At 75.5% G+C, this 112,071-nt stretch carries 117 protein-coding genes (2 of these 117 running past the window's edge); 56 read left to right on the top strand and 61 right to left on the bottom strand.

Annotated elements, in window-relative coordinates:
- Both CRP39_RS11240 and CRP39_RS11235 read left to right on the top strand, forming a co-directional pair.
- On the top strand, positions 1-1,035 hold the 3' portion of the coding sequence (locus tag CRP39_RS11240; RefSeq protein ID WP_097206475.1) for a DEAD/DEAH box helicase. The gene continues 1,812 nt to the left of window position 1, outside the view; the window shows 1,035 of its 2,847 coding nt (coding positions 1,813-2,847); its start codon lies off the left edge, out of view; the stop codon is at positions 1,033-1,035.
- A gap of 144 nt (positions 1,036-1,179) precedes the next feature.
- A complete protein-coding gene (locus CRP39_RS11235; protein WP_097206474.1) occupies positions 1,180-1,833 on the top strand; it encodes a DUF4333 domain-containing protein in 654 nt (217 codons plus the stop codon).
- Positions 1,834-1,870: 37 nt separating this feature from the next.
- Here CRP39_RS11235 and CRP39_RS11230 read toward each other — a convergent pair whose 3' ends face one another.
- Positions 1,871-2,788 (bottom strand): 5'-3' exonuclease, encoded by a 918-nt coding sequence (locus CRP39_RS11230; protein ID WP_097206473.1) that lies wholly within the window; start codon positions 2,786-2,788, stop codon positions 1,871-1,873.
- Positions 2,789-2,854: 66 nt separating this feature from the next.
- Between CRP39_RS11230 and CRP39_RS11225 the strand changes: the two genes are divergently transcribed.
- The 5 genes from CRP39_RS11225 (at position 2,855) to CRP39_RS11210 (ending at position 6,865) form a co-directional block, all read left to right on the top strand.
- The gene (locus tag CRP39_RS11225) at positions 2,855-4,000 is read left to right on the top strand and encodes a M24 family metallopeptidase (RefSeq protein ID WP_245853793.1); all 1,146 of its coding nucleotides are present in this window, start codon (positions 2,855-2,857) and stop codon (positions 3,998-4,000) included.
- Entirely contained in the window at positions 3,975-4,466 is a 492-nt protein-coding gene (locus CRP39_RS11220; protein ID WP_097206472.1) for an Lrp/AsnC family transcriptional regulator, read from the top strand. Before CRP39_RS11225 ends, CRP39_RS11220 begins: the two co-directional genes overlap by 26 nt.
- 13 nt (positions 4,467-4,479) lie before the next feature.
- Positions 4,480-4,830, top strand: a complete 351-nt coding sequence (locus tag CRP39_RS11215) for a nuclear transport factor 2 family protein (RefSeq protein ID WP_097206471.1) — start codon at positions 4,480-4,482, stop codon at positions 4,828-4,830.
- Positions 4,831-4,973: 143 nt separating this feature from the next.
- Complete coding sequence (locus tag CRP39_RS27520) at positions 4,974-5,330, top strand: hypothetical protein (protein ID WP_245853792.1); 357 nt, start codon at positions 4,974-4,976, stop codon at positions 5,328-5,330.
- Positions 5,327-6,865 (top strand): radical SAM protein, encoded by a 1,539-nt coding sequence (locus tag CRP39_RS11210; protein ID WP_245853790.1) that lies wholly within the window; start codon positions 5,327-5,329, stop codon positions 6,863-6,865. The genes CRP39_RS27520 and CRP39_RS11210 overlap by 4 nt, the downstream gene beginning before the upstream one ends.
- Positions 6,866-6,877: 12 nt before the next feature.
- On the opposite strand, the gene CRP39_RS11205 is transcribed toward CRP39_RS11210, so the two are convergent.
- On the bottom strand, positions 6,878-7,732 hold the full coding sequence (locus CRP39_RS11205) for a hypothetical protein (RefSeq protein WP_097206470.1): 855 nt from the start codon (positions 7,730-7,732) through the stop codon (positions 6,878-6,880).
- 246 nt (positions 7,733-7,978) lie between these two features.
- On the opposite strand from CRP39_RS11205, the gene CRP39_RS11200 reads away from it, so the two are divergent.
- On the top strand, positions 7,979-9,145 hold the full coding sequence (locus tag CRP39_RS11200) for a carboxylate-amine ligase (protein ID WP_097206469.1): 1,167 nt from the start codon (positions 7,979-7,981) through the stop codon (positions 9,143-9,145).
- Positions 9,146-9,192: 47 nt separating this feature from the next.
- Positions 9,193-10,062 carry a lysophospholipid acyltransferase family protein gene (locus tag CRP39_RS11195; protein WP_097206670.1) on the top strand — a complete coding sequence of 290 codons (870 nt, stop codon included), beginning with the start codon at positions 9,193-9,195 and terminating at the stop codon, positions 10,060-10,062.
- Between the two features lie 120 nt (positions 10,063-10,182).
- On the opposite strand, the gene CRP39_RS11190 is transcribed toward CRP39_RS11195, so the two are convergent.
- Both CRP39_RS11190 and CRP39_RS11185 read right to left on the bottom strand, forming a co-directional pair.
- Positions 10,183-10,713 (bottom strand): GNAT family N-acetyltransferase, encoded by a 531-nt coding sequence (locus tag CRP39_RS11190; protein WP_097206468.1) that lies wholly within the window; start codon positions 10,711-10,713, stop codon positions 10,183-10,185.
- Between the two features lie 133 nt (positions 10,714-10,846).
- The gene (locus CRP39_RS11185) at positions 10,847-12,259 is read right to left on the bottom strand and encodes a KamA family radical SAM protein (protein WP_097206467.1); all 1,413 of its coding nucleotides are present in this window, start codon (positions 12,257-12,259) and stop codon (positions 10,847-10,849) included.
- Between the two features lie 86 nt (positions 12,260-12,345).
- On the opposite strand from CRP39_RS11185, the gene kdd reads away from it, so the two are divergent.
- The 8 genes from kdd (at position 12,346) to CRP39_RS11145 (ending at position 20,956) form a co-directional block, all read left to right on the top strand.
- Positions 12,346-13,392, top strand: a complete 1,047-nt coding sequence (gene kdd / locus CRP39_RS11180; protein ID WP_245853788.1) for an L-erythro-3,5-diaminohexanoate dehydrogenase — start codon at positions 12,346-12,348, stop codon at positions 13,390-13,392.
- Entirely contained in the window at positions 13,389-14,903 is a 1,515-nt protein-coding gene (locus CRP39_RS11175; RefSeq protein WP_097206465.1) for an amidohydrolase, read from the top strand. Before kdd ends, CRP39_RS11175 begins: the two co-directional genes overlap by 4 nt.
- A 37-nt stretch (positions 14,904-14,940) precedes the next feature.
- A complete protein-coding gene (gene kamD / locus CRP39_RS11170) occupies positions 14,941-16,539 on the top strand; it encodes a lysine 5,6-aminomutase subunit alpha (RefSeq protein ID WP_097206464.1) in 1,599 nt (532 codons plus the stop codon).
- Complete coding sequence (gene kamE / locus CRP39_RS28015; RefSeq protein WP_097206463.1) at positions 16,532-17,332, top strand: lysine 5,6-aminomutase subunit beta; 801 nt, start codon at positions 16,532-16,534, stop codon at positions 17,330-17,332. Before kamD ends, kamE begins: the two co-directional genes overlap by 8 nt.
- On the top strand, positions 17,329-17,730 hold the full coding sequence (kal, locus tag CRP39_RS11160) for a 3-aminobutyryl-CoA ammonia lyase (RefSeq protein ID WP_097206462.1): 402 nt from the start codon (positions 17,329-17,331) through the stop codon (positions 17,728-17,730). The genes kamE and kal overlap by 4 nt, the downstream gene beginning before the upstream one ends.
- A 280-nt stretch (positions 17,731-18,010) precedes the next feature.
- Entirely contained in the window at positions 18,011-19,624 is a 1,614-nt protein-coding gene (gene lnt / locus CRP39_RS11155; protein ID WP_245853787.1) for an apolipoprotein N-acyltransferase, read from the top strand.
- The gene (locus CRP39_RS11150; RefSeq protein WP_097206460.1) at positions 19,621-20,406 is read left to right on the top strand and encodes a polyprenol monophosphomannose synthase; all 786 of its coding nucleotides are present in this window, start codon (positions 19,621-19,623) and stop codon (positions 20,404-20,406) included. The genes lnt and CRP39_RS11150 overlap by 4 nt, the downstream gene beginning before the upstream one ends.
- Positions 20,407-20,446: 40 nt before the next feature.
- A complete protein-coding gene (locus CRP39_RS11145) occupies positions 20,447-20,956 on the top strand; it encodes an FxsA family protein (protein ID WP_097206459.1) in 510 nt (169 codons plus the stop codon).
- 111 nt (positions 20,957-21,067) lie between these two features.
- Here CRP39_RS11145 and CRP39_RS11140 read toward each other — a convergent pair whose 3' ends face one another.
- The 6 genes from CRP39_RS11140 to CRP39_RS11115 form a co-directional block, all read right to left on the bottom strand.
- Positions 21,068-21,412: an RNA polymerase-binding protein RbpA gene (locus CRP39_RS11140; RefSeq protein WP_097206458.1), complete on the bottom strand. Its 345-nt coding sequence runs from the start codon at positions 21,410-21,412 to the stop codon at positions 21,068-21,070.
- A gap of 185 nt (positions 21,413-21,597) precedes the next feature.
- Positions 21,598-22,353, bottom strand: a complete 756-nt coding sequence (locus CRP39_RS11135) for a thymidine kinase (RefSeq protein WP_097206457.1) — start codon at positions 22,351-22,353, stop codon at positions 21,598-21,600.
- On the bottom strand, positions 22,350-23,699 hold the full coding sequence (locus tag CRP39_RS11130) for an MFS transporter (RefSeq protein ID WP_097206456.1): 1,350 nt from the start codon (positions 23,697-23,699) through the stop codon (positions 22,350-22,352). The genes CRP39_RS11135 and CRP39_RS11130 overlap by 4 nt, the downstream gene beginning before the upstream one ends.
- Before the next feature lie 61 nt (positions 23,700-23,760).
- Complete coding sequence (locus CRP39_RS11125) at positions 23,761-24,657, bottom strand: lysophospholipid acyltransferase family protein (protein ID WP_245853785.1); 897 nt, start codon at positions 24,655-24,657, stop codon at positions 23,761-23,763.
- Positions 24,654-25,430: a glycerophosphodiester phosphodiesterase family protein gene (locus tag CRP39_RS11120; RefSeq protein ID WP_097206455.1), complete on the bottom strand. Its 777-nt coding sequence runs from the start codon at positions 25,428-25,430 to the stop codon at positions 24,654-24,656. The genes CRP39_RS11125 and CRP39_RS11120 overlap by 4 nt, the downstream gene beginning before the upstream one ends.
- 34 nt (positions 25,431-25,464) lie before the next feature.
- The gene (locus CRP39_RS11115; protein WP_216359698.1) at positions 25,465-26,673 is read right to left on the bottom strand and encodes a MalY/PatB family protein; all 1,209 of its coding nucleotides are present in this window, start codon (positions 26,671-26,673) and stop codon (positions 25,465-25,467) included.
- Positions 26,674-26,754: 81 nt separating this feature from the next.
- On the opposite strand from CRP39_RS11115, the gene CRP39_RS11110 reads away from it, so the two are divergent.
- On the top strand, positions 26,755-27,177 hold the full coding sequence (locus CRP39_RS11110; RefSeq protein ID WP_245853783.1) for a hypothetical protein: 423 nt from the start codon (positions 26,755-26,757) through the stop codon (positions 27,175-27,177).
- Positions 27,178-27,184: 7 nt separating this feature from the next.
- On the opposite strand, the gene CRP39_RS11105 is transcribed toward CRP39_RS11110, so the two are convergent.
- The 3 genes from CRP39_RS11105 to CRP39_RS11095 all read right to left on the bottom strand — a co-directional run bounded on the left by CRP39_RS11105 (position 27,185) and on the right by CRP39_RS11095 (position 28,469).
- Positions 27,185-27,427, bottom strand: coding sequence for a hypothetical protein (locus tag CRP39_RS11105; protein ID WP_097206454.1), 243 nt, complete (start codon positions 27,425-27,427; stop codon positions 27,185-27,187).
- 425 nt (positions 27,428-27,852) lie between these two features.
- On the bottom strand, positions 27,853-28,227 hold the full coding sequence (locus CRP39_RS11100; RefSeq protein ID WP_097206453.1) for a type II toxin-antitoxin system VapC family toxin: 375 nt from the start codon (positions 28,225-28,227) through the stop codon (positions 27,853-27,855).
- Positions 28,224-28,469: a type II toxin-antitoxin system Phd/YefM family antitoxin gene (locus CRP39_RS11095; protein WP_097206452.1), complete on the bottom strand. Its 246-nt coding sequence runs from the start codon at positions 28,467-28,469 to the stop codon at positions 28,224-28,226. The genes CRP39_RS11100 and CRP39_RS11095 overlap by 4 nt, the downstream gene beginning before the upstream one ends.
- 127 nt (positions 28,470-28,596) lie before the next feature.
- Here CRP39_RS11095 and CRP39_RS11090 point away from each other — a divergent pair, with 127 nt between their 5' ends.
- On the top strand, positions 28,597-28,959 hold the full coding sequence (locus tag CRP39_RS11090) for a VOC family protein (protein WP_097206451.1): 363 nt from the start codon (positions 28,597-28,599) through the stop codon (positions 28,957-28,959).
- Positions 28,960-29,031: 72 nt separating this feature from the next.
- Here CRP39_RS11090 and CRP39_RS11085 read toward each other — a convergent pair whose 3' ends face one another.
- Entirely contained in the window at positions 29,032-29,676 is a 645-nt protein-coding gene (locus tag CRP39_RS11085; RefSeq protein ID WP_097206450.1) for a LysE family translocator, read from the bottom strand.
- Between the two features lie 13 nt (positions 29,677-29,689).
- Entirely contained in the window at positions 29,690-30,154 is a 465-nt protein-coding gene (locus CRP39_RS27190; RefSeq protein WP_245853781.1) for a TetR/AcrR family transcriptional regulator C-terminal domain-containing protein, read from the bottom strand.
- Here CRP39_RS27190 and CRP39_RS26785 point away from each other — a divergent pair.
- Together CRP39_RS26785 and CRP39_RS11070 are read left to right on the top strand one after the other, a co-directional pair.
- Positions 30,131-30,973, top strand: coding sequence for an ABC transporter permease (locus CRP39_RS26785; protein ID WP_216359697.1), 843 nt, complete (start codon positions 30,131-30,133; stop codon positions 30,971-30,973). The genes CRP39_RS27190 and CRP39_RS26785 overlap by 24 nt on opposite strands.
- Before the next feature lie 74 nt (positions 30,974-31,047).
- Positions 31,048-31,767 (top strand): M50 family metallopeptidase, encoded by a 720-nt coding sequence (locus tag CRP39_RS11070; RefSeq protein WP_097206449.1) that lies wholly within the window; start codon positions 31,048-31,050, stop codon positions 31,765-31,767.
- Positions 31,768-31,774: 7 nt separating this feature from the next.
- Here CRP39_RS11070 and CRP39_RS11065 read toward each other — a convergent pair whose 3' ends face one another.
- Both CRP39_RS11065 and CRP39_RS11060 read right to left on the bottom strand, forming a co-directional pair.
- Positions 31,775-34,138: a glycoside hydrolase family 65 protein gene (locus CRP39_RS11065; RefSeq protein WP_097206448.1), complete on the bottom strand. Its 2,364-nt coding sequence runs from the start codon at positions 34,136-34,138 to the stop codon at positions 31,775-31,777.
- Positions 34,139-34,211: 73 nt separating this feature from the next.
- A complete protein-coding gene (locus CRP39_RS11060) occupies positions 34,212-34,943 on the bottom strand; it encodes a beta-phosphoglucomutase family hydrolase (protein WP_097206447.1) in 732 nt (243 codons plus the stop codon).
- Positions 34,944-35,101: 158 nt separating this feature from the next.
- Here CRP39_RS11060 and CRP39_RS11055 point away from each other — a divergent pair, with 158 nt between their 5' ends.
- Positions 35,102-35,647, top strand: a complete 546-nt coding sequence (locus tag CRP39_RS11055) for a YbhB/YbcL family Raf kinase inhibitor-like protein (protein ID WP_097206446.1) — start codon at positions 35,102-35,104, stop codon at positions 35,645-35,647.
- 116 nt (positions 35,648-35,763) lie between these two features.
- Positions 35,764-36,651 (top strand): serine hydrolase family protein, encoded by an 888-nt coding sequence (locus CRP39_RS11050; RefSeq protein ID WP_097206445.1) that lies wholly within the window; start codon positions 35,764-35,766, stop codon positions 36,649-36,651.
- Positions 36,652-36,671: 20 nt separating this feature from the next.
- Here the strand turns inward: CRP39_RS11050 and CRP39_RS11045 are convergent, their stop codons facing one another.
- Positions 36,672-37,604 carry a GNAT family N-acetyltransferase gene (locus tag CRP39_RS11045; protein WP_097206444.1) on the bottom strand — a complete coding sequence of 311 codons (933 nt, stop codon included), beginning with the start codon at positions 37,602-37,604 and terminating at the stop codon, positions 36,672-36,674.
- Between the two features lie 98 nt (positions 37,605-37,702).
- On the opposite strand from CRP39_RS11045, the gene coaA reads away from it, so the two are divergent.
- Positions 37,703-38,656, top strand: coding sequence for a type I pantothenate kinase (gene coaA, locus CRP39_RS11040; protein WP_097206443.1), 954 nt, complete (start codon positions 37,703-37,705; stop codon positions 38,654-38,656).
- A 193-nt stretch (positions 38,657-38,849) separates the two neighbouring features.
- On the top strand, positions 38,850-39,053 hold the full coding sequence (locus CRP39_RS11035) for a DUF5999 family protein (protein WP_097206442.1): 204 nt from the start codon (positions 38,850-38,852) through the stop codon (positions 39,051-39,053).
- A gap of 191 nt (positions 39,054-39,244) precedes the next feature.
- Here CRP39_RS11035 and gcvP read toward each other — a convergent pair whose 3' ends face one another.
- From gcvP to CRP39_RS10960, 15 genes are all read right to left on the bottom strand, one after another.
- Positions 39,245-42,253, bottom strand: a complete 3,009-nt coding sequence (gcvP, locus tag CRP39_RS11030) for an aminomethyl-transferring glycine dehydrogenase (protein WP_097206441.1) — start codon at positions 42,251-42,253, stop codon at positions 39,245-39,247.
- 253 nt (positions 42,254-42,506) lie between these two features.
- Positions 42,507-43,079 carry a MerR family transcriptional regulator gene (locus CRP39_RS11025; protein WP_097206440.1) on the bottom strand — a complete coding sequence of 191 codons (573 nt, stop codon included), beginning with the start codon at positions 43,077-43,079 and terminating at the stop codon, positions 42,507-42,509.
- Positions 43,080-43,344: 265 nt separating this feature from the next.
- Positions 43,345-43,833 (bottom strand): bifunctional nuclease family protein, encoded by a 489-nt coding sequence (locus CRP39_RS11020; protein WP_097206439.1) that lies wholly within the window; start codon positions 43,831-43,833, stop codon positions 43,345-43,347.
- A gap of 117 nt (positions 43,834-43,950) precedes the next feature.
- On the bottom strand, positions 43,951-44,667 hold the full coding sequence (gene ftsR, locus CRP39_RS11015; RefSeq protein WP_245853780.1) for a transcriptional regulator FtsR: 717 nt from the start codon (positions 44,665-44,667) through the stop codon (positions 43,951-43,953).
- 58 nt (positions 44,668-44,725) lie between these two features.
- Positions 44,726-45,241: an oxoglutarate dehydrogenase inhibitor Odhl gene (gene odhI, locus CRP39_RS11010; protein ID WP_097206437.1), complete on the bottom strand. Its 516-nt coding sequence runs from the start codon at positions 45,239-45,241 to the stop codon at positions 44,726-44,728.
- Positions 45,242-45,576: 335 nt separating this feature from the next.
- Entirely contained in the window at positions 45,577-45,978 is a 402-nt protein-coding gene (gene gcvH / locus CRP39_RS11005; protein ID WP_097206436.1) for a glycine cleavage system protein GcvH, read from the bottom strand.
- 41 nt (positions 45,979-46,019) lie between these two features.
- Complete coding sequence (locus tag CRP39_RS11000; protein ID WP_097206435.1) at positions 46,020-47,039, bottom strand: DUF881 domain-containing protein; 1,020 nt, start codon at positions 47,037-47,039, stop codon at positions 46,020-46,022.
- Entirely contained in the window at positions 47,036-47,368 is a 333-nt protein-coding gene (locus tag CRP39_RS10995) for a small basic family protein (RefSeq protein WP_097206434.1), read from the bottom strand. Before CRP39_RS10995 ends, CRP39_RS11000 begins: the two co-directional genes overlap by 4 nt.
- Before the next feature lie 3 nt (positions 47,369-47,371).
- Entirely contained in the window at positions 47,372-48,298 is a 927-nt protein-coding gene (locus CRP39_RS10990; RefSeq protein WP_097206433.1) for a DUF881 domain-containing protein, read from the bottom strand.
- Positions 48,295-48,963: a cardiolipin synthase ClsA gene (gene clsA, locus CRP39_RS10985; RefSeq protein WP_097206432.1), complete on the bottom strand. Its 669-nt coding sequence runs from the start codon at positions 48,961-48,963 to the stop codon at positions 48,295-48,297. Before clsA ends, CRP39_RS10990 begins: the two co-directional genes overlap by 4 nt.
- Before the next feature lie 195 nt (positions 48,964-49,158).
- Positions 49,159-51,228 carry an elongation factor G-like protein EF-G2 gene (locus CRP39_RS10980; protein WP_097206431.1) on the bottom strand — a complete coding sequence of 690 codons (2,070 nt, stop codon included), beginning with the start codon at positions 51,226-51,228 and terminating at the stop codon, positions 49,159-49,161.
- A gap of 3 nt (positions 51,229-51,231) precedes the next feature.
- Positions 51,232-51,432: a DUF1918 domain-containing protein gene (locus CRP39_RS10975; protein ID WP_097206430.1), complete on the bottom strand. Its 201-nt coding sequence runs from the start codon at positions 51,430-51,432 to the stop codon at positions 51,232-51,234.
- Positions 51,433-51,530: 98 nt separating this feature from the next.
- A complete protein-coding gene (locus tag CRP39_RS10970) occupies positions 51,531-52,406 on the bottom strand; it encodes an alpha/beta fold hydrolase (protein WP_097206429.1) in 876 nt (291 codons plus the stop codon).
- A 116-nt stretch (positions 52,407-52,522) separates the two neighbouring features.
- Positions 52,523-52,957 carry a hypothetical protein gene (locus CRP39_RS10965; RefSeq protein WP_097206428.1) on the bottom strand — a complete coding sequence of 145 codons (435 nt, stop codon included), beginning with the start codon at positions 52,955-52,957 and terminating at the stop codon, positions 52,523-52,525.
- A gap of 330 nt (positions 52,958-53,287) precedes the next feature.
- A complete protein-coding gene (locus CRP39_RS10960; protein ID WP_216359696.1) occupies positions 53,288-54,148 on the bottom strand; it encodes an alpha/beta fold hydrolase in 861 nt (286 codons plus the stop codon).
- A gap of 80 nt (positions 54,149-54,228) precedes the next feature.
- Here CRP39_RS10960 and CRP39_RS10955 point away from each other — a divergent pair, with 80 nt between their 5' ends.
- A complete protein-coding gene (locus CRP39_RS10955; protein WP_097206426.1) occupies positions 54,229-54,432 on the top strand; it encodes a hypothetical protein in 204 nt (67 codons plus the stop codon).
- A gap of 35 nt (positions 54,433-54,467) precedes the next feature.
- On the opposite strand, the gene CRP39_RS10950 is transcribed toward CRP39_RS10955, so the two are convergent.
- On the bottom strand, positions 54,468-54,677 hold the full coding sequence (locus tag CRP39_RS10950) for a dodecin (RefSeq protein WP_097206425.1): 210 nt from the start codon (positions 54,675-54,677) through the stop codon (positions 54,468-54,470).
- Positions 54,678-54,809: 132 nt separating this feature from the next.
- Here CRP39_RS10950 and CRP39_RS10945 point away from each other — a divergent pair, with 132 nt between their 5' ends.
- Positions 54,810-55,517 (top strand): alpha/beta fold hydrolase, encoded by a 708-nt coding sequence (locus tag CRP39_RS10945; protein WP_172442396.1) that lies wholly within the window; start codon positions 54,810-54,812, stop codon positions 55,515-55,517.
- Positions 55,518-55,690: 173 nt separating this feature from the next.
- On the top strand, positions 55,691-56,647 hold the full coding sequence (locus tag CRP39_RS10940) for a sensor histidine kinase (protein ID WP_097206423.1): 957 nt from the start codon (positions 55,691-55,693) through the stop codon (positions 56,645-56,647).
- Positions 56,648-56,657: 10 nt separating this feature from the next.
- On the opposite strand, the gene CRP39_RS10935 is transcribed toward CRP39_RS10940, so the two are convergent.
- Positions 56,658-57,632, bottom strand: coding sequence for a patatin-like phospholipase family protein (locus CRP39_RS10935; RefSeq protein ID WP_097206422.1), 975 nt, complete (start codon positions 57,630-57,632; stop codon positions 56,658-56,660).
- A 104-nt stretch (positions 57,633-57,736) separates the two neighbouring features.
- Here CRP39_RS10935 and CRP39_RS10930 point away from each other — a divergent pair, with 104 nt between their 5' ends.
- The 6 genes from CRP39_RS10930 to CRP39_RS10905 all read left to right on the top strand — a co-directional run bounded on the left by CRP39_RS10930 (position 57,737) and on the right by CRP39_RS10905 (position 65,484).
- The gene (locus CRP39_RS10930) at positions 57,737-58,762 is read left to right on the top strand and encodes a 3-oxoacyl-ACP synthase III (RefSeq protein WP_097206421.1); all 1,026 of its coding nucleotides are present in this window, start codon (positions 57,737-57,739) and stop codon (positions 58,760-58,762) included.
- Positions 58,759-61,344: an alpha/beta fold hydrolase gene (locus tag CRP39_RS10925; protein WP_245853778.1), complete on the top strand. Its 2,586-nt coding sequence runs from the start codon at positions 58,759-58,761 to the stop codon at positions 61,342-61,344. The genes CRP39_RS10930 and CRP39_RS10925 overlap by 4 nt, the downstream gene beginning before the upstream one ends.
- Positions 61,341-62,333, top strand: coding sequence for an NAD-dependent epimerase/dehydratase family protein (locus tag CRP39_RS10920; protein WP_097206420.1), 993 nt, complete (start codon positions 61,341-61,343; stop codon positions 62,331-62,333). The genes CRP39_RS10925 and CRP39_RS10920 overlap by 4 nt, the downstream gene beginning before the upstream one ends.
- 128 nt (positions 62,334-62,461) lie before the next feature.
- On the top strand, positions 62,462-63,214 hold the full coding sequence (locus tag CRP39_RS10915) for a DUF4386 domain-containing protein (RefSeq protein ID WP_097206419.1): 753 nt from the start codon (positions 62,462-62,464) through the stop codon (positions 63,212-63,214).
- Positions 63,211-64,020 (top strand): DUF4386 domain-containing protein, encoded by an 810-nt coding sequence (locus CRP39_RS10910; protein ID WP_097206418.1) that lies wholly within the window; start codon positions 63,211-63,213, stop codon positions 64,018-64,020. The genes CRP39_RS10915 and CRP39_RS10910 overlap by 4 nt, the downstream gene beginning before the upstream one ends.
- Positions 64,021-64,485: 465 nt before the next feature.
- Entirely contained in the window at positions 64,486-65,484 is a 999-nt protein-coding gene (locus tag CRP39_RS10905; RefSeq protein ID WP_245853777.1) for an MsnO8 family LLM class oxidoreductase, read from the top strand.
- Positions 65,485-65,521: 37 nt separating this feature from the next.
- On the opposite strand, the gene CRP39_RS26780 is transcribed toward CRP39_RS10905, so the two are convergent.
- The 5 genes from CRP39_RS26780 to CRP39_RS28010 all read right to left on the bottom strand — a co-directional run bounded on the left by CRP39_RS26780 (position 65,522) and on the right by CRP39_RS28010 (position 69,752).
- On the bottom strand, positions 65,522-65,692 hold the full coding sequence (locus tag CRP39_RS26780) for a hypothetical protein (RefSeq protein WP_172442395.1): 171 nt from the start codon (positions 65,690-65,692) through the stop codon (positions 65,522-65,524).
- Between the two features lie 134 nt (positions 65,693-65,826).
- Positions 65,827-66,819, bottom strand: a complete 993-nt coding sequence (locus CRP39_RS10900) for an ABC transporter substrate-binding protein (RefSeq protein ID WP_143426609.1) — start codon at positions 66,817-66,819, stop codon at positions 65,827-65,829.
- A gap of 341 nt (positions 66,820-67,160) precedes the next feature.
- Positions 67,161-68,096 carry a LysR family transcriptional regulator gene (locus tag CRP39_RS10895; protein ID WP_097206416.1) on the bottom strand — a complete coding sequence of 312 codons (936 nt, stop codon included), beginning with the start codon at positions 68,094-68,096 and terminating at the stop codon, positions 67,161-67,163.
- Between the two features lie 137 nt (positions 68,097-68,233).
- Positions 68,234-69,412 carry a cytochrome P450 gene (locus CRP39_RS10890; protein WP_097206415.1) on the bottom strand — a complete coding sequence of 393 codons (1,179 nt, stop codon included), beginning with the start codon at positions 69,410-69,412 and terminating at the stop codon, positions 68,234-68,236.
- Between the two features lie 208 nt (positions 69,413-69,620).
- On the bottom strand, positions 69,621-69,752 hold the full coding sequence (locus tag CRP39_RS28010) for a hypothetical protein (protein WP_260180061.1): 132 nt from the start codon (positions 69,750-69,752) through the stop codon (positions 69,621-69,623).
- Positions 69,753-69,946: 194 nt separating this feature from the next.
- Here CRP39_RS28010 and CRP39_RS10885 point away from each other — a divergent pair, with 194 nt between their 5' ends.
- The 7 genes from CRP39_RS10885 to CRP39_RS10855 are packed head-to-tail and all read left to right on the top strand — an operon-like array spanning position 69,947 to position 78,341.
- Positions 69,947-71,623, top strand: a complete 1,677-nt coding sequence (locus CRP39_RS10885) for an MFS transporter (protein WP_097206414.1) — start codon at positions 69,947-69,949, stop codon at positions 71,621-71,623.
- Between the two features lie 18 nt (positions 71,624-71,641).
- Complete coding sequence (locus CRP39_RS10880) at positions 71,642-72,622, top strand: phosphotriesterase family protein (RefSeq protein WP_097206413.1); 981 nt, start codon at positions 71,642-71,644, stop codon at positions 72,620-72,622.
- A 26-nt stretch (positions 72,623-72,648) separates the two neighbouring features.
- Positions 72,649-73,617, top strand: coding sequence for a phosphotriesterase family protein (locus tag CRP39_RS10875; protein WP_097206412.1), 969 nt, complete (start codon positions 72,649-72,651; stop codon positions 73,615-73,617).
- A 12-nt stretch (positions 73,618-73,629) separates the two neighbouring features.
- On the top strand, positions 73,630-74,742 hold the full coding sequence (locus tag CRP39_RS10870) for an FAD-dependent oxidoreductase (protein ID WP_097206411.1): 1,113 nt from the start codon (positions 73,630-73,632) through the stop codon (positions 74,740-74,742).
- Positions 74,739-75,662, top strand: a complete 924-nt coding sequence (locus CRP39_RS10865; RefSeq protein ID WP_097206410.1) for an alpha/beta hydrolase — start codon at positions 74,739-74,741, stop codon at positions 75,660-75,662. The genes CRP39_RS10870 and CRP39_RS10865 overlap by 4 nt, the downstream gene beginning before the upstream one ends.
- A gap of 5 nt (positions 75,663-75,667) precedes the next feature.
- Positions 75,668-76,615: an MBL fold metallo-hydrolase gene (locus CRP39_RS10860; RefSeq protein WP_216359695.1), complete on the top strand. Its 948-nt coding sequence runs from the start codon at positions 75,668-75,670 to the stop codon at positions 76,613-76,615.
- Complete coding sequence (locus CRP39_RS10855; RefSeq protein ID WP_097206409.1) at positions 76,608-78,341, top strand: CocE/NonD family hydrolase; 1,734 nt, start codon at positions 76,608-76,610, stop codon at positions 78,339-78,341. Before CRP39_RS10860 ends, CRP39_RS10855 begins: the two co-directional genes overlap by 8 nt.
- A 60-nt stretch (positions 78,342-78,401) precedes the next feature.
- Here the strand turns inward: CRP39_RS10855 and CRP39_RS10850 are convergent, their stop codons facing one another.
- The 3 genes from CRP39_RS10850 to CRP39_RS10840 form a co-directional block, all read right to left on the bottom strand.
- A complete protein-coding gene (locus tag CRP39_RS10850) occupies positions 78,402-79,325 on the bottom strand; it encodes a dioxygenase family protein (protein ID WP_097206408.1) in 924 nt (307 codons plus the stop codon).
- Positions 79,326-79,364: 39 nt separating this feature from the next.
- A complete protein-coding gene (locus CRP39_RS10845; protein WP_097206407.1) occupies positions 79,365-79,802 on the bottom strand; it encodes a DoxX family protein in 438 nt (145 codons plus the stop codon).
- Between the two features lie 62 nt (positions 79,803-79,864).
- Positions 79,865-80,440: an NADPH-dependent F420 reductase gene (locus CRP39_RS10840; RefSeq protein WP_097206406.1), complete on the bottom strand. Its 576-nt coding sequence runs from the start codon at positions 80,438-80,440 to the stop codon at positions 79,865-79,867.
- Positions 80,441-80,535: 95 nt separating this feature from the next.
- Between CRP39_RS10840 and CRP39_RS10835 the strand changes: the two genes are divergently transcribed.
- The 3 genes from CRP39_RS10835 (at position 80,536) to CRP39_RS10825 (ending at position 82,791) form a co-directional block, all read left to right on the top strand.
- Entirely contained in the window at positions 80,536-81,051 is a 516-nt protein-coding gene (locus CRP39_RS10835) for a MarR family winged helix-turn-helix transcriptional regulator (RefSeq protein ID WP_097206661.1), read from the top strand.
- 114 nt (positions 81,052-81,165) lie between these two features.
- Complete coding sequence (locus CRP39_RS10830; RefSeq protein ID WP_097206405.1) at positions 81,166-81,750, top strand: TetR/AcrR family transcriptional regulator; 585 nt, start codon at positions 81,166-81,168, stop codon at positions 81,748-81,750.
- A gap of 141 nt (positions 81,751-81,891) precedes the next feature.
- The gene (locus CRP39_RS10825) at positions 81,892-82,791 is read left to right on the top strand and encodes a universal stress protein (RefSeq protein ID WP_097206404.1); all 900 of its coding nucleotides are present in this window, start codon (positions 81,892-81,894) and stop codon (positions 82,789-82,791) included.
- Between the two features lie 150 nt (positions 82,792-82,941).
- Here the strand turns inward: CRP39_RS10825 and CRP39_RS10820 are convergent, their stop codons facing one another.
- Positions 82,942-83,130 (bottom strand): hypothetical protein, encoded by a 189-nt coding sequence (locus tag CRP39_RS10820; RefSeq protein WP_097206403.1) that lies wholly within the window; start codon positions 83,128-83,130, stop codon positions 82,942-82,944.
- A gap of 120 nt (positions 83,131-83,250) precedes the next feature.
- Between CRP39_RS10820 and CRP39_RS26775 the strand changes: the two genes are divergently transcribed.
- Complete coding sequence (locus CRP39_RS26775) at positions 83,251-83,415, top strand: hypothetical protein (protein ID WP_172442385.1); 165 nt, start codon at positions 83,251-83,253, stop codon at positions 83,413-83,415.
- Positions 83,416-83,627: 212 nt separating this feature from the next.
- Here the strand turns inward: CRP39_RS26775 and CRP39_RS10815 are convergent, their stop codons facing one another.
- The gene (locus CRP39_RS10815; RefSeq protein WP_097206402.1) at positions 83,628-83,810 is read right to left on the bottom strand and encodes a hypothetical protein; all 183 of its coding nucleotides are present in this window, start codon (positions 83,808-83,810) and stop codon (positions 83,628-83,630) included.
- A 262-nt stretch (positions 83,811-84,072) separates the two neighbouring features.
- On the opposite strand from CRP39_RS10815, the gene CRP39_RS10810 reads away from it, so the two are divergent.
- Positions 84,073-84,462 (top strand): hypothetical protein, encoded by a 390-nt coding sequence (locus tag CRP39_RS10810; RefSeq protein ID WP_143426608.1) that lies wholly within the window; start codon positions 84,073-84,075, stop codon positions 84,460-84,462.
- A 25-nt stretch (positions 84,463-84,487) separates the two neighbouring features.
- On the opposite strand, the gene CRP39_RS10805 is transcribed toward CRP39_RS10810, so the two are convergent.
- From CRP39_RS10805 to CRP39_RS10765, 10 genes are all read right to left on the bottom strand, one after another.
- Positions 84,488-85,360, bottom strand: coding sequence for an alpha/beta fold hydrolase (locus CRP39_RS10805; RefSeq protein ID WP_172442394.1), 873 nt, complete (start codon positions 85,358-85,360; stop codon positions 84,488-84,490).
- 186 nt (positions 85,361-85,546) lie between these two features.
- Positions 85,547-86,926, bottom strand: coding sequence for an NAD(P)/FAD-dependent oxidoreductase (locus tag CRP39_RS10800; RefSeq protein ID WP_097206399.1), 1,380 nt, complete (start codon positions 86,924-86,926; stop codon positions 85,547-85,549).
- Positions 86,927-86,969: 43 nt separating this feature from the next.
- A complete protein-coding gene (locus CRP39_RS10795; protein ID WP_097206398.1) occupies positions 86,970-87,986 on the bottom strand; it encodes a DUF2156 domain-containing protein in 1,017 nt (338 codons plus the stop codon).
- A gap of 3 nt (positions 87,987-87,989) precedes the next feature.
- A complete protein-coding gene (locus CRP39_RS10790) occupies positions 87,990-90,200 on the bottom strand; it encodes an MMPL family transporter (protein WP_172442393.1) in 2,211 nt (736 codons plus the stop codon).
- A 163-nt stretch (positions 90,201-90,363) separates the two neighbouring features.
- Positions 90,364-91,488 (bottom strand): acyl-CoA dehydrogenase family protein, encoded by a 1,125-nt coding sequence (locus CRP39_RS10785; RefSeq protein ID WP_097206396.1) that lies wholly within the window; start codon positions 91,486-91,488, stop codon positions 90,364-90,366.
- Positions 91,485-91,961, bottom strand: coding sequence for a type II toxin-antitoxin system RatA family toxin (locus tag CRP39_RS10780; RefSeq protein WP_097206395.1), 477 nt, complete (start codon positions 91,959-91,961; stop codon positions 91,485-91,487). The genes CRP39_RS10785 and CRP39_RS10780 overlap by 4 nt, the downstream gene beginning before the upstream one ends.
- A gap of 33 nt (positions 91,962-91,994) precedes the next feature.
- Positions 91,995-93,242, bottom strand: coding sequence for an aspartate aminotransferase family protein (locus CRP39_RS10775; RefSeq protein ID WP_097206394.1), 1,248 nt, complete (start codon positions 93,240-93,242; stop codon positions 91,995-91,997).
- Between the two features lies 1 nt (position 93,243).
- A complete protein-coding gene (locus CRP39_RS10770; RefSeq protein ID WP_172442392.1) occupies positions 93,244-94,314 on the bottom strand; it encodes an SDR family oxidoreductase in 1,071 nt (356 codons plus the stop codon).
- A 122-nt stretch (positions 94,315-94,436) separates the two neighbouring features.
- Complete coding sequence (locus CRP39_RS26370; RefSeq protein ID WP_143426607.1) at positions 94,437-95,381, bottom strand: esterase/lipase family protein; 945 nt, start codon at positions 95,379-95,381, stop codon at positions 94,437-94,439.
- 86 nt (positions 95,382-95,467) lie between these two features.
- Positions 95,468-97,135, bottom strand: coding sequence for a substrate-binding domain-containing protein (locus CRP39_RS10765; RefSeq protein WP_097206392.1), 1,668 nt, complete (start codon positions 97,133-97,135; stop codon positions 95,468-95,470).
- Between the two features lie 255 nt (positions 97,136-97,390).
- On the opposite strand from CRP39_RS10765, the gene CRP39_RS10760 reads away from it, so the two are divergent.
- The gene (locus tag CRP39_RS10760; RefSeq protein ID WP_097206391.1) at positions 97,391-97,843 is read left to right on the top strand and encodes an SRPBCC family protein; all 453 of its coding nucleotides are present in this window, start codon (positions 97,391-97,393) and stop codon (positions 97,841-97,843) included.
- Positions 97,844-97,903: 60 nt separating this feature from the next.
- On the opposite strand, the gene CRP39_RS10755 is transcribed toward CRP39_RS10760, so the two are convergent.
- Together CRP39_RS10755 and CRP39_RS10750 are read right to left on the bottom strand one after the other, a co-directional pair.
- Positions 97,904-98,086, bottom strand: coding sequence for a hypothetical protein (locus CRP39_RS10755; RefSeq protein WP_097206390.1), 183 nt, complete (start codon positions 98,084-98,086; stop codon positions 97,904-97,906).
- A 70-nt stretch (positions 98,087-98,156) separates the two neighbouring features.
- On the bottom strand, positions 98,157-98,750 hold the full coding sequence (locus tag CRP39_RS10750) for a DivIVA domain-containing protein (RefSeq protein WP_143426606.1): 594 nt from the start codon (positions 98,748-98,750) through the stop codon (positions 98,157-98,159).
- A gap of 238 nt (positions 98,751-98,988) precedes the next feature.
- Here CRP39_RS10750 and CRP39_RS10745 point away from each other — a divergent pair, with 238 nt between their 5' ends.
- A complete protein-coding gene (locus CRP39_RS10745) occupies positions 98,989-99,846 on the top strand; it encodes an MBL fold metallo-hydrolase (protein WP_097206388.1) in 858 nt (285 codons plus the stop codon).
- 85 nt (positions 99,847-99,931) lie between these two features.
- Here CRP39_RS10745 and CRP39_RS10740 read toward each other — a convergent pair whose 3' ends face one another.
- Positions 99,932-100,111 (bottom strand): hypothetical protein, encoded by a 180-nt coding sequence (locus CRP39_RS10740; protein WP_097206387.1) that lies wholly within the window; start codon positions 100,109-100,111, stop codon positions 99,932-99,934.
- 187 nt (positions 100,112-100,298) lie between these two features.
- Here CRP39_RS10740 and CRP39_RS28005 point away from each other — a divergent pair, with 187 nt between their 5' ends.
- Positions 100,299-103,097, top strand: coding sequence for an AAA family ATPase (locus tag CRP39_RS28005; RefSeq protein WP_097206386.1), 2,799 nt, complete (start codon positions 100,299-100,301; stop codon positions 103,095-103,097).
- A 48-nt stretch (positions 103,098-103,145) separates the two neighbouring features.
- Here CRP39_RS28005 and CRP39_RS10730 read toward each other — a convergent pair whose 3' ends face one another.
- Complete coding sequence (locus CRP39_RS10730; protein ID WP_172442391.1) at positions 103,146-103,766, bottom strand: RNA polymerase sigma factor; 621 nt, start codon at positions 103,764-103,766, stop codon at positions 103,146-103,148.
- A gap of 244 nt (positions 103,767-104,010) precedes the next feature.
- On the opposite strand from CRP39_RS10730, the gene CRP39_RS10725 reads away from it, so the two are divergent.
- The 3 genes from CRP39_RS10725 (at position 104,011) to CRP39_RS26770 (ending at position 107,684) form a co-directional block, all read left to right on the top strand.
- On the top strand, positions 104,011-105,783 hold the full coding sequence (locus CRP39_RS10725; RefSeq protein WP_097206384.1) for a GMC oxidoreductase: 1,773 nt from the start codon (positions 104,011-104,013) through the stop codon (positions 105,781-105,783).
- A 28-nt stretch (positions 105,784-105,811) separates the two neighbouring features.
- Positions 105,812-107,401, top strand: coding sequence for a patatin-like phospholipase family protein (locus CRP39_RS10720; RefSeq protein WP_097206383.1), 1,590 nt, complete (start codon positions 105,812-105,814; stop codon positions 107,399-107,401).
- A gap of 127 nt (positions 107,402-107,528) precedes the next feature.
- A complete protein-coding gene (locus tag CRP39_RS26770; RefSeq protein WP_172442390.1) occupies positions 107,529-107,684 on the top strand; it encodes a hypothetical protein in 156 nt (51 codons plus the stop codon).
- A gap of 33 nt (positions 107,685-107,717) precedes the next feature.
- Here CRP39_RS26770 and CRP39_RS10715 read toward each other — a convergent pair whose 3' ends face one another.
- Entirely contained in the window at positions 107,718-108,836 is a 1,119-nt protein-coding gene (locus CRP39_RS10715) for a DUF2332 domain-containing protein (RefSeq protein ID WP_245853776.1), read from the bottom strand.
- A 210-nt stretch (positions 108,837-109,046) separates the two neighbouring features.
- On the opposite strand from CRP39_RS10715, the gene CRP39_RS10710 reads away from it, so the two are divergent.
- The 4 genes from CRP39_RS10710 (at position 109,047) to CRP39_RS10700 (ending at position 112,008) form a co-directional block, all read left to right on the top strand.
- Positions 109,047-109,415 carry a hypothetical protein gene (locus tag CRP39_RS10710; protein WP_097206382.1) on the top strand — a complete coding sequence of 123 codons (369 nt, stop codon included), beginning with the start codon at positions 109,047-109,049 and terminating at the stop codon, positions 109,413-109,415.
- A gap of 250 nt (positions 109,416-109,665) precedes the next feature.
- The gene (locus CRP39_RS28000) at positions 109,666-109,794 is read left to right on the top strand and encodes a hypothetical protein (RefSeq protein ID WP_260180063.1); all 129 of its coding nucleotides are present in this window, start codon (positions 109,666-109,668) and stop codon (positions 109,792-109,794) included.
- Positions 109,791-110,645, top strand: a complete 855-nt coding sequence (locus CRP39_RS10705; protein WP_245853775.1) for a 3-hydroxyacyl-CoA dehydrogenase family protein — start codon at positions 109,791-109,793, stop codon at positions 110,643-110,645. Before CRP39_RS28000 ends, CRP39_RS10705 begins: the two co-directional genes overlap by 4 nt.
- Positions 110,646-110,682: 37 nt before the next feature.
- Entirely contained in the window at positions 110,683-112,008 is a 1,326-nt protein-coding gene (locus CRP39_RS10700) for a cytochrome P450 (protein WP_097206381.1), read from the top strand.
- 48 nt (positions 112,009-112,056) lie between these two features.
- Here CRP39_RS10700 and paaZ read toward each other — a convergent pair whose 3' ends face one another.
- On the bottom strand, positions 112,057-112,071 hold the final stretch of the coding sequence (paaZ, locus tag CRP39_RS10695; protein ID WP_097206380.1) for a phenylacetic acid degradation bifunctional protein PaaZ. The gene runs 2,040 nt beyond the window's last position; only the last 15 of its 2,055 coding nucleotides appear in the window; its start codon lies beyond the right edge, outside the window; its stop codon occupies positions 112,057-112,059.

Here is a 112,071-nt window from a genome sequence, read left to right as displayed (position 1 = left end):
GGGGTCACCGACCTCTCCGAGCCCCGGCCGCTCGTGCTCACCGAGGACAAGTGGGCCGGCCGGCTCGGCACGGTCGACTTCCCGACGCCGGTGACCTCGCTGGCCCGGGTGCGGGTGCCCAAGAACTTCAACCACCGCAGCCCGCACGCCCGCCGGGACCTCGCCGCCACCCTCCGCAACGCCCGGGTCCAGCACGACCTCGGTGCCCGGCGGGTCCGGCAGCGCTCGGCCGCCGCCGACGACCCGGTGCTGCACGACCTGCGCCGGGCGCTGCGGGCGCACCCCGTGCACTCGCTGCCCGACCGCGAGGAGCGGGTGCGGGCCGCGGAGCGCTGGCTGCGCGCGGTGCGGGAGGCCGAGGCCACGCACCGCCGGATGGCCGAGCGCACGGGCTCGCTCACCCGGCAGTTCGACCGCACCTGCGACGTCCTCGAGGAGCTCGGTTACCTCGTTCCCGAGGTGGCCCCGCTGGTGCCGGCGGACACCGAGGCCGTGCCGGCGGTCGACGACGTCCCCGTGGTCACCGACGCCGGGCGCCGGCTGGCCCGCATCTGGTCCGAGGCCGACCTGCTGGTCGCCGAGTGCCTGCGCTCCGGCGTCTGGCGCGGCCTGACCCCGCCCGAGCTGGCCGCCGTGGTCTCCACGGTGGTGTTCGAGGCCCGCCGGGACAACCCCAGCCAGCCCGCCGTCCCCTCCGGGAAGGTGGCCGCCGCGATCGCCGAGATGCGGCGGGTGCGGGCCCGGCTGCAGGACGTCGAGCTCGACCACGGCGTGCCGGCCACCCGCGACCTCGACCTCGGCTTCGCGTGGGCGGCCTACCGCTGGGCCGACGGGCAGAGCCTCGACCGGGTGCTGGCCGGCGCCGAGCAGGCCGGCACGGAGCTGTCCGGAGGCGACTTCGTGCGCTGGGCGCGCCAGCTCATCGACCTGCTCGACCAGCTGGCCAAGAGCGCCGAGGACCCGGTCGCCGCGACCGCCCGCAAGGCCGTGGACCGGGTGCGGCGCGGGGTGGTCGCGGTCGCCGTGGGGGGCTGAGAGAGGACCCCGCCGTCCCCACCGCTCGCAGGCTCGCGGGGGCCCCTGTGGCGGGGCCGCCGTCCGGGGGGCTCCCGTGGGGCACAATCTCCCCGCTCCGGGACGCGCGGTCCCGGGCCTCCAGATCCGCGACCGGGAGCGACGATGACCAACCCACCCCAGGGCGGCGGTCCGCCGGGGCAGTACGGGCAGCCGGGGCCGTACGGCCAGCCCGGGGGCCAGCCGCCGCCGCAGCCCGGTGGGCACGGCCAGGCGCCGCAGCAGCCGGGTCCCTACGGTCCGCCGGGCGGGTACGGGCAGCCCGGTCCGTACGGCCCAGCCGGGTACGCCCAGCCGGGGCCGTACGGCCAGCCGCCGTACGGCGCACCCGGGTACGGCCAACCGCAGTACGGCCAGCCCGCCTACGGGCAACCGCAGTACGCACAGCCCCAGTACGGACAGCTCCCCTACGGGCAGCCGGGGGACCACGGCCCGTCGCCGCTGCAGCCCCGCAAGGCCCGCACCGGCCTCGTCGTCGGGCTGGTCGCGCTGGCCATCGTGGTGATCGCGCTGGCGGTCGTCCTGCCGCTGACCCTCGGGTCACAGGTGCTCGACCGCGGCGCGGTGGAGGACGACGTCGCCGAGCAGTTCGAGCAGGCCCACGGGGTGGGGCTCGACCTGAGCTGCGACGACGAGATGACCGTCGAGGAGGGCGCCACCTACGACTGCAGCGGCACCACCTCCGACGGCGAGGAGGTCACCGTCCGCATCGCCATCACCGACGAGGACTCCGCCGCCTACACCTGGGACGAGGTCTGAGCGACGCCCCCAGCCGGACCCGGCAGGAGGACCTCGCTCAGGCGGTCGCGTCGGCCGGCCAGCCCAGGGCGGCACCCAGCCGCCTGACCGAGGACTCGATGCCGTGCGCGGCGGCGAGCGCGGCCAGCGCGTCGGGGTCGGCCGGACGGCGGGGCAGCTCGTCGGCGACCGGCGGCAGGTCGATGTCGCGGGCGACGGCGACCACCACCGGGGCGGCGTCGAGGTAGTCCGCCCCGGCGTGCAGCTTCTTGAGCACGGCGGCGGTCAGCGGCGCCTTCGGGACGACGGTGCGCGCCGCCGCGGCCCGGATGCCGGCCAGGTCGCCGAACTCGGTGATCAGCGCCGCCGCGGTCTTGGCGCCGACGCCGGCCACGCCGGGCAGCCCGTCACTGGGGTCGCCGCGCAGGACCGCGAAGTCGGCGTAGGCCCGCCCGGGGATGCCGTACTTGGCGGTGACCGCCGCCTCGTCGACCAGCTCCAGGTCGGTGATGCCGCGGGCGGTGTAGAGGACCCGCACCCCCCGCGCGTCGTCCACCAGCTGGAACAGGTCCCGGTCACCGGTGACGACGTCCACCGGGCCCTCGGCGCGCTCGGCGAGGGTGCCGATGACGTCGTCGGCCTCGTACCCGGGGGCGCCCACCCGGGCGATGCCGGCCGCCGCCAACACCTCCACCAGCACCGGCACCTGGGGACCGAGCTCGTCGGGCACCTCCTCGCCCCCCTCGGGGGCGACCCGGTGCGCCTTGTACGAGGGCAGCGCCCGGACCCGGAAGGCGGGCCGCCAGTCGTCGTCCCAGCAGGCGACCAGCCGCTCGGGGCCGTGCGTGGTGACCAGCCGGGCGGTCATGTCGAGGAAGCCGCGGACGGCGTTCACCGGGCGCCCGTCGGGCGAGGTCACGCTGGTCGGCACCCCGTAGAAGGCCCGGAAGTAGAGGCTGGCCGCGTCCAGCAGCATCGTCGTCACAGCCCGCGACGGTAACGGGCAGGAGCGGTTCCGGTGCGCGTCGCTAGTCTGCGGTTCGTGTCGACCTCTTCCCCGTCCGGGCCGCTGGTGACCGTCGAGCGCGTGCACACCGCGCGCGCGGTGGCCGCCGAGCTCGGCATCGACCTGCTCGTGCTCACCCCGGGCTCCGACCTGCGCTACCTGTGCGGCTACGACGCCCATGCGATGGAGCGGCTCACCGCCCTCGCGGTGCCCCGGCGGGGGGAGCCGTTCCTCGTCGTCCCCCGGCTGGAGGCCCCCATGGTCGACGCCAGCCCCGCCGGCGGCCTGGACCTGGAGGTGCTGGCCTGGGACGAGACCGACGACCCGTTCGCGCTGCTGGCCGCCACGGCCACCGCCCGCCTCGGGACGGCGCCCACCCGGGTCGCCGTGGGCGCGCGCACGTGGGCCGAACACGCCCTCGGCGTGCAACGGGCGCTGACCGGGTCGGCGCTGGAGCTGGCCGCGCCGGTCGTCGACCGGCTGCGGATGGTCAAGACGCCCGCCGAGGTGGCCGAGCTCGCCGCCGCCGGCGCCGCGATCGACCGGGTGCACGCCCGGATGGGGGAGTGGCTGCGCGTCGGGCGCACCGAGGCCCAGGTGGGCGCCGACATCGCCGCGGCGATCCTCGCCGAGGGGCACGTCGGCGTGGACTTCACCATCGTCGGCTCCGGGCCCAACGGCGCCAGCCCGCACCACGAGCTCTCCGACCGGGTCGTCGAGGCCGGCGACCTGGTCGTGGTCGACATCGGCGGGGAGACGGCGACCGGCTACCGCTCGGACTGCACCCGCACGTACGCGGTGGGCCGCGAGCCGGGCGCCGACGTCCGCGAGTGGTACGCCGTCCTCCAGGAGGCGCAGGCGGCCGCGACCGCCGCGGTCCGGCCCGGGGTCACCGCCGAGCAGGTCGACGCCGCGGCCCGCGACGTGATCACCGCCGCGGGTTGGGGGGAGCAGTTCATCCACCGCACCGGACACGGCATCGGCCTGGACACCCACGAGGCGCCCTACATCGTGGCCGGCAACGCGCTCCCGCTGACACCGGGTATGGCCTTCTCGGTGGAGCCGGGCATCTACCTGGCGGGCCGCTGCGGCGCCCGCATCGAGGACATCGTCGTCTGCACGGACGACGGCGTGGTCAGTGTGAACGAGGGTCCCCGTGAGCTCGTCGTCCTCGCCGGCTGAGGCCGGCGGCGGGACGCCGCCGACGTCCTCCGCGGATGTCGACCGGGCGCTGCTGGCCGCGCTGGCCCGCGACGGCCGGGCGAGCTACACCGAGCTCGCGGAGCGGGTCGGGCTGTCGGTGTCGGCGGTGCACCAGCGGGTGCGGCGGCTGGAGCAGCGCGGCCTGATCACCGGCTACCACGCGAAGGTGGACGCCAGGTCGCTCGGGCTGGGGCTCACCGCGTTCGTGTCGATCACGCCGATCGACGTCGCTCAGCCCGACGACGCGCCGTCCCGGCTGGCGCACCTGACCGAGATCGAGGCGTGCCACTCGGTGGCTGGGGTGGAGAGCTACATCCTCAAGGTGCGGGTCGCCTCCCCGGACGCCCTCGAGGCGCTGCTGCAGAAGATCCGTGCGGCGGCCAACGTCACCACCCGGACGACGGTGGTGCTCTCGACCTTCTACGAGGACCGCCCGCCGCTGTAGACCGGAGGACGACATGGACCCTCTCGACCGGCTGTACGCCTCCTTCGCCCGCCGCGACGTCGAGGCGCTGACCGCGGCCATGACCGAGGACGTGGACTGGCCCAACGGCTGGGAGGGCGGCCGGCTCGTCGGCCGTGCGGCGGTGGCCGACTACTGGCGCCGCCAGTGGGCGCAGATCTCGCCGTCCGTGCGCCCGGTGCGGACCACGACGCTGCCCGACGGCCGGGTCGCCGTCGACGTCCAGCTGGTGGTGCGCAGTCCCGACGGCGCCGTGCTCTCCCGGTCCGCCGTCCGGCACGTCTACACCTTCCGCGGTGAGCTGGTGGCGCGGATGGACGTCGAGGACGCCGGCGCCCCGCTCTAGCCCCCGGGGGACGGTCGGCCGCTTCGTCACCACCCACCTGGCCGCCCCCGGTGCGGCGGAGGCTGCTGCGCACCCGGGCCGTCCCGGTCCGCGCCGACCCGCCCTGACGCGTCGCCTGGACACGGCTTCGAACGTGTGTTCGGATGACGGGCATGCGATGGGACGCGCAGCGGATCGACGCCGCAGAGCCGGCGACGCTGCCCGGGATGCCGACCATGCGCGGGCTGCTGCGCAGCGTGCAGGTGCCTGAGTTCCCGGGGCTGACCTTGCACGAGGTACGCAGCAAGAGCGCGCTCAACGAGGTCCCGGGGCCCTCACCCATGCCGTTCCGCTGGACGATCAACCCCTACCGGGGCTGCAGTCATGCGTGCGTGTACTGCGTAGCCGGCGACACGCAGGTGCTGATGGCCGACGGTGGTCAGAAGCCGATCGCCGAACTGCGTGTCGGCGACCGGATCATCGGCACCGAGAAGGGGGACACGTACCGGCGCTACGTGTGACCACCGATGTGTTGGCCCACTGGTCGACGGTGAAGCCGGCGCACCGCGTGCGCCTGGCGGATGGCACGGAACTCGTCGCCAGCGGTGGTCACCGGTTCCTCAGCGCTCGCGGGTGGAAGCACGTCACCGGCGCGATGACCGGCAGGGACCGGCGTCCGTACCTGACGACCGACGACGAGCTGCTCGGCTTGGGACGGTCCGCCGAGGCGCAGGTCGCCTGGCCCACCGCCCCGACGTCCTCATGGCAGCGCGGTCTCCTGGCAGGCATCGTCGATGCCGAAGGGAGCCGCAGCAGGCATGTCCTGCGCATCAGCAACGCGGACGACGAGATGTCGTCGTGGACGCAGGGAGCGTTCGACGACCTGGGTCTCGACGCGGTGCCGGAGGAGCGGGACCTGGCGAACGGAGTGCGGAACGTGCGCCTCCGCGGCGGCTTGCGCGAGCACCTGCGGTTCATCCACCTGGTCGACCCCGCGATCCGGCGCACGTGCACGGTCGAAGGCACGGCTGTGAACAGCGACGCGGATCTCCGCGTCGTTGCGATCGAGGACCTCGGCCTCGAGATGCCCATGTACGACATCACGACGGGCACCGGCGACTTCGTCGCCAACGGCGTGATCAGCCACAACTGTTTTGCTCGCGGCACGCACGAGTGGCTGGAGCTGGACACCGGACGGGACTTCGACTCGCAGGTCGTGGTCAAGACCAACGTCGTCGACGTGCTGCACCGCGAGCTGGGTCGGCCGTCCTGGCGGCGGGAGCACGTCGCGCTGGGCACCAACACCGACCCCTACCAGCGGGCCGAGGGCCGCTACCGGCTGATGCCCGGGGTGATCTCGGCGCTGGCCGGCGCCGGTACGCCGTTCTCGATCCTGACGAAAGGCACCCTGCTGCGGCGGGACCTCCCGTTGCTGGCCGCCGCGTCCCGGGACGTGCCGATCGGGCTCGGGGTGTCCATGGCGATCCTCGACGGCGAGCTGCACGAGTCCCTGGAGCCCGGGGTGCCGAGCCCGCGGGCCCGGCTGGAGCTGGTGCGGGCCATCACCGACGCCGGGCTGTCCTGCGGGGTGTTCCTGGCCCCGGTCCTGCCCGGCCTGACCGACCGGCTCGCCGATCTGCACGCGACCATCGCGGCGATCGCCGAGGCCGGCTCCGGCGGCGTCACCGTCGTCCCGCTGCACCTGCGGCCGGGTGCCCGCGAGTGGTTCTCGGCCTGGCTGGCCCGCGAGCACCCGCAGCTGGTGCCGCGCTACCAGCAGCTCTACCGCCGCGGCGCCTCGGTGGCGCCGGAGTACCGCCGCTGGCTGGCCGCGCGGGTGGCGCCCCTGCTGGCCGAGCACGGCCTGGACCGGCGGGCCGGGGGATCGGCGCGCGGCACGATGGCGGCGGGCGCGACGCCCACCGGCATCCCCGGGGACGACGACGCGGACTTCCCGGTCGGGAGTCTCCCGGCCGTCCCCCGCGCCGCGACGGCGGCCGCGGCGCGGGCCCGGACCGCTCGTGCCGCGGCGCCGGAGCAGCTGACGCTGCTGTGACCCGGCCGGCCGTCAGCCGGCCAGCCCCGCCGATCGCGCCGACCGCGCGACGGTGCGCAGCGCCCGCACCGCGCCGCGGGCGCTGACCGGGCGGGCCCCGGCGGCCAGCGCGAGCCGGCGGTAGGAGTCGTAGGACAGTGTCAGATAGGCCACCGCCAGCGCCTCGGCCTGCTCCCGGCGGGACGGCGGAGCGGTCAGCCGCAGGTGATGGGCGGTGCGCACGGCGTGCTTGGCGAACGTCACCTGCAGCGCCTGCGTGGACAGCTGCCCGCCGACGGCCGAGGCCAGCCCGGGGCCGCGGCGCAGGGCCGGCAGTACCCACGGGCTGTCGGCGAGGGCGGGGAAGCGGGCGCGCCGCGCCTCCCAGGCGTGCCAGGCGGTGAGCGCACCGGGAACCGACCACTCACCGTCGTCGGTGCGGACGATGAGCCGGCGGGCCGTCGCGTGCACCTGGTCCCGGCGCAGCGCCCGGAACTGCCCCACGGTGGCCGGCCAATTCAGCGCCAGCGCGCACCACGCCACCGTGCGCAGGTGCTCGGGGTCCTCGCTGCGGACCTGGGTCAGCGGGCGCAGCTCGAGCGCCGGCGGATCCGGCTCGGGGGTGCGCACCGACGGCAGCGCCACACCGCCGTAGCGGGCGACCTTGCTGTAGAGCGCCACGGTCGCCGGCTTCCAGCCTCGGGCCGCGGCGATCGGGTCCAGCCCGTCCTCGGCGAGGGAGTCGGGGCTCAGCCCGAGCTCGAGCGCGGCCTCCATCAGGCGGCGCCACTGCGCCTCGTACCCCTCGGGCGGCCGCAGCCGCCGCCAGGAGCGCTCCGCCGGAGGAGTCGGCATCGACGGCAGCGGTGGCTGCCACCCACCTGTCATGGGATCAGTCTACCGTTATCCCCAACAAAAAAGCGACAGTTTCCCGTCGTCACCTGCCGCCGAGGAACGGACGGCGCCTCCGGCGCCGAAGCAATGATCACCGAGGCCTGCGCGGCGGCAGCAGTGGGGGGAGGAGCACCGCAGGGTGCTCCTCCCCCCATCAAGACACTTGGGCATAACGGATGAGTGTCCGGCGTCTCGCATCTCCGGCGCGCGCGGTCGCCGCCCATTGGTGATCATGAGCGGGTGCGCACCGTGGGCGTGGAGGAAGAGCTGTTGGTCGTCGACCCCGACGGCCGTCCGGTCCCGCGCGGGCCGGCCGCCCTGGAGGTCGCCGCCCGCCGCGGTGAGGGCGAGACCGTCCCCGAGCACGACCGTGCCGACCGGGAGCGCACCGATGATGCCGTACCCGGGGGCGAGGACGACGGCGACCCGCGGGGGCAGCTGGTGCCCGAGCTCAAGGCGCAGCAACTGGAGTTCGCCACCCGCGTGTGCGCCGACCTCGACGACGTCCTCACCGATCTGCAGCACTGGCGCGGGCGGGCCGATGCCGCCGCCCGCGCCGTCGGGGCGCGCGTCGCCGCGCTGGCCAGCTCACCGGTCGACGTCGAGCCGGTCACCACCCCGGGGGCCCGCTACACCGAGATGACCGAGACCTTCGGCCTGACCGCCCTCGAGCAGCTCACCTGCGGCTGCCACGTGCACGTCGCGGTGGCCGACGACGACGAGGGGGTCGCCGTCCTCAACCGGGTGCGCACGTGGCTGCCGGTCCTCACCGCGCTGACCGCCAACTCGCCGTTCTGGCTGGGCCGCGACAGCGGCCACGCCAGCTTCCGCTCCCAGGCCTGGAACCGCTGGCCCTCCAGCGGCCCCAACGAGCTGTTCGCCGACGCGGCGGCCTACCACCGGCTCATCGCCCAGATGGTCGCCACCGAGACGATCGTCGACACCGGGATGGTCTACTTCGACGCCCGTCTGTCCGAGCGCTGGCCCACCGTCGAGGTCCGCATCGCCGACGTCGCCCTGCGCGCCGAGGACGCCGTCACCCTCGCCGGGCTGGTACGCGGCCTGGTCGAGACCGCCGCGGGCGAGTGGCGGGACGGCGTGCCCGCGCCCGCCGTCCGCAGCGAGGTGATCCGCGTCGCCGCCTGGCGGGCCGGCCGCTCCGGCCTCACCGGCGACCTGGTGCACCCGGGCACCGGCCGCCCCGCCCCGGCCGCCGCCGTCGTGGGCGCGCTGCTGGACCACGTCCGGCCCGCGCTGGCCGCCGCCGGGGACGAGCAGCGGGTCGCCGACGGCGTCGCCGCCGTCCTCGACCGGGGCACCGGGGCGGACTTCCAGCGCCGGATCCACGAGGAGACCGGCGATCTCGCCGCGGTCGTGCGGGCCGCCGTCGAGGTCACCCACCGGTGACCGCCGTGCCGCAGACGCCGTCCGGGCGGGGCGGCTATCGTCCGCCCATGTACACCGCGAGCTGGCGCGACGTCGTCCGGAAGGACCTCTTCGGACCCCGCCCCGACCCGCGAGACCGCCCCTACCGGGCGGTCATCCGGCTGGCCCTCATCGTGTTCCGGCTGCTCCGCTTCCGCTTCGACGTCCGCGGCGCCGAGCACGTCCCGGCGCACGGCGGGGCGATCATCTGCAGCAACCACGTCAGCTACCTGGACTTCACCTTCCTCGGGCTGGCCGCGCTCCCGCAGCGGCGGCTGGTGCGGTTCATGGCCAAGGCCTCGGTGTTCTCCCACCGGTTCTCCGGCCCGTTCATGCGGGTCATGCAGCACATCCCGGTCGACCGCCGCGCCGGCACCGCCGCCTTCGAGGCCGCCGTCCGCGCGCTCGAGGACGGGCACGTCGTCGGTGTCTTCCCCGAGGCGACGATCAGCAGCAGCTTCCAGGTCAAGGAGCTCAAGGCCGGTGCCGCCCGGATGGCCATCGACGCCGGCGTGCCGGTCATCCCCGCGGCGGTGTGGGGTGGCCAGCGGGTGGCCACCAAGGGCCACCCGGTCGACCTCAGGCGCGGCGTCGCGATCACCGTGCTCCTGGGCGAGCCGCTGATGCCCGAGCCGGGGGAGAAGACCCAGCAGCTGCTGCGGCGGATCCGCGCGGCGATGGAGGCCCTGGTCGACGAGGCGCAGCGCAGCTATCCACAGCAGCCGGCCGGCCCCGAGGACCGCTGGTGGCTGCCCGCCCACCTCGGCGGCACCGCGCCCACCCTGGAGGAGGCCCTGCAGCTCGACCACCACGACGTCCGTGGCACCACCCACACGCTGCCGCGCCCCCACCCGGTGGTCCGCGTCAAGAAGCTCCTCGCTCGCCGCCGGGCCCGCTGAGCGCGGGGGGACCCCGACGGCCCCGGCACGGGGTCCCCTCAGTCGACGAACCCTCGGTCGCCTTCCGCGCGCCGGTCCGCTCCTCGCTCGCTGGCGCTCGCTGCGATGCTCCCGCCGCCGTCAGTCGACGACCACGGGCGCCATCAGCCGGAACGCCTCCAGCTCGACGTCGTACCACCGGCGCATCCGGCCCAGCGGCGCCATGCCCAGCCGGCGGCACACCGCCAGGGACGGCGCGTTCCCGGGCCGCACGACGGCGTAGACCTCCGGCAGCCCCGCGGCGAAGGCCCGGTCGATGACCACCCGGGCGGCCTCGGTCGCGTACCCGTGGCCCCAGCTGTCCGGGTGCAGGTGCCAGCCCACCTCCACCTCCCCGACGCCACCGGGCAGCGGCTTGAGCAGCAGGGTGCCGGCGACGACGCCGGTGCCGGCCACCTCGACCGCCCAGACGCCGGACCGCCCGTCGGCCGTGGAGACCGCCGCCCAGCGCGCCACCAGCTCCACCGGTGTCACCGACGGGCAGCCGCCCAGCCAGCGGGTGACCTCGTCGCGGCCGTAGAGGTCCAGCAGGCGGGCGAGGTCGTCGCGGCGGGTGCTCCAGGGCCGCAGCCGCAGCCGCGCGGTGCGCAGCTCCCCGGCGCCGGCCGTCATCTGCCCTGCCTACCCCGGAGCGCTCCCGGCGGCCACCCGGGTGGGATCAGGTCACCTGATCATCGGATGTCCTGGCTCACCGCAGACCGTGAGGGAGGACACCGCACGATCAGGTCACCTGATCATCGCGGCCTCACTCCGCCCGCGAGGCGACCCGCGAGGCCGCCGCGGCGAGGTCGGCGGCTGCGCTCCACCCTCCTGCCGCGACCCCCCGCGCCCGCCACCACGCCTGGCCGCTCTCGGGGAGGGACGGGATCGGGTCGTAGTAGGTGTAGCGGCGGTCGAGGGCGTCCTCGTCGTCGCGCTCGATCCCGGTGCGGTAGTTCTTCGTCCAGTAGCTGATGCCGTGCTCGCGGTCGTACTCGGCGACCTGGTGCACCCAGCGCTTCCCGACGTAGGGGACGTCGCAGACGATCCGCGGTGTCGCGAACCCGGGCAGGTAGCCCATGAGGTCGTGCTGCAGCGTCTGGGCCTGGGCCAGCGACACCCGCCAGTGCTCGGCGTTGGGCACCATGTCGCACATGTAGAAGTAGTAGGGCGTGATGCCGGCGCCGTCGAGCAGCGCGAAGCACAGGTCCAGCAGCTGGGGCGCGGTCGCGTTGACGCCGCGCAGCAGCACGCCCTGGTTGCGCACGTCGCGGACGCCGGCCGCCAGCATCGCCTGCGCGGCCTCGGCCACCAGCGGGGTCACCTGCTGTGCGGCGTTGACGTGGGTGTGCACGGCGAGGGAGACGCCGCGCGCCCGGGCCGTCGTCGCCAGGCGGCCCATGCCCGCGACCACGTCGTCCTGCAGCCAGTGCTGGGGCAGGCCCATGAGCGCCTTGGACGCCAGCCGGATGTCGCGCACCGACTCGATCTCCAGGAGCCCGGACACGAACGCCTCGAGGCTGCGGAACGGCAGGTTGGCGACGTCCCCGCCGGAGACGACGACGTCCCGCACCCCGGGGGTGGCCCGCAGGTACTCCAGCATCGCCGCCTGCCGGTCGACCGGCTTGAGCTCGAACCGGAGCTTGGCGACGGCGGGGGTGGAGTTGCCGACCAGGTCCATCCGGGTGCAGTGACCGCAGTACTGGGGGCAGGTGGACAGCAGCTCGGCCAGCACCTTGGTGGGGTAGCGGTGGGTGAGCCCCTCGACGGCCCACATCTCGTGCTCGTGCAGGGAGTCGCGGGCGGCGTAGGGATGGCTCGCCGCCTCGCCGGGCAGCCGGTCCGACGCCACGGGGAGCATGTAGCGGCGGACCGGGTCGGCGAGCATCGCGGCCGTGGTCGGGACGGCGTCCGGGACCATCGTGTTGAGCATCTGCGGCGGCAGCAGCAGCGACATCGTGGCGCGGCCGGCCTGGTCGGCCGCCGCGTCGGCGTAGAAGGCCTCGTCGAGCAGGTCCCCGTAGACGCCGCGCAACTGCCGGACGTTCTTCACGCAGTGCGCGCGCTGCCACTGCGCGGAGCTCCACTGCTCCGGTGTCACGTCGGCGAAGCCGGGCAGCCGCCGCCAGTCCGGCTCGACCAGGGTCCGGGCGGTGTACTCGTAGGGCTGTTCCAGCACGGTCGCCTCCTCGCTCTTCGCGTCAAACGGTGACCATACGGGAGGATGTCCGGTCAGATGGCCTCAAGACGATAGGTTCTCCGGTGATGACGGCGGAAACGGCAGAGATGAGCGCGGCGGCCCGGGCGCTGGGCGGTCACCGGGTGCTCGACCCGCCCGGCGTGCTCCCGCAGGCGGCGCGCCGGCTCGACGCGACCCCGGCGATCGGCCCGGACGAGGTGCGCCTGTCGGTACAGCGACTGAACCTCGACGCCGCGTCCTTCCGGCAGCTGTCGGAGTCCTGCGGGGGGGACGGCGACGCGGTGCGGGCGGCGGTCCTCGGGATCGTCGCCGAGCGCGGGAAGATGCAGAACCCGGTCACCGGGTCCGGCGGCATGCTCATCGGGGTCGTCGACGCGGTCGGCCCGCGGTCACCGCTGGGGCTCGCCGTCGGCCAGCGGGTGGCGACCCTGGTGTCGCTGACGCTCACGCCGCTGGCGATCACCGACGGCCTCGCCCGGTGGGAGGGGCGCAGCGAGCAGGTGCCGGCCGAGGGGACGGCGGTGCTGTTCGCGCGCTCGATCGCCGCCGTGCTGCCCGACGACCTGCCCGACGCGGTCTCCCTCGCCGTCCTCGACGTGTGCGGCGCGCCGGCGGCCACCGCGCGGGTGGTGCGGCGGGCGGCGGCGCACTCGGTCGTCGTCCTGGGGGCGGCGGGGAAGTCCGGCTGCCTGAGCCTCGCCGCGGCGCGGGCGGCTGGCGCCACCGAGCTCACCGGCCTGGTGCGTGACCGGCGCGAGGCCGCGGCGCTGTCCGCGGCCGGGCTGGCCGACCGGGTCGTCGCCGCCGACGCCACGGACCCGCTGGCCGTCGCCGCGGCCGTCGGCACCCCGGCGGAGGTCACCGTCGTCTGCGTCGACGCGCCCGGCGCGGAGCACGGCGCGGTGCTCGCGACGGCCGACGGCGGCACCGTGGTCTTCTTCTCCATGGCGACGTCGTTCGCGCAGGCGGCGCTCGGAGCGGAGGGGATGGCGGCGGACGTGACCATGCTGATCGGGAACGGCTACACGCCGGGGCACGCGGCCCTGGCCCTGGACCTGTACCGGTCCATCCCAGGAGTGCGGTCGCTCATCGACCCGCGGGTGCACGCATGAGCGTGCTCGTCGCCGACGTCACCGTGGGCGACCGGCCCGGCCGGGCGCTGCGCGTGGAGGACGGCCGCATCGCCTGGCTGGGCGACGCCGCCGAGGCCGCCCCGGCCGACCGGCTGGTCGCGGGGGAGGGGGCGCTGCTCACCCCGGCCTTCGTCGACGCCCACGTGCACGCCACCGCAACCGGTCTCGCGCTGACCGGACTCGACCTCCACTCGAGCTTCAGCCTCGCCGAGGCTGTGGCGTCCGTCGCTGCGCACGTCGGGGGCAACGGTGCCGGCATCGTGCTCGGCACCGGCTGGGACGAGACGGGCTGGCCGGAGGGACGCGGGCTGACCCGCCACGACCTGGACGCCGTCGTCGGCGACCGGCCGGCCTACCTGGCCCGGGTCGACGTCCACTCCGCCACCGTGTCCACCGCGCTGCTGGACCGGGTACCGGACATCACCGCGCTGCCCGGCTTCGCTGCCGACGGCCGGCTGCGGCTCGACGCCCACCACGCCGTCCGGCAGGCCGCCTACGGCGCCGTGGACGCGCCGCAGCGACGCACCGCGCAGCGGGCCACCCGGGCGGCCGCCGCCGCCCTGGGCATCGGCAGCCTGCACGAGATGGCCGGCCCGGAGGTCTCCGGCGTGGACGACCTCACCGCGCTGCTCGCCCTGGCCGCCGAGGAGCCCGGCCCACTCGTGCTCGGCTACTGGGGGGAGCTGGCCGAGCGCGGGGGGCTGGACGTCGTGCGTGAGCTGGGCCTGGCCGGCGCCGGGGGCGACCTGTTCTGCGACGGCGCCTTCGGCTCGCACACCGCGGCGCTGAGCGCGCCGTACACCGACCGGCCCGACACCGCCGGCAGCCTGCGCTTCACGACGGCGTCCCTGGTCGACCACGTGCGCGCCTGCACCGTGGCCGGCGTGCAGGCCGGCTTCCACTGCATCGGGGACGCCGCCGTGGAGCAGGTGCTCACCGCGGTGGGCGCCGTCGCCGAGGAGCTGGGCCGCGCCGCGGTGCGGGCCTGCCGGCACCGGCTGGAGCACGTGGAGATGGCCGGCCCGGCGGCGGTGGACCGGCTAGCCGACTGGGGGATGGTGGCGAGCGTCCAGCCCGGCTTCGACGCGGCTTGGGGCGGCCGTGCGGGCATGTACGCCGAGCGTCTGGGCGTGGCGCGGGCGCTGGCCTGCAACCCCTTCGCCGACCTCTCCGACGGCGGGGTCGCGCTCGCCCTCGGCAGCGACGCCCCGGTCACGCCGATGGACCCCTGGGGCGGGGTGCACGCCGCCGTCGACCACCGCACCCCGGGCTCGGGGCTGCGGCCGTTCGACGCGTTCGACGCGGCCACCCACGGCGGCTGGCACGCCGCGCGCGCCGAGCACCCGCAGGGCCCGCTGGCCGTCGGGGCCCCGGCGCACCTGGCCCTGTGGGCGACGCCGTCGACGCTGTCGGGTGTCCTGGCCGGCCGGGAGCGGCCCGAGTGCCGGCTGCTGCTGGTGGCCGGCGAACCGGTCGAGGTCTCGAGATGAGGGCGGAGACGGCCGTGTCCGCCGTGGAGGAGGTCGCGTGAACGCCCTGGAGCTGGACCCGGTGCTGGTGGCGCGGGCCCGGGAGCTCGCCGTGCGCGCGGCGCAGCCCGTCGTCGACCTGGCCCGGGCGCACACCACCGTCTCGGTCGAGCGGGCGGTGCTGCGGCTGGCGGGGCTCACCGGCACCGATCCGGTCACCGGGGGCGAGGGCACCGTCACCGACCGCGTGCCGTGGGTGAATCGGGTGGTGGACGCCGTCCGCGAGCAGGTGGGCCTGGAGGCCGGCGTCGCGCTGCCGGTCTGGCACGCGCTCGCCGCGGGCGGAGCCGCGGACCTGCAGGCGCTGGCCGAGCAGGTGGGCGCCGGCACGGCGCGGTTCAGCGTCCCCACCGGCGCCGCCGCCGAGCGGGCCCGCGACGCCGCCCGGGACGCCGTCGCTGCTGGGCTGGCTCGCGTCGACGCCAACCACCGCCGCCGCGAGGAGCTGGTGGCCACCCTCGGCGACCCGCCCCGGCGGCCCTGGATCTACCTGATCGTGGCCACCGGCGACATCCACGAGGACATCCCGCAGGCCCAGGCCGCCGCCCGCGCCGGTGCCGACGTCATCGCCGTCATCCGCTCCACCGGCCAGTCGCTGCTGGACTACGTGCCCGAGGGCGCCACCCGCACCGGCTACGCCGGCACGTACGCCACCCAGGAGAACTTCCGGCTCATGCGGGCGGCCCTGGACGACGTCGGCGCGGAGCTGGGCCGCTACGTGCGGCTGACCAACTACGCCAGCGGCCTGTGCATGCCGGAGATCGCCGTCCTGGCCGGGCTGGAGCGGCTGGACATGATGCTCAACGACGCCATGTACGGGATCCTCTTCCGCGACATCAACCCGCAGCGCACCTTCGTCGACCAGCGGTTCAGCCGGATGGTGCACGCCCGCGCCGGGATCATCATCAACACCGGCGAGGACAACTACCTCACCACCGCCGACGCCGTCGACGAGGCGCACACGGTCACCGTCAGCCAGCTGCTCAACGAGACGCTGGCGAAGGAGGCCGGGCTGCAGGACTGGCAGCTGGGGCTCGGCCACGCCTTCGAGATCGACCCCGACCGGCGGGAGTCCTTCCGGCTGGAGCTCGCCCACGCCCTGCTGGCGCGGGCGCTGTTCCCGGACGCGCCGCTGAAGTGGATGCCGCCGACCAAGCACATGACCGGCGACGTCTTCCGCGGCTACCTGCTGGACGGCTTCTTCAACCTCGCCGGGGCGCTCACCGGGCAGGGGATCCTGCTGGTCGGGATGATGACCGAGGCCGTCGTCACCCCGTGGCTGTCGGACCGGGACCTCGCGCTGCGCAACGTCCGGTACGTGCTGGACGCCGCCGGCGGCCTGGTCGAGGACTTCGCCCCGCCGCGGGGCGGCTTCATCGACCGGCGCGCGCACACCGTGCTGGGCGAGGCGGTACAGCTGCTGGAACGGATCGCCGACCACCCCGAGGGGCTGATCCAGGCCGTCGCCGACGGCACCTTCGGCATCACCCGGCGCCCGCCGGACCGCGGCAAGGGCCTCGACGGCGTCGTCCGGCTCGCGCCGGAGGCCTACAACCCGGCGCTGGAGCTGATGGAGCGGGAGGCCGCCCGTGCCTGAGCCCACCGAGCCCCGCGCCCCGGGGACCGTCGACAGCGTCGTGCGCCCGTACGGCGACACGACCGGCGACGGCATGGTGCAGCTGTCGTTCACCCTGCCCGTCGCCCCCGGCCCGCGGGCGGACGGCGCGGCGCTGCAGCTGGCCCGGAAGATGGGCCTGGACCCGGCGATGGTGGTGCACAGCCACGGCATCGGCGGCGGGGGTGGGACGGCGGGCGACGGCGCTGCGTTCACCTTCTTCGTCGTCTACGGCAGCGTGCGGCACCTGGTCGACCTCGACGCGGTGCAGGTGGAGGAGCGGGCCTACCCGCTCCTGACCCCGGCGGAGGTGGACGCGGCCATCCGGGCCGGGCTGCGCCGCTCGCTGGTCGTGCTGGGCGCCTGCATCGGCACCGACGCGCACACCGTCGGCATCGACGCGATCCTCAACCTCAAGGGCTTCGCGGGGGAGAAGGGCCTGGAGTACTACCGGGAGATGCAGGTGACCAACCTCGGGGCGCAGGTCAGCGTGCCGGAGCTGGTCGCCCGGGCGCGGGCCGAGCGGGCCGATGCCGTCCTCGTCTCGCAGGTGGTCACGCAGAAGGACGCCCACCTGCGCAACACCCGGGAGCTCGCCGCCGCCTTCCGCGAGGCGATGGGGGAGTCCCGCCCCCTGCTGGTCGTCGGCGGGCCCCGCTTCGACCCCGCGCTGGCCGCCGACCTCGGCGTCGACAAGGTCTTCGGCCGGGGGACGACGCCCGGCGAGGTCGCCAGCTACCTCGTGTCCGCCCTCGTCCCCGGAGCACCCTCATGAGCGATCCGCACCTCGGGCTCACCGTCACCCACCGCCGGTACGTGCCGTACGCCCACGCCCACTACGGCGGCGCGCTGGTCGACGGCGCCTACACCCTGGGGCTGTTCGGGGACGTCGCCACCGAGGTCGCCATCGTCATGGACGGCGACGAGGGCCTGCTGGCCGGGTACACCGACGTCCGCTTCCTCGGGCCGGTGCGCGCCGGCGACGTCCTGGAGGCCACCGCCGAGGTGGTGCGGATCGGCCGGCGCAGCCGCGAGCTGCGCTGCACGGCCCGGGTGGTGGCGCGGGCCGAGCCGGAGCGGAGCCCGTCCGCGGCGCGGGTGCTGCGGCCGCCGCTGGTCGTGGTCGAGGCCGTTGCCACGCTCGTCGTCCCCGGTTCAGCCGTCACGCCGTAACGAACGCATCACGCTTCGTCACTGGCCGTCCGGGCCACGGACCGCGCCGCCGCGCTTCCTACAGTGACTGCAGTTCCACTCCGGGCGCACCGGCGTGTGCTCTTCCGGACCAGTCGCGCAGTCCCCCGGCCGCGGACGGCGACCGCGCCGCGCGGCCGCCGGACCGCGCCGGGATGGGATGCTGGGGCCGACCGCGGCGACGGCGCCGGTGGTCCCAGGCCCCGTCCGACCGGCGCGGGGCGGTTCACGCGCGGAAGCGCCGGGCGCACGGGAGGCGACGGTGGGCGCAGTCGTCCCGGACACGCTGGAGCGCGCGCCCGACGCACCCCACCCGGCGCCCCGGGTCGCCCGCGGGCTGCGGTTGCCCTGGCGCACCCTGCTCGCCGCCGCCGGCGGCCTGCTGCTCCTGCTGGCGTTCCCCGGCTCCGGCGTGTGGGCCCTGGCCCCGCTCGGGCCGGCCGCGCTCGCGCTGGCCGTCCGCGGGCAGCGGGCCCGCGGCGGCGCCTGGCTGGGCCTGGTCTTCGGCCTCGCCTTCTTCGTGCCGCTGCTGTCGTGGAGCGGCATCTACGTCGGCGCGTTCCCCTGGCTGGCGCTGGCGGGGTGGGAGGCGCTGCACCTCGCGCTGCTCGGCGCCGCGGCCGCCGCCACCTCCCGACTGCCGCTGTGGCCCCTGTGGGGCGCCGCCCTCTGGGTGGCCGACGAGGCGCTGCGCGGCCGGTTCGTGCTCGGCGGCTTCCCCTGGGGCCGGCTCGGGCTGAGCCAGACCGAGGGGCCGTTCCTCTCCCTGGCCGCCTTCGGCGGTGTGCCACTGGTCAGCTTCGCCGTCGCGCTGACCGGCACCCTGCTGGCCGCGGCGCTGGTCGCCCTGCGGGGCGGGCGGGGTCCGGCCCTGCGCGCCGCCGCCCTCGCCGCGGCCGGCGCCGTCGCGGTGCCGGTGCTCGGCTGGCTGGCCTGGCTGCCGCTGCCCGGACCGTCGCTGACCGAGGGCGGGCCGACGGCCACCGTCGCCGTCATCCAGGGCGACGTGCCCCAGCCCGGCCTGGACTTCAACGAGCGGCGGCGGGCCGTCCTGGACAACCACGTGGCCCGCACCTTCGAGCTGGCCGAGGCGGTGACCGCCGGCGCGCAGCCGCGGCCGGACGCCGTCATCTGGCCGGAGAACAGTTCCGACATCGACCCCTACCTCAACGAGGACGCCGCCCGGCAGATCGGCCGCGCCGCCGCGGCGATCGGCGCGCCGATCCTGGTCGGCGCCGTCGTGGACGGCCCGGGCCGCTTCATCAGCAACACCGGCATCGTCTGGGACCCCGAGGACGGGCCGGGCGACACCTACGTCAAGCGCCATCCGGTGCCCTTGGCCGAGTACGTGCCCGCCCGCGACTTCTTCCGGTTCTTCAGCGACAAGGTGGACCTGGTCCGCCGCGACTTCGTGCACGGCACCGAGGTCGGCGTCCTGGCGATGGGCGGCGCGCGGGTCGGCGACGTGATCTGCTTCGAGGTCGTCTACGACGGCCTGGTGCGCGACGTCGTCGAGGCCGGCGCCGGGATGATCGTCGTCCAGACCAACAACGCCACCTTCGGCTACACCGACGAGAGCGAGCAGCAGCTGGCCGCCAGCCGGCTGCGGGCGGTGGAGTTCGGCCGCACCGTCGTCGTCGCGGCGACCAGCGGCATCTCCGCGATCGTCGCCCCCGACGGGTCGCTGGCCGCCCGCTCGGAGCTGTTCGAGCCGGCCGTCTTCGTCGAGGACGTCGCCCAACGCGACTCCACGACGCTCGCCGAACGGCTCGGTGCCGCCCCGGAGTGGACCCTCACCGCCCTCGGCGCCGGCGCGGTGCTCGCCGTCGCCGTCCCGGCCCTCGCCCGGCGCCGGACCCGCCGGAGCGCTGCATGACCGGGGTGCTCGTCGTCGTCCCCACCTACGACGAGGTGGACAACCTCGAACCCATCCTGGAGCGGCTGCACGCCAGCGTCCCCGACGCGCACGCGCTCGTGGTGGACGACGGCTCGCCCGACGGCACCGGCGAGCTGGCGGACCGGCTGGCCGCCCGCGACCCCCGGGTGCACGTGCTGCGCCGGACGGCGAAGACCGGCCTCGGCCCCGCCTACGTCGCCGGCTTCCGCTGGGGTCGGGCCCGCGGCTACGACGTGCTGGTCGAGATGGACGCCGACGGCTCGCACCACCCCGAGCAGCTGCCCGGCCTGCTCGGCGCGCTCGACGGCGCCGACCTGGTGCTCGGATCCCGGTACGTGCCCGGCGGCCGGGTGGAGGACTGGCCGGCGCACCGGCTGCTGCTGTCCCGCGCCGGCAACCTCTGGACCCGCTGGGCGCTGCGCCTGCCGCTCGCCGACGCCACCGGCGGTTACCGGGTGGCGCGCGGCGCGCTGGTGGACCGGCTGCCGTTCGACGACGTCGCCAGTCAGGGCTACTGCTTCCAGGTCGACTGGGCCTGGCGGGCCGTGCGCGCCGGGGCCCGCGTGGTCGAGATCCCGATCACCTTCACCGAACGGACGTTCGGCAGGAGCAAGATGAGCGGCTCGATCGTTGGAGAGGCATTGGTACGGGTCACCTGGTGGGGCCTGCAGGACCGGCTGGCCGACTGGCTGCCGGGCCGGGTCCGCCGCCCCGTACCGGAACGGGTCCGCGGTGGCGGGCGGTCGAGCACGGTCCGGTAGGCGGGCCGGGACCGCCGGCCCGGGCGGGTCGAGGAGTGCCGTGGGTCGCCGCGTGCGGATCGGAGCCGGGCTGCTGGCGCTGGCCGAGATCGTCGTCTTCGTGCTGGTCGCCGGGTGGATCGGCGTCGGCTGGACGCTGCTGGCCACCCTGGCCACCAGCGCCCTGGGCTGGGTCCTGCTGGCCCGCCAGGGCACCCGGGCACTCACCGAGCTGCGCGACCGGGCCCGGGAACGCCGGGCGCCGGGCCGGGCCCTGGGCGATGCCGGGCTGATCGGCCTCGGCGGGCTGCTCATGGTGCTGCCGGGCTTCCTCGGCGACGTCGTCGGCCTGCTGTGCCTGCTGCCGCCGACCCGCTTCCTGGTGCGCGGGCTGCTGGCGCGGGTGCTGGCCGGCCGGCTGCCGGCCGAGCTGCGCGGCCCCGTGCACGTGCGCAGCCGCCGCGCCGAGGGTGTGCCGCCCGCCGGGCCGCCCCGTCCCGGCGCCCCGCTGGTCATCGAGGGGGAGGTCGTCCGGGACGAGCCCGCGCGGGACGACGCCGCCGGCCGCTGACCGCGGCGCTCCCGCAGCACCCGGGAGAGCCGAAACTCCATCGGCCCGGGACGCCGAACGGCCCCGGTGGGACATCCCACCGGGGCCGTTCGGTACGTGCGGGTGCTGCTCCTAGCTGGCGCGGGTCCGCCGGCCGCGGAGCACCTCCAGGCGCTCGGCCAGGACCTCCTCGAGGTCCTCCACCGAGCGGCGCTCCAGGAGCATGTCCCAGTGCGTCCGCGGCGGCTTCACCTTCTTGGGCGCCGGCTCGGCGCCGCCGACCAACTTGGCCGCGGAGCCGTCGAACTTGCACTCCCAGGTGTCGGGGAGCTCGGCGTCGTCAGCGAAGGGCACGGAGAACAGGTGACCCGAAGGGCACCGGTACTCCGCGTACTGGCGCTCGATCGGCGCGGTGTTCCGCTCGGTCTCGTAGCTCACGCTGCCCAGTCGGCTGCCCCGCAGGGAACGCTCGCCCATGGCACACCGTCCTCTCGTGCTGAAGGTGTCGGTCGGTACTACGTCGTCGCAGGCGGGGGGGTACCCACCGGACGGCGTGGTCGAAAGAGACAACGACGGATTTCGCGGAGAGATTCCGCAGAGTCGGTTCACCATCATCGCATGGAGTGGTATAGGGCTGCGCACCCACCCCCCGACGGGTGAGGTCAGGGCAGGGCGAGCTGCCCGGGCCCGACCACGGCGGGCCCGAGCTGGCCCAGCACGTGGTGACGCCGGCAGAGCACCTGGTAGTGCACCCCGGGGTCCGGGCCGGCCGCGGGGGAGGGCTCGTCCGGGGCGGGGGTGGGCGCGGTGTCGGCGACGACGACGGTCTCGCCCTCGCGCACCATCGCGCCGTCCACCACCCGGGCGTTGAGCAGCCCGGGCAGGCCGCACCAGCAGAGCACCTCGACCTGGATCCGCTGCACGTCGTCGGCCACCTCCAGCAGCCGCTGGGTGCCGGGGAACAACCGGGCGCGGAAGTCGGTGGTCAGGCCGAAGGCGTAGACGTCGACGTGCGAGTCGTCGACGAGCTCGGCGAGCTGGTCGACCTGCGCGGCGATGAGGAACTGCGCCTCGTCGACGATGAGGTAGTCCACCCGGTGGCCCTCGGCCCAGTGCGCGCGGACCAGCAGCCGCAGGTCGGTCGCCGGCCCGACCTCGGTGGCCTCGCGGGACAGGCCCACCCGGGAGCTGATCAGCGGCCGCGACGACCGGTCACCCTGGGTGAGCAGCAGCCCGCGGCGGCCCTGCCGGCTGTGGTTGTGGTCCACCTGCAGGGCGAGGGTCGACTTGCCGCAGTCCATCGGCCCGTGGAAGAAGCGCAGGTGCGCCGGGGCCGGGTGCCGCCGGCGGTCCCCGGCCACCGGCACCGCGGTCACCCGTCGCTCGGCGTCCGGATCGGCGTCGGGCAGGGGGCTCACAGGCGCTCCGGGGGGGTGTTGCCGGCCGCGAGGACCGCGCGGCGGATCGGGAGGGCGGCCAGCGCCACGAAGCCGGCCACGAAGAACACGACCAGGCTGACGATCGCGTACCGGTAGGACCCGGTCAGCTGGTAGGTCAGCCCGAACGCCAGCGGTCCCAGCCAGCTGGTGCCGCGGTCGCTGATCTCGTAGAAGCCGTAGTACTCGGCCTCCTTGCCCGCCGGGATCAGCTGGCTGAACAGCGACCGGGACAGCGCCTGCGTGCCGCCCTGCACCAGCCCGATCACCGCGGCCAGGGCGTAGAACTGCGCGACCGCCCCCTCCTGGAGGGAGTAGGCGGCCAGGAGCACGCCGATCCAGGCCACGAGGCTGCCCAGGACGACCCGCTTGGCGCCGTACCGGCCGGCCAGCCGGCCCAGCCCGAGCGCCCCGGCGATCGCCACCACCTGCACCATGAGGATCGCGCCGGTGAGCACCGACTGGTCCAGGCCGAGCTCCTCGGTGGCGTAGGTGGCCGACAGCGCGATGACGGTCTGGACGCCGTCGTTGAACAGCAGGTAGGCGCCGAGGAACCACAGGGTCAGCGGGAACGCCCGCATCTCGCGCAGGGTGGTCGCCAGCTGCCGGAAGCCGCTGCGCGCGCGGGCCGCGCCGGTGTCCCGCACCGGCCGGTTCCGCAGCCGGGACACCGTGAACACGGTGAAGCCGCCCCACCACAGCCCGGCGGTCGCCAGGCAGATGCGGACCGCCTCGCCGGTGGTCAGGCCCAGCGACGGCGCGCCCAGCACCAGCCCCAGGTGGACGGCGAGCAGCAGGGCCCCGCCGACGTAGCCGAAGGCCCAGCCGCGGCTGGAGACGGCGTCCCGCTCGTCGGGCCCGGCGAGGTCCGGCAGCCAGGAGTAGTAGACGACCGTGGCCGCGCCGAAGCAGATGTTGGCCACGACGAACAGCGCCGCGCCCAGCAGGTAGCGGCCGTCGGCGACGAAGTACATGCAGGTGGTGGCGAGCGCACCCAGGACGGCGAAGGCGGCGAGCATCTCCCGCTTACGGCCGGTCCGGTCGGCGACCGCCCCGGTCAGCGGCAGCACGAGCACCTGCAGCACGACCGACAGCGACAGCACGTAGGAGAACCAGCTGCCGGGCGGGATGGACAGGCCCAGGACGTCCAGCCGGCCGTCGGGGCCCGCGGCCTCCTCGGCGACCGACGTCAGGTACGGCCCCAGGAAGACGGTGGTGACGCTGGTGTTGAACACCGACATCGCCCAGTCGTAGGAGTACCAGCCGAACCGCTCCCGGCGCAGGGCCGGGCCGGTGGCGGGGGCGGTCGGGGAGGCGGCCGTCGTCACGGGCGCAGGGTGTCAGCCGGGCCCGTGACGGTCCAGCACCGGCCGGTCACGGGATGTCGCCTCACGGGATGTCGTCCGGCACCACGCCGCCCGGGAACGCCGCCGTGGCCGTCGTCGGCCGGGTCGGGTCGACGTAGGCGGGCCGGTCGGCGGGTTCCCCGGCCCGCAACGGCGCCAGGCCCCGGGTGATGGCCGCGGCGATCCGCGCGCGGGCCCGGTTGGCGTCGCCCACCCGGCCCGGCTGCAGGTCCTCGAAGAACACCGGTGGGCCGATGTGCACCTTGAGCGCCGGCTGCCGCCAGAAGGCCCGCAGCAGCGTGCGCAGCTTGCCCCAGTCGTTGGCGTACTGGAGGACCTCGTGCGCGCCCCACTGGCTCACCGGGATGACCGGGACGTCGGCGGCCAGCGCCATGCGGGCCAGCCCGGTCCGGCCGCGCTCGGGCCAGCCGTCGGGGGAGAGGCCCACCCGGCCCTCGGGATAGGCGACGACGTGCCCGCCGTGCGCCAGCGCCACCCGGGTCACCGTCAGCGCGTGCGCGGCGACGTCGGTGCCGCGGTCGACGCGGATGCCGCCGGACCGCTCCAGCAGGGGACCGGCGACCGGCGAGCGCATGATCCCGCCGGTCGCCATGAACCGCGGCGTCACCCCGGCCTTGTGCAGCGCCACCGCCACGACGAACGTGTCGAAGTCCCCGATGTGGTTGACCGCCAGCAGCAGCGGCCCCTGCAGCCACTCCTCCCGGATCGAGCCGGTGACCTGCACGCGGCCGAACACGCTGGGCAGCCACGAGAGCCGGCGCAGCGCGAACCGCCAGAACCACCACGGCGGGGACGCCGCGATCGCCAGCTCGCGAGCGAACCACTCCGGGTCGTCCGGGCCCACCAGGTGCGCGACGTCCGCCGGCAGCGGCGGGGGCTGCGGCCGCCACGCGCGCACGCGCTCGCCCAGGCCCCTCACCGCGGCGACCACTGGCCGCGCTTCTCCAGCAGCTCCCGCACCATCGCCGGGCGGTCGGTCATCACGCCGTCCACGCCCAGGTCGAGCATCGCCGCCGCCTCCGCCTCGGTGTCGACCGTCCACACGTGCACCTGCAGGCCGCGGGCGTGCGCGGCGGCCAGGAACCGCTCGTCGACCAGTGCCCGCCCCCCGAGCTGCAGCGGCACCTGGGCGCAGCCGGCCTGGATGCGCACCAGGCCCGCGGCGCGGGGGGAGTAGGACGACAGCCGCAGCGCGGCCACCCCGCGCGGGCCCAGCGAGGTGCACACCGACGGGCCGAACAGCCGGCGAGCCGCGGCGATGCGCGCGTCGGAGAACGAGCCCAGGCAGATCCGGTCCTCGACGCGCAGCCGCCGCACGGTCCGGACCAGCGGCGCCAGCACCCCGGCGGCCTTGATGTCGAGGTTGAACCGGACGTCGGGCCACGCGCCGAGCAGCTCCTCCAGCCGCAGGATCGGCTCCCGTCCGCCGATGCGGGCCGCGGACACCTCCGACCACGGCAGCTGGTCGACCCGGCCGGTGCGGTCGGTGACGCGGTCGAGGAGGGCGTCGTGGAAGACGATCGGCACGCCGTCGGCGGTGACCCGGACGTCGGTCTCCAGGTAGCGGTAGCCCAGCGCCACGCAGGCCTCGAAGGCCGGCAGGGAGTTCTCCAGGTGCTCGATCGCGCCACCGCGGTGGGCCATGGCGATGGGGGTCGGCCCGTCGAGGAACGCGTACCGGGCGGGGACCACCCCGACACGCTAACGCCGCGCCGTGCGGCGCCGGTCAGGGCCTCGCTCCACCGGCCCCGCCCGCCCCGTCCACCCGACCGGCGACCGCGGCGGCCATCCGCTCGACGATCCGCTCCAGCACCGGCCGCGGGGTGGCCAGGTTGAGCCGGACGTGTCCCGCCCCGGGCGCTCCGCACTCGGGGCCGTCCACGAGCGCGACCCCGGCGCGCTCGAGGAAGAACGCGCCGGGCGACCCGGGCAGGCCCAGGGCGCGGCAGTCCAGCCAGGCCAGGTAGGTGCCCTGCGGCGGGCTCCACCGCACCCGCGGCAGGTGCTCGGCCAGCAGGTGCCCCAGCCGCCGCCGGTTGCCGTCGAGGTAGGCCAGGACGTCGTCCAGCCACGGCCGCCCCTCGGTGTAGGCGGCCGTGGCGGCGAGGACGCCGAGGGTCGAGGCCCCGTGCACGGGGAGGAAGCCGACCCGCGCCCAATGCTCGGCGTCGGCCTCGTCGGACAGCAGCAGCTGGGCGGCCTTGAGGCCGGGCAGGTTCCACGCCTTGGACGCCGACGTCGCGGTGACGGTGTGCCGGGCGGTGACGGGGGAGAGCCCCGCGTAGGGGCGGTGGGCCGCCTCCGGGTACACCAGGGGCGCGTGGATCTCGTCGGCGAACACGCGGACGCCGGCGCGCTCGACGACGTCGGCCAGGGCCAGCTGCTCCTCGACGTCGAAGACCCGCCCCAGCGGGTTGTGCGGGTTGGTGTGCACCAGCAGCGCCCCGCCGGCGGCGAAGGCGCGAGCGATGCCGTCGAGGTCGTAGGTGGCCCGGCCGTCCCGCTCCACCATGGGCACCTCGATCAGCTCGCGGCCGAGCAGCCCGGGCACGGTCAGGAACGGCATGTACGCCGGCGTGGGCAGGACGACGGCGCTCCCGGGCGGGGTGAAGTACTCGATCGCGGCCTGCAGCCCGGCGACGACGTCGGACAGCGGCGTGATCCACTCCGGCGGCGGCGCCCAGCCGTAGCGGTCGCGGTACCAGCCCGCGCAGGCCCGGGCCATCGCCGACGCCGCCTCCGCGGTCAGGTAGCCCAGGGCGCCCCGGTCGACGGCCTCGTGCAGCACCCGACTGACCTCCGGCGCGGTGCCGAAGTCCATCTCCGCGACGAACGCCCCGATCGCGGTCCCGTAGCGGGTCCACTTCAACCCGCCCGCGGCGCGCAGCGCCTCTTCGGTCAGGGCGTCGAACCCCGCCGCCGGTTCCTGGGGCACCGCGCTCCTCCCTCAGCGCCCGCGTCCGCGTGTCGGGCGTGTCCCTCGGTGCTGTCAGTGGTGCCGTCTACCGTGCGGACCGTGGCCAAGCAGCACACCACCCAGGTGACCGACGAGGAGGCGACGACCGGCACCGGGCTCCCCAGCCCCCGGCAGGGGAGCGGAGCCGAGCGCCGCTGCGGGTGGTGCCGCCGGGTGCTCCCGCAGCAGGGTTCGGTCGGGCGACCGCGGCAGTACTGCGGGCAGGCGTGCCGCCAGCGGGCCTACGAGCAGCGGTCGGCGACGGCCAAGGCCGGCCTGTCCGGTGACGTCGTCCTGGTCACCCGCGCGGAGCTGGACGGCCTGCAGGACCGGCTGTACCAGCTGCGCTGCGCCCTCGAGGACGTCCAGACGCTGCTGACCGAGCGCCCCACCAAGGCCGAGCTGGAGCGGTCCCTGGCCGATCTCGTGCGCTCCACCGGCCGGCTCGACCGGCTCTGGGTCTCCGAGCGCGCCGCCGGCTGATCCCGCGTCAGCCGTCGTCCTCCTCGTTGCCCTCGCCCTGCTCGACGCCGTCCTCCGGGTCGGTGAGGTCGGGCACGTTGTCCTGCGACTGGTCGGACTCCTCGTTGGTGTTCTCGTCGGGCTGGTCCCCGCTGTCGGTGGTGCCGTCGTTCTGATCCTGCCCGGCGGCCTCACAGGCGGTCATCGTCGCGCCGCCACCGAAGAGCGCCAGGGCGGTCATCAGTGCGGCGATCGGGCGTCGGAGTTGCATGTCTCCGACCCTATGCAGCACCCGCACGGCGCGCCCGTCGAACGTCCGACCCAGCCCTGTTTCCGTCACAGTGACGGAATGGTGGGTGGATGGATCGGGTCCGGGGAAGGGGTGGGCACGAGCACTCGGGGACGCTGCCCGGGGTGTCGATCCGACCGGGTCATGATCATCAAGGGTCCAGGTGGAGGTCGGGTGCCGGTCATGGCCGACGCGGTCGGACGGCGGACGGCGGACGGCGGACGGGTGGACGGTCACGGGCCCGGTCGACACGACGGAACAGACCGGACGCCCGACGAACCGAGCCGGAGCAGGCCGTCTGGGGCCCACTCAGCCTGCCTGCGATAAACCGCCGATAATGTACATTATGTCAACTAGCGAGGATCAGGAGCGCCGGTTGCCGCTGTCGCGCCACCCTCCCCGACCGGCTACGCCAGCGTCAGGACGTCGTAGTCGGCGAAGCGCCGGTCCGCGGTGACCAGCACCAGCCGGCGCCGGCGGGCCTGGGCGATGAGCATCCGGTCGAAGGGGTCGTCGTGGTGACGTGGGAGCGCGCCGGCGGCCAGCCCGTCCTCGACGGTGACCGGCAGCGGGTCGAAGCCGTGATGCGCCAGTTCCGCGACCAGGTCCTCCGGCGCCGTGAGCTTGCCAAGGGCAGCCTTGATCGACATCTCCCACGCCGACGCGGCGGACACCGCCACCGCCGCGCCCGGATCCGCGATCGCCTCCCGCATCGTCGGGGTCAGCCGATCGTCCTCACCGAGCCACCACAGCAGGACGTGCGTGTCGAGCAGCAGCGTCACGAGCCGCTCTCGCCCCGGAAGGCGGCCAGCACGCTCTCCGGTGTCTCGTCGAAGTCGTCGGCGATGAAGACCCGCCCTCGCCAGGTGCCGGGGACCCGGGGTTCGCGGCGCACCGCGACGGGGACGAGGCGGGCCACCGGCTTGCCCGCCCGGGCGATGACGACCTCCTCCCCCTGCTCGACCGCCTCGAGCAGGCGGGACAGGTGTGTCTTCGCCTCGTGGACGTTCACCGTCTGCGCCATCCCCCCAGGCTAGGACCAAGTCGGACTAAGTCAACCAGCCCAGCCCTCCTTTCGTCACAGTGACGATGAGAAGCGGAGCCCGGCACCGTCGGCCCTCCAACACCGACTGGACCAGGAGGCCCATCCCATGCCGAGCACGATCCGCCCGATCATCGTCACCGCCGACCTCGACCGGCTCCTCACGTTCTACACCGGCCTGCTGGGCGCCACGGAGGTGATGCGCTTCCCCGAGGAGGGGCCGGTCTTCTACGTCGGCCTGCAGCTCGGCGACTCCGAGCTCGGCCTGTCGGCCGACACCTCGGTCGTCCCCGGCGAGCCCGGCCGCATGCTGCTCAGCGTCGAGGTGGACGACGTCGACGCCCGTCTGGCCCGGGTCGAGGCGCTGGGCGGCCGGGCACCGAGCCCGGCCAACGACATGCCCTGGGGTCAGCGGGTCGCCCACATCACCGACCCCGACGGCAACGTGGTCAACCTGACCCGCACCCTCTGACCGGCCCGTCCAGCGCGAAGGGGGACGACGCCGGCAGCACCGGGGCGTCGTCACCGGTGCCTCGTCCGCCCCTCAGCGGGCGGAGACGGCGACGCGGACGCCGAGTGCGACGAGCACGGTGCCGGTGACCGCCTCCAGCCGCCGCCGGATCCGCGGCCGGCGGAACCACGCCCCCGCGCGGGCCACCGCCGCGGCCAGGCCCAGGTAGAGCCCGGTCTCCAGGGTGATCTGCAGCAGCCCGAGCAGCGCGGTCGTGGCGAACACCGGCCCGTCGGCCGGCACGAACTGCGGGTAGAACGCCAGCATGAAGACGGCGGCCTTGGGGTTGGCCAGCTGGACGAGCAGCCCCTCGCCGAACGCCGCCCACCACCGGCGCCGGCCCAGCGCAGCCGCGGGCGGGACGGGCGCGTCGGGCGTCCGGCGGTCCCGCCACGCCGTCCGCCACGCCCTGATGCCGAGGACCAGCAGCACCGCCGCGCCCACGACCCGCAGCACGAGGTAGGCGACCTCGGAGGCGGCGACCAGGACCGCGAAGCCGGCACCGGCGAACAGCGCCCAGGCGTAGAGGCCCAGTTCCAGGCCGAGCACGGTGGGCACCGCGCCGCCGAGACCGCGCAGGGCCGCCCGGCGGAGGATGAGCGCCATCGCCGGCCCCGGTGAGGCCGAGATCAGCACGACGGCCAGCACGAACGCCGGCAGCGACCCCAGCAGGTCCATGCCGGCGATGGTCTCAGCCGCCGGGCCGGGCGGGCGACCGGTTTGCGCTGCGGGCGATGACGGCCGCCACGCCGTCGAGGTAGCAGCCGAGGGCGAAGCGGAAGCCGGTGTCGAGCTCGCTCCCCAGCTCCCCGGCGTCCCCGGGCGGGGCGGCGTCGAACACCCCGGCGGTGACGGCGCGGGCCAGGGCCGGGAAGCGGTCGGGGTCCAGCAGGGAGCCGAGGGTCGCGCCGTACCCGCGGCCGGCGCCCTCGGGGTCCGCCGCGTACCCGCGCTCGAGGTCGACGGTGAACCGGGCCTGTCCGTGCACCATCGGCAGCAGCCCCATGAGGACGGCGATCCGCTGCCCGTCGTCCAGCGGGGTGTCCTCCAGGGCGGCCAGCCCCCGGTCGAGCCAGGCGAGGTTGCCCGGCCCCATGGGGGGGCCGTCGAAGGCGACGTCGCGGAACCACGGGTGCCGGCGCAGGACGGCGAGCACCCCCAGCGCCCAGGCGGTCAGCCGCTGCCGCCAGTCCCCTTCGCCCAGGCCGGCCGGCGGCTCGCCGCGGCCGTCGCCGAGTCGGCGACCCTCACGGGCCGCTGCATCCGGCTGTCCCGCCGCGACGTCGAGGCGCTGGTCATGGCGGTCGTGCTGCCGCTGCTGATGATGGCGCTGTTCGTCTACGTCTTCGGCGGCGCGCTCGCCGGCCGGGCGGCCTACGTGACCTACGTCGTCCCGGGCATCGTGCTGCTCTGCGTGGGCTTCGGCGCGGCGTCGACGGCGCCCGCGGTCGCGGCCGACATGACCAGCGGCATGGTGGACCGGCTCCGGTCGATGCCGATCGCCGGCTCCGCGCTGCTGACCGGGCACGTGGTGGCCAGCGTCGCCCGCAACGCGGTGGCCACGGCGGTCGTCCTCGCCGGTGCACTCGCCATGGGGTTCCGCCCGGACGCCGGCCCGGTGGAGTGGCTGGCCGCGCTCGGCCTGCTGCTGCTCTACGTGCTGGCACTGTCCTGGCTGGCCGCCGGCCTGGGCGCGATCGCCTCCAGCGTGCAGTCGGCCAACGCGCTGACCTTCGCCATGCTGTTCCTCCCCTACCTGAGCAGCGCCTTCGTGCCGACCGAGACGCTGCCCGGCGTCCTCCGGGCCGTCGCGGAGCACCAGCCCATCACGCCGGTCATCGAGGCGGTCCGCGGGCTGCTCACCGGGACGCCGGTCGGCTCGGCCGGTCCACTCGCCCTCGCCTGGTGCACGGGACTGCTCGGGGGATCCGTGCTCCTCGCCGTGTTCTTGCCCCGTCGCCGTCTTGCCGAGTGAGTGTTGGGGATAACGGATCAACCGCTCCGGCGGGTCACGGGGTGCTCCCAGGCCGGTGCGGTTGACTTCCGCCCGTGGACGTCGTCGAGGGGTTCTGGGCGCGGGTGACCACCCCGCTGCCCGACCTCCCTGCGCCGGTGCTGCTCGCTGCCCTGATCGCGGCCGCGGTCGTCGTCGGCACCCCCGCGCTGTGGCGACCGGCGCGGAACGTGGTGACGATCGCGCACGAGGGCGCGCACGGGGTGGCCGCCCTGGTGACCGGGCGGCGGCTGGCCGGCATCCGGCTGCACTCCGACACCTCGGGGCTGACCGTCTCCGCGGGCCGGCCGACCGGGCCCGGTATGGTGCTGACCTGCGCCGCGGGTTACGTGGGTCCGGGCCTGTTCGGCCTGGGCGCCGCCGCGCTGCTGGCGGCCGGGTACGCCGTCGGGCTGCTGTGGGCGCTGCTCGGCCTGCTCGCGCTGCTGCTGGTGCAGATCCGCAACTGGTTCGGCCTGTGGTCGGTGCTGGCGACCGCCGCGGTGGTGGCCGCCGTGACCACGTGGCTGCCACCGGACGGCCAGGCCGCCTTCGCCGCCGCGGGCACCTGGTTCCTGCTGCTGGCCGCCCCGAGGACGGTGGTCGAGCTCCAGCGCGCCCGCCGGCGCCGGGTCGCACCGGACTCCGACGCCGACCAGTTGGCCCGCCTCACCCGCCTGCCCGCGCTGCTGTGGGTGGGGCTGTTCCTGCTCGTCGACGTCGGCGCGCTGCTGCTCGGCACCTGGTGGCTGCTCGGGACCGGCTGGACGGGCTGAGCCGGCCTCACGCCTTCCCGCGCCGCCGGGGGGCGGCGCCGGCCGGCTGGCACACCGGCTCCACCTGCGGCGCCGGCGGGATCTCCGCCACCACCTCGTGCTCGGACACGGTGATCCGCCGACCGTGGTGGTGGACGTCGAGCGGCTCGCCCTCCGACAGCCGGTAGGTCGCCTCGGTCGGCGTCACGGCGACCAGCAGGCACCGGCCCTGGTAGTTCAGCCGGAACCGCAGGCGGCTGATCCGCTCGGGCAGCCGGGGCGCGAACTGCAGCCGGCCGTCGTGGTCGCGCATCCCGCCGAACCCGGCCACCGCCACCGTCCAGCCCCCCGCCAGGGAGGCGATGTGCAGCCCGTGCCCGGAGTTGCCGTGCAGGTTGTGCAGGTCGGTGAGCGTCGCCTCGCCCCAGTAGTCGTAGGCCAGCTCCAGGTGACCGGTCTCCGCGGCGACCACCGCCTGCTGGGTGGCCGACAACGAGGAGTCCCGCACCGTGCGCGCCTCGTAGTAGGCGAAGTCGGCAGCCTTCTCCTCGGCGGTGAAGGCGTCCCCCCGCAGGTGCAGGGCCATCACCAGGTCGGCCTGCTTGACCACCTGCTTGCGGTAGATGTCGAAGTACGGGTAGTGCATCAGCAGCGGGTAGTGGTCGGCCGGGGTGCCCTCGAAGTCCCACTCCTGGTGGTGGGTGAACGCCTCGGACTGCATGTGCACGCCCAACCGGTTGTCCCACGGCACCCGCATCAGCCGCGCGGCCCGCAGCCAGTGGGCCACCTCCTCCTCGGTCACCTCCAGCCGGCCGGCGACGTCGGGCTGGCGCTCGGCCGCCGCGGCGGCCTCCCGCAGGTTCCGCTGCGCCATGAGGTTCGTGTAGACGTTGTTGTCCACGACCGCCGTGTACTCGTCGGGGCCGGTCACCCCGTCGATCCGGAAGCCGTCCTCGGCGTCGAAGTGCCCCAGGGACGCCCACAGCCGCGCCGTCTCGATGAGCAGCTCGGCCCCGTGGTCGCGGTCGAACTCCTCGTCGAGGGTGGCGTTGTGGTACCGGACGACGGCGTCGGCGATGTCGGCGTTGATGTGGAACGCCGCCGTCCCGGCCGGCCAGTACCCCGACGTCTCCTCTCCGCGGATGGTGCGCCACGGGAAGGCCGCGCCGCGCAGCCCGAGCACCCCGGCGCGCTCCCGGGCCAGCTCCAGCGTGGAGTGCCGCCAGCGCAGCGCGTCGCGCGCGGCCTCGGGGGCGATGTAGGTCAGTGCGGGCAGGACGTAGGTCTCGGTGTCCCAGAAGGTGTGCCCGTCGTAGCCCGGGCCGGTGAGCCCCTTGGCGGGGATCGGCTGGCGCTCGGCCCGCAGGCCGGCCTGCAGCAGGTGGAAGACGCCGACCCGCACCGCCTGCTGCATCTCCTCGTCTCCCTCGACCTCGACGTCCGCGTGCAGCCAGTGGGCGTCGAGGACCTCGCGCTGCTCCCGCAGCAGGCGCTCGAAGCCGGCCAGCTTGGCCGTCGCCAGCGCACCCTCGACCTGGTCGCGCAGGGCTGCCGCCGACCGACGGGAGGACCACCCGTAGGCCAGGTACTTCACCATCCGCACGGACGAGCCCTGCGGCAGCCGGGCGGCGAGGGTGAACCGGGCGAGGTCGTCGGTCGCCTCGACGTCCTCGGTGGAGGTGTCGGGCACCTCGACGACGTGGTCCATGCCGGCGGCCATGCGCAGCCGGCTGCGCTTGGTGCGGTGGACCAGCACCGCGCGCTGGCCGCGGGCCACGGCCAGCTCGCTGACCAGTGGGCGGGCCAGGGCCGCGGCGGCGCGCGGGTCGTCGCCCTCCGAGCCGCTCTCGACCGGCTCGTTGGCCAGCAGGTCCGACTGCAGGGCGACGTAGAGGTCGCCGTGGCCGTCGGTGCACTCCACCGCGTACTCGATGGCGGCGATCGACCGCCGGCGCAGCGAGACCAGCCGGGTGCTGGTGACCGTCACGGTGCGGCCGTTGGGCGAGCGCCACTCGGTGGTGCGGCGCAGCACGCCGCGGCGCAGGTCGAGGGTGCGGCGGTGGGAGACGATCTCGCCGTAGTCGAGGTCCAGCGGGGTGTCGCCGACCAGCAGCCGGATCAGCTTGCCGTCGGTGACGTTGACGACCGTCTGGCCCTGCTCCGGGAAGCCGTACCCGGCCTCGGCGTAGGGCAGCGGCCGCTCCTCGAAGAAGCCGTTGAGGTAGGTGCCCGGGACGACGACCGGCTCGCCCTCCTCGAACGACCCGCGCATCCCGATGTGCCCGTTGGCCAGCGCGAACACCGACTCGTTCACGGCCAGTGAGGCGTGGTCGAGACCGATCTCGGTGAGCGACCACGGCTCGACCGGGAAGGTGGGGCGTCCCTCCGTCACGTCTCCTCCTCGCTGGCGGTCGTCGGCGTCGGAACCGGTCGTGCGGTGCCCCCGGGCGACCTCGCGGGCTCGGTCATCCCCGGGCCGCCATCAGCTGCTCGAGGTCGGTCACGACGACGTCGGCGCCGGCGGCCGCGAGCGCGTCGGCCTGCCCGACCCGGTCGACCCCGACGACGAAGCCGAACTCGCCCGCCCGGCCGGCGGCCACCCCGGCCAGCGCGTCCTCGAACACCGCGGCCTCGGCGGGGTCGACGCCCAGCGCGCGGGCGCCGGCGAGGAAGGTGTCGGGCGCCGGCTTCCCGCGCAGCCGCCGCTCGGCCGCGACGACGCCGTCCACCCGGGTGTCGACGAGGTCGGCGAAGCCTCCGGCGGCCACCACCTGTGCCCCGTTGGCCGAGGCGGTGACGACCGCGGTGGCCAGCCCGGCGTCCTTGACCGCCTGCAGGTAGCGCACGGACCCGGGGTACACCTCGACGCCGTGCTCGGCCAGCTCGGCGAGCACGAGCTCGTTCTTGCGCAGGCCCACGCCGTGCACGGTCGCGGCGTCGGCGGGGTCGCCCCCCTCGCCCTCGGGCAGGGTGATGCCACGGCTGGCGAGGAAGTCACGCACCCCGTCCAGCCGCGGCTTGCCGTCGACGAAGCGGTTGTAGTCGTCCTGGCCGAACTCCGCGGCGGTGGGGTCCCGTCGCCGGAGGAACTCGTCGAAGGTGCGCTTCCAGGCGGCGAAGTGGACCGTGGCCGTCCGGGTCAGGACGCCGTCGAGGTCGAACAGGCAGGCGCGGATGGAGCCGGGGAGTCCGAGCACGGTGCGACGCTACCGGCGCCGGACGACACCCGCCGGGCCGGGAAACCCGCTGTTCACCGACGCGCGGCCGGGTGCGCCGGTGCCTAGGGTCGGGGACCGGAGGCACTCCCCCACCCCGGGGGGCCGTCCCCGTCCACCCGAGCCGAGGAGCAGACCCCATGGCCGAGCGCCCGACGCCGCCGAACCCCTTCGAGTTCCTGCCGCAGGTGCCCAGCTTCGAGCTGACCAGCACCGACTGCGCCGACGGCCGCCCGCTGGGGCGGCCGCACGTCAGCGGGGTCATGGGCGCGGGCGGGGAGGACCGCTCGCCGCAGCTGTCCTGGTCCGGCTTCCCCGAGGGCACCCGCAGCTTCGCCGTCACGGTGTTCGACCCCGACGCCCCCACCCAGAGCGGCTTCTGGCACTGGGCGGTGGCCAACATCCCGGCCACGGTCACCGAGCTGCCCGGCGGCGCGGGTGACCAGGGCGGGGGCGGGCTGCCGCAGGGCGCGGTGCAGCTGCGCAACGACGCCGGGTTCGCCGGGTACGTGGGCGCCGCTCCCCCGGCCGGGCACGGCCCGCACAGGTACCTGATCACGGTGCACGCGGTGGACACCGACGCCCTCGACGTCACCCCGGACACCACGCCGGCCGTGCTGGGGTTCAACCTGTTCGGCCACACCCTGGCGCGCGCGACGCTGGTCACCACCTACGAGCAGGACTGACCCGATCGGGGGCCCCTCCTCGACGCAGCGCGAACCGACGGGTGCCCTCGGCCACGGACACGCGTCCGGTGATTGAACCTTGAAGCTCCCCGCCGGAACGTGGGCACCATGGGGTCATGGCGACTGCCGCGACGTACCGGCTCCGCCCGCGGACCGCGGGCGTGCTGCCGGTCGTCGCGCTGCTCCTGCTGCTCGCCGTAGGGGCCGGCGCCGCTCCCGCGGCGGCCGGCGGGCTCCCGGCCGCCCAGGTCGTGCCCGCCGTCACCGCCGCCTACGGACCGACCGGCACCCTCGCCGTCGTCCTCGCCTGGCAGGAGGTCCCGGCCGAGGGGCTCTCCCTGCGTGCCGCCGAGGCCCGCAGCGCCCGCGTGTCCGCGGCCACGGCGGGCAACGACCTGGCCACGCGGCCCTTCCCGACCGCCTCGCTGGTCAAGCTGTTCCTCGCCGAGCAGCTCCTGCACCTGGCCCGCACCGGCGCGGTGGTCCTCTCCCCCGACGACCTGCGGCGCATGGCCGACATGGTCCGTCGGTCCTCCGACGCGACGGCCTCCGACCTGTGGGTGCGCTTCGACGGCAACCGGCTGGTGCGCGACGTCGCCGCCCGCTACGGCCTGTCCGGCACCGCTCCCCCGCGCGCGTCGGGCGAGTGGGGCGAGACGACGACGACCGCCGAGGACCTCGCCCGCTTCCTGGCCCGGCTGCCCGTGGTGGCCGACCCGGACGACGCGGCGACGCTGACCGGCTGGATGGGCGCGGTGATGCCGGTGGCCGCCGACGGCTTCGACCAGCGCTTCGGCGTCCTCGGAGCCGCACCGGGCGCCCCGGCGGTCAAGCAGGGCTGGATGTGCTGCCTGGCCGGGAAGCGCCACCTGCACTCGGTCGGCCTGATCGGGACCCAGGTCGTGGTGCTGCTCAGCGAGGTGCCGACCGCGGTGGGCTGGCAGGCCGCGCGGGCGGCGCTCAGTGCCGCCGCCGCGGCGGTGCCGGTGACGTCCGGGCCCTGAGGGGCGACCGCCGGCCGGCCTCAGCCCGGCCGGCCCCGTTCCGCCGCCGCGGCACCGGTGCCGGTTCCGGGCAGCCCCGTGTCGGACTGCTCGGTGTCGGGGAGCTCGGTGTCGGGCAGCTCGGTGTCGCACAGCTCGGTGTCGGCGAGGTCGCCGTCCGGCAGGTCGGCCACGCCGACGGTGGCCAGCCAGGCGAAGCCGATGCGCTCGTACACGCGGGCGACGTCGTCGTCCCCGGCGACGAGGAAGACCAGCTCGGCGGTCTCGCGGGCGTGCGCGGCCAGCGCGGAGGCGAGCCCGGCGCCCAGGCCGCGCCCCCGCAGCCGCGGCAGCGTGGCGACGCCGGTGATCTCGCTGACCTCGGTGCCGTCGACGTCGACCGGATGGTGCGCGCCGACCGCGACCGGCTCGCCACGCTCCACCGCCACCATCATCACGGTGCGCCCGGTGGCGATCCGCTCCCGCAGGACCGCGCTCCGCGAGGACTCCGGTACCGCCTCGACCGCGGCGTCACCGACGTCGGCCCGCGGCCCGGGGTGGGCGAAGGCGATCGAGACCAGCTGCTGGTAACGGGGCAGCTCAGGGTCGTCGGCGCCCACCAGGTACAGCCGCACCCCGTACGGGAGCAGCAGGTCGACCGGGTCGGCGGCGACCAGCAACGGCGACTCGTCCACGGCCAGGCCGGCCGCGCGCACGGCCGCGGCGGCCGACGGCGCGGACTCGCACACCCACTCCAGCGCCACCGGCAGGCCGGCGCGCTGCTGCACGGCGACGGCGGCGCGGACGTCGTCCGTCGTGACCCGCTCGCCCGGCCGCGGCCGGGCCGGGTAGGGCCAGTCGGGGCTGCCGACCGGGACGTCGAGCGCGCCGGCGGTCTCGATGCGGGCGTCGGGCAGCGGCGCGGCGGCGAAGTACCGCTCGATGCACTCGAGCAGCCCGGGCGACGTGGGCACACCGGCACCCTAGACGGGGGCGGCTCCCGCACCGGCCGTCCCGGCTCCGGGGACCCCCGGCCGGGTGAGGGGAGCCCGGTGACCGGCACGATGGTGGCGTGACGGCAGGCACACGACCTCAGGTCTCGCCCTACGCGGTCTTCGACCGCGACTCGTGGCGGGCGCTCGCCGCAGGCGCGACGCTGCCGCTGGACGAGGGACAGCTGCGGGCGCTGGCCTCCCTCGGCGACCGGATCGACCTCGACGAGGTCTCGACGGTCTACCTGTCCCTGGCCCGGCTGCTCGACCTGCACGTGGAGGCCAGCCGGCGGCTGTGGGCGGCCCGCAGCGAGTTCCTCGGCGACGCCACGGCCAAGGTGCCCTACGTCATCGCCGTCGCCGGCAGCGTCGCCGTCGGCAAGAGCACCACCGCCCGGCTGCTGCAGACCCTGCTGGCGGCCGGCCCCAGCGCACCCCGGGTGGACCTGGTGACCACCGACGGGTTCCTGCTGCCCAACGCGGAACTGGAGGCGCGGGGGCTGCTGGGCCGCAAGGGCTTCCCGGAGAGCTACGACCGGCGGGGGCTGCTGCGGTTCCTCGCCGCGGTGAAGTCCGGCCGCGGCGCCGTCAGCGCCCCGCTGTACGACCACCAGGCCTACGACATCGTCCCCGGGGCCGCGCAGGTCGTGGACGGTCCGGACATCCTCGTCATCGAGGGCCTCAACGTGCTCCAGGCCGGGCGGCGGGCCGACGGCAGCACCGCGGAGGTCTTCCTGTCGGACTACTTCGACTACTCGGTCTACGTCGACGCGGCGGAGACCGACATCCAGGGCTGGTACGTCGAGCGCTTCCTGGCCCTGCGGCGGACGGCGTTCCAGGACAGCTCGGCCTACTTCCACCGGTTCGCCGGCCTGACCGACGCGCAGGCCCGGGACACCGCGCTCGGCATCTGGGCCGCGGTCAACGGCCCCAACCTGCGCAGCAACATCGTGCCCACCCGCTCGCGAGCCCGCCTGGTGCTGCAGAAGGCCGCCGACCACAAGGTCCGCCGCGTCCTGCTCCGCAAGATCTGACCGCCGCCGGGTCGTGGCCCGCCCGGGCCGGTGCACGCCGGCCATGGCGAGTCCTGACGACCCCATGGGGTGAGGTCGTGAGGTTCGTCACCTGACAGCGGACGCTGTCGCGCCCACACTCGGGAGCATCTGGTCACCGGACCAACACACTCAGTGAACCCGGCTCCCCGCCGGGCCGATCGGAGAGATCCCGATGTGCGCCCACGTATCCCCCTGCCCCGACGCCTCCAGCGACCAGCGTGACCTCGCCGCGGTGGTGAGCAGCCACCCCGAGCAGGGCTGGAACCTGCTCTGCAACGGCGTCGTCCTGTTCGACGACGACGGCGAGCTGCTGCCCGACGGGCGCGCCGTCGCCGACCACCGCGCCTGGCGGGTCCCCCAGCTCGCCTCCCGCTGAGCGGGCGCCGAGGAGGAGGGCTCCCCGCGTCGGCCCCTCCTCCTCGGTGGCGGTCCTGCGGGCGCGGGTCAACCCGCGCTGTGTTGGGGATAACGGTCGTACGAACGGCCGAGGACGGCCCCTGGAGGCGCTCGTTCCGGCGGCCCCAGTCCCCCGGCCCCGGTCCCCCGGCGGAGCCGCCGGTCGTGCCGTCAGGCCTGGGCGCCGGCGGGGACCGCGTCCGCGGCGGTGCCCAGGTCGTCCGGCGAGCCCTCGGCCCGCTCCGGCACCCGAGCCGTGACGCCCGGGGCCGGCTGCGGCTCCTCGAACGCCTCCGGCGGCGGGCACGAGCACACCAGGTTGCGGTCGCCGTACGCCTGGTCGATGCGGCGCACCGGCGCGAGGTAGCCACGCCCGCGCAACGCCGGGACCGGGAAGACGGCGACCTCCCGCGGATACGGGCGGTCCCACTCCCCCGCGAGCATCGCCAGCGTGTGCGGGGCGTTGCGCAGCGGGTTGTCGGCGCGGTCGTACTCGCCGTCGGCGACCTTGCCGATCTCGGCGCGGATGGCGACCATCGCGTCGACGAACCGGTCCAGCTCGCCCTGGTCCTCGCTCTCGGTCGGCTCGACCATCAGCGTCCCGGCCACCGGGAAGCTCATCGTCGGGGCGTGGAACCCGAAGTCGACCAGCCGCTTGGCGATGTCGTCGTTGGTGATCCCGGTCGCCTTGGTGAGCGGCCGGATGTCGAGGATGCACTCGTGGGCGACCAGCCCGTCCGCACCCGTGTACAGCACCGGGTAGTGCTCCCGCAGGCGCGCGGCCAGGTAGTTGGCCCCGAGGATGGCGTGCTCGGTGGCCCGGGTCAGCCCGTCGGGGCCCATCAGCCGCAGGTACGCCCACGAGATGGGCAGGATGCCCGCCGACCCCCACGGCGCCGCCGACACCGCCGGCCCCCGCGCCCCCGTGTCGACCAGCGGGTGGCCCGGCAGGAACGGCACCAGGTGCTCCCGGACGCCGATCGGCCCGACCCCCGGCCCGCCGCCCCCGTGCGGGATGCAGAAGGTCTTGTGCAGGTTCAGGTGGCTGACGTCGGAGCCGAACCGGCCCGGGCGGGCCAGGCCCACCATCGCGTTGAGGTTGGCGCCGTCGACGTAGACCTGGCCGCCGGCGTCGTGGACGGCCGCGCAGATGTCCTGGATCTCGGTCTCGAACACCCCGTGCGTCGACGGGTAGGTGATCATGATCGCGGCCAGCCGCTCGGCGTGCTGGTCGACCTTGGCCCGCAGGTCGCCGACGTCGACGTTGCCGGCCTCGTCGCAGGCGACCACCACGACCCGCATGCCGGCCATCACCGCGCTCGCGGCGTTCGTCCCGTGGGCCGAGGACGGGATTAGGCACACGTCGCGGTGGGCCTCGCCCCGGGAGTGGTGGTACCCGCGGATCGCCAGCAGCCCGGCGAACTCCCCTTGCGACCCGGCGTTGGGCTGCACGCTCACCGCGGCGTAGCCGGTGATCTCGGCCAGTGCCGAGCACAGCTCGTCGATCAGCTGCCGGTACCCGCGGGCCTGCTCGGCAGGGGCGAAGGGGTGCAGCTGGGCGAACTCCGGCCAGGTGATCGCGGCCATCTCCACCGCGGAGTTGAGCTTCATCGTGCACGAGCCCAGCGGGATCATCGTGCGGTCCAGCGCGAGGTCCTTGTCCGCCAGGGACCGCAGGTAGCGCAGCAGCTCGGTCTCCGAGCGGTGCGCGGTGAACACCGGGTGGGTGAGGAACGCGGTGCGGCGGCGCAGCTCGGACGGGAGGGCGTCCGCGCCGTCGTCGTCCGGCGCCGTGTCGTCGGCCGGGACGCCGAACGCCTCGGCGACCGCGCGCAGGACCGCCAGGGTCGTCGTCTCGTCGCAGGCGATGCCGACGGTGTCGGCGTCGGCCAGCCGCAGGTTGATCCGCCGCTGCGCGGCGGCGGCCACCACCTCGGCGGCGCGGCCGGGCACCCGGGCGAGCACGGTGTCGAAGAACCGGTCGTGGACGACGTCCACCCCGCCGCCGCGCAGCCACGCCGCCAGGGTCTGGGCGCTGCGGTGCACGCGGGCGGCGATCGCGGTGAGGCCCTCCGCGCCGTGGTACACCGCGTAGGTGCCGGCCATGACGGCCAGCAGCACCTGGGCGGTGCAGATGTTGCTGGTCGCCTTCTCCCGGCGGATGTGCTGCTCGCGGGTCTGCAGCGCCAGCCGGTAGGCGCGGTCGCCGTCGGCGTCCACCGACACCCCGACCAGCCGCCCGGGTAGCTGCCGGGCCAGCCCCTCCCGTACCGACAGGTAGCCGGCGTGCGGACCGCCGTAGCCCATCGGGACGCCGAACCGCTGGCTGCTGCCACAGGCGACGTCGGCACCCCACTCCCCCGGCGCCTCGAGCAGGGTCAGTGCGAGCAGGTCTGCGGCGACGACGACCGCCGCGCCGGCCTCGTGCGCGGCGGCGGCCAGCGCCCGGTGGTCGCGGACCGCTCCGCTGGCACCCGGGTAGGACAGCAGGACACCGAACGCGCCGGCCTCGGGCAGGTCCGCCGGCCACCCGGCGGACAGGTCGGTGACGTGCAGGGTGATGCCCAGCGGCTCGGCGCGGGTCCGCAGCACGGCGAGCGTCTGCGGCAGTGTGTCCTCGTCGACGACGAACACCGCGTCCGCCGTCGCCCGTCCGGCCCGGCGCACCAGCGTCATGGCCTCGGCGGCGGCGGTGGCCTCGTCGAGCATGGAGGCGCCGGCGACCGGCAGCCCGGTGAGGTCGGCGACCATCGTCTGGAAGTTGATCAGCGCCTCGAGACGGCCCTGGCTGATCTCCGGCTGGTACGGCGTGTAGGCGGTGTACCAGGCGGGGTTCTCCAGGATGGTCCGCTGGATGACCGCCGGGGTCACCGTGCCCGAGTAGCCGAGCCCGATCATCGAGGTGAAGACCTCGTTGGCCGCGGCGCGCTCCCGCAGCAGCCGCAGCACCGCCGCCTCGTCGGCCGCGGGCGGCAGGTCCAGCGGCGCCCGGTCGCGGACGACCTCCGGCACGGCGGCGTCGATCAGCGACTGCAACGTCGGGTGGCCGACGGCGGCGAGCATGGCCTCGGTCTCAGCGGGCCGCGGGCCGATGTGCCGGGCCGCGAAGGACCCCGATGGATCCAGCGCGGAGAGTGCGGGGAGGCTGCCGTCACGGGGGCTGGGGGCACGGTCCGCCATTGCCGCGACGCTACCAGCGCCCCGCCACACCCCTGTTGATCATGGGGTCGTCGTCAGCGACACGGACGGACACGCCGGAGGGTCCCCGACCGGGACACGGGGATGTGCTCAACGGAGCAGGGGACGCCACCTGGCCGCGGTGGACCGGTCGCGGGGCCCGGAGGGTCCCCGACCGGGACACGGGGGTGTGCTCAACGGAGCAGGGGACGGCACCTGGCCGCGGTGCGGTCCGGAGGACCGCGATGTCATCGCATCAGACAGCGGCGCGGCGGCGGCGGCGCATCGACAGCTCGTCGTCGGTCGGGTGCACGGTGCCGCCGTCGATGCGCTCGGCCGGCAGTTCGGCGAGCTCACCGGAGAGCTCGCGCAGGGCGCCGGAGACGGCGATCCCGAAGACGCCCTGCCCACCGGCGAGCAGGTCGACGACCTCCTCGGCGGAGGTGCACTCGTACACCGTGGCGCCGTCGGAGAAGAGCGTGACGTTGGCGAGGTCCTTGATGCCGCGGTTGCGCAGGTGGTCCACGGCCCGGCGGATGTTCTGCAGCGAGACCCCGGTGTCCAGCAGCCGCTTGACGACCTTGAGCACGAGGATGTCGCGGAAGGAGTACAGCCGCTGTGTGCCCGAGCCGGTGGCGCTGCGCACCGAGGGGGCGACGAGGCCGGTACGGGCCCAGTAGTCCAGCTGGCGGTAGGTGATGCCGGCAGCGGCACACGCCGTCGGGCCGCGGTACCCGACCAGGTCGCTGTCGACCTCGTCGTAGGACGGCGCCCCCACAGCGGCGTCGCTGAAGAGCTGACCCTGGGAGCCGTTGCTCTGGTCGCTCACGTCAGCGTCCTCCTCTGCGTCCCGCAGCGTTCGCCGCGGCGACCCCGGCGGGCGCACCGTCGTCCGTGTCACTGCACGTCCCAGGTGTCACACCGGTGTTGTTCGCCGACCGTAAGCCGGGCCCAGGGGTCGGTCAACTGAGGCGGGCGGCGTGTCGCCGCACTCATCCTTCAGGGGTATCGGCAGGTGGTGCACCGGACTTGAGCCGTTCCGGTACCGGTGTGACTGCAGTGACTGAAGGGACCGACGAGGCGACGGGCGGACGTCAGGGGGTGCCGCCGGAGCCGGAACCGGCGCCGAAGTCCTCCGGGGAGATCTGGTCGAGGAACTCGCGGAACTTCTCGACCTCGTCCTCCTGCTCGTCGGGGATCTCGATCCCGACCTCGTCGAGCAGCTCCTCGGCGCCGTAGATCGGCGCACCGGTCCGGACGGCGAGGGCGACGGCGTCCGACGGGCGGGCGCTGACCACCCGGTCGTTGCCGAAGACCAGCTCGGCGATGTAGATGCCGTCACGCATCTCGGTGATGTTGACCGCCTCGAGCGTGGCGCCGAGCGCGCGGACCACCTCGCGCAGCAGGTCGTGGGTCATCGGCCGCGCCGGCCGCACCCCCTGCTGCTCGAAGGCGATCGCGGCGGCCTCGACCGCGCCGATCCAGATCGGCAGGTACCGCTCCCCCTGCGTCTCCTTCAGCAGCAGGATCGGCTGGTTCCCGGGCAGCTCGACCCGGACCCCGACGACTCTGAGTTCCTGCACGGGAGGGCTCCCTCAGCTGCGGGCCCGCTAGGGGCGGTGGATCGGTCTGGCGGCTGGTGGACGGGTCGTGCGCCGGGCCCGGGGCAGGGGCCCGACGGCGACCACGGTACGCCGCCGTCAGGGACGCAGGAGGTCCCGGAGGCGTGCCTCGAGCAACGCGCCGTGCAGCTGTGCCGACAGCGCCACCAGCTCCTGCAGCTTCTCGGTGGCGCGGGTCCGGGCCTCCTCCGACCGCGCCCGCAGCACGGGCGCGACCAGCTGCTCGACCAGCCCGGCCTCCCGCTCGGCGCCGTTCTGGTAGACGCGCAGATGCCGCGGCTCGATCCCGTGGCGGGCGAGCCCGGCGGCCGCCCGGGCGATCGGCAGGTCGGCCGCCGGGTGCCGCCCCTCGGCGTCGGGCGCCAGCAGGCCGAACTGCACGCAGTCGGCCAACTGCCCGGGCGCCAGGCCGGCCGCCCGCGCGAACTGCTCGGGCGGCAGGCTGCCGGCGTCCGGCTCCGGGGCCGCTCCCCCCGCCGGCGCCGGCGCCGACCCGGGCAGTGGCTCGCCCCGGTCCAGCGCGTCCAGGTGCTCCTTGATGACCTTCAACGGGAGGTAGTGGTCGCGCTGGGCGGCCAGCACGTACCGCAGCCGGGCGACGTCGGCCGAGGAGAACTTCCGGTAGCCCGACGGCGTGCGCTGCGGGTGGACGAGGTCCTCGGACTCCAGGTAGCGGATCTTGCTGATCGTCACGTCGGGGAAGTCGTCGCGCAGGACGTTCAGCACCTCGCCGATGGTCAGGCGGGGGGCGTGCTGGTCGTCGGCGTCCCCGAACGCGCTCGCGCGCGAGGCCACCGCGGTCACGCTGCCGTCGGCACCGGCGACGACTCCCCGGAGCGGTGCTTCCGGGGGTTCACGCGCGAGGAGCGGGCTCGCCCGTGCGCGGACCGGTGAGGTACACGAGCCGGAACTTGCCGATCTGCACCTCGTCGCCTCCGGCCAGCGAGGCCACGTCCACCGGCTCGCGGTTGACGTAGGTGCCGTTGAGGCTGCCGACGTCGTGCACGGAGAAGCCGCCGCCCTCGCGGTGGAACTCCACGTGCCGCCGGCTGACCGTCACGTCGTCGAGGAAGATGTCGCTGTCGGGGTGGCGGCCCGCCGTCGTCACGTCCTGGTCGAGCAGGAAGCGGCTCCCGGCGTTGGGGCCGCGCTTGACGACGAGCAGCGCCGAGCCCGCGGGCAGCGACTCCACCGCACCGGCGTGGGCGTCGGTCTCGGTGACCTCGGGGGTCTCCGCGGAGTCCTCGCCACCCACCTTGGGGATGACGCTGGTGGACTCGCCGATCCGCTCCTGGGACAGCGCCGCGCCGCACTGCGCGCAGAAGCGACTGCCCTCGGGGTTGTTGTGGCCACAACGAGTGCAGTGCACGTCTGTCTCCTCCGGTGCAGGGGTGGCACCGCCGCGGGCCAGGTCGATTGGCCGCGGGCGGCCGGCGGACGACGGGCCGGACAGCCCGCCGCGGGTCGACCGCCGTGTGGGTCACGGCGGGCCGTGGGTCATGGAACCAGCGGCTGACCCGAGGGTCAACCGGACGTTCAGGGTGGGCCCGCGGTGCCTACGAGCGGTGCCGCGGGGTCCGCCCGAGGTGAGCATAGTGATCGCCGTCGAGGCTCCCGCCGGGGTCGGGCCGGGCTCACCGGCTGACCCCGCGCGCCGGTCCGCTCCCCGCTCGCCGGCGCTCGCCGCGATGCCCGGCGCCGGCGTCAGCCGGCGTCGACGAGGGCCTGGTAGGCGGCGGCGTCCAGCAGGTCCTCGGTGGGGTCCCCGGCATCGGCGGGGATGCCGATCTCCACCAGCCAGCCGGCGCCGTACGGGTCGGCGTTGATGGTCTCGGGCGCGTCGGTGAGGGCCTCGTTGACCGCGGTCACCACCCCGGTCACCGGCGAGTAGACGTCCGACACCGACTTGGTCGACTCCACCTCACCGATCGGGTTGCCCGGGGCGACCTCCGCGCCGACCTCCGGCAGCTGCACGAAGACGATGTCGCCGAGCGCGTCCTGCGCGTGGTCGGTGATGCCCACCCGGACGACGGCCGCCTCGCCCCCGCCCTGCAGCTGGGCCCACTCGTGCTGGTCGGTGTAGCGGCGGTCGTCGGGTGTGGCCATGCGGCGTCGTCTCCAGTCGCGGATCGGGGAAGGACGGGGCGTCAGTCGTCGCCGTCGTCCGGCGCAGCGTATTCAGGCGTGTCCAGCGGTCGCAACGCGTCGACGACGACCCGGTCGGACTGCACGATCTCCACGCTGCCGCCCTGGCGGCCGACCCGGTCGACGACCCCGCCGGGGATGTTCATCGCCGTCTGCAGGTCCTGCGGGGAGCCGATGACCACGATCTCGTAGGGGCTGCTCACCTCCCGGCCGTCGACCCGCAGCCGCCCGGGTTCGCCGGTGACGGCGGTGGAGACGCCGATCCGGACGCCGTCGATCTGCATCGTCTCCGCGCCGGCGCCGCGCAGCTCCTGGACGGCGTCGAGGAGGTCGGCGACGCGGACCTCCCCCTCCGGGTCGCGGATGGTCATGACCAGGCCCGGGCCCTGGGCGGCGACGGTGCCGTTGAGGATGCCCAGCGCCTCCGCGCGGTCGCGGGCCTCCTGCAGGGCCGCCTCGGACCGGCTGTCGGTGTTGGTCAGCTCCCGCAGGGCGGCCCGCTGGTCGGCGATCTGGGCGCGCAGCCGGTCCTCGCTGTCGTTGAGCTCGTCGAGGATGCGCACGAGGTCCTCCTCGCGGGCGCCGGCGAGGTCCTCGTCGGTGCCGGTGTTGCGGACCTGGACGGCGAAGGCGAACCCGAGCAGCAGCGTCAGCACCGTGATGAGCAGCGCGGCCAGGGGGTCGCGCCGCCGGCGGCGGGCGGGCGCGGCCGCCCCCGCCGGGGCGTCCGCGGCGGGGGCCGCCGGGTCCCGCGGAGCGGGCTCCTCGGGGTGCTCGTCGGCCGGCGGCGCCCCCGGCACCGGCTCTGCCGGCGGCCCGGCGACCGCCGCACCGGGGTACGCCGCCCCACCGGCGGGCCGCGGCGTGTCGGGGCCAGGCGTGTCGGGGCCAGGCGTGTCGGGGCCGGGCGCGTCTTCGGGGTCGGGACCGGCCGGCGGCCGCACCGCGTCGTCGCGCGGCGGCTCGGGGCCGTCCGCCGGGTCCGCTCCGCGGCCGGGTCCCCGCCGCTGGTCGGCGCTCATGCCCGGAACAGGTGCCGCCGGATGGCCGCGGCGTTGCCGAAGATGCGGATGCCCAGCACGACCACGACGGCGGTGGACAGCTGCGCGCCGACGCCGAGCTGGTCGCCGAGGAACACGATCAGCGCGGCCACCACGACGTTGGAGACGAAGGAGATGACGAACACCTTCGCGTCGAAGATGCCGTCGAAGCGGGCGCGGACGCCGCCGAAGACGGCGTCCAGCGCGGCGACGACGGCGATCGGCAGGTAGGGCTGCAGCCACAGCGGGACGGTCGGGTCGAAGACGAGGCCGAGGACCACGCCGACCGCGAGACCGAGGACGGGGATCACGGCTCAGCCCCCCGGCGAGGGGTCGGCCGCGGGAGCGGCGGGCTCCTCGGACACCGGGACGGCGGATCGGAGCTCCATGGAACTCCCGGCGGGCAGGGACAGCTCGTCCTCCTGGGCGAAGTCGAAACGCAGTCCGAAGGACGCGGAGTAGTTGGCGAGCGCGACGACCTGGGGGTTGGCCAGGAACCGTGTCCGGAGGGTGTCCGGGTTCCCGATGGCGCTGACCAGGTAGGGGTTGGCGACCGGCCGGAAGTCGACCAGCACGGCCTCGCCGGCGAACCGGATGGCGGTGGTGGGCCCGAGTCGGCGGCCGTTGATGCTGACCGCCTCGGCGCCGGCCGCCCACAGGGCGTTGACCACCACCTGCAGGTCGCCGTCCATCACCTGGCCGCGGGGGTCCTCCTCGTCGCCCCCGCCGACCGGGTCGGAGTCGGCGTCGGGCTCGGCGTCGGCCAGGGTGACCAGCAGCCCCGGGCCGGTGACCGGCTCGAGGGCACCGGCCACCTCGGCTGCGTCGAGTTCGTCGAGGGCCCGCTGGCCGACCGCGGTGGCGGCCAGCGCGTCGGCCCGGGCGGCGCTCACGTCCAGGCGCAGCTGCCGGAGCTCGGCCCCCAGGGCGTCGGTGAGGTCGGACTCCTCGCCGATGTCAGCGACCAGCGCCTCGCGCACCTCCTCGCGGCCCTGCGCGCCGGCGGCGGCGGCGTCGTAGGTCACCGCGGCCAGCACCCCGGTGACGGCCATGACCAGCGCGACCGCGCCCTGCCCCCAGCGCCGGCGGGCCGATGCGCGCTCCTCCCCTGCCGCGGCGCGCGCCTCGCGGGCGTCGGCCGCCTGCCGGTAGGCGGGGTCGAGGGTCTCGGCCAGCACCTGGTCCAGCAGTGAGGCGCCCAGCGAGCGCGGCCCCCCGCCGCGCTGCAGGGTGGACGTCACGGGGCGGCTCCGGCGCGCTCGGCGCGCACGATGCCCACCACCTGGATGACGTAGAAGACACCGGCGAGGACGTAGAGCACCCCGCCCCAGATCGTCAGCGCCCAGGCCAGCGGCTGGGCCACCGCGGCGACCGGGCCGCCGCCGCCGGCGAGCAGGAGCAGGGGGAAGGCGTACAGCAGGATGAACGTGGCCGCCTTGCCCAGGTAGTGCACCTGCAGCGGCGGGTACCCGTACCGGCGCAGCACCAGCAGCATGACCCCGAGCACCAGCTCGCGGCCCAGCAGCACGGCCACCACCCACAGCGGGACGACGTCGCGCAGGACGAACGCGACGAGGGTGGCGACGATGTAGAGGCGGTCGGCGGCCGGGTCGAGCAGCGCGCCGAGCCTGCTCGACTGCCCCATGGCGCGGGCGATCTTGCCGTCGGCCCAGTCGGTGAACCCCGACACCGCCAGGACGACCACCGCCCAGCCGTCGGCCTCGGGGCCCAGCAGCAGCCACAGGAACAGCGGCACGCCGAGCAGCCGCAGCACCGACAGGGCGTTGGGGACCGTCCAGACGCGGTCGGGCAGCTCGTTGCGGTCGGAGACGACCGGCTGGTCGGGCGGCTGCCCTCCGGCGGGCGGGGCCGGGGCAGCCGCCGACGGACCGTTGGACGACGTCACGAAACCTCCAGCCCGCTGCACACCATCCCCGAGGCTAGTGTCCCGCGCCGACACTCCCCCGGGCGGCGCACCGGGAGGCCCGTGACCCGGGCCCTCAGCGCCCCCCGGAGCGTCCGGGCGGTGCGGGGGGCGGGCAGCCCCCCTGCGGGGGCCCACCGCGGGGTCCTCCCACGGTGGGCGGCAGGGGGCCCTCTCTCACGCGGGCACGGCGGTCAGCGACGCCGGCGCCGGCTCGTACCCCAGCGGCCGGCGGGTGAAGCTGCCGGTGCCGTGGGAGACCGAGCGCAGCGCCCCGGCGTAGGTGAGCAGCTCCATCTCGGGCACCTCCGCGCGCACCGTCGTCCGGTCGCGGTCGGGGTCGGCGTCGCTGCCGGTGACCCGCGCGCGCCGTGCCGACAGGTCGCTCATCACCGCGCCGACGTACTCGGCCGGGACCGCGACCTCGACCTCGCACCACGGCTCCAGCACGCGGGTGCCGGCTGCGGCGACCGCCTCCCGCAGGGCGAGCGCACCGGCGGACTGGAACGCGGCGTCGGAGGAGTCGACCGAGTGGGCCTTGCCGTCGACGAGCGTGACGTGCACGTCGACGATCGGGCGGTCACCGGAGACCCCCCGCTCGGCCTGGGCGCGGATGCCCTTCTCGACGCTGCCGTGGAACTGGCTGGGCACCGTGCCGCCGACGATCCGCTGCTGGAAGACGATGCCGGACCCCGGGGGTCCCGGCTCGGCCTCGACGACCACGATCGCGTACTGCCCGTGCCCGCCGGACTGCTTGACGTGCCGGCCGGTCACCCGGGCCGGGCCGGCCAGGGTCTCGACCATGGGCACCCGCACCGGCACCGTCGTCACCGAGACGCCGTGGCGGACGCGCAGCCGCTCCAGCAGCACCTCGGCGTGGGCCTCGCCGACGCACCACAGCAGCAGCTGGCCGGTGTCCGGGCGGCGCTCCAGCCGCACCGTGGGGTCCTCGGCGACCAGCCGGGTCAGCGCGGTGGCCAGCCGGTCCTCGTCGGAGCGGGAGGCCGCCTCCAGCGCCACCGGCAGCTGCGGGGTCGGGAGGTCCCACGGCGGGACCAGGCGCGGGTCGTCCGGCGCGGAGAGGGTGTCACCGGTCTCGGCGGAGGTGAGGCGGGCGACCGCGCAGACGTCGCCGGCCGGGCAGGCGGCCACCGGCCGCAGCGAGGACCCCAGCGGCGAGGACACCCCGCCGATGCGCTCGTCGACGTCGTGGTCGGGGTGCCCGCGGTCGGCCATGCCGTGCCCGGAGACGTGGACGGCGGCGTCCGGGCGCAGGGTGCCGGAGAAGACCCGCACCAGCGAGACCCGGCCCAGGTACGGGTCGGTGGTCGTCTTGACCACCTCGGCGACCAGCGGGCCGTCGGGGTCGCAGGTCAGCGCCGGCGCCGGGGAACCGTCGGGCCGGGTGGCCGGCGGGCAGCCGTGCTCCATGGGGCACGGGAAGCCGTTGACGAGGAGGTGGAGCAGCGCGTCGATGCCGATGCCCGACAGCGGCGCTGCACAGAGCACGGGGTGGAAGTGGCCGCGGGCGACCGCGGTCTCCAGGTCGCTCATCAGGTCGGCCTGGACCAGTTCGTCACCGGCGAGGTAGCGCTCCATCAGCGCCTCGTCCTCGCTCTCGCCGATGATGCCCTCGATCAGCTCGCTGCGGAGCCGGTCGGCGTCGGGGGCCTGAGCGCCGGGCTGGAGCAGCGAGACCAGCCCCGTGACGGCGCCGTCCGGGCCGCGCTCGACGAGGTGGACGGGGTAGACGCCCTCGCCCAGCACGGTCTGGCACAGCCGGACGGTCTCCTCGACGTCGGCCCGGGCGCGGTCCAGCTGGGTGATGACCACCGCGCGCGGCATGCCCACCGCCGCGCACTCCTCCCACAGCTGCACGGTGCCGGCATCGACGCCGCCCACCGCGGAGACGACGAAGAGCGCGGCGTCGGCCGCGCGCAGCCCCGCACGCAGCTCGCCGACGAAGTCCGGCGAGCCGGGGGTGTCGAGCAGGGTGATGCGGTGGTCGGCGTGCTCGACGGTGGCCACGCCGAGGGAGACCGACCGCTGCTGGCGGACCTCCACCTCCTCGTTGTCCAGGCAGGTGGTGCCGTCCTCGACCCGGCCGGCCCGGGGCAGCGCGCCGGTGGCGACGAGCAGCGCCTCGGCGAGGGTGGTCTTGCCTGCTCCGGCGTGGCCGACGAGGGCCACGTTGCGCACTTTGCTGGCCGGTCGGGGGGCCGGCGCGGTCCCGGTGTCCTTCGCCACCGGTCAGCCGTTCGCCGGCTCGGGGACGACGGCGCACGACCCCGCTGCCGGGTGGAAGACCCCGGTGTGCCCGTCGGGGTCCCACTGGACGACGTAGGGCGGTCCGCCGCCCTGGCCGCGTACCTCGACCACCCTGCCGGTGCGTTCCGGCTCTCCCTGGTGGGTGGAGTGGACGACGATCTTGTCCCCGACTCGTGCTTCCACGGCGGCCTCCCGGCGTGTCCCGGTCTGTGGTGTGGGTCACAGCCTGCCCGCAGGGCGGAGGGCGATCAAGGGCCCCCCGCCACGGAGGCGGGCCGGACTCAGCCGGTGGGCGGCACCACGCGGTCCAGCCAGCCGAGCAGGTCGGCCACGACCTCGTCCCGGTTGGTCTCGTTGAAGACCTCGTGGCGGGCGCCCTCGTAGACCCGCAGCGTCACGTCGGTCAGGCCGGCGTCGCCCAGCCGCTGCACGAGCCCGTGCACGAGGGCGAGCGCGCCGTTGACCGGGTCCTGGTCGCCGACCGCGACGTACACCGGCAGGTCGGCGCGCACGCCGCCCACCCGCCGCGGGTCGGCCAGCTGCCGCGCCGAGACGAACATCTGCCGGCCGTCCTCCCGGGACAGGCCGAAGCCGCACCGCGGGTCGGCCACGTAGGCATCGACCTGGGCCTCGTCCCGCGACAGCCAGTCGTAGTCGGTGCGGGCCGGCTCGAACGCCGCGTTGAACGCCGACAGGTCCAGCGGCTGGTCGAGGTCCAGCGCCGGCTCCAGCAGGTCGAGGGCCGCCGTCCCGGTGAGGACCAGGCCGGCGAGCTCGTCGCCGTGGTCGAGCACGTACTGCTGCGCGGCGAAGGAGCCCATGCTGTGGCCGAGCAGGACCAGCGGCAGCCCCGGCAGGTCGGCGCGGACGCGGTCGGAGACCCGGCCGATGTCGCGGACCAGTTCGTCCCAGCCGCCCGGGCCCAGCTCGCCCCACCGGCCGTCGCGCGCCGTGGCGCCGTGCCCTCGGTGGTCCTGCCCGACGACGACGAAGCCGGCCGCGGTGAGCTGCGCGGCCAGCGGCCCGTAGCGCAGCAGGTGCTCCCCCATCCCGTGGGTGAGCTGCACGACGCCCCGGGGCGGGCCGGCGGGGTCCCAGCGGTAGGCGGTGACGGGGACGTCGTGGGCCGAGGGGATCTCCAGTTCCTGGGGTGGCATGGGCGGAGGCTACGGCGGGACGGCGGCTCCGTCCCGCCGGGAACGGCCCCTCCCCCGCCGGACCCGGCGGAGCGGCGCCACCCGTGGGGGGCGCCGCTCCGCGTCGGTTCCGCGGGTCAGTCGGCGGAGCCGCCCTCGGGCCGCGGGCCGCCGCCGCGGTGCCCCAGGTCGGTGCTGTCCACCCGCTCGCTGATCCGCTCGGCCAGGCCGGCCAGCCGCTCGTCGGCCTGCTCCTGGGTGAGCCGGCCGTCGGTGACCGCGTCGGCGATGCGCTGCTCGGCGGCGTCGGTGAGGGCGGTGACGAGGTCGACACCCTGGTCCTCGGCGACCGTGGCGAGGGTGGCGCCGTCGGCCGCCAGCGCGGCGCGCAGCTCGTCCTCGGTCATCCGCAGGGTCGCAGCGGCCGCGGACAGGTCCAGCCGCCCGCCGCCGTGACCGCCGTGGCCGCCGATGCCGGCCTCGCTGAGCGTGCCGGCCACCTCGTCGGCCTGCTCCTCGGTGATCGAGCCGTCGGAGACCAGGCCGGACAGCGCGCCCCGGATCCGGTCCACCACGGACGACGTCGCCGTCCCGGTGCCGTCGGTGCGGCCAGCGCGGGCACGGCCACGGCCAGGCCGGACAGGGCCAGGACGCCGGCCGTGGTGGTGATGATGACGAGCTTCCTGCGCACGGGGATCCCCTCGGTCGGGGGCCGGTCTCCCCGGCCGTCGACCCAACGTCGGAGGCGCCCCTGTGCCGGGCCTGTGACCGGGCCGGGTCGTCGCTGTGGGACCGCGGACGGCGCAGCGGCGCCGGACCACGGCTCGTCAGCGGACGCGCTGCTCCTCGGCGTCAGTTGACGCGCTGCTCCTCGGCGTCAGTTGACGCGCTGCTCCTCGGCGTCAGCGGACGCGCTGCTCCTCGGCGTCGACGGCGGCGGTGTGCCCGGCGATGAGCTCGGTGAGCGGCCCGACCACCGCCGCCGGCAGCGCGTGGCCCATCCCGGGGACGGTCGCCAGCGTGGCCGAGCCGATGAGGCCGGCCAGGTGCGGGGCGTGCGGCGGCGGGTTGATCGGGTCCTCCGGCGCCTCGACCACCAGCGTGGGCACCCGGACGGCGGCCAGCTCCGGTCCCCTGTCGAGGCCCGACTGGTCGGCGAGCGCGTGGGCGACCGGGCCGCGCGGTGTGCCGCTGTGCGCGATCACCCGCTGCTCCAGGGCGCGGAACTCGGCCGGGTCGAACGGCACGCCGTGGCCGTTCAGCAGCCGCCAGTGCTCCACCCGCCAGTCGAGTTCGGCCTCGACGTCGCGCTCCTCCCCCATCGTCTGCCAGTAGGCGAGCAGCTCCGGGGCCGGGCCGGGCAGGTCGCTGTCCCCGGCCAGGCCGGTGCCGAGCGCCGACGTGCAGAGGACGGTGGCGCTGCGCAGCCGGTCGGGGGCGTTGATGAGCAGCAGCTGCACGAGGATGCCGCCCATCGACATGCCGACGGCGTGCGCCCGGTCGATGCCCAGCGCGTCGAGCATCCGGACGGCGTCGGAGGCGAGGTCCCGGACCGCGTACGGGTGCTCGTCGAAGGCCCACGTGGAGCGGCCGGTGTCGCGGTGGTCGTAGCGCACCACCCGGTGCTGCCGGGCCAGCCCGTCGACCAGCGCCTCGGGCCAGACCAGGCCGCTGGCGTTGGCGCCCATGACCAGCAGCAGCGGCGTCCTGGCCGGGTCGCCGCGCTCCTCGACCCACAGCTCGACGCCCTCGTCGACGGGCACCCGGCGCTCCACGGGGCCACCCTCGTCCCCGGGTGGGCGCCCCGTCGACCGGTTTGCGGCGCCGGGGCCATGCTGGGTCCATGACCAGCAGCGACCACGTGGCCGGCCGGGAGCAGGAGACCGCGCGGGCACACGCTGTCCCCCGCGCCGATGCCGACGGCCCGCCGCCGTGGGTGGCGGTCTGCGGCACGCCGGTCGCCGTCGTGCAGGGCAGCTGGAGCGGGCGGCGCGGCGTGGGCTCCGACGACGTGTGCCCGCGGTGCCGGGAGCAGGCGCCGGCCTGAGCCGGCGCCGGCCTGAGCCGGCGCCGGCCGCCGGCTCAGTCCTCGACGCGGAAACCGATCTTCAGCCGCACCTGGAAGTGGGCGACGTCGCCGTCGACGACGTGGCCGCGGATCTCCTGGGTCTCGAACCACTCGATGTTCCGCACGGTCCCGGACGCCTTCCGGATGGCCGTGCGGATCGCGTCGTCGACGCTGGTCGTGCTGCTGCCGACGATCTCGCTGAGGCGGTACACGTGCTGGGTCACGGGGGTCTCCTCCGCTCCGGTCCGGGTGGGTACCCGGGCGACGCCGGTCATCATGGCCGGGCCGGCCGTGCCCGCGCGCCTCGTGACGGGCCGCACCGCGTCGCCGGAGCGAGACCGTCCACACTGGACCGGGTGGAGCACACCCCGACGAACCCCGGCGCCGTCCTGGTACACGGCCTGTGGCACGGCGCGTGGTGCTGGGACGCCGTCCGCGCCGCGCTCGCCGAGCGCGGCGTCGACAGCGTCGCCGTCGACCTGCCGCTGACCGACCTGACCGCCGACACCCGCGCGACCCTCGACGCCCTGGAGTCCTTCGGCCGGCCGGCGGTGCTCGTCGGGCACTCGTACGGTGGCGCGGTCATCACCGGCGCCGGGGCGCACCCGCTCGTACGGGAGCTGGTGTACCTCGCGGCCTTCCAGCTGGACGACGGCGAGTCGGTGAGCCGCACCCGCGCCGGGGAGGGACTGCCGGACACGGGGCTGGGCGAGGCGATGCGGGTGTCCGGCGACGAGGTGCGCCTGGACCCCGGGCTCGGGTCGCGGCTGCTGTACAGCGACGCACCGGCCGACGTCGCCGCGGCGGCCGGTGCCCGGTTGCGCCCGGTGTCCCGCACGGTGTTCCGCGGCGTCCCGGAGACGATCGCCTGGCGGACGGTGCCGTCGACCTACGTCGTGTGCACGGCCGACGAGGTGGTCCACCCCGAGCGGCAGCGGGCGATGGCGGCCCGGGCCACCCGCACCCTGGAGTGGTCGTCGGGGCACAGCCCGGCCGCCACCCGGCCCGAGGAGGTCGCGGCCCTCGTCGCCGAGCGCGTCGCCGCCGCCGGCCGGGCGGGGTAGGCCGGCGCCCACGTCCGCGGCGGCGCGAGGGCGGCGCGGGCAGGGGCTGCGGCGCGCGTGCGCAGGACCACGCCCGGCACTCGCGCCGTGTGCGGAGCCGGTGCCGTCGGCTGGGCTACCGTCGGAGGGGACGCCCCGGGCGTCTCCGGGTGCGGCGAGCCGAGGGGAGACACGTGGTGCCAGAGGGCGGCCCGCCCAGCGGCTACGTCCACGACGCGCTGTTCCACGACTCCCCCGCGGAACTGGTCTCCGTCGCCGTGCCGTTCCTGCTCGACGGGCTGGCCGCCGGGGACGCCGCCGTGGTCGCCACCGGTGGGGACACGGCCGCGCTCCTGCGCGAGGCGGTCGGCGACGACCCCCGCGTCCACATGCTCCCCCGGTCCGATGTCTACCGCGCCCGCACCCCGGCCGCGATCACGACCTTCCGCGAGCTGGCGGAGAAGCGGGTCACCGAGGGGTTCCGGCGGGTGCGGGTCGTCGGCGAGGCCGACTTCGGTCCGACGCCGCGGACCTGGGTGGAGTGGCAGCGCTACGAGGCGGTCATCAACGACGCGCTCGCGGCCTGGCCGCTGTGGGGGCTGTGCGTGTTCGACACCCAGCGGCTCCCGGACGAGGTCGTCGAGGCCGGCCGGCGGACCCATCCCCACGTCGTGTCGGCCGGCGGGCGCCGGGTCAACCGCGCGTTCACCGAGCCGGGGGCCTACCTTCGGTCCCTCCCCGTGCCCCGCGAGCCGCTGGAGGACGCGCCCCCGCGCCTGGCCGCGACCGGTGTCGCGGACTTCATCGGGCTGCGCCACGCGGTGGCCGCCGTCCTCGCCGGCCTCGACGGGGACCGCGACGCCACCGAGGACTTCCTGCTGGCCGTCGACGAGATGACGTCCAACGCCGTCCGCCACGGCCGGCCGCCCGTGGACCTGCGCCTGTGGGCGTCGGCCGACCGCGTCGTCTGCCGCATCACCGACCGCGGCGACGGGCTCACCGACCCGTTCGCCGGGTACGGGCCGGCCCACGGGGCGGACCTCTCCCGCGGCGGCATGGGGCTGTGGCTGGCCCGGCAGCTGTGCGACCACGTGGACATCACCAGCGACGACGACGGCGTCACGGTCCGCCTGACCTCCCGCCTGCGCTGAGCCCATCCCGCTACCCGCCCGCTGCCGCCCTCCGGACGAGGTCGGCCACGGCGGGGGCGGCGGCCCGGCGGCCCGCGGCGAGGAACGACTCCTGGATGACCGCGTCCAGGCGGGAGCGCGCCATCATGTCGTTGCCCATGACCTGCTGCTCCCGCGCGCCGGGGGCGAAGACCACGGTCGCGACCCCCTCCGCCCGCAACGCCCGCAGCTCCCGGTCCAGCAGGCGGGTGGCGTGCCGGCGGGCGGCGGCGTAGAAGTCGGGGCGCCATCCGGCGGAGCCGCTCATCGGCGAGATCACGATGACCAGGTCGAGGCCGCGGCCCCGGAGGACCGCCGCGTTCGTCGGCGAGTGCACGCCGCCGTCGACGTAGGCGTGCCCGTCGATCTCGACCGGGGCGAAGTACCCGGGCACCGCGCACGAGGCCGCGACGGCCAGGTGGATGGGCGCCGGCGGCGTCCCGGGGCGGCCGAACACGACGCGGCGGCCGTCGCGCCGGCGGACCGCGCAGATCCACAGCGGACGCTCCGGCCAGCCCGGCTGCTCGACCTCCCGCAGGGCGGCCAGCTGCTCCACGACGTCGTGCCGCCCCGGGGCCAGCAGGGCCATCGCGGCAGCCAGCGGCCGGAACTGCCAGGGACGGGTCAGCGCTCGCTGCACCATGTGCCGTCCCGGCAGCCGCGCGGGGCGACGCAACAGGCTCAGCGGCCGGAAGGGGGCCAGGTCGGGAACGGGGGTCGCGGCGACCCGACGCATCACGTCCCCCTCGCCGGACAGCGGGGCCTTGACCGTCCAGGCGGCGAGGTCCTCCGCGGAGACACCGAGCCGCAGCAGCGTGCCGGTGATCGCCCCCGCCGAGGTCCCCACGACCACCTCGGCGGTGCGCGCGTCGAAGCCGAGGTCGTGCTCCAGCACCGCCAGGACGCCCGAGTGGTACGCCTGCCCCACGACGCCGCCGCCGCCCAGGACGAGACCGACCCGCGTCATACGCCGAGCCTGGCACGGCATACCGCCGCCCGCGCCGGGTAGTGCCGATCTCCCGAGGCTGGGCACGAACCGGGTCCAGCCCGCCTGGAGACGGGACCCTGCGCATGAGCGGCAACGCCACACACCGGTTCGCCAACACGGCCGTGCTGAGCGTGGAGACGGCCGACGCCACCCGGGTGGTGACCTCCGGGTGGTTCGACGAGGCCCTGTCCGACACCTACCGGCGGGTGGGGCTGCGCCCCGGGCTGCTGGAACGGCTCGCCGGGGTGCGCGAGCGCCGCTGGTGGGCCGACGGGGTCACCTTCGTCGACGGGGCGGCCACGGCCGGTGCGAAGGCGATCAGCGAGAGCGGGGTGGACCCCGCCGGGATCGGGCTGATGGTCAACACGTCGGTGAGCCGCCGGTACCTCGAGCCCTCCACCGCGGTCGCGGTGCACCATGCGCTCGGGCTGCCGCGCTCGTGCCAGAACTTCGACGTGACCAACGCCTGTCTCGGCTTCGTCAACGGCATGGAGCTGGCCGCGGCCATGATCGACTCCGGGCGGATCGACTACGCGCTCGTCGTGAACGGCGAGGACTCCCGGCCCGTGCAGGAACGCACCATCGACCGCCTGTCCCGCGCGGACACCGCCTCCGGGGACGTCCTGTCCCAGTTCGCCACGCTGACGCTGGGCTCCGGCGCGGCGGCCATGGTGCTCGGCCGGGCCGACCGGCACCCGGAGGGACACCGGCTGGTCGCCTCGGTGAGCCGGGCAGGCACCGAGCACCACGAGCTGTGCGTCGGCGACAACGACCTCATGCGGACCGACCTCAAGGGCCTCCTGGACGCGGGGCTGGCGCTGTCCCTGGACATGTGGGCCGACGCCGCCGAGCAGTTCGACTGGCACCGGGGCCTGGACCGCTACGTCATGCACCAGGTGTCCCGGGTGCACACCCAGGCCATGTGCGACCACTTCGCCATCGACCCCGGTCGAGTCCCCCGCACCTTCCCGACCCGGGGCAACCTCGGGCCGGCGTCGGTCCCGTACACCCTGGCCGGTGAGGTGGGCTCCCTGTCCGACGGGGACCGCGTCCTGCTCATGGGGATCGGCTCGGGCCTCAACGTCTGCTGCCTCGAGCTCGCCTGGTGACGGTGCCGATCGGGGCGCCCGGGCTCGACCCGGCCTGGTCCCGGTTCCTCACCGTCCCCGACGCCGGTGGCACCGGACACCGCTGGCACGTGCTGGACAACGGCGTCCGGGATCCGAGGGGCACGCTGCTGTGCGTCCACGGCAACCCCACCTGGTCCTACCTGTGGCGCCGGCTGCTGCGGTCCGGGCCGCCGGGCTGGCGGGTGGTCGCCCCCGACCAGCTGGGCATGGGCTGGTCCGAGCGGCTGACCGGGCCGCGGTCGCTGCAGCAGCGGGTGGCCGACCTGGGCGACCTCACCGCGGCGCTGGGCGTCACCGGCCCGGTCGTCACGGTGGGCCACGACTGGGGCGGCGTGATCTCGCTGGGCTGGGCCCTGGAGCACCGGGCGGACCTCTGCGGCGTCGTCCTCACCAACACCGCGGTCGCGATGCCCGCCGGCGACCGCGGCCCGGCGCTCATCCGGGCCGCGCACCTGCCGGGGGTGCGCGCGGCCGTCACCGTCGGCACCCCGGTGTTCGTCCGGGCCGCGTCGTCGCTGTCCCGGCCGCCGCTGCCCGCCGCCGTCCGCGATGCGCTGGCCGCCCCGTACCGCTCGGCCGCGCGGCGGACGTCGGTCGGTGACTTCGTCGCCGACATCCCGTTCGCCCCCGGCCACCCCTCCCGGCCCGTCCAGGAGGCCATCGCCGAGGGGATCCGCGGCCTGGACGTGCCGGCGCTGCTGCTGTGGGGGCCGCGCGACCCGGTCTTCGGCGAGCGCTACCTGGTCGACCTCCGGAGCCGGCTGCCGCGCGCCCAGCTGCACCGCTACGAGGGCGCGTCCCACCTGCTCCCGGAGGACGCCCCGCAGTACGCCGAGGCCGTCACCCGGTGGGTGGCGGACCTGACCGCGGGTCCGGGCCCGGCCGCCCCGCCGCGGACGACCGCAGCCGGCGGCACCGCCGGCCGGCGCCTGTGGTCGGCACTGGCCGACCGGTCCGGCGACGACTCCCCCGCGGTCGTCGCGCCGGGCGGGAGCACGGTGAGCTGGGCGCAGCTGGCCCGGCGCGTCGAGCAGCTGGCCGCGGGCCTGGCCGCGGCCGGCGTGCGTCCCGGCGCCCGCGTCGCGCTGCTCGTGGAGCCCTCGCCGGACCTGACCGCGGCCGTCTACGCCGTGTGGCGGGCCGGGGCGGTGATCGTCGTGGCCGACAAGGGACTCGGCTTCCCGGGGATGCGCCGGGCCCTGCGCGGGGCCGCGGTCGACCACGTGATCGGCAGCGCCGCCGGGCTGGTGGCCGCCCGCCTGATGGGCCTGGCCGGCACCCGGGTCGCCGCCGGCCGGATCGGCTCCGCCGCGCGGCGCGCCCTGGGGGCGAGGCACACGCTCGGCGAGCTGGAGGTCCTCGGCCGCGCGGCCCCGGTGCCGGCCGCCCCACCGGAGGACGCCGACTGCGCCGTCCTGTTCACCTCCGGAGCCACCGGACCCGCCAAGGGGGTCGTGTACACGTCGGCGCAGGCCCAGGCGCAGGTGGAGCTGGTCCGCTCCACGTACGGGCTGACCGCCGCCGACCGGCTGGTGGCCGCGTTCGCGCCGTTCGCGCTGCTCGGCCCGGCGCTGGGCATCGGCTCCGCCGTCCCCGACGTCGACGTGACCGCGCCGGGCACGCTGACCGCGGCCGCGCTGGCCGACGCCGCGGCCGCCGTCGACGCCACGGTCGTGTTCGCCTCCCCCGCCGCGCTGCGCCGGGTCGCCGCGACGGCCGGGGCGCTCACGGCCGGGCAGCGGCGCGCCCTGGGCGCGGTCCGGCTGCTCGTGTCCGCCGGGGCGCCCGTGCCGGCACCGGTGCTGTGGTCCCTGCGGCCGGTCCTCCCCGCGGCCGAGGCGCACACCCCGTACGGGATGACCGAGGCGCTGCCGGTCACCGACGTCTCCCTCGCCGGGATCGAGGCCGCCGGGACCGGCGACGGCGTGTGCGTCGGCCGGCCCCTGACCGGGGTCGAGGTCCAGGTGAGCCCGCTGTCGGCCGGCGCCGTCGCCGACGGGCCGCTCACCGGGCGCCCCGGCGTCAGCGGTGAGGTGTGCGTCCGCGCCGCGCACGTCAAGGACCGGTACGACGCCCTCTGGGCCACCGAGCGCGCCGCGTCGGACCCGCCCGGGTGGCACCGCACCGGCGACGTCGGGTACCTGGACGCCGAGGGGCGGCTGTGGATCGAGGGACGCCTCGCGCACGTGGTCACCACCGCCGCGGGCCCGGTGACCCCGGTCGGGATCGAGCAGCGGGTCGAGGAGCTCGACGGGGTCGCGGCCGCCGCGGCGGTCGGCGTCGGCCCGGCCGGGGCGCAGGTGCTCGTCGTGGTCGTCGTCCCGGCGGGAGCCGGGCGGCGCCCGGGCCTGCGGGGGCGGCCGGCGCTCGCGGGCACCGGCCTGGCCGACGCCGTCCGGGACGTCGCCCGGGTGGACGTCGCCGCGGTGCTGGTCGCCGCCGCCCTGCCGGTCGACATCCGGCACCAGTCGAAGGTCGACCGGCGCGCGGTCGCCGAGCAGGCCGCGCGCGTCCTCGCCGGCGCGCGGACGCGGCGCCGGGCCCGCCCGGGCCGGCCATGAGGGTGCTGGTCACCGGCGCCAGCGGCCTGCTCGGGCGGGCCGCGGCCCGGCGACTGATCGACCGGGGTGACGAGGTCACCGTGCTGCAGCGCCGTTCCGCGGGGCTGCCCTGCCGCGAGGTCCGCGGCGACGTCGCCGACCCGGCGGTGGCGGCCCGGGCCCTCCGCGGTCAGGACGCCGTCCTCCACCTGGCCGCGAAGGTCGACGTCACCGGCCGGTGGGCCGACTACGCCTCGGCCAACGTCGACGGCACCCGGGCCCTCCTCGCCGGCTGTCGAACCGCCGGGGTGGGCCGCTTCGTGTACGTCTCCTCCCCCTCGGTCGCGCACGCGGGCGCGGCGCTCGCCGGGGTCGGGGCCGAACCGGCCGACCCCGCCCGCACCCGCGGGCACTACTCCCGCTCCAAGGCGATCGCCGAGCGGGAGGCGCTGGCCGCCGACGCGCCGTCCCTCGCCGTGCTGGCCGTCCGCCCGCACCTGGTGTGGGGCCCGGGCGACACCCAGCTGGTCGCCCGCGTCGTCGCGCGGGCCCGTGCGGGGAGGCTGCCGGTCATCGGCTCGGGCGCCGCGCTCATCGACACCACCTACGTCGACAACGCCGCGGGCGCGCTCGTGGCCGGGGTGGACGCTTGCGGACCGGTGCACGGCGAGGCGCTGGTCGTCTCCAACGGGGAACCGCGCCCGGTCGGGGAGGTCCTGGCCCGGCTGTGCCGGGCGGCGGGCGTCCCCGGCCCGCGCGGTCGCGTCCCGTTCCCCGCCGCCTGGCTGGCCGGTGCGCTCGCGGAGGGGGCGTGGTCGGTCACCCGGCGACGGTCCACGCCGCCGCTGACCCGGTTCCTCGCCGAGCAGCTGGCGACCGCCCACTGGTTCGACCAGCGGCGGACCCGCGCCGCCCTGGGGTGGCGGCCGGAGGTGGGCCTGGACGAGGGCTTCTCCCGCCTGGCCGCCTGGTACGGCTCGGCGCCGGTCGGGGACGGCCGTCCCGGCTGACCGTGGACTCGGCGGCGGGAGCGGGGCCCGGAGCCGTCCGCGGCCGGAGGACGTCCCCCGGGTGCTAGCGTCGGCCCCCGGGACACCGCCTCGGTCCCGGGGCGCGTGATCCCCGGGACGAGGCCGCCATGACGACCACCGGCCGGACGGCGCTGAGCAGCGCGGTCCCGATGGCCCCGCTGAGGAGGACCGCGTTCCTGGCGGGCGCGCTCTACCTCACCACCTTCGCAGCCTCGATCCCGGCGGTCTTCCTCCTGGACCCCGTGCTGAGCGACCCCGGTTACGTCCTCGGCCCCGGCGCCGACACCCAGGTCCTCATCGGCGGCCTCCTCGACGTCGTCAACGCCCTGGCCTGCATCGGCACTGCGGTCGTGCTGTTCCCCGTGGTGAGACGGCACAACGAGACCCTGGCGCTCGGCTTCGTCACCTCCCGCCTGCTCGAGGCCGCGATCATCTGCACCGGCGTCGTGAGCCTCTTCGCCGTCGTGACCCTGCGGCAGGACGTCGCCGGCGCTCCCGGGGTGGACGACGACGCCCTGGTCCCCGTCGGGGCCGCGCTCGTCGCGGTCCGCGACTGGACGTTCCTGCTCGGGCCCGGCGTCATGGCGACGGTCAACGCGCTGCTGCTGGGCACCCTCGTGTACCGGTCGGGCCTGGTGCCCCGCGCGATCCCGCTCCTGGGCCTCGTCGGAGCCCCGCTGCTCCTCTCCGCCCAGCTCGGGATCCTGTTCGGCGTCAACGACGAGGTCTCCCTGTGGTCCGCGATCGCGCTCGCCCCGATCTTCGTCTGGGAGCTGTCCCTCGGTCTCTGGCTGGTCCTCAAGGGCTTCACACCCTGCCCCATCACCCAGCCCCCTCCCGGGACGAGGGCCCTCGGATGACTGCGGCGACCGTGCCCACCGGCCTGTGCCGGGCGACCGGCGGCCTCTTCCTCGGCGGAGCGCTGACGTTCGCCGCGGCGGCGACGGCGCTCTCGTCGACCTTCGACTGGCCCGACGTCCTCCGGGAACCGGTCGAGGTGGTGCTACCCGCCTTCGTCGCCGGGGGCACGGGCCTGGTGTGGACGTGGTTCGCCACCGCCTGGACCTACGCCGTCCTGGCGGTGCCGATGCTGCTGCTGCCCGCCGCGCTCGGCCGGCGCGAGGACCCGGTGCTGCGGGCGGCCACCGCCGTGGGCGCGACGTCGGTGGTCCTGTCCGTGATCGGCTTCCTGCGCTGGGTGTTCGTCGTGCCGCCGCTGGCCGGCTCCTACGTCACCGGCGACGCCGCCACCCGGGCGGCGGTGGACGCCGCGTGGACCGCGCAGCACCAGTTCGGGGGCGCGCTGCTCGGTGAGCACCTGGGCCAGCTGCTGGGCATCGCCTGGTCGGTCGCCCTCAGCGTGGTCATCCTGCGGACCCGGGTGCTGCCCCGCTGGCTGGGGGTCACCGGGCTCGTGGTCAGCGCGGTCTACCTGACCAACCAGGGCGACGTCCTCGCCACCGCGGTCCCCGGGCTCCCCGTCTGGGACCTCGGCGGACTGCTCGGCAGCGTCGGCTGGGGCCTGTGGGTCGCCGCGCTGGGCGCCGTCCTCCTGCGGCCGGTCCGCCCGGACCGCGCCGCTCGCGGGCGCGACCCCGCCGACTCCGCGACCGTCCCCACACCCCGCCCGTCGGCGCCGGACGTCGTCCCGACCGACCTGCCGTGACCTGCGCGCCGCGCCTGCGGGTGCGGGCGGCTCCCGACCGGCGACGACCGGGCGGCCGCTGCTGAGGGCCCGTGCCACGAAGGAGGTGTCGGTGAGGGCGGGGACCCGCTCACGGGCGTAGGCCTCGACGACCGGGAGCGGGGCCGGATCGGCGTGCCACCGGCCGACGTCCCGCAGGCCGCGCCGGAAGCCGTGGTGGAGCTCGTCCCCGAGGTGACCGGCGGGAGCTCCCGGACCCGGGCGTCGCCGGCGGCGTCCGGCGCCACCAGCGGCCCGCCGAGCTCGGCGGTGACCGTGCAACGGGTCGGGGACTGCGGCATCGAGCCGCCCGACGCACGGCTTCTCGCGGCGCGGCGAGCAGGGAGCCTGGTTCGGCGGCGCGCACCGCGCCCCGGTCCCGGCCCGTGCGGGCCACGCCACCTCGCCCGGTGGAACAGCCCCCGCCCCGACGGCGCTGGTGCTGCCGTGATCGACACCGGACTGCAGCTGTCGGTGCTGGACCGGTCCCGCACCCGCGCCGGCGAACCCGACGCCGCGGCACTGCACGGCTCCCTCGCGCGGGCGTCCGACGCCGAACGGCTGGGGTTCGACGGCTTCTGGGTCGCCGAGCACCACGGCGTCCCGGGCGTGGCCGGCGCGGCGCCGGCGGTGCTGCTGGCCGCGGTCGCCGGCCGGACGACGACCATCCGGCTCGGCTCGGCCGGCGTGATGCTGCCGCACCACCAGCCGCTGGTGGTCGCCGAGCAGTTCGCCACGCTGTCGACCCTCGCGCCGGGCCGGATCGACCTGGGGCTCGGCCGCTCCCCCGGCTTCACCCCACCGGTGCGCCGGGCGCTGCGGGAGACCGACCGGGACTTCCCGGCCGACCTCGGCGAACTGCGGGCGTTCCTGACCGGGACGGCGGAGATCACCCTCCACCCGCAACCGGCCGGCCCGGTGCCGCTGCACGTGCTGGCCACGGGCCGCGGCCTGCAGGTCGCGGCCGGGCTGGGCCTGCCGGTGATCGTCGGCGGCCCGCTGCTCGGCGTGGCCGGCGACCCGGAGCCCGGGCTGGAGGCCCTGGCCCGCTACCGGCGCACCTTCCGGCCCTCCGCGCAGCAGCCGCGGCCACGGGTGGCGATCAGCCTCGACGTGCTGGTCGCCGACACCGCCGCGGAGGCCGCCGACCTGCTGCTGCCCGAGGCGTGGGCGATGGCCCAGGCCCGCACCACCGGGGTGTTCCCGCCGCTGGAGCCGGTGGCCGCCGTCCGGGCCGCCGCCCGCACCCCACGCCAGCAGCAGTACCTCGAGCAGACCGCCGCGGCGGCGATCGCCGGCACCGCCGCGCAGGTGGAGAGCCGCCTCGCCGAGCTGCTCGACCGCACCGGCGCCGCCGAGCTGGTCGCCGCCGGCAGCACCTCCGACCGGGCCGCCCTCGCCGCCTCCGACGCGGCGCTGGCCGCGCTGTTCGGCCGCGCGGCGTGACGCGGCTCGACAGCGGGCGCCGCTGCCGGCACGCGGCTCAGGCGGGCTCGGGCACGCCCCCGGGGTCGCCGCCGGGATCCTCGGGCGTCGGCTCGATCGGCGGCGGCGGCAGCGGCTCCGGCGCGTCGGGCAGCAGCTCCGCCGGGTCGTCCGGCACCGGCACGTCCGGGTCGATCTGCGGATCCGGCCCCGGCAGTGGTTCGACCATCCGTCGAGTCAACCAGCGGGCCGCCCCGCTCGCAGGATCGCGCGCCACCCCGCGCTCGGCGCCGCCCCCGGGTGCCGGACCGGCACCCGGGGACGACGCAGGCTCCCGGACCGGACGGCCGGAGGCCCGGGGACTCAGTCGACCGGTGCGATCAGCGCCTCCAGGTCCTCGACCGGCTCGTCGATGAACCCGAAGTCGATCATGGCCTCCTGGGTCACCTCGGCCCGGTCCGTGCTCGGTGCCCGGTCCTCGAGCCACGCCGGCAGCGTCATGCGCCCGGCCAGCTCGGGCGTGAGCTGGGTGTACGTCGGCAGGATGTCGATGACCTGCTGCGGATCGGACTCGGCCAGCTCCGCCCCGCGCTCCAGCGCCCGGGCGAACGCCGCCGTGACCTCGGGGTTCTCCGCGGAGTACTGCGACGTGGTCATGAAACCGATGACGGGCATCTCGGCCAGCCGCTCGCTGCAGGTGGAGGGTTCGGCGATCACCCGCGCCCCCTGGTCCTCGGCGAGGGTGGTGAACGGCTCGCCGATGAAGGCGGCGGCCACGTTGCCCTGCTGGACGGCCGCCGGCATGTCGGGGAAGGGGATCTCGACGAGCTCGTAGTCACCCTCCTGCAGGCCGTTGGCGGCCATGCACTCCCGGACCTGCAGCTCCACCAGACCGGCCAGGGTGTTCACCGCGACCCGCTGGCCCCGCAGGTCGGCGGGGCTCTGGTACGGGGCGCTCCCCGCCACCATGATCCCGTTGACGCCCTCCTTGGGGCCGGTCATCTCCCAGACCATCTGCGCGGGCAGGCCCTGGCTGGCCGCCTGGAGCACCGTGGTCCAGTTCGAGCTGCTGAACTGCAGGTCGCCCGCGACCATCGCGGGGAGTGCGGCCGAGCCGCCCGCGACCATCTGGGTCTCGACCTGGAGCCCCTCCTCCTCGAAGTAGCCCTCCTGGATGGCGAGGAAGAGCGGGGCGTTGTCCGGGATCGGGAGGGTGCCGACCAGGATCGACACCGGGTCCTCCTGGCTCAGCTGCGTGCTGTCGGTGGCGGCCGGCTCGTCGCCTCCACAGGCGACGAGCAGGCAGGCGGCCATGGCGATGGGGACGCCATGCAGGACGGAACGACTCGTTGCCACGTGCTCTCCTCCGGATCGGGACCAGACATGTCGTGCGCCCTGGGGGTGTCGCCGCGGTCCTCACGCCGTCCCGGGGCTCTCGGGACGGCCGGGGACTGACTACCACGAACCCGGGGTGGCCCGTCCGACCTCGACGACCCCGCCGTCCGTGTCCTGACCTGCCGGTCCACGACGGCCGGCACCGGCCCGACGGTGTCGCCCCGCAGCGGTCGAGCAGGAGCCGCAGGACGGCGATCAGCGCGACCGGGTGGCCGATCCCGACGTGGTCCCCGCGTCGGGCACCACCGTGGTGGAGACGTCCCCGTCGAGCCGGGCGGCGGCGGGCCGGTCCGCTCCCGGGGTCACCGGCCGCCCGGCGGGAGCTGCGCGGCCGCCTCGAGGAAGACCCCGCGCAGCCAGGTCGTGAAGCCGACGTCGACCAGCCACGGGTTCCACACCATGTCGATGCCGAGGCCGGGCATGGGGAACGGGAACTCCTCGATGCGCAGCCCGAGCAACGGCTGGAGCGCCGTCGTCACCCGGTGGCGGTGCACCGCCACCGCCCCGGAGCCGGCGACCAGGTGCGGGATGAGCAGGTAGTCGGTGACCCGGTCGCGCACCCGGTAGGGGATCCCCCGCTCGTCGAGCACCGCGTAGGGCACGGGGAACCGCGGGACCCCGTCGAACACCACGTGCGGCAGCGTCGTCAGCAGGTCGAGGGCACTGGCGTCCTCGGGGGTAGCGGGGCCGGTGATGACGACCCACCGGTCGTCGTAGAGGCGCTCCCGCGGGTACCGGGAGGCGAAGGACAGGAGCAGGACGTCGACGCCCTCGTCGGTGAAGAGCGACTCGGAGACCGTCCGCTCGGCCAGCAGCCGGAGGGTGACGTGCGGCGCCCGCTCACCGAGCAGGCGCGCCACCGCGTCCCCGATCACCAGCGCCGTGCTGGTGGTCATGCCGACGGTGATCACGCGGCTGTCGGCGGCGGGGTCGAACGCCGGGAAGTCCACGACCCGCGCGGTCTGGCGCAGTGCCCGCCGCAACGGGGCGATGAGTTCCGCGGCGCGCGGGGTCAGCGTCATCGTGTTGCCCTGGCGCACGATCAGCTCGTCGCCGAGCAGCCGGCGCAGCCGGCGGAGCGCGTGGCTCATCGCCGGCTGCGTCAGGCCGACCCGCGCCGCCGCCCGGGTCACCGACCGGTCCTCGAGGACGGCCAGGAGCGGGACGAGCAGGTTGAGGTCGACCGACGCCAGCCGCGACAGCTCGGCGTCCGTCGCGGCCGGGTCCGCGTCGGTCATCGCGTCCCTCCCTCGTCCGCAGGGCACGCTAGACCGCGGGAGGCGCCCCCCGGCGATCCGGTGCGCGGCCGCGGGGCCACGACGACCGCGGCGCCGCCCCGGGACCTCCGGGGCGGCGGCGCTGTCGTCGGTGCGCGTCAGGCGGGGTCGACCTCCACCACCGGCAGTGCGTACAGGCTGCGGATCTCGTTGTGCGGCCGCCGCTCCGGCTGCCCGATGGTGAACCGGCGGACCCGCCGGGCCAGGGCGTCGAGCACGGCGTGGGCCTCCAGCCGGGCCAGGGCCTGTCCCGCGCAGCCGTGCACCCCGTACCCGAAGGAGAGGTGGTCGAGGGGGTTGCGCCGGGCCAGGAACGTGTCCGGGTCCTCGTAGCGGCGGGAGTCCCGGTTGCCGGAGCCGAAGAGGACGGCGACCTGCGCGCCGGCGGGGACGAGCGTCCCCTCGATCTCGACGTCCTCGGTGACCAGCCGGCCCATCGCGTGGATCGGCGCCTCGTACCGGAGGGCCTCGGCGAACGTGGACGCCAGGAGCGACCGGTCGGCACGCAGCAGGTCGAACTGGTCGGGGTTCGCCGCCAGCTGCGCGATCGCGTTCCCGATCCCGGCGATCGTCGTGTCCAGGCCGGCCGCGACGTACTGGTGGATGATCATGCCGGCGCTCTCGGGCGGGATCTCGCCGCGCTCGGCGGCGTCGAAGATCGCCCGCCCCATGCTGCCCTCGGCCAGCTCCTCGGCCTGGGCGTTGTGCGCCCACTGGAAGAGCTGACCGGCGACCGGGAAGTTCTCCACCGTGCGCGGGTTCATCGGGCCGAGCACGTTCTGCGCCGCGGCGCCCCAGCGGAGCATGTTGTCCCGGACCTCCCCCTGCACCCCGATGAGGTCCGCGACGACGGCCAGGGGCAGCGCGCTGGCCAGGTCGGTGACGGCGTCGAACGAGCCGCGTTCGACCAGCTCGGCGACCATGGCGTCGGCCTTGGCGTCGATGTCCTCCTGGAGCCCGCGCACGGCGCGGGGCATGAGCCGCTCGCTGAGGACGCTGCGCAGCCGCTGGTGGTCCGGTGGGTCGGTGGCCAGGCTGGTGCCGGCGAGCGCCTGGTTCATCTGGTCGTTGAAGGCGACGCTCCGGGAGGAGAAGACCGCCCAGTTGCCCAGCGCCTCGCGGATCGTGCTGTGGCGCGTCAGCGCCCAGATCCCGGCCTTCTCCAGGTGGACCACCGGCGCCTGCTCACGCAGCTCGGCGAAGTACGGGTAGGGGTCCAGCAGGACCTCGTCGGCGAACAGGTCCAGGTCGGACGAGACCGGGGTGGCCACGGTCATCGGTGCACCTCACGTGGGGTCGGGAGCGGCGCGGGCGGCGGTGGGCGCCCCTGCGCGGCTCGGGTGGATGACGGCGGATCGGCGTCCGACGGCGGCTGGCAGACCCCGCCGGCGCCGCGCACCGCCGCCTCCCGCATCGAAGGGGACGGCGCGCGGGAGCGGAACTGAAGACCGTGCATGGGGGTCATGCACGGGCCCCATGACCGGGTCAGGGCCGGTGGCCGGACCGGTCCGCGGCGTCGGTCAGCAGGCCGCTCCAGCTCTCGGCGAGCACCGCCACGCGCCGGTCGTGGTCGGCGTCCCAGCGCCCGGGCCCGGCGAGGACACAGCGGGAGCTCATGGCCGAGCACGGTGGACCACCGAGTAGCCACCGGGCCAGGATTCCGTACAAGACGAACCTTTACTTGACACTGTGTACAGGGAAATGACATGGTGCACATCGTCCTCGTGACCGCTGCCACAGGCGCCGGCACGACGCCCCCTCCTCCAGCCGACCGGCGACCGGTCGTGTCTGGACTCTCGAAGGAGAGAGCCATGGCAACGAACCCCGAGGCCGTCGTGCCTCCGTCCTCGGCGGGGGCGCGGCCCACCCGCGTCGTCGGGACCCTGGTCGCCGCCTGCCTCGCCGTCATGGTGGCGCAGGTCGCGAACGCGCTGCCCGCCTCGCTCAACGGCCTGTTCCAGGCCGACCTGGGGACCACCGGCTCCCAGCTCACCTGGATCACCGCCGCGTTCATGATCGCGGTCGTCGTCTTCGAACTCACCTTCGGCGTGCTGGGTGACCTGTTCGGACGCCGCAGGCTGCAGGTGTACGGCGCCGCCCTGCTGGTCGTCGGCTCGCTGGTCAGCGCGTTCGCCCCGGCGGTCGAGGTGCTGTGGGTCGGTGCCGCGCTCAACGGCCTCGGCGCCGGCGCGATGTTCCCCGCGTCGCTGGCGCTCATCGCCGCCGTCACCCACACGCCCGACGCCCGGGCCCGCGGGATCGCCCTGTGGGTCGGCTTCCTCTCCGCCGGTGCCGCGGTGTCCCCGCTGCTCGGCGGGATGTTCGCCGACATCGGTTCGTGGCGCGGCTCCTTCGCCGTCGTCGCCGTCCTGGGCGTGGTCACCGCGGTGCTCTCACTGGCCCTCGCGGTCGAGTCGAAGGCCGACGAGGGCCGCAGCCTGGACGTCGGTGGTCAGGTCACCTTCGCCGTCGGCCTGATCGCGGTCCTCTACGGCGCCGTCCAGGGCCCGGAGGACGGCTGGACCGAGCCGCACATCGTCGGCGCGTTCGTCCTCGGCGCGGTGTTCCTGGCCGCCTTCCTCGTCATCGAGTCCCGGACCCGCTCGCCGCTGCTGCACCTGGGACTGTTCCGCAACCGGTCGTTCGCGATCGCCTCGATCGTGGCCGTGGTCGGCATGCTCGGCTTCCTCGGCCTGCTGTTCTCGCACAGCATGTGGCTGGGCCCGGTCCAGCACCAGACCCCCATGCGGGTCGCGCTGCCGTTCCTGCTCCTGCAGGGCCCGGCGTTCGTGCTCATCCCCGTGGTCGGGCGGCTGCTGCAGCGGATCGCGGCGCGCTGGCTGCTCACCGCCGGCTTCTTCCTCATGGCGATCGGTGGCCTGCTGGTCTCGCGGCTCGACGTCACCAGCACGAGCCTCACCCCGCTCATCGTGCCCGACCTGCTCATCGGCATCGGCTTCGCGCTGACGGTCAGCTCCTTCACCGCCGTCGCGATCAACACCGTGCCGCTGCACCTCGCCGGCATGGCCAGCGCGACGACCAACCTGCTGCGCGACCTCGGCTTCGCCCTCGGCCCGATCGTCGTCGGCGCCGTCGCCCTCAGCACGGCCGGCGAGCAGCTCGGCGCGGCCCTCGCCACCGCCGACCTCGCGCCCGACCAGGCCGCCGCCGCCACCGCGGTGTTCCAGGCCGGTGGCCCGCTCGCGGTCAACAGCCTGCCCCCGGAGGCCCCGGGCGGCGCGGCCCAGCAACTGGCCATGACCGCCCTCGGCGACGGGTTCTCCACGGCCTTCGTCGTCTGCTCGATCGCGGCGCTCGCGGCCGGTCTGCTGACGCTGTTCGGCCTGTCCAGCCGCACGCAGGACGGGCAGCCGACGAGCGAGTCGCTGCACGACCCCCTGCACCCCGAGCTCCCCGGCGAGACCGGCGTCACCGGCACCGTGCCGGCGTCCCGGGCCGAGCGACCGCTGGCCACCGACGGCGTCTGAGAGAGGACGACCACAGCCATGACCACTGCCACGAGCCGGACGGTCAACACCGTCCTCGGCCCCGTCCCCGCCGACGACCTGGGCGTCGTCGCGATCCACGAGGCCCTGCTCTCCGTGGTCCCGGGGGCCGAGCACGCGTACGACATCTCCATGGACCGGGCCGAGATCTTCGAGGTCCTGGCCGGGAAGCTGGCCGCCTTCCGCGCCGCCGGTGGCCGGACCGTCGTCGACAGCACCGGCATGTTCCACGGCCGCGACGTGAAGCTGTACGAGGCCCTGTCGCGCTCGACCGGCGTGCACGTCGTCGCCTCGACCGGCCTGGGCCCCGAGGAGGACCTCGGCGGCTACTTCCTCACCCCCCAGACCGACCCGCCCACGCCGTGGCCGGCCGAGAAGTTCGCCGACCTCTTCGGCCGGGAGGTCACCGAGGGCATGGTGGTCCCCCGCGTGGAGCGGCGCCGAGCCGCCGGCCTGGTGGCCACCTGCGCCACGCGCGGCGGCCCGACACCCACCGACGAGAGCCTGTTCCGGGGCGCGGCCCGCGCGGCAGTGGCCACCGGCGTCCCGGTGTCGATCCGCTACGGGGCCGATCCGCTGGCCGAGCTGCAGCTCCTCCTGGACGAGGGGCTGCCCGCCGACCGCGTCGTCGTCGGGAACCTCGACCGGACCGAGGCCGTCGCGGCCGGCTGGCCCGCCGCCGTGGCCGAGCGCGGCGCCTACGTCGCCATCGACCACGTCGGCCGGAACGACTCCGACCACCACATCCGGGACGCCGAGCGCGCCGACCTGGTCGCCCAACTCGTCGCCGCCGGCCACGCCCACCGCGTGCTGCTGTCGGGCAACGCGATCGGCGTGGCGAAGGGCCACCCCGACTACGAGCTGCCCTACGCGCACGTGCTCACCGCGTTCGCGCCGCTGCTCACCTCGCACGGCGTCGCCGACGAGGACGTCCAGCAGATCCTGGTCGCCAACCCGCGCGACCTCCTCGCGGTCCGCTGAGCCGGATACCAGGAGAGAGGCAGAACATGTCCCGCGTCAACACGGTCCTGGGCCCGATCGCGGCCGAGGAGCTCGGCCTCGTCGCCGTCCACGAGCACATCGGCTACGGCATGCCCGGCTCGGAGCTCGACACCCAGTGGTGGAAGACCCCCGAGCAGCGCTACGAGGAGACCGTCCCGAAGCTGCGCCGGTTCGCCGAGTACAGCCGGGAGTACGGCGGTTGCACGTTCGTCGACGCCACCGGGATCTGCAACGGCCGCGACGTCGACTACTACAAGTCGCTCTCGGCGAAGACCGGCGTCCACATCGTCGCGGCCACCGGTTTCGTCGGCGGCGACACCGCGCTGCGCTTCTTCGCCGACGCCACCGTCGACTACCTCATGCGCCAGTTCGTGCACGAGATCACCGTCGGCATCGGCGACACCGGGAGCAGGGCCGGGATCATCAAGGTCGGCGTGAGCCGCGGCTTCCGGATGAGGGAACTCGACCTGCGCATCTACCGCGCAGCGGCGCGCGCCGCGCTCCTCACCGGGGTGCCGATCTTCACCCACCTGGCGGTGGACGTGGAGCCGGCGCTGGCGGTCTTCGCCGAGGAGGGGCTGCCGCTGGACCGCGTGCTGTTCGGGCACGCCGACGACGGCGTCAGCCAGGGCAGGGTGAACGAGACGGCGATCCTCGGCGGGGGCGGCCGGATCGGCTTCGACACCTTCGGCTACGACCTCGAGCTGCCGGACCCCCCGTTCTGGGGCCGCCACCGCCGCGAGCGGCTCGAGCACTTCCTCCGCCTGATCGGCGAAGGCCACGTCGACCAGGTGCTCGCCTCCGCCGACGCCAACTGCAGCCCGCTGGGCTGGCCCGGCGTCGAGGGGCACACCGTCAACTACATCTACGAGCAGCTCATCCCCGACCTGAGGGCGGAGGGCATCGACGACGCCATGATCCACCGGATCTTCGTCGAGAACCCCGCCGACTTCCTGACCCTCACCACGAACTGAGAGAGAACGACCATGGACATCACGAACCTGGAGATCGCCGTCGTGGGTGCGGGGTACGGGGGCGCCACCGTCGCCAAGGGGCTCAGCCTGCAGGGCGCCGACGTCACCGTGTACGAGCAGGCCCCCGCGATCGGCGAGGTCGGTGCCGGCATCGGCCTGCGCCCGTCGACCATGGACCTCTTCCGCCGGTGGGGGATCTTCGACGCGATCGCCGCGGTGAGCTCGCCGAGCGACTACTTCGAGATCCTCACCGCCACCGGCGACCCGATCGCGAAGGACTCGTGGCCGGGAATGGACGACTACGAGGTGAAGACCCACACCCATCTCATCCACCGCGGCGACTTCATCGACGCTCTCACCGGTGTGCTGCCCGAGGGCATGATCCGTCTCGGCCACAAGCTGGAGAGCCTCGAGGACCGCGGGGCGAGCACCGTCCTCCGGTTCACCAACGGCGAGACCGTCGAGGCCGACCTGGTCATCGGCGCCGACGGCATCAAGTCGACGGTCCGCCAGCAGCTGTTCGGCGACCACGAGCCGGTGTTCGCCGGTGAGCACGCCTACCGCGTGGTGATCCCGACCAGCGCCGCCCACGGGACGGTCGTCGACGACAACCTGCGCATGTACATCGGCCGCGGCACGAAGGTCTACCTGCTGCCGCTGCGCCACCGCGACGGGCTGTCCTTCGACATCACCGCCCTGGACCCGGACGGCACCTGGGCGCCGACGGTCACCGGGGAGGACCTCCTGGCGACCGTTGAGGGCTTCGACGAGCGCATCGTCGCCATCGCCCGCGACCTCGACATGGCGGCGGTCAACGTCCGCGCCGTCTACGACATCGACCCGGTCGACACCTGGCACACCGACTCGGCGACCCTGCTGGGCGACTCGGCCCACGCGATGCTGCACCACCAGGGCCAGGGCGCGAACTCCGCGATCATGGATGCCGGCGCCCTGGTCGACGCCCTGCTGGCGGCCGACTCGGTCCCGGCGGCGCTCGCCGCCTTCCAGGCCGAGCGCAAGCCCGTCACCGACGAGCTGCAGGCCATCTCCCGCCACGGCTGGACCGATGACGAGCTCGAGGACGTCTTCCCCGGCCAGAAGCCCGCGGCGCAGGCGACCCGATGACCCTGCACCCCCAGGTGGCCGCGGCGCTGGCCTCGATGCCCGCTCCCCCGCCGGGCCCCCTCGACCCGGTCGCCATGCGCGCCGCCGAGGAGGCGCAGGTGCCGCCGGTCGCCGAACGGCTGCCGCTGCACGCGGTCGAGGACCGCACCGTGACCACGCCGGCCGGCGACGTCCCGGTGCGGGTCTACACGCCGGCCGAGTCCGACGCGTACGGACTGCTCGTGTACTTCCACGGCGGCGCGTTCTTCCTGGGCAGCCTGGAGACCCACGACCACATCGCGCGGTCCCTGGCGACGGCCACCGGGCTCAGGGTGGTCTCCGTCGGGTACCGGCGGGCGCCCGAGGCGGCGTTCCCCGCCGGGCTGCAGGACTGCTACGGCGTGGTCCGCTGGGCCGCCGAGCACGGCGAGGAGCTGGCCTGGGACGGCCGGACCCTCGCCGTCGCCGGGGACAGCTCCGGCGGCACCTTCGTCGCCGCCGTCGCCGCGATGGCCGCCGACGACGGGTTCGACCGCATCACCCACCAGGTGCTCTTCTACCCCTCCCTGGACCTGGACCTCGACGTCGACCGCTACGCCTCCCTGCGGGAGAACGCCGAGGGGTACGGGCTGGAGACGGCCGGGCTGAAGCCGTTCAACGCCTTCTACCTCGACAGCGGAGCCGACCCCGCCGACCCCCTCGTCTCCCCGATCAAGCGGGCCGACCTCGCCGACCTCCCGCCGGCCCTGGTCGTCACCGCCGAGCACGACCCGCTGCGGGACGAGGGCGAGCTCTACGGCCGGCGGCTGCAGGAGGCCGGGGTGGACGCCACGGTGAGCCGCTACGCCGGCGCCAACCACGGGTTCGTCGTCAACTTCTCCTGGATCCCGGAGTTCTCCCGGGTGTTCCAGGAGACCGCCGACTTCCTGAAGCGGAGCTGATCGCCGTGGCCGCGATCCACCCGCTGGTCTCGCCGTGGGGCCGGTTCGGGCTCTACAGCTTCTTCCTCGACGCACCGGAGCCGGCCATCGTCGACACCGGCGTCGCCTCCTCCCCCGCCGAGGGCATGGCCCCCGCGCTGGAAGCCCTCGGCCGCCGCATCGAGGACGTCCGCTGGATCCTGCTGACCCACGGCCACATCGACCACGTCGGCGGCGCGCACGCCCTGTGGGAGCTCACCGGCCGGCGCGCGCAGGTCGTGATCGCCGCGGCCGACGCGCCGCTGCTGCGCTCCCGCCGCGCGCACGTGCAGAACTACCTGGACGTGCGGGCGCGCTACCTGCACGACCCGGAGGCCGAGGCCAGGCAGACGGCGATGGCCGCCGGCGCGATCTCCGGCGAGATGGAGCCGACGGTGCTCGTCCGCGGCGGCGAGACGCTGTCCCTGGGCGGCGACGTCACCGTCTCGGTGCACGCGATCCCCGGCCACACGGCCGGGTCGGTCGCGTACGTCGTCGACGGCCAGGACGACGTGTTCGTCGGCGACGCCGTGCAGGTGCACGGGGCGGCCAACGGCTTCCCGGGGTTCGAGGACCCGCGTGCGTACCGCGCCGGCCTGGAGCACCTGCGCGACGTCGTCCGCCCGCGGCACCTGTACCTCGGGCACCCGTACCGCACGGCCGAGGGCGTCCCCTACGGCGTCGAGCTGGACCGCGAGCAGGCACAGCAGGCGCTGCAGGGCAGCCTGGACATCGAGGCCCGCGTCTCCGCGGCCGCCGCCCGGTACCTGGCCGACGGGCTGCGGGAGACCGACTCACCCCACTCCCCCTTCGCCCCCGTCGCCGAGGAGCTCGGCTACACCGGCGATCCCACGCTCGAGCCGTCGCCCTTCTTCACGACGCTGCACGGCTACCGCGAGCTGTACGAGAACGAGGAGTTGCGTGCACATGGCTGACATCCGGCAGGTCCAGGCCGGCACCCAGACGATCAGCGTCCGCAAGGACCTGCGCGTCCCGATGCGCGACGGCGTCACGCTGGCCGCCGACGTCTACTCCGGCGTCGGGGACGAGCCGCGCCCGGCGCTGGTCGCACTCAGCCCGTACGGCAAGGAGCTGCAGGCCCTGGCGCTGACCATGCCGCCCCAGCGCCGGCCCAGCCCCATGTGGGACGGCTGCATCGAGGCCGGCGACATCGCCCGCGTGGTCGCCGAGGACTACGCCCACGTCATCGGCGACCTCCGCGGCTCCGGGGCGTCGGAGGGCGAGCACGTCGGCAACTACAACGCCGGCGGCGTGTCCCTCGGCCAGGACGCCTACGACCTCATCGAATGGGTCGCCGAGCAGCCGTGGTGCGACGGCAACGTCGGCATGATCGGCATCTCCTACTTCGGGTCCATGCAGGTGCTGGCCGCGGCCGAGCGCCCGCCGCACCTCAAGGCGATCTTCGTCAGCGGTGGGCACTTCGACTTCTACGAGACCACCTATCACGGCGGCGTGATGTGGTTCATGCCGCGCGCCGCCCGGGAGGGCCGCGGCGGTGACTCCGGCTGGGCCTTCACCGACCGGATCACCTCGCGGATGCTCGAGACGTACTCCCCCGAGGAGGTCGCCAAGCGCGTCGCCGAGCGCCTGCAGGACCCCGACGTCGCCGCCTGGCCCAACCTCGTGCACCTGCTGCACTACCCCGAGCACCACGAGGCCTGGTTCGACATCGTGCTCAACGAGCTCGACGGCGACTGGTACGAGGAGCGCAACCCGATCAACCTGGCCCAGGACATCGACATCCCGGTCTACCTGCAGATCGACCAGGGCCGCGGCTGGACCGTGGACGGGCACATCGAGCTGTTCGAGACGCTGAAGGGCCCGAAGAAGCTGGTCATCGGCTCCTACCCGCCCATGCAGTCGCGCCCCTGGGTCGAGGAGCACGACGAGATGTTCCGCTGGTACGAGTACTGGCTCAAGGGCGTCGACAACGGGATCATGGACAAGCCCGCCGTGAACGTCTTCGTCGAGGGCTCCCGCGAGGTCGTCACCGCCGCGCAGTGGCCGCCGAGGGACGTCGAGTACCGGCCGCTGTACCTGCGTCCCCGCGGCAGGCTCTCCGGCGGGCCGGAGCTGATGGGCCCGGAGCACGCCGCGCCGGACGGCTGGTACCAGGCGCCGCTGACGGTGACCGACGAGGTGCAGATCCTCAGCTGGAGCACCGCGCCGTTCGAGGAACCCACCGAGCTGATCGGCGCCGGCGCGGCGCACCTGTTCATCGAGATCGACCAGCCGGACACCAACGTCATCGTGCGGCTGTGGGACGTCGCGCCGAACGGCCGGCGCCAGCTCATCACCACCGGCTACCTCAAGGCCTCGCACCGCGAGCTGGACGAGGAGCGGACGACCGAGGGCAATCCCTACCACCCGCACACCCGCGCCGTGCCGGTGGAGCCGGGAGCGATCGAGGAGTACGTCGTCCGTCTCTACCCGTTCGCGGCCACGTTCCTGCCCGGTCACCGGCTGGTGACCGAGCTGTCCAACGACGAGCCCCTGGCTGACGAGCACAACTCGCTGCTGCCGCCGGACGCCTTCCACCTGCCCGTCGGCCGGCCGGTCACCCACAAGGTCTACCGCGACGCCCGCCACCCGTCGCGGCTCGTGCTGCCGTTCACGACGCGGGTGGCAGCCGCGCGGTAGCGGGACCACCGGCCGGAGCGGACGGGTCGTCCCCGTCCGCTCCGGCCGGTGGTCCCGGTCTCAGGCGGCCTGGAAGGACCGCCGGGAGAGGCCGACGCCGTAGCCGTCCAGCGTCGTCAGCACCGGCGCGGTGGGGTCGGTGGCCGCGCCGAGGGCGACGAACAGCGGGGTGAAGTGCTCCACGGTCGGGTGGGCGTAGGGCATCCCCGGCGCGGCGGTGCGGAACCGGGCCAGCTCGTCGACGTCGCCGCGCGCCAGGGCGTCGGCGGCCCAGGCGTCGAAGTCCGCCGACCAGCCGGGCACCCGGTTCTCCCGCCACATCTCCCGGGTGAGGAACGGCAGGCCGTGGGTCATGTGGCCCGAACCGATGACCAGCGCGCCCTGCTCGCGCAGCGGCCGCAGCCGCTCGCCGAGCGCCAGCAGCGTCCCGGGGTCCTCGGTGGGCAGGCTCACCTGCAGCACCGGGACGTCGGCGGCCGGGTACATGATCTTCAGCGGCACCCAGGCGCCGTGGTCCAGCCCGCGCCGGGCGTGCTGGTGCACCTGCTCGGTGTCCGGCATCAGCCCGACCACCTGGCCGGCCAGCTCGCCGGCGTCGGGGGTGTCGTAGCGGAAGGTGTGGTACAGCGGGTCGAAGCCGCCGAAGTCGTAGACCAGCTCGCTCGGGTGGGCGGCGCTCACCGACAGCGGCGCGGATTCCCAGTGCGCCGAGACGACCAGGATCGCCGTCGGCTTGGGCAGCGACCGGGCCCAGCCGTGCAGCGGGTCGAGCCACTCGGGGTCGGCGAACGGCAGCGGCCCGCCACCGTGGGACAGGTACAGGCTGGGCAGCGGCCCGTCCTCCGGCGTCCAGGCCAGGTGCGGCCGCTCGGCCTCGAGGGCGGCGACGCGCTGCAGGTGCGCGGCGAACGGGTGCGCGGCCGGGATGCGGGCGTCGGCGACGGCGGTCGCGGTGGGCGGCGTGGTGGGGGCTGGCGTGGTCATGCGGACTCCTCGGAGGTCGTGGCGGAACGGGTCCCCGGGTCAGGCGCGCACGGGCTGGGCGGTCCGACGGCGGCCGGCGAGCAGGTGGTCGACGCTGTAGCGCCCGCCGCCGAGGACGGCCAGCAGCAGGGCGGCCGCGCCGAGCACGAGGACGAGTTCGTAACCGCCCTGGTCGACGAAGAGGCCGGCGCCGGCGTGGACGAACGCGAACGCGCCGATCATGTCGAGAACCAGCAGCAGGCCGGCGACGGGGACGGCGACGCCGAGGACGAGGGCGGCGCCCCCGACGAGCTCGACGAGGGCGGCGGACCACGCCGCGGCCGAGGCGGCGGGCACGCCGGCCTGGTCGAGGAACGCGGCGGTGCCGTCGATGCCGTTGGTGACCAGCTTCTGCCAGCCGTGGGCGACGAAGACGAGGCCGACGGCGACACGGGTCACGAGGACGGCGAGGTCACGGGCGGGAGCGGGGAGGGTCATGGCGGGTCCTGTCTCGGGGAGGGCGGATCGGGGGCGGGATCGTGACGGGGCGGCGGCGGGGGTCAGGCGGCGACGGCGAACCCGCCGGTCCAGGCGATCTCCTCGGCGGCGGCCAGGCTGATCTGGAGGAAGCCGAGGGCCTCCATCTCGCGGGCGCGGCCAAGCGAGCCGGCGTCGATGGCGCGCAGGCCGCCGGCGGTGACGATCCCGGCCAGCAGCGACTTCGCGTCGGCGTCGTCGCCGGCGATCAGCACGGTCGTGGGCAGCGCGCCGACGGTGCCGGAGGACAGGGTGGCGGCGAAGGTGGTGTTGAACGCCTTGACGACCCGGGACCCGGGCAGCGCCGTGGCGATCTCCGCGGCGGCGGAGCCGTCGGCCGGGACGACCAGGGAGTCGAAGGTCTCGACGTCCACCGGGTTGGTGATGTCGACGACGATCTTGCCGGCCAGCTCGGCACCGCGCTGGGCGACGAGGTCGGCGACGGCGCCGTAGGGGACGGCGAGGACGACGACCTCGCCGGTGACCGGCGTGCCGACGTCGGCTCGGCCGAGCAGCTCGACGGTGTTGCCGCCCCTGCTGACGGCGGCGGCGATGGCCTGGCCCATGGTGCCGGTGCCGATGATGCTCACGTGTGCCATGTCGGTGCTCCTGCCGTGGATGATTGGTTGTAGCGACAACTTCTGCTCCGTACAGCAGAGTTGTCGCTACAACAATTCCCGACGAGGATGTGACCGTGGACACTCCCTGGCTCGACCGGCGTCAGCTGCGTGCGTGGATCCGGTTGCGGGCGGTGCTCGAGCTGCTCCCGGGCGCCCTCGACACCCAGCTGCGCCGGGACGCCGATGTGACGGAGTTCGACTACTACGCGCTGGCGATGCTCTCCGAGGCCCCCGGCCGCACGTTGCGGATGACTGAGCTGGCGCGGCAGACCAACGCCACGCTGCCCCGGCTCTCGCACGTGGTGAGCCGCCTGGAGGCCCGGGGCCTGGTGGAGCGCTTCCCCTGTCCCGACGACCGCCGGGCGACCAACGCCCGGCTCACGGATGCGGGACGGGCCAAGGTGCAGGAGGCGGCGCCCGGCCACGTCGCCACCGTCCGGCACCACGTCATCGACGCGCTCAGCGACGAGCAGATCGACCAGCTCGCCCGGATCGGCGACGCCATCCTGGCCCGGCTCGACCCGACGGGCTCGATGGCCGCGACCTACACCCGCTACGACGGTGCGCCCGGCGCCGAGGCGCCTCGCTGACCGGCCTGCCGCGGTGACCGCGGGCGCGCCGACGTCCGCTCGCCGGCCTGACGCGTGCTCAGGCACCGCCGTCCCGCAGGCCCAGGCGGGTGCGGCTCACCTAGGGTGCCAGCCGTGAGCCTCCGCGAAGCCCAGAAGCGCCTGACCCGTGAGCTGCTGCTCAGGGAGGGGCTGGGCCTGTTCGAGTCGAAGGGCTACGCGGCCACGACCATCGACGACATCGCCGCCGCGGCCGGCACCACGCGGCAGACCTTCTACCTGCACTTCGCGTCGAAGGCCACCTTGATGAAGGAGCTCATCACGGCCGTCGACCAGCTGCTCATCGCCGAGGACGACCCCCGGCTGGCGGCCGTCGTGGCGTCCGGCGACCGGGAGCAGATCCACGCCTGGCTCGGCACCAAGATCGACCAGTGGCCGGCCATCAAGCCGTACATCATCGCCGCACACGAGGCGGCGGCCCAGGACGCCGAGATCCGCGAGGCGATCGACGTCTGGTTCGAGAGCGCGATCAGCGACATCCACCGGGGCCTCGACGCGGCGGGCCGGTTCACGTCGTCGTCGCGCCGGGTCCGCGGCACACTCGCCTTCGGCCAGCTGGAGTTCGCCTCGCGTCGCTGGATGCGCCACGGGTGGGACGTCGACCGCGACGAGACCCACGCGGTCCTGACCGAGTCCTGGTCCGCCCTGCTCGTCGACTGACCCGCGCACCCGGCGTCCCCCGCTGCGCGCCCGGGGTGGTCCCCCGCGCCGCGGACGCCGTCGGCCGCGACGACCGCGCGGCCACGTCGGGCACGATGACGGCATGCCGACCACCGCTGCGCCCGAGACGGCAATTCTGCGATGACCGCTGCGGCCGCCCCGGCGCCGCGTCGCGTCGTCGTGGGGGTGGACGGTTCGGAGTCCTCCGCCCGGGCGGCCGTGTTCGCCGCGGAGGAGGCCCGTCGCCACGGGCTGCCGCTGCTGGTGGTGCACGTGACGCCGTGGCGGGCGGGGGGCGACGCGGTCCCGGTGACCTCCGCCGAGGCGCAGGCGCAGTTCCGGGCCAGCGCCGTCCGGCTGGTGGAGGCCGCGGCCGACCACGTCCGTCAGTGGACCGGCATGGCCGAGGTCTCCGTGTCGGTCGTGGACGACCACCCGGTGGACGGGCTGCTCGCGCTGTCCGCCGAGGCGGCCCTGCTGGTCATCGGTGAGCGCGGGGCCGGGGGGCTGTCCGGGGTGCTGCTCGGGTCCACGGCCGCGGCGGTGGTCCAGCACGCCCGGTGCCCGGTGATCGCCCTCCCCGACGACTGGCAGGGCAGCGGGAACGGGCAGGGGCCGGTGGTCGTCGGTGTCGACGGCCGGCCCGGGGTGGACGAGGTCCTCGCCGTCGCCGTCGCCGGGGCGACCAGCCGCGGCACCGACCTGGTGGTCCTGCACGCCTGGCACGACGCCGCCCTCGAGGTGGCGCTGGGCCGATACGGGGGACTCGTCGACTGGGACGCCGTGGTGGCGGAGCGGCGGCGGCACCTCGCCGCGCTCGTCGCTCCCTGGCGCACGCGGGCCGCCGGCATCGAGATCCGGGAGGTCGTCGTGCGGGAGCGACCGGCCGCCGCGCTGCGGAACGCCGCCGTCGGGGCCCAGCTGCTCGTGGTGGGGCACCGCCCCCGCGGCGTGGTCGCTCGGCTGGGGTCGACGACGCTCGGCGTCCTGCACCGTGCGGCCTGCCCGGTCGCCGTCGTGCCACTGCGCCCGGACAGCTGACGGGGCCGGTCGCGTCGAGGGCGTCGACCCGCCCGGCGCCCGCTCCCGACCGCCGGGGACCGCAGCGCGGGACGACGTCGACCGCGAGCGGAGCCGACCGCCGTGCGCCGCATCCCGGCGGCGCGCGGTGGGTCGGCCGACGGCGGGCAGCTACTCGCGGGCCAGCCACACCTCGGCGCTACCCTGCGGCGTCGTCCGGTGCTGCACCGGATCGGCCCGCTGGTAGACGCCGAACCACCGCGGGCCGTCGTAGACGAGCAGCGACGAGGCCAGCTGCTCGGCGGGCACGTCGTCGACCTCGCGATGGCGAGGCCCACCCCAGTGCAGGATCAGCGGCACGCGGCGACCGTAACCCACCCGCGGAACGAGACATCCCCCGTCACGGCGTGGACGGGCGCCCCGCCGGGGCGACGGGGCGGTCAGCGGAGCTGAGGAGCCGGCCGGCCGCACGGCCTCCTCGTGCAGGCCGGCGTCGACCTGCACCTCGGAACTCCCGCCCAGCCGGCCATGGAGGAGCTCGTGCGGGGTGACACCGACCCGGCCCTGGGCCGCTGGCTCGCCGTCGAGGGGTTCGTGTCGCTGGCCCCGCACGAGAGCGCGCGTGCTCCCACGCCGCGCCCTTGAGCCGATCGGGCAACTGGAGTAGAGATCGGGCCCACCGCTGCCCCGGGAGGCCGCCGTGAACCGCAGGCACCGTCTGCTCCGTTCCGCGATCGCTGCTGCGGCCGCCGCCGCGGCCGGCCTGATCACCAGGTCGATGGTGAAGGCCGTCAGCGCTCCCGAGGACCGGACGAGGTAGGCGTTCCCCGCCACGCGCCGGGTCACCGGCCGGACGGTCAGCCGCGTCGCGTCGGACCTCCTCGACTCCCGTGGTCGCCGGGCGCCGGCTCATCGGGCCCGTCCAGGGCACCGGGCCGCCGGCGGCGGACGTGCGGCCGCCGGCTCTCGCGCCAGTACATGAACGCGAAGAGCACGATCACAGCTGCCACGACGACCACGAACACCAGGGTCAGGCTCACTTCTCATCTCCACCTTCCCATCGAGCGACCGTGGCGGGACGGTAGGAGTGACCGGGACGACCCGGTGCCGGCCGGGGGACGCTTTACCTGCTTCTTGCCAGATCCACAGGTGGCTGCCAGGTTGCCGCGCCCCGGCCTGCCGGTCGCGCCGGGTGCGACGCCGTTCGTGGATGCGGTGACAGGGCCCCCGGTCCCTGCATCCTGGCGGCTGCCGGCTGCCGGCTCCCGCGTCCCCTGCGGCGCCGGCGCGGAGGCGGTGTTCGTGCGCACTCGGATCATCGCCCTGGCCGTGCTGGCCTCCGTCGTGGCCACGGTCCTGTTCGCCGTGCCGCTGGGCATCGCGGTGTTCCGGCACCTGGTCGGGCAGGAGCGCGGGCACCTGCTGCGGGTGGCCAACGACGTCGCGATCACCGTGGCCGACGACGTGGAGGCCGGCGCCGACGACGACCTCCTGTTCGCGGCCGCGCCGGTCACGCACGGCGAGGACATCATCGGCGCCGTCCTCGTGTCCGAGTCCCGCGCGGACGTGTACGGCGAGCTGGTCCTCACGCAGGCGTCCCCGCCGGTGTCCACCCTGCTCCTGCCCGCGGCCACCGAGCCGCGGGACGAGCGGGCCGACGCCGGCACACGGGCCTCGATCAGCAACCGGTGAGGGGACGGCCGGCGAGCTGCCCCGGCTACGGGCCGGCCGGGCCGCCGTCGACCCGCTCGCGACTGCGCGGCGAGGTCTCCCGGACGAAGTCCCTGATGAGCTCCGCGAGGAGGGCCGGCTGGTCGCGCATGACCCAGGTCCGGCTCCCCGGGACGGGGGCCAGGCGCGCCTGCGGGAGGAGCGCCGTCAGTCGATGGGCGTGCTCGTACGGGAACAGCCGGTCGTCGGTGGGCCAGGCGAGCAGGGTCGGGCGGTCGAAGTGCGACAGCTCGGCGGCGACGTCGTCGAGCAGCCGGCGGTCGCGGAAACCGCACAGCACCTTCCGCGCGTCCCGGCGCACCCCGGCGTCACTCCGGTAGGCGTCCAGCCAGTCGTCGATGAGGTCGTGCGGCAGCTCCCCTGTCGTGAGCCAGCCGTAGGCGGAGGGCAGCCGACGGAGGGCGCGCACCCGCATGCCGGCCATCAGCGGCCGGACGGCGTGGAGCCGTGCCGCCAGGATGAGCCCGGTGAACGGCGACGGCGGGAAGTTGCCCGACGTCTCGCAGCCGGTCAGCACCAGGCGGGCCAGCCGTTCGGGATGGCGTGCGGCCACGACCTGGGCCGTTGCCCCACCCGTGTCGTTCCCGACCAGCGTGACCTCGGTCAGGTCCAGGGCCTGGAGCAGGTCACTGACCAGCCGGGCCTGGCCGGGGAACGTCAGGTCGGCGTCCGGTGCCATCGCCGCGCGGTGTGCCCCGAGGGGCAGGTCCGGAGCGATGCAGGTGAACTCGCCGCTCAGCTCGTCGACCAGCGGCTGCCAGAGCCGGTGGTCCTGACCGAACCCGTGGAGGAACACCACCGGCCGCCCCCGGCCCGTCCGCGCGTACTCCAGCGTGCCCTGCGGCAGGTCGACTCGCACAGCTCCCCCTCCGCGGCCCGACGACCTCCTGCCGGGACCCGCCGGGGACGGGCGCCCGTCGCCGAGCACCCTCCTCCCCCACGGGCCGCCTCGGGAGGGGCCGCACCCCGGTGACCGGCAGCACGGCGCGCCGCAGCTGTGCCTGCCGGACCCGTCACTCCCGGGGACCAGCACCACCGGGTCCCGTCAGGCCGCCGCCCGGAGCACGCGGCGCACGATCCGCGGGTGCAGCAGGGACGACGACGGCCGCTCGAGGTTGATGACCCGCCCGAACGCGCGGACGATCTCCTCGTCGTGGTGCAGGCCGCGCTCGAGCCGGGCGAGGTAGCGGTTGGTGAGCGCGGTGCCGATCGGCTTGCGGCCCTCCGTCGCCGGGAACCGGAAGTCGCCGCCGACCGCGACGGTCCACGGGATGTCGATGGAGCGGGCCGCCCGCCGGAAGAACCGCGTGGCCAGCTGCTCCAGCCCCGTCTCGCCCAGCGCGCGGCGCAGATCGGTGGCCTGCATGGCGGCCGAGGAAATCCCCTGGCCGTAGGTGGGGTTGTAGCTGGCGATGGCGTCGCCCATCACGATCAGTCGCTCCGGGAACCGGGGCAGGCGCTCGTACCGGTGCCGCACGCCGGCCGGGAACCGGTGGGTGACGATCGGCGAGACCGGCTCCAGTCCCCGGATCGCGTCGTGGATGTCGCTCGCGGCGAACGTCCTCGCGAACTCGAGGAACCCCGCGTCGTCCGAGGGAGGCAGGTTGCCGAGGCGCCCGGTGAGCGTCACCATCCAGCGGTCCCCCTCGACCGGCACCACCATCCCCTGGCGCCCGTCCGGGGCCGCGTGCTGGATGCCGATGGCCGCCCGGTCCCAGTCGATGGACTCCCTGGCGTAGAAGCGCGACGAGTACCCGATGCCCACCCTCACCTCGTCGCGGGGCACCGGCCCGTACCCGGCCTGCTCCAGCCACGACGCGACGGCCGATCCCCTGCCGCGGGCGTCCACGACGAGATCGGCGTCGAGCCGGGTGGTCCCGCCACCGGCTCCGTCGGTCACCTCCACCCCGACCACCCGGTCGCCGGACGGGCTCGCGACCAGCTCGCGGACCGTGCACCCGGAGCGCACGGAGACGGTGCCGATCGAGCTGACCCGGCGGCGCACACACCACTCGAACAGGGGGCGGGTCGCCCAGAGCATCCGGTAGGGCGAGCTCGTCCGCCGGACGTAGCCACCGCCCAGGTGCCAGACCAGGCTGCGACCGGGGTCGAAGCCGACGCCCCCGGCGGCGAGCACCTCGTCGGTGAAGCCGGGGAAGAGCTCCTCGAGGCGGGCCCGGCCGGCTTCCTGCAGGAAGTGGATGTGGCGCCCCTGCGGCACCGCCTTGCGCGGCACGGGCCCCGTCGGCAGCTCGTCCCGGTCGAGCACCGTCACCGCCGAGAAGTGCTCGGACACGACCCGGGCGGCCAGGAGACCGGTCATACTCCCGCCGACCACGACGGCGTGGCCGCCGAGACGGCCGGACCCGGCCGTGGGAGCCGTACGGAGCGGGACGGCCAGGCCGACGTCGACAGGTGCGTTCATCGTTCACGACTCCAGGAGGCGAGCGGGGACGGGTGGGGTGCTGCTAGACGACGTTGGTCAGCCGCAGGAGGCGGGCGACCGCCCCCGGCCGGATCCGCCCGGGGAAGGCGATGTACTCGGGTGCGACGGTCACCGGCTGCCACTTGCGCTTCCAGGCGACCGCGCCGGCCGTCGGGTAGAGCCGCTCCCCGTGCTCGGCCAGCAGGCGGAGCAGCAGCGCCCCGACCCGGCTGTGCGGCGGCTCCGCCGGGGAGCTGGGCAGGCCGAGCTCGGCGAAGGGCGTGAAGCCCAGGTGGAAGTACGGGGCCCCCTCCCCCTGCAGGCGCCTCATGACCGCCCACACCTGCAGGTCCCCGACGTCGGGCGCGCCGGGCAGGAGGCGGTTGAGGTCGTAGAGCCAGCCCGGCTGCCGGCCGAAGGCGGGAACGCACTGGGAGTAGCCGAGCACGCAGCCGTCGACGTCCACGACGAACAGCCGGCGCTGGTCACCGGGAGGACCCGACCGGCTCCCCACCATGAAGCGCAACGGCTTCGCGGACTTGCCCGACGGACCCAGCCACCGGTCGTCGACGGCGTCGAGCTGTCGGCGCAGCCGGTCGCTCCAGGGCAGGTCGACGCCCACCTCCAGCACCCGCCCGCCCGCCCGCTCGCCACGCCGCACGCCCTGACGCACCTTGCGCATGGCCGGGCCCTCGAGCGTCGCGGCCGCCAGGTCCACGGCGTACGTCGCGCCCATCTGGTCCAGGACGAAGCCCCGGTGCGCGAACAGGTCCAGGCAGCGCTCCGGCACCTGCACCGCGACCACCCGCTGGCCGGCCCGGGCGGAGTCCCGGAGGAAGCGGTCGAGCAGCCGCGGCTCGGCCGCCGCGTCGCAGACGGGGCCGCCGAAGACGAAGCGGTGGCGGCCGGCGCGGCGGTAGGCGACGAACCCGGGCACCTCGTCGTCGACGAAGAACTCGTTGCCCGGTGCCAGGGCGAGGAACCCCGAGGGGTGGTCCCCGAAACGCCGGAGGTGGTCGAGAGCAGCCGGGGGGGTCGGCGCGGCGGTCCGCTGCGGCACCGGTCAGCCCACCGGTGCGCCGGCCGGGCACGGTGCCTCCACCGCGACCCGCCGAGCCTCGCTCGCGCGCTCTGCCCGGGCACCGCGCCCGCCGGGCCACCAGTTGGCGCGCCCCATGAGCACCATGAGCGCCGGCAGCAGGGTGCTGCGGATGACCATGGCGTCCACCAGGACCGCGACCGCGAGCCCGATGCCGAACATCTTGATGATCGACACCGACGACGTCGCGACGGCCACGAAGACGATGGCCATGAGCACCGCGGCCGTGGTGATCACCCCCGCAGACCCCTGCAGACCCCGGGCGACCGCCTCCCGCGTCTCCCAGCCCGCCTCGTGCTCCTCCTTGATCCGCGAGATGACGAACACCTCGTAGTCGATGGAGAGGCCGAAGGCCACGCAGAACATGAGGATCGGCGTCGTCGCCTCGAGGACACCCGTCGCGGTGAACCCCAGGAGGCCGGACAGGTTGCCCTCCTGGAACAGCCACACCATGAGGCCGAACACGGCCGTGAGGCTGAGGGTGTTGAGGACGACGGCCTTCACGGGGATGAGGACCGACCGGAACGTGCAGGTGAGGACGACGAGGTTGACCAGGACCACCAGGACGATCGCGAGGACCATGCGGTCGGCGATGGCGGCCTTGGCGTCCACGACGCTGGCGGAGTCCCCGCCGACCAGGACGGGGAACGGCGGGTCGACGGACCGGATCCGCTCCACCACCTGCTCCGCCCGGCTCCCGAGGGGCTCCACGTCGAGCGCGGCGGAGAACCACGTCCCCTCCTCCGCGGCGAACCGCTCGGAGAGGGCGGTGGGCGCGGCCACGACCTCACCGGCCGCGTAGGAACCCGTCAGCGCGTCCACGCGGGCGACGTCGGGCACCAGGGACACCCGCCGCGCGAAGTCGTCGATCTCGCTCCGGGCCGAGGCGGGGTCGCCGGCCCCGGGCGCGACGATCGCGATCGGCTGGGCCTCCTGGCTCGAGAAGTCCTCCCGCAGGGTGTCGTTGAGCGCCCGCGCGCTGTTGCCCGCCGGCAGCGCCCGGTCGTCGGCCGCGCCCGGCACCAGCTGCAGGAAGGGCAGGAGCAGCACCGCCAGCAGGGCGGTGATCACGACGGCGACCAGTCCCGGCCGCCGCATGACCCGGTGGGAGAAGCGGTACCACCAGTCCGGGGCCGCCGCGTGCTCCGGGGTCCGGCGCAGGCTCAGCCGGTTGACCCGGGGGCCGAGCAGCGAGAGGAGGGCGGGGATGACGAGCAGCGCACCGAGCACCGCGCCGGTGACGACGGTGATGCCGGCGAGGCCGAAGGACCGCAGGAACATGTGGGGGAACAGCAGCAGTGCGGTCAGGCTGCCGATGAGCGTCGCCGCGCTGACGGCGATCGTCTTGCCGCCGGTCTGCATCGTGCGGACAAGCGCGGCCGCGGTGCTCGGCTGGCGGGGCAGTTCCTCACGGAACCGCCGGACGAGGAAGAGGCTGTAGTCGATCGCCAGGCCGAAGCCGAGTGCCGTGGTGAGGTTGAGGGCGAAGATGTGGATGTCGGTGACCTGGGCCAGCACCTTGAGCGACACGTAGGCCACGAGCACGGCCAGGATGCCGACGAGGACCGGTATGCCGGCGGCGACCACCGAGCCGAAGACGACGACCAGCGCCAGCAGCGTCAGCGGGACGACCACGCGCTCGGCGGTCCGCAGGTCGCCGTCGATGGTCTGGGTCAGCTCGTGGGACACGATCAGCGGGCCCCCGACCTGGACCTGCAGCGGGCCGCTCGCGCCCTCGAGGTCCTCCTCCAGGGCCAGCGCCCGCTCGATGGCCGTGTCCTGCTCACCGGTGACGCGGGCGATGACCAGCGCCTGGTCCCCGTCCCGCGAGGCCAGGGAGGGGGCGTTCGCCGTCCAGTACGAGTAGACGTCCGCGACCGCGTCCTCGGCCGCGATCCTGCGCGTGAGCGCCACGCCGGCCGCGGTGACGTCGGGATCGCCCACCTGGCCGCCGTCCGCGGTGACGAGGACGACGAGGTTCGGCGGCTGGATGCCGAACTGCGCCGCCGCCTGCTCCAGCGCCTCGGCCGACTCCCCGATGGCCGGGACCGAGGTCCCGCCACGGAGATGGGTGGCCACGTCCCGCCCGGCGACTCCGCCGAGCAGGACGAAGCCCGCCGCGACGAGCAGGATGACCACGCGGAACCGGACGACGACCTGCGTGAACCGTGTCACGTGTCCTCCTCGCGTCGGGGGTCGTGCATCGCACCGCTCCTTCTCGTGTGGGAGCCGCCGGCGCCCCCGCGTGATACGCGGCCGGGCAGCGGCGACCGGGTCGCCTCGGTGCCGGGACGTGGTCCGCGGGAGGCGCCGGCGGGGTGGGGTCGCGGTCGTCGCCTCACAGGGACAGCGGTGCGCCGGCGAGGTGGCGGGCCAGCGGCCCGACGGCGGCCGCCCGGGACGGCGGGTGGTAGGCCAGGGCCCGGGTCGCGGCCAGCATGTAGGCGATCTCGGGCGACTCGATGAACGCCATGCCCCCGGCGACCGCCGTGGCCGCCATGACGACCCGCTCGATCGCCCGCTCGGTGGCGAACCGGACGTAGAGGGCGCGGGCCAGCAGGACCTGGTGGTCCTCGCAGGTCGGCGCCACGGTGGCCACGTGCTCGAGCGCAGCGGCCGCCGTCTCCAGTTCGATCGCCAGCCCGGCCCGGTCGTCGTCGGAACCGCGTCCACCGGCGATCACCCGCCCGGCCAGGTTGGCCGCCGCACCCAGGTAGGACGCCGAGACCAGCGTCTCGAACCAGACGAAGCCCCGGGCCTGCACCGGGTCCATCGCGACGCCGTCCTGCGGGTGGAAGACGCAGGCGTCCGGCACGAACACCCGGTCCAGGCTCACCTGGTCGCTCTCCGCGCCGGCCAGCGCGGTGCTCCGCCAGAACGGCGACCGCTCGATGCCCGCCGAGTCGGCCGGGATGAGCACGACCGCCATCCGGTCGGTGTCCCCCCGCGGGTCGCGCACCGCGACGCTGGCGCTCATCAGGTCCATCGACCACGTCAGGCTGCACGGCTTCTTGACGCCGGTGACGAGGATGCCGCCGTCGACGGGGACACCGCGCATCGTGGGGCTCAGGATGTGCTGGCCCGGTCGCCCCTCGGCGAAGCCCGAGCTGAGCAACCAGTTGCGCTCGGCGATCGCGGCCAGCACCGCCCACTCGAAGCCGCTGCCCATCGCGGTGAGCTCGACCAGCGAGGCGACGGAGAAGTGGTGCATCGTCGTCGCCACGGCCAGCGACGGCGACCGGCTGCCGAGCGCCCGCTGGACCCGGACGGCGTCGACCATCGACGCACCCTTGCCCCCGTACTCGGCGGGCACGAGCAGGGCGGGGCCGTTCCGCTCGCGGAACAGCTCCAGGGCGCCCGAGCGGGGTCGCTCCAGGTCCAGCAGCGGGACGGCGGCCAGGGCGTCGTCCAGTCCGGGCAGGTGCCGCTCGAGGGTGCCGCGGTCGGCCGCCAGCAGGTTCACGCCGCGCTCCCCGACAGGACGCCGACCTCGGTGTCCACCACGTCGACGGCGCCGACCAGGCCGGTCACGATCGACACCGTGTTGTCGACGAGTGCGCGCACCGCGATCGGCTCGAGCGCGTCGGCCAGACTGGGGATCCCCAGGTCCAGGCGCGCGGTGAAGACGACGTCCGATCCGCCGGTGACGTCGGCGCACCGCCAGGAGCCGTCGAAGACGGGGATGTCACCCTCGGTCTGGGCGAAGGTGATGGTGTGCGCGGCCCGGTCGAACCGGTCCTGCTCCGTCCAGCGCAGGATGCCCGCCCGGAAGGTGACCTCCCAGGAGGACACCGAGGTGACGTCGTCGACCTCGGTGACGGTGACGCTGCGGACGGCGGGGCTGAGCTCGGGATAGCGGGCGAAGTCGGTCAGGGTCCGGTACACGTCGGCGGCCGGACGCGCCGGTACGTGCATCCGGAGCAGGACTGTGCGCATGGGTCTCCTCGGGGTGGGGCGGGGGACGAGCGGTCAGGCGGCGGACGGGACGGTCGCCCCGACCCGCCGGGCGGCGGTGTCCAGGGCACGGGCGAGCCAGTCGAGGTCGGCGGTGTCGAGCACCGCCGGCGGGGTCAGGCGCAGGACGTTGCTGGAGTTGAGCGAGTAGGAGGGGATGACCCGCTCGTCGAGCAGCCGGAGGAGGAACTCGGTGGCCACGTCGGAGGACCGGAACTCGATCCCGATGAGCAGGCCCTCGCCGCGCACCTCGGTGACCAGGTGCGGGCAGTGCCGGCTCAGCGCCTCGTCGGCGAGGTCGCGGACCTGCGGTCCCAGCCGGCGGGCGCGCTCCAGCAGCCCCTCCGACTCGATGACGCGGATGGTCGCGGTGACCGCGGTGGCGGCGAGCGGGCTGCCGGCGAACGTGGAGGAGTGCAGGAGCGGGTCGGCGTTCAGGGGGGCGAACACCCGTTCCGTGGCCACGACGCCCCCGACCGGCACCACACCGCCCCCGAGCACCTTGCCGGCGAGCAGCACGTCGGGGGTGACGCCGGCCAGGTCGGCTCCCCACCAGGAGCCCAGTCGGCCCATCCCGGACTGGATCTCGTCCAGGACCAGCACGGCGCCGACCTCGTCGCAGGCGGCCCGGACCGCGCGCAGGTAGCCCTCCGGCGGGACGCGGACGCCGCCCTCGGCCTGCACCGGCTCGAGCAGGACGGCGCAGTCGCCGGTGAGCCGCGCACGGAGCGCCTCGACGTCGCCGAAGGGCACGAAGGCGACGTCGGAGAGCAGCGGCTCGAACGGCCGCCGGTACTGCGGCCGCCCGGTGACCGACAGGGCCCCCAGGGTCTTGCCGTGGAAACCGCCGTGCATGGCGACCACCGAGCGCTTGCCCGCCAGGCGGGCGAGCTTGAGGCCGACCTCGGTGGCCTCGGCCCCGGAGTTGGTCAGGAAGACGTACTCCAGGCCGGGCGGGGTGATCGCGGCCAGGGCCTCGGCGGCCTCGGCCAGCTCGGGGTTGAGGAACAGCCGCGTGGCGAGGGGGTTGCGGACGAGCTGGGCGCGCACCGCCTCGACCACCCGCGGGTGGCAGTGGCCGAGCAGGAACACCCCGAAGCCGCCGCAGTCGAGGTAGGTGTGCCCGTCGCCGCCGTGGACGTGGCTGCCGGCCGCGCCGACCTCGACCGGCGTGGCGGTGAGCCGCGCCAGGCGGGCCAGCGAGGTGTTGACGTGCCGGCTGTACCGGTCGAGGACGCGGTCGCGGTCGGTGTCGGCGGGCACCTCAGGCCACCTGCGCCGTCTCGCGACCGGCGTGGCCCGTGACGGCCGCCCAGTACCGGACGCCGGCGCGCAGCGACTCGCGCTGGTCGGGCAACGGGCGCATGCCGAGCGCCTCCAGCTCGGTCAGACTGCTGGGTTTGGTCTCCCCCGACTGCAGGTAGGCCGCGAAGAAGTCGAGCATCCGGACGACGGTGCGGCGGACGGTGCCGGGCAGCGCGTCGAGGAAGACGGGGCCGATCAGCCGGTCGAACAGCTCCGGGGCCACGAAGCGCGGCACGTCGACCGTGCGGCCCAGGTCGCGGGCGGTGTCCACGACTACCTCGACCGCCTCGTCGAGCCGCAGCGACCGGGGTCCGGCGGTGATCCAGTACTCCCCGCGGTCGATCCGCCGCTCGACGACGCAGGCGATCGCATCGGCCACCAGGTCGGCCGGCACGAAGTCGATCGGCCAGCTCGCGTCGAAGGGGATCAGCGGGACGATCCCGGTGACGATCCCCGCAGCGACCCGGTGCAGGCCCTGGAACTGGGCGATCTCGCCGGTCCGGGAGTCCCCGATGACCACGGAGGGACGCAGGACGACGTGCGGCACGCCGCTGGCCCGCAGGGTCTCCTCCGCGGCCGCCTTGGACTCGGCGTAGCCGAGCGCGGCCCGGCCGCGGTCGCCCTCCACGGCGGTGTGCACGAAGGCCGTGCTCACGTGGTAGAGCACGGCGCCCGCCCGGGCCGCGAAGGCGGCCACGTGCTCCGTGCCGGCGACGTTGGTCGCGTGCAGCGAGCCGTCCGTGCGGTTGAAGTCGGTGACCGCGGCGCAGTGGACGACCGCGTCGACCGTCGCGGCGAGCCGGTCGTGGGTCCGCCGGTCCAGGCCCAGCATCGGCTCGGCGACGTCGCCGCGCACCGAGCGGGTGCCCGGACCGGTCACCGGGGTGCGGTGCACCAGGGCGACGACCTCGACGTCGCGCAGCCGTTCCAGCAGCGCGCGGCCCACCACCCCGGAGGCCCCGGTCAGCAGGACGGTGCGGCGCCGGGCGGGCGGGTGGGAGTGGTGCGGTACGAGGTGCTCCACGGTCACGGGGCTCTCCTGGGTGGTGGGGGGTGCTCCGGCGGGCGGTGCGGCGACGGAGCCGGTGACGGGGTCTCGGGAGACGGGAGCCGCGGCGGGCCGTCCTGATACCGGGGCGACCCGGTGCGCGCTCAGGCCGCCTCGAGGACGGCGCCGGTGCGCTCGCTGGACAGGAGCTCGCGGGTCACGCCGGCCACCAGCCGCGGGTCGCGGCAGATCGTCAGGTGACCCCGGGCCGGGACCTCGATGTTGGTGACCTGCGGGCCCGGCCCGTCCAGGCGGGCGGTGGACGGCCGGACGAGCCGGTCCCCGCCGGAGTAGAAGGCCACCCAGCGGGTCCGGGCCCCGGCGCGGTGGACCGGGGTCAGGAGGGGTGACCGTGGGTGCATCAGCCGGGCGCAGCCGCCCGGTGCCAGCCGGGCGACGGCGAGCCCGCCGTGGGGCGTGGCGATGGTGACCACCGTGCTGACCGGGACCGGGAAGGACGTGCACTGGACGGCGTGGCGGATCAGCAGGCCGCCGAGGCTGTGGCCCACCAGGTGGACGCCGGCGGCTCCGGTCCACGCCACCGCGGCCGCCGCCTGCTCGGCGATCTGCCGCGCGAGGTGCGGTACGTCGCTGGAGAACGAGTTGTAGGACAGCCGCACCACGCAGCCGAAGCCCGCGCCGCGCAGGCCCCGCGCCACGGGGTCCCACACGTCGTCCGTGGCGGCGTAGCCGTGCACCAGCACCACGGGGTGGTGGTGGGTGCGGAGCCACGGCTCCGGCCGCCCGGGGGACCCGAGGGCGCGTGCGGTCACGGGCAGCCGGAGGGCGGCCGACCCCAGGGCGAGCAGGTCGTGGCCGAGAGCCCGGGCCGACGCCAGCGGCCGGGCCCGCCGGGGGCGGTCCCACCTGCCACCGTCCGGGGCCCGGTCACCGGAGCCGTCGCAGAAGCCGTCACCCGGGCCGCCGCCGGGGCCGCCACCGGGGCCGCCACCCGGGCCCTCGTCGGGGTCGACCCCCGGCGAGCGGCGCTCCGCCGTCCGGAGCGGTCCCGGCGGGCCCGCCCGGGTACAGGAGCAGGTCGAGGGCATGCACCACCTCCTGACACGTCGCTGAGCGGGGTGTGGCCGCCCGCCGAGGGCGGGTGGTCACCGGGTGACCGGGTGCTGGTGGCGGGTCAGCAGCCGGGGCGGCAGGAGCGCCGGCCGATGGCGTCCTCGAACACGGCGTAGACGTCGGCCCCGTCCTCGGCCACGTACGTCGAGCCGCCGGTCGCCCGGCTGATCGCCGCCAGTGCCTCCGTGTCGCTCCCCGCACCGAGGCCGATGGTGATCACCGGGACCGGTGCGGCCGGGTCGGACTCCTGGTCGAGGGCCGCCAGCAGGCCGGGGAGCCCGATCCCACCCTCGTCGTCGTCGCGCCCGTCGGTCAGGAGCACGACCGAGTTGACCCGCGCCGGGTCCCAGTCCTGGCGGACCCGGCGGACCGCGGCCAGCACCGTGTCGTAGAGCCCGGTGTCCCCGTCGGGGAGCGGCCGCACGCCGGCGATCGCGCGGCCGAGGAGCTCGCGCCCGAGCCGGCCGTCGTCCCGGGGACCGAGCGGGCCGATGGGCACGACCTCCTGGTGGTCGTGGCCGGGCGTCAGCTCGCGGGAGAACACCCACAGGCCGATCCGGGCGTCGTCCGGGTAGAGGGCGGTCGCGCGGGCCGCGGCCTCCGTGGTGACGTCCATCCGCGTCGCGCCGCCCGCGCCGGGGACCTGCTCGGCCATCGATCCGGAGACGTCGACCACGGCGAGCATCCGCGTGCCCGAGGTGATCACCGTGGTGACGCGGAGCGCCTCGAGGAGCTGCGCCGCGGGGATGGGCGCCGGGGGCACCGCGACGTCGACGCCCAGTTCCCGACCCGTGTCCGGCCGCCCGATGCCGCGCGCGTCCCGGAAGCCCAGCGCGGCCACCGCCTCCTGCGCGCCGTGGCCCTGCAGGGCGTCGAGCAGCCGCCCGGCGGCCCGGGCGGCCGCGGCGTCGTCCGCCAGCACCGCGAAGGGGTAGTCCAGGCTCCCACCGGTCGGCGGGTGGACGGCCACGACCCGGTCCGCTCCGGCCCGGCGGTTGTGCGCGAGGACGGCCTGCTCGCTCACCGCCGACGCCGCTCCGGTCCCCGTGGCGGCGAGCAGCTCCTCGCGGGTGGCCAGCGGGACCTGGACCGCGTGGCGCAGCGCCTGGGCCAGCGCCGCGCGGCCGGCCGGCTCCTCGGCGGTCGCCGACAGCAGACCGGCCAGGGCCATGGCCGTGGCCGCGTCGGTCGCGGGCTCCCGCAGCGCCAGCCGGGCCGGCCCCTCCCCCACCAGCTCCTCGGGGGACGGGGGATGCTCCGGCCAGCCCGATGCCCGCGCCCGCTCGGAGCCGACGGCGAGCACCGCGGGGGACGTGGCGACGGAGGGGGACTCCGGAGGGAGGTCGACCCCGGCTGCGCGGACGCGGTCGAGCCACAGCGAGGCGTCCGGGATCCACACGTCGGGGGCGTCGGCGGGCGCCGCCGTCACGGCGCGGGCGACGTCGGCCGGGTCGGCGGCCGCGACCTCCGTCCGCAGGCACGGGCCCCCGGGCTCCTCCCCCGCGACGCCGGCGGCGGCGTCCTCCACCACGGAGGCGAGCTCGGGGGCGACGGCCACCCGGAGGACGCGGGGCGCGGTGCAGGCCGCCCCGCTCCCGTCCCCCGCCATGACCACGGCGCCGCCGCCCAGCACACCGGCGAGGGTCAGCGCCCCGACGAGGACCGCGGAGCGCCTGCGGCGGCGGAGCCAGGGAAGCGCCGGCCAGGGATCGACGTAGTCGACGTGCATGATGCGGTGACCTCCGCTGCGTGCGCCGGGGCGGCCGGTGCCGGCCGCCTGGTCCCGAGAGCGGGCGGGGGGGGCGGCTGATACCGCCGGCCCCTGGTCGTCCGGTGCACACGGACGGTGGACGGGGACGGGGACGGGCCACGGGCCGGCCGGTCCCGGTATCAGCGGCGGCGCGCAGCGCTCTCCTGGCCGGGGCGGGCGATCGCCCGCCCGCAGCGCCGCCCGGCAACGGAGCGGCCGGAGAGGAGCACGCACATGCCCGTCGTGGAGCACGACGTCGTCATCCCGTCGCCACCGGACGCCGTCTTCGAGTACCTGGCCGATCCGGGGAACCCCCCGCGCTGGGACTCCTCGATCGTCTCCGTCGAGCAGGTGGGACCCGGCCCCGTCACGGTCGGCACCCGCTGGCGCGGGACCAGCAAGGTCATGGGCCGGCGCTTCGAGTGGACGACCGAGGTGACCGAGGCGGAACGCCCGACTCGGCTGGCCAGCCGCTCCGTGGAGGGCGCGCTCGCCTTCTCGGTGTCCTACGACCTGCGGGCCGAGGCCGGCGGTACCCACCTGCGCTACCGGCTGGAGGCCGAGTCTGGTCTGGGTGGGGCCTTCGGGCGCCTCGCCGATCCCGTGGTGCAGCGCGCCCAGTCGCGCGCCGTCCGCGCCGGCCTGCGGCGCCTGGCCGAGCAGCTGGACCGGAGCACCGCGACCTGAGCCGCGGCGCGCAGCCGCCCCCGGAGGTGCCGTGGTGCACCTCCGGGGGCGGTCCCCGTGTCAGGCCGCCTCCTCGCCGTCCACCTCGAGGCGGTGCGTGCTGCCGTGCGGCGTGCCGGTGGGGTCGCTGTAGGTGACGCCGGCGTGCCCGGGGCCGATCCGGATCACCAGGACGGTGGCCGGGTCGGTGGCCGGGTCGTAGCCCAGCTGGCCGCACAGCACGGTGACGACGTTCGTGTCCATGGCCTCTCCTGGGATGGGGAGCAGAGGGGACCCGGTCCGGTCGGTTCCCGCCGGCCCGCCCGGCGCCGCGTCAGGCGGCCGGGTCCAGCGGGTCGCCGTGGAGCGGGGCCACCGCGGCCGGGACGACGTCGGTGACGGGCACGTGCTCCTCCAGCGCGCGCTGCTGCTCGGACAGCCACGCCTGCATGCCCTGCAGGCAGCGCCGCTCGATCGTGCCGAGGCGTTCGATCTCGGCCCGGAGCCGCTGGGCCTCGACGACGAGGGCGCCCACGTCGCGCTGGCGCCGCAGGTGCAGCTCGGCCTCGAGGCGACCGCTCTCCCGCCGTGCCGCCGCGAGGACCTCCTCCGCCTCCGCCTGGGCGCTGGCCCGTCGCTCCTCGGCCTCCGCGGCGGCGTCCGCCATCACCTGCTCGGCCATCTGCTCCGCCCGGGCGAGGGTGCGCAGGGCGCGGGCCGCCGTGCTGTCCTCGCCCTCGGCGCGGGGTCCGCCCGCTGTGGACGCCGGCGCGGGCTCGGCGGTGGCCTGCGCGGTGTCGCGGTCGGCGAGCAGCTCGGCGAGGTCGACCTGGAGACGTTCGAGGAACGCGTCCACGGCCTGCACGTCGTAGCCCCGCATGACGAGGCGGAACTTCTGGTCACGGATGTGGGCTGGGTCCAGCGGCACGTCTGCTCCCTTGTCGTCGTGGTCGTCGCTGTCCTCCCGTCGGTCCACCAGGTGGGTCCGACGGGACGACGCCCGGGATCGCGGCCCGCACGTGTGCCGGGCGACGCGGCGTCAGCAGTCAGAGCCCCGGCCGGCACCCCGTGATACCGCTCCGTCGCCCGCGGCCGCCGGGTCCGGGCGACCCCGCTGCGCCGGTCCGGCCGATACCGTCCGGCTCCGTGGACGCGGGAGGCGGCTCATGACCGCCCGCAGGCAGGAACCCGCCGCGGACGTCACGTTCCTGGGCGTGTCGACCCTGCTGTTCGACGACGGCGAGACCGCCGTTCTCACCGACGGCTTCTTCAGCCGCCCGAACGTGCTGCAGACCCTCCTCGGGCACGTCCGCCCGGATCCGGGGCGCATCTCAGCGGCGCTGGCGCGGGCCGGCATCGACCGGCTGGCGGCGGTCATCGTCCTGCACTCCCACTACGACCACGCGCTCGACGCGGCCACGGTGGCGACGACGACCGGAGCGGACCTGCTGGGCTCGACGTCCACCCGGAACATCGCGATCGGGGCGCGGTTCCCGCTGGACCGCTTCTCCCTCGTGGTGATCGGCCGGCCCGTCCGGTACGGGCGGTTCACGTTCACCGCGCTGCGCGCGCGGCACAGCCGGCACGACATCGCGCCCGGCAGGATCGACGAGCCGCTGACCACGCCCGCCCGGATGACCAGGTTCCGGACCGGCGAGTGCTACTCCCTCCACGTCGCCCATGACGACGGGGCCGTCCTGGTCCACGCCAGCGCCAACGCCGTCCCCGGCGCACTCACCGGCCACCGTGCCACGACCGTCTACCTGGGCATCGGGACCCTCGGCAAGCAGGAGGACGCGTTCCGGGACTCCTACTGGCGCGAGACCGTCACGGCCGTGCACGCCCGGCACGTCGTGCCCATCCACTGGGACGACTTCACCCGCTCCCTGGACCGGCCCCTGCGTCCACTCCCCCGGCCCCTCGACGACGTCCCGGCCGCCCTGGCGTGGCTGCGGCGCCGGGCCCGGGCCGAGGACGTCTCCCTGACGATGCCGGTGCTGTGGGAACCCGCTCCGCTCGGCTGAGCCACCGTGTCCGGGGCCGCCCGCGTCCGGGTGCCGGTCCCCTCGGGACCCCGCCCGCGGGCCGTCACGACCGGGCGGGCGCCGCCTACCGGGAGTCGAGGTAGGCGTCGAGGACCCGGTCGATCGAGGTCCAGCACTCCCGCACGGCTCCCCGGTTGCCCGGGGAGTCCTTCCTGCGCTGGCGCGAGCGGGCCTCCGCCAGGTCGCTGCAGGCCTGCGCGAAGTCGGAGCGGAGCTGGACGGGGAACATCTCGGTGGTGGTCATCGCGGCTCCCGGACACCTGGACGGACGGCGGAGGGAATCCCCCCGAACCCGAGAGCGTCCGGACCCGGTGATTGATACGCCGACGACCGGTCATGCTCGGTGACGTCGGGATGACGGTCCGTCACCCGCTGCCGTCGGGGGGCGGCGAGGCCGATCGAGGGTCCCGCCCCGGCCGTACGATCCCCCGGTGCTCCACGGCCGCACCGCCGAGCTCGGGCGCATCGCGCAGGTGCTCGAGGCCGCCCGGCTGTCGCACGGAGGGGTGTTGCAGGTCTCCGGCGAGGCCGGGATCGGCAAGAGCGCGCTCCTGGACGCCGCGGAGGCCAGCAGCGACGGCATGCTGGTCCTGCGGACCCGCGGGGTCGAGGTCGACTCGCAGCTCCCGTTCGCGGGCCTGTTCGACCTGTTCCGGCCGGTGTTCCCGCTGATCGACGAGCTGCCGTCGGTGCAGCGCTCGGCGTTGCAGGGAGCGGTGGGCCTGGGGCCTCCGGTGTCCGCAGACCGCTTCGCCATCGCCACCGGCACGCTCGCCCTGCTGTCCGCGGCGGCAGAGCAGCAGCCCGTCCTGGCCATCGTGGACGACGCGCAGTGGCTGGACGTGCCGTCCCGGGACGCGCTCGTCTTCTCCGCCCGGCGCCTGCAACGGGACCCGATCGCGTTCCTGTGGGCGGTCCGGGACGACCCCGACCAGAGCTGCGACTGGGGCTTCCCCGAGGTGCGCCCGAGACCGCTCGACGATGCTGCCGCCGGGCAGCTGCTCGCCGCCCGGCTGGCGCAGCCGGTGCACGCCACCGCCCGGCGTCAGCTGGTGGCCGCGACGGGGGGCAACCCGCTCGCGCTGATCGAGCTCACCCGGGACCTGACCGAGGCCCAGTTGACCGGCCAGGAACCGTTCCCACCCGCCCTGCCGCTGGGTGTCTCCGCGGTCCAGGTGCTGCGCCGCAGGGTGCAGGCCCTCGACGACGACGCCACCACGGTCCTGTCCCTGCTGACGCTCGACTCGACCGGGGACGGGGCGGTCATCCGGCGGGCCGCGGCGCTGCAGCGCGCCGACTACCGCACGGCGATCGAGGAGCTGGAGCGGGAGTCCCTGATCCGCGTGGAGTTCGCCCGCCCGCTGCTGACCCACCCGCTGGTCCGCGGGGCGGTGGAGGTCGCCGTCGACCCCGCCCGGCGGCGGGCGGCGCACCGCGCCCTCGCCGAGGCGCTGGCCGGCCGGCCGGATTCGACGGCGCGCGCCTGGCACCTGGCCGCCGCGGCGACCGAACCGGACGAGGAGGTGGCGGCCGCCATGGTGGGGGCCGCGCGCCACGCGCAGGCGCGCAGCGCCTACGGCAGCGCCGCGAGCGCGTTCGAACGGGCCGCGGGCGTGACGCCCGAGCACCCGATACGCGCCACCCGGCTGCTCATGGCCGCCACCGCCGCCCGCCTCGCGGGCAGCGCCACGGAGGCCCGGCGGCTGCTGGCCCTGGCGTCGGAGTGCGCCGACACCCCGGAGGCCTCCGCGCGGGTGGACTGCGAGCGGGCCCGCATCGAGCTCTACCACGGCGATGTCGGCTACGCCCAGCAGCTGATGATGAGCGCCGCGGCGGCGCTGCGGCGCACCGATCCCCACGTCGCGGCCGGCATCGTCAGCCAGGCCGCGTTCGCCGCCCTCTTCACCGGCGACCTCGGTCACGCCGTCGACCTCGCCCGATCTGCGCAGCAGCTCGAGGACCCCGAGCGCCGCGACCCCGTCGTCGGCCTGACGCTGGGCCTGTCCCTGCTGCACCACGGGGACGTCGCCCGCTCCTTCGAGACCCTGCTCGCCGCCGCCGAGCTCGCCGAGCGCCGGCAGGCGGAACTCGATCCGGACTACGTGGTCTTCGCCGCCCTCGCGCTCACCTGGGTCGGGGAGACCACCCGGGCCAGGGCGCTGCTCGCCGGCCAGCTGGCGGGTGCCCGGGAGGAGGCCGCCTTCGGCGCCCTCTGCTCGGCGCTGTACGGGGCGGCGTACCTGGAGGCCCGCACCGGCCACCTGATCCGGGGCTACGCGCTGGCGACCGAGGGCGTCTCGGTCGCGGAGGCGACCGGCAACAACTTCTGGCGCTACCTGTCGCTGTGCTGCCTGGCCTACGTCGAGGCCGCCCAGGTGCGCGAGCAGGAGTGCCGGGAGCACGCCCACCAGGCGCTGGAGATCGCCCGCCGGTACGGATTCGGCTACCCGGCCCCGGCGCTCGACGCCCTGGGCCTGCTCGAGCTGGCGCTGGGGAACGCCGACGAGGCCGTGGAGCACCTGCGGTCGTCGAACATCCGGGGCGGCACCGACCAGCCCACCTTCGCCCGGCTGTCCGGCCCGGACCTGGTGGAGGCCTACGTGCGTGCCGGTCACCGGCTGCCGCCGGCGCTGCAGGCAGAGGTGCAGGCGGTCAGCGGCGCCGAGCGGTTCCCCGGTGCGGCGGCGGTGGCCTGGCGCTGCCGGGGCCTGCTCGCGACCGACGAGGAGTTCGACGCCTGCTTCACCGCGGCGCTGCGGCTGCACCAGCGACTGGACAACCCGTTCGCGCTGGCCCGCACGGAGCTGTCCTACGGGGAGCGGCTGCGCCGGGCGGGCCGGCGACAGGACGCCCGCCGCCACCTGCGCACGGCGGTGGAGCTGCTCACCGAGCTGGGCGCCGGTCACTGGGTGTCGCGGGGGGACGCCGAGCTGCGGGCCGCCGGCGTCGCCGGCGAGGAGCCGTCCCGGGAGGGTTTGGCCGCCCTGACCCCGCAGGAGTTGCAGGTCGCCCTCACGGTCGCGCAGGGCACGACCAACCGGGAGGCCGGCGCGATCCTCTACGTCAGCCCGAAGACCGTCGAGTTCCACCTCAGTCAGGTGTACCGCAAGCTCGGCGTGCGCTCCCGGGCGGAGCTGGCCGCCCGGGTCGCCCGTCTCGAGGGCGCGGCGCCCCGGTCCGCCGTGCCGCCCGGCCCTCTCGCCACGCGGGGCTCCCGGTCGCCCGGCTGACGCCGCTGGCGCACCTCGCCCCGGCGTCAGCCGCTCCCGTCCTCGGCGTCAGCCGCACATGTCCAGGCCCATGTCGGTCAGCGTGGCGCGCAACCGGCGCAGTCCCCGCTGGCGGGTGGGCCCCATGCTGCCCACCGGCATGCCGAGCCGCCGGCCGATCACCGCGTACTCCGGCGCCTCGGGGTCGCTGAGCGCCTCGAGCAGGTCGTGCTGGCGCGGCGGCAGCAGCCGCATGGCCCGGCGGACCAGTTGCTGGTCCTCCCCCCGCACCAGCAGGTCCTCGGCGGTCGGGCTGTCGTCGACGGTGTTCTCCAGCTGGCCGGACTCGTCGGGCCCGCACAGCCGTTCCCGGCGGCGCCCGCGGATGATGCGCAGGCACTCCCGGCGGACCACGGTGGTCAGCCACGCCCTGACGGCCTCCCAGTCCCGGATGCCGTCGCCCTGCTCCAGGAGCCGCAGCCACGCCGTCTGGACGACGTCGTGGGCCTCCTCCCCGAGGCGGTAGGACGACGCGACACGCAGGAGGTACCGCTGGTGCTCCGCGACGAGGGCCTCCCACCCGGCCGGGTCGGACACGCGGGTCGCCGCCGGCCGGCACTGCGTGTCCTCCTCGTCCCAGGTGGTGGTGGCGGCGGTGGTGGACGTCGCGGAAGTGGTCGACTGGAGCATCGCTCGCGGTCCTCTCCTCGGTGGTGAGGAGACGGTCGCGGTACGGGGGCAGGCCGGGCTTCCGGCAAGTCCCCAGGACGCCCCCCGGTTCTCCGGCCGTGCCCCACCGGGGGGTCCCCAGGACCCCCCGGAGCCGGAGCCGTCGACCGGGACCACCCGGGAGCGCGCGGTCGGTGGTTCACTGACCGCCGGCGTCCCGTCCGCGGCGCACGACGCCGCCGCCGGGGAGACGGCTGGGGGGACCATGGCGGAGACCGAGTTCGTCGAGAACGTGGTGGTCGGGAGCGGTTTCGGGGGCTCGGTCGCGACGTACCGGCTGGCGGCCGCGGGGCGGCCCGTGCTGCTGCTCGAACGGGGGAAGGCCTACGGGCCCGGTGACTTCCCCCGGGAGCCCTGGGACGTCGGCGCCAACTTCTGGGACCCGAGCGCCGGTCGCCTGGGGTTGTTCGACCTCTGGTCGTTCCGCCGGACCGACGCCCTCGTGGCCGCCGGGCTCGGCGGCGGATCGCTCATCTACGCCAACGTGCTCATCCGCAAGCCGGCGGAGTGGTTCGTCGAGCACCGCCGTGGGGGGCGCGGCCACCACCCGTGGCCGATCAGCCGGGCGGACCTCGACCCGCACTACGACGAGGTCGAGCGCATGCTCGGCGCGCAGCCGTTCCCGAGGCACGCGCCCGGCTTCGAGGGCGTCCTGAAGACGGCGGCCATGGAGCGGGCCGCGCGCTCGCTGGGCCCAGACCACAGTTTCCACCTGCCGGACCTGGCGGTGAGCTTCCGGCCCGCGCCCGGGGCCGCGCCCGCCGTCGGCGCCCCGCTCGCCGACACCCCCTACGCCAACTACCACGGGCGGCCGCGCAGCACCTGCGTGCTCTGCGGGCAGTGCGACATCGGCTGCAACTCCGGCAGCAAGAACACGCTGGACCACACCTACCTGTCGGCCGCCGTGGACGGCGCGTTCCCGCTGGTCGCCACCCCCGCCGAGGTGCGGACCCTCTGCGAGGTGCGCAGCGTCGCACCGGACGGCGACGGCTACGTCGTCCGGTACGTCGAGCACCCACCCGCGCACCACGACGGCACGCCGCACGACACCAGGTCGCTCCCGCAGCGGACCGTTCGCTGCCGCCGCCTCGTCCTGGCCGCCGGCACGCTCGGCACCACGCACCTGCTGCTGCGCATGCGCCGCGACGGCGAGCTGCCCGCGCTCAGCGGCGCGCTGGGCAGCCGCTTCTCCGGCAACGGGGACCACCTGACCGTCCTCAAGCGGGCGCGGGAGGACGACGGCCGCCCCCTGCCGCTGCACGCGTCGAGGGGCCCGGTCATCACCAGCGCCGTCCGGCGACCGGACGGGTACATCGAGGACTGCGGCTACCCGATGCTGCTGAACTGGGTCTACCAGGCGCGGCACGGGCTGTTCTGGCGGGCCGGCGCGTTCGCCGCGCAGCGGATCTGGGCCCTCCTCACCCGGGATCCCAACAGCCGGGTGGGGGCCAGCCTCGGGATGGTCCTGGGGAAGGGTGTCGAGGCCGCGACCAGCATGCCGCTGCTGGGCATCGGCCGGGACGTCGCCGACGGGCGGATGACGCTCACCCCCGGTGGCTACCTCGCTATCCGGACGACGAGGAGCTCGCGGGCCTATGTCGCCGGGGTGAGCGCGGACATGCGCACCCTGGCCGGCGGGGTGAACGCCGCGGGCTTCGCCGACAGTGTCTGGGACAAGCTCGGCCGGTCGGTGACCGTCCACCCGCTCGGCGGTGCCCCGATGGGGCGTTCCCGGCAGGAGGGGGTCTGCGACCACTTCGGGGAGGTGTTCGGGTACGACAACCTCTTCGTCGCCGACGGCGCGGTGATGCCGGGGGCCGTGGGGAGCAACCCGTCGCTGACCATCGCCGCCTTCAGCGACCGCATGTGCACCGCCGTCCTGGAGGGCAGGACCCGCGCTCCGCTGCGCGGCACCCGGCGGCGGCCGGGGACCCCGGCCGCCCCGGGAGGTCGGGCCGGCGGGTGGCCCACCCCCTGACCCAGCCAGCACACGGAGGAGGACGTCGATGCCGGCGGAGATCCGACTCGCGCTGACCCTGCCCGGCGCCGTCTCCCTCGGCGCGTTCGAGGCCGGGGCAGTCGCCGCCCTCGGGGTCGCGCTCCGGGCGCACGAGGAGCGGCCGGGTGGGCCCGCCGTCCGGCTCGACGTCATCGGCGCCACGTCGGCGGGTGCCCTGACCGGGCTGCTGCTCGCCCGGACCCTCCTGGAGGGCGGTGACCCGCTGGCTCCGCAGGAACGGTCCTGGATGAGTGACGCGTCGTTGCGCACGCTGCTCGCCCGGGGGTGGACCGCTCCGCTGACCTACCGGGTGGTGCGTCGCCGCGCCGGCGCACTGCTCACGCCTCCTCCGGGCGCGCGTCCACTCGGGTCGGGCAGGTCGGTGCGTCTCACCGTGTCGCTGACGAACCTCCGCGGGCTCGCCTACCGGCTGCCGGGGGTCACCACGCTCGGGCCCCCGGTCGTCACCCACCTGGACGGGATCGACCTGCACCTGGTCGCCGGCGTCGACACGGCGAGCCTGCTCGAGCCCCGTGGCAGCTCGATGGTCGACGTCGTCCTCGCGGCCGCGGCCCACCAGCTGGGCTTCGCGCCGGAGCTGCTCAGCCGCGCTGCCGAACGCTCGCGGTACGAGGAGGACGGCGTCGTCAACTTCCCGGACTCGGACCGGTTCTGGTACTCCGACGCGGGCCTGCTCGACCGGGAACCGCTGGGCCGGACCCTGCGGCTGGCCCGCCGGGTCGACCAGGAGGAGGGAGGGGACTTCCAGCGCGTCCACGTGCTCGTCCGGCCGCAGCCGCAGCGCGCCGGGACCGGGGACGCCTGGGCGGACCCGACGGTCCCCCCGCGCTGGTCGCAGGTGCTCGCGCGGTCCCTGGCGATCCAGCACGACCAGTCGATCTTCGACGACCTGTCCGGGGTGGCGGAGACCAACGACCGGCTGACCGCCGTGGACATCCTGCTGACCGCGCTGCTCCCCGCCGTCGCCGGGGCTCCGGCGGCCGGGCAGGAGGAGCTGCGGGCGGCTCTCGCGGGGGTGGTCGGCGGGAGTCCGGAGGTGGCCGACGGCTCGATCGAGGTGCTGCTGCGCCGGGCGTTGTCCGCCGCCGCCCACGTGACGGGGAAGAAGCGCATCGGCGTGGAGACCATCGCCCCGCCCGAACCGGACGTCGCGTCGCCCCAGCGGAACGGCGACCCCCGAGCCGCGGGCGCCCTCGCGGGCGCCGGCCTCTTCCGCTTCGCCGGCTTCCTCGACGCCCGCCTGCGGCGCCACGACTTCGCCGTCGGCTACGACTGCGCGCTGCAGTGGCTGGCCTCCGACGGCCTCGTCCGGCACGGGCTCACCGCCGCGCAGTCGGACGTGATGGTGGCCGAGGTGACGCGGCGCCGGCCGGAGCGCGCACCCCTCCCCCGCCGCACGCTGTCGCTGCGGGCCCGCTGGCAGGCGGCCCGCCTGCTCGCGCGCCTGGGGCGGGTCGCGGTGCACGACGCCGTCGTCGGACACCGCGACGCCGGTCGGTCCGCCCGTTCCCGGGTGGCGGCCACCGGCCGACGTGGGCGCGCCGGCCGGACCGGACCCCTGGGGGATCCCGGCTGACCCCGTCCTCGGCTCCCGGCGCGCCGTCGCCGGTATCAGGCCGCCTGCCCGCGGCTCTGCTGGGTGCGATCCCGCAGCGGAGCCGCTCCGGGACCGGCCCGCTCACCCCGTCGACCGAGGACCCGTCATGGTCATCGCCTCCCGCTGCCACCGGCACGCCCGCTGGCTCGCCGCCTGTCCCGACTGCACGTCCTGGCACCTGGCGACCCAGCTCGCCGCGCGTTCCGTCCAGGCACCAGCGGCTCTCCGGGCGCAGTCCGCCGACCACCGCCGCGCCGCCTGACCGGCGTCGTCCCGGTCCAGGGCCGCCGACGGATCAGGGGTCGGCCAGCCACGCCAGCACGCGGCCCCGCGACCAGCAGCGGCCGATGGCCTCGGCGCGCAGCGCCGACCGGCCGACCACCGCCAGACCGATGATGCTGTGGCCGGAGGCGCGGCGGTCGCCGAGTGTCGGTACCGCCGGCGCGACGCCGACCCCCTCCGCCGACACCCACGCCACCGTCCGGCCGGCCGCCGCCTCGTCCAGGCGGTGCAGGAAGCGCAGGCGGCTCTCGAGCGGGAGCCGCGACAGCGCCCACGCCGTGGTGACGACGGGCAGGCCCTCCGCGGGCACCCGGGCGACGGCGTCGGGCAGCACCTCGACGGCGTGCCCGCGCAGCAACAGCGGCGGGGCGCTCGCCGCCACCGCGATCGCCGCGGCGAGTTCCGCGGCCCGCTCCGGGTCGTCCGGCGGCAGGCAGGCACGCAGCCACCGGGCGTCGTCCGCGTCGGTCACGTCGAGCGGATCCGGCTCGACGCCGACCCGGGCGACGACCTCGGGCACCGCCCGGGTCGGGACGGGCCGGTTCCCCACGACCGACGACGACAGCTGCACGGGGGACGACGGGTCGCCCAGCGACTGCCCGTCCCCGTACGTGATGCCGACCCGATCGACGTGGAGGTCCAGCCCGGCCGAGCAGCCCACGCCGATCAGCCCGACCGCATCCGCGCCCACCCGGCGCGCCGCCTCGGCGATGGCCGGGTACAGCACGGCGCAGCGTCCGGTCTCGAGGGTCCGCGGCCGCCGGCGCGCGGCGATGGCCACGACCGAGTCCGTCAGCCGCAGCAGCGTGTCGATCGCCGCGCCCGCGGCGGCGTCGCCGTCGGCAGCGGCCCAGGCCGCGGCCAGCGCTGGGGCGCGCCCGGCGAGGGCGAGATCGTGCAGCGCGGCGAGGACCACCGCGGGGTGCCGCGTGCGCGCCGGCGCCGCCGCGAGGGCGCGCAGCACCTCGTCGGACTCGCTCAGGGCGACGGCGACGCGCTGGTACAGCGGCGACGCCCCGGCGGCGGCGTCCTCGCCGAAGTGTCGGTACACCTGGGCGAGCGTGCGGCCTCCGGCCATGGGAACGACGACCCCCGACTCCTCCACCCGGTACACGAGTGCCGAACAGATCATCGACCGTCCCGCCGGTTCCCGCCGCTCGTCGACGGACGGTGTGCGCTCCCGCGTGACGGGGCGTCGCTGGAGCGGGCTCGACCGGACCTCGGCCGAGGTCGCCGGCCGGTGGCTACTCAGGGCGGGCCGCTGGTCGTACGTTGGTCCCGCCGTCGCAGACCGCCCTCCCCCGGGCCGCGCGACGTGCTCGACACGAGGTGAGGGGCACGGATGGCGAACAACCAGCCCGACCCGGGCGAGTTCCTCGAGATCGCGCAGCGGATGCTGCGCCAGCTGTTCGGCGACCCGCAGGGCGACGACGAGCCGTGGGCGGAGGCGACCCGCCGTCCGTCCGAGCGCTCCACGACCCCGGGGGGCGGCCGCGAGCTCAGCGCCGAACGTCAGCGGGAGAACCTCACGTTCGCGCTCGCCACCCGCGCCGTCGAGGCGCTGGAGGACCTGGCGCTCAACGTCGCGGCGATCCGACAGCGCCTGGAGCGCACGGACCAGCGCGGCTCTCGACCGCAGCCCGACGGCGAGGGCGAGGCCGGGACGGAGCAGACGCCACCGGGCCCCGACCCCGGGGACCACCCGACCTGACCCGGGGCCTCGGCCGAGGAGCAGAACCCCTTCCTCGCGCGGTACTCCCCCGAGCGGCGACCCGCTCGGCGGTGGGCCCCGGGCCGCCGCGTCACGGGCCCGTTCCACCCGGCCCGAGCCGACCAGGGGCTTGCACCGGGCGTCGGCGGTGCGCGAGACTGCCGACGCCATTTACTGAACGTTCGGTCGGGAAATCGACGCCCGTCCACGCCACTCCGGCGCCGTCCCGCACCACGTCCGAGGAGCGACGATGTCCCACGGGTCCACCGAGGTCCTCCCGGTCACCGGTTCCCTCACGCCGCGGGGTCGCCACGGACGCCTCCCGGCCGCCGGCCGCCCCGGTGGTCACGGCGTCGCGGTGCTCGTGGAGTCGGTGTGACCGCCGTCCCCGCCTGGGTGGGCGTCATCGGTGGTGGGCGGATGGGCGCCGGCATCGCCCAGGTGTTCCTCGCCGCCGGTGCGCACGTCGCCGTCGTGGAGGCCGGCGGGGAGGCCGCGGAGGCGGCCCGGGGGCGCCTGTCCGACGGGCTGGAGGAGACCGCCCGCCGGGGCAAGCTCGCCGGCGACGTCGCCGGCGTCCTCGCCCGGCTGACCCTGCTCGACTCCGCCGCCGAGCTCGACGCCGCCACCGAGCTGGTGGTGGAGGCGGTCCCCGAGCGGGCCGACCTCAAGGCCGACGTCCTGCGCGCCGCCGAGTCCGCCGTCGGACCAGGCGCCGTCCTGGCCACCAACACCAGCTCCCTGTCGGTGACCGAGCTCGCCGCGGCACTGGAGCGCCCGACGCGCTTCCTGGGCCTGCACTTCTTCAACCCGGTGCCGGCGTCGAAGCTGGTGGAGGTGGTCGTCGCCGCCGAGACCGACCCGGCCCTCGTCGGGACGGCGAGCGGCTGGGTGCGGGCGCTGGGCAAGACCGACGTCGTGGTGAAGGACTCCCCCGGCTTCGCCTCCTCTCGGCTGGGCGTGCTGCTGGGCCTGGAGGCCATCCGGATGCTCGAGGAGGGGGTGGCCGACGCCGAGGCCATCGACACCGCGATGGAGCTGGGTTACCGCCACCCGATGGGTCCGCTGCGCTCGACCGACCTGGTCGGCCTCGACGTCCGGCTGGCCATCGCCGAGTACCTGCACCGCACCCTCGGCGAGCGGTTCGCCCCGCCCCAGCTGCTGCGCGACAAGGTCGCGGCCGGCGAACTCGGTCGCAAGACCGGCAAGGGCTTCCACACCTACCCCTGACCCCTGATCTCCTGACCCCCTGACCCCAGGAGCCGACATGGCCTCAACGGCGCTGGACACCGCCGTCCTCGTCGACCCGGCGACCTACGAGAACGGGCCGCCGTTCGAGCTGCTGCGCCGGCTGCGGGCCGAGGCCCCGGTGACCTGGGTCGACGAGCCCGCCCTGCACGGCCAGCCGGCCGGCCCGGGGTTCTGGCTGGTGCTGCGGCACGCCGACGTCGAGCGGGTGCTCCGCGACCCGGCGACCTTCTCCTCCTGGCTGGGCGCCACCCAGGTCCGCGACGCCGCGGACCTCCCCTGGGTGCGCCGGATGATGCTCAACATGGACCCGCCGGACCACTCCCGGCTCCGGCGGCTGCTCACCCGGTCGTTCACCCCGCGGGCCGTCGCCGCGCTGACCGCCTCGATCGAGGCGACGGCGGCGCGGCTGGTCGACCGGATGGTGGACGGCGCGGCCGAGGGCCGGTGCGACGTCGCCAAGGACGTCGCCGCGGACCTCCCGCTGCTCACGCTCGCCGACGTCCTCGGGGTGCCGGCCGAGGACCGCTGGCTGATGTTCGACTGGTCGAACCGCGTCATCGGCTGGCAGGACCCCGACTACGCCACGTCGGCGGCCTTCGACGGCAGCGGCGCGACGCGGATGGCCCGCGAGGCCGTCGCGCTGCGCCCGGCGCCCGGCCCGGACGGGCGGATGCCCGACCCGCGGACCCGCGCCGGCATGCCCGACCTCTACGGGTACGCCCGGCTGCTGGCCGAGGAGAAACGCCGCTCCCCCGGCACCGACGTCATGTCGATCCTGCTGGCCCAGGTCGACGAGGCCGATGGCTCGGTCACCGACGCCGAGTTCGAGAACATGTTCTGGCTGTTCGCCGTCGCCGGTAACGAGACCCTGCGCAACGGGCTGCCGGGTGGCCTCATCGCGTTGCTGCAGCACCCCGAGGCGCTCGCCGCGCTGCGCGCCGACCCGTCCCTGCTGCCGAGCGCGGTCGACGAGATGCTGCGCTGGTGGACGCCGGTGATGGTGTTCCGCCGGACCGCGACCACCGACGTCGACCTCGCCGGCGTACGCATCCGGGCCGGGGACAAGGTGGTCGTCTCCTTCACGTCCGCCAACCGGGACGAGACCGTCTTCGCCGATCCCGACGCCTTCGACGTCCGCCGCTCCCCCAACCCGCACCTGTCCTTCGGGCACGGGCCGCACTTCTGCCTCGGCGGCCAGCTGGCCCGCGTGCAGATGCGGGCCCTGTTCGGCGAGCTGCTGCGCCGCACGCGCACGCTCGAGCTCGACGGGCCGCCGGCGCTGCTGCGGTCGAACTTCCAGCGTGGGGTCAAGCGCCTGCCGATCCGCTGGACCGCCGCGTAGCGGAGTGTGGGAGGCGAGGAGTCCTCACCGCCCACGCTCCGCTGCGGTTCAGGCCTTCGGGGG

It is taken from the genome of Geodermatophilus sabuli, from assembly GCF_900215145.1.
Lineage (GTDB): Bacteria > Actinomycetota > Actinomycetes > Mycobacteriales > Geodermatophilaceae > Geodermatophilus > Geodermatophilus sabuli.
Note: the sequence above shows the minus strand (reverse complement) of the source record. Positions and strands in the feature narration are given on the sequence as shown.

Excerpts from the sequence above, each read along its gene's own strand:
- CRP39_RS11235 (WP_097206474.1), top strand. The coding sequence starts at position 1,180 with ATGACCAACCCACCCCAGGGCGGCGGTCCGCCGGGGCAGTACGGGCAG.
- CRP39_RS11230 (WP_097206473.1), bottom strand. The coding sequence starts at position 2,788 with ATGCTGCTGGACGCGGCCAGCCTCTACTTCCGGGCCTTCTACGGGGTG.
- CRP39_RS11215 (WP_097206471.1), top strand. The coding sequence starts at position 4,480 with ATGGACCCTCTCGACCGGCTGTACGCCTCCTTCGCCCGCCGCGACGTC.
- CRP39_RS27520 (WP_245853792.1), top strand. The coding sequence starts at position 4,974 with ATGACGGGCATGCGATGGGACGCGCAGCGGATCGACGCCGCAGAGCCG.
- CRP39_RS11205 (WP_097206470.1), bottom strand. The coding sequence starts at position 7,732 with ATGACAGGTGGGTGGCAGCCACCGCTGCCGTCGATGCCGACTCCTCCG.
- CRP39_RS11195 (WP_097206670.1), top strand. The coding sequence starts at position 9,193 with ATGTACACCGCGAGCTGGCGCGACGTCGTCCGGAAGGACCTCTTCGGA.
- CRP39_RS11190 (WP_097206468.1), bottom strand. The coding sequence starts at position 10,713 with ATGACGGCCGGCGCCGGGGAGCTGCGCACCGCGCGGCTGCGGCTGCGG.
- kdd (WP_245853788.1), top strand. The coding sequence starts at position 12,346 with ATGACGGCGGAAACGGCAGAGATGAGCGCGGCGGCCCGGGCGCTGGGC.
- CRP39_RS11175 (WP_097206465.1), top strand. The coding sequence starts at position 13,389 with ATGAGCGTGCTCGTCGCCGACGTCACCGTGGGCGACCGGCCCGGCCGG.
- kal (WP_097206462.1), top strand. The coding sequence starts at position 17,329 with ATGAGCGATCCGCACCTCGGGCTCACCGTCACCCACCGCCGGTACGTG.
- CRP39_RS11150 (WP_097206460.1), top strand. The coding sequence starts at position 19,621 with ATGACCGGGGTGCTCGTCGTCGTCCCCACCTACGACGAGGTGGACAAC.
- CRP39_RS11140 (WP_097206458.1), bottom strand. The coding sequence starts at position 21,412 with ATGGGCGAGCGTTCCCTGCGGGGCAGCCGACTGGGCAGCGTGAGCTAC.
- CRP39_RS11105 (WP_097206454.1), bottom strand. The coding sequence starts at position 27,427 with ATGCAACTCCGACGCCCGATCGCCGCACTGATGACCGCCCTGGCGCTC.
- CRP39_RS11095 (WP_097206452.1), bottom strand. The coding sequence starts at position 28,469 with ATGGCGCAGACGGTGAACGTCCACGAGGCGAAGACACACCTGTCCCGC.
- CRP39_RS11090 (WP_097206451.1), top strand. The coding sequence starts at position 28,597 with ATGCCGAGCACGATCCGCCCGATCATCGTCACCGCCGACCTCGACCGG.
- CRP39_RS11085 (WP_097206450.1), bottom strand. The coding sequence starts at position 29,676 with ATGGACCTGCTGGGGTCGCTGCCGGCGTTCGTGCTGGCCGTCGTGCTG.
- CRP39_RS11055 (WP_097206446.1), top strand. The coding sequence starts at position 35,102 with ATGGCCGAGCGCCCGACGCCGCCGAACCCCTTCGAGTTCCTGCCGCAG.
- CRP39_RS11050 (WP_097206445.1), top strand. The coding sequence starts at position 35,764 with ATGGCGACTGCCGCGACGTACCGGCTCCGCCCGCGGACCGCGGGCGTG.
- CRP39_RS11035 (WP_097206442.1), top strand. The coding sequence starts at position 38,850 with ATGTGCGCCCACGTATCCCCCTGCCCCGACGCCTCCAGCGACCAGCGT.
- gcvP (WP_097206441.1), bottom strand. The coding sequence starts at position 42,253 with ATGGCGGACCGTGCCCCCAGCCCCCGTGACGGCAGCCTCCCCGCACTC.
- gcvH (WP_097206436.1), bottom strand. The coding sequence starts at position 45,978 with ATGGCCACACCCGACGACCGCCGCTACACCGACCAGCACGAGTGGGCC.
- CRP39_RS11000 (WP_097206435.1), bottom strand. The coding sequence starts at position 47,039 with ATGAGCGCCGACCAGCGGCGGGGACCCGGCCGCGGAGCGGACCCGGCG.
- CRP39_RS10970 (WP_097206429.1), bottom strand. The coding sequence starts at position 52,406 with ATGCCACCCCAGGAACTGGAGATCCCCTCGGCCCACGACGTCCCCGTC.
- CRP39_RS10955 (WP_097206426.1), top strand. The coding sequence starts at position 54,229 with ATGACCAGCAGCGACCACGTGGCCGGCCGGGAGCAGGAGACCGCGCGG.
- CRP39_RS10935 (WP_097206422.1), bottom strand. The coding sequence starts at position 57,632 with ATGACGCGGGTCGGTCTCGTCCTGGGCGGCGGCGGCGTCGTGGGGCAG.
- CRP39_RS10930 (WP_097206421.1), top strand. The coding sequence starts at position 57,737 with ATGAGCGGCAACGCCACACACCGGTTCGCCAACACGGCCGTGCTGAGC.
- CRP39_RS10920 (WP_097206420.1), top strand. The coding sequence starts at position 61,341 with ATGAGGGTGCTGGTCACCGGCGCCAGCGGCCTGCTCGGGCGGGCCGCG.
- CRP39_RS10915 (WP_097206419.1), top strand. The coding sequence starts at position 62,462 with ATGACGACCACCGGCCGGACGGCGCTGAGCAGCGCGGTCCCGATGGCC.
- CRP39_RS10910 (WP_097206418.1), top strand. The coding sequence starts at position 63,211 with ATGACTGCGGCGACCGTGCCCACCGGCCTGTGCCGGGCGACCGGCGGC.
- CRP39_RS26780 (WP_172442395.1), bottom strand. The coding sequence starts at position 65,692 with ATGGTCGAACCACTGCCGGGGCCGGATCCGCAGATCGACCCGGACGTG.
- CRP39_RS10895 (WP_097206416.1), bottom strand. The coding sequence starts at position 68,096 with ATGACCGACGCGGACCCGGCCGCGACGGACGCCGAGCTGTCGCGGCTG.
- CRP39_RS10890 (WP_097206415.1), bottom strand. The coding sequence starts at position 69,412 with ATGACCGTGGCCACCCCGGTCTCGTCCGACCTGGACCTGTTCGCCGAC.
- CRP39_RS28010 (WP_260180061.1), bottom strand. The coding sequence starts at position 69,752 with ATGAGCTCCCGCTGTGTCCTCGCCGGGCCCGGGCGCTGGGACGCCGAC.
- CRP39_RS10885 (WP_097206414.1), top strand. The coding sequence starts at position 69,947 with ATGGCAACGAACCCCGAGGCCGTCGTGCCTCCGTCCTCGGCGGGGGCG.
- CRP39_RS10880 (WP_097206413.1), top strand. The coding sequence starts at position 71,642 with ATGACCACTGCCACGAGCCGGACGGTCAACACCGTCCTCGGCCCCGTC.
- CRP39_RS10875 (WP_097206412.1), top strand. The coding sequence starts at position 72,649 with ATGTCCCGCGTCAACACGGTCCTGGGCCCGATCGCGGCCGAGGAGCTC.
- CRP39_RS10870 (WP_097206411.1), top strand. The coding sequence starts at position 73,630 with ATGGACATCACGAACCTGGAGATCGCCGTCGTGGGTGCGGGGTACGGG.
- CRP39_RS10865 (WP_097206410.1), top strand. The coding sequence starts at position 74,739 with ATGACCCTGCACCCCCAGGTGGCCGCGGCGCTGGCCTCGATGCCCGCT.
- CRP39_RS10855 (WP_097206409.1), top strand. The coding sequence starts at position 76,608 with ATGGCTGACATCCGGCAGGTCCAGGCCGGCACCCAGACGATCAGCGTC.
- CRP39_RS10850 (WP_097206408.1), bottom strand. The coding sequence starts at position 79,325 with ATGACCACGCCAGCCCCCACCACGCCGCCCACCGCGACCGCCGTCGCC.
- CRP39_RS10845 (WP_097206407.1), bottom strand. The coding sequence starts at position 79,802 with ATGACCCTCCCCGCTCCCGCCCGTGACCTCGCCGTCCTCGTGACCCGT.
- CRP39_RS10840 (WP_097206406.1), bottom strand. The coding sequence starts at position 80,440 with ATGGCACACGTGAGCATCATCGGCACCGGCACCATGGGCCAGGCCATC.
- CRP39_RS10825 (WP_097206404.1), top strand. The coding sequence starts at position 81,892 with ATGACCGCTGCGGCCGCCCCGGCGCCGCGTCGCGTCGTCGTGGGGGTG.
- CRP39_RS10800 (WP_097206399.1), bottom strand. The coding sequence starts at position 86,926 with ATGAACGCACCTGTCGACGTCGGCCTGGCCGTCCCGCTCCGTACGGCT.
- CRP39_RS10780 (WP_097206395.1), bottom strand. The coding sequence starts at position 91,961 with ATGCGCACAGTCCTGCTCCGGATGCACGTACCGGCGCGTCCGGCCGCC.
- CRP39_RS26370 (WP_143426607.1), bottom strand. The coding sequence starts at position 95,381 with ATGCCCTCGACCTGCTCCTGTACCCGGGCGGGCCCGCCGGGACCGCTC.
- CRP39_RS10765 (WP_097206392.1), bottom strand. The coding sequence starts at position 97,135 with ATGCACGTCGACTACGTCGATCCCTGGCCGGCGCTTCCCTGGCTCCGC.
- CRP39_RS10760 (WP_097206391.1), top strand. The coding sequence starts at position 97,391 with ATGCCCGTCGTGGAGCACGACGTCGTCATCCCGTCGCCACCGGACGCC.
- CRP39_RS10755 (WP_097206390.1), bottom strand. The coding sequence starts at position 98,086 with ATGGACACGAACGTCGTCACCGTGCTGTGCGGCCAGCTGGGCTACGAC.
- CRP39_RS10745 (WP_097206388.1), top strand. The coding sequence starts at position 98,989 with ATGACCGCCCGCAGGCAGGAACCCGCCGCGGACGTCACGTTCCTGGGC.
- CRP39_RS10740 (WP_097206387.1), bottom strand. The coding sequence starts at position 100,111 with ATGACCACCACCGAGATGTTCCCCGTCCAGCTCCGCTCCGACTTCGCG.
- CRP39_RS10730 (WP_172442391.1), bottom strand. The coding sequence starts at position 103,766 with ATGCTCCAGTCGACCACTTCCGCGACGTCCACCACCGCCGCCACCACC.
- CRP39_RS10725 (WP_097206384.1), top strand. The coding sequence starts at position 104,011 with ATGGCGGAGACCGAGTTCGTCGAGAACGTGGTGGTCGGGAGCGGTTTC.
- CRP39_RS10720 (WP_097206383.1), top strand. The coding sequence starts at position 105,812 with ATGCCGGCGGAGATCCGACTCGCGCTGACCCTGCCCGGCGCCGTCTCC.
- CRP39_RS26770 (WP_172442390.1), top strand. The coding sequence starts at position 107,529 with ATGGTCATCGCCTCCCGCTGCCACCGGCACGCCCGCTGGCTCGCCGCC.
- CRP39_RS10715 (WP_245853776.1), bottom strand. The coding sequence starts at position 108,836 with ATGATCTGTTCGGCACTCGTGTACCGGGTGGAGGAGTCGGGGGTCGTC.
- CRP39_RS10710 (WP_097206382.1), top strand. The coding sequence starts at position 109,047 with ATGGCGAACAACCAGCCCGACCCGGGCGAGTTCCTCGAGATCGCGCAG.
- CRP39_RS28000 (WP_260180063.1), top strand. The coding sequence starts at position 109,666 with ATGTCCCACGGGTCCACCGAGGTCCTCCCGGTCACCGGTTCCCTCACG.
- CRP39_RS10700 (WP_097206381.1), top strand. The coding sequence starts at position 110,683 with ATGGCCTCAACGGCGCTGGACACCGCCGTCCTCGTCGACCCGGCGACC.